The following is an 81340-nucleotide window of genomic DNA, read 5'->3' on the forward strand; positions in this document are numbered from 1 at the left end:
GTCGCGGCGCCCCCGCGGGCAGGCCCGCGCCCGCCCGCGGGCCCCGACGCGTACACCGTCAGCGGGGGAGCGCCGGTGACGGCGGCGAGCCACGCGGAGCCCCCGCCGCCGTATCCCGCGCAGACCGCCAGGACGCCGGGATGACGGCGGAACACCCGCCGCGTCCAGGTGAGCGCGACGGCCCGGGAAGGCAGCAACAGGCCGTGCCACAGCACGTCGGCGCTGTCCCGCCAGGGCACGCAGCGGGCGTCGTCCCAGCGGACGCTCAGGTGCTCGTCGGCGAAGGCGCCCCCGAACGGCGCCCCGTCACCGCCCACCAGCAGTTCCACCCGGACCTCGCGGCAACCCGGCGCGGCGTGCTCGGAATCCCGGCTCACGGTGACCCGCCGCCCTCGGCCGATGCCGCGGGCGGCGGCAGCGGATCGGGGAGATCCAGTTCCCGCGTCTCCGGCTCGTGGGCGGGCTCGCCCAGCTCCAGCAGCCGGTACATCAGCCGCCGCATCCGGCCGTTGAAGCGGCCTGGCTCGGAGGAGATCCGCGCGGCGATCCTGCGGTACGCGCCCCGGTCGTAGTGGTCGCGCGCGTAACGGAGCTGCCGGGACAGCGAATGCGTCAGGGAGATCGCCGGCGCGAGGGCCGCCAGCGCCGCTCCCGGCGAGTGCGGATTGACGTCCCGACCGGGAAAGCGGGCCATCACGATCGGGACGTCGCACATCGCCGCGTACAGGGTCAGCGAGCCGTGGTCGCCGATCACCGCGTCCGCCGCGACCAGCAGCGGACGCCAGTCGACGTCGGGCGCGATCGGCGGAACGGCCTGCCGGCCGTCGCCCGCCAGCCACGCGCGCACCTGCCATCCGCCGTGGCCCGCCCATGCGTTGGGGTGCAGCAGCAGACACGTACGGTAACCGTCCGCCGGGTCCAGGTCGGCGAGCACCCGCGGCAGCAGTGCCTCCAGCCGGTTGAAGCTCGACCCGAGACCCCAGGTGGAACAGACCAGCACCAGCTTCTCCCCGTCCCGCAGGCCCAGCGCCCTGCGGTACTCGTCCCGGCGCCCCAGGCTGCGCGCGATCCGGTCGTACGAGGCGTCCCCGACCACCTCGGCGATGGGCAGCGCCTCCGGGCAGGACTGCGACAGCAGCGCCAGGTCGTCGCGGTGGGCGAGCGCGTACGCGGCCGGGACCACGCGGTCGCCGATCATGAGGAAGTCCCTGGCCAGGCCGCTGACGCCGCGCCGAGCCGCGCCGGACGGCCCGGACAGCTTCATGTGACCCGCGCCGTGCGGGATCCGCAGCAGTGGGCCGCGCAACTGTTCAAGACCCTGGGAGCCCGCGGCCAGCACCAGGTCGTACTCCTCGGCGACCGCCTCGGACCAGGGCAGCACCTGGGCGTCCAGCGCCGTCAGGAAGGTGCCGACACCCGGGTTGAAGGCGTGCGGGGCGATGGTGAACCGTACGTGGATCCGCAGATCGGAGCGGAGCAGTTCGAACACGTCCTTGAGCCGCTGCCCGTACACCACGGTGTGCACCACGACCAGGACTCTCTTGCAGTCGGACAGTGTGGACCACCGTCCGGGATCGCGTATGGCCGGGCCGGTAAGCCCGTCTACCGCTGACATGGGTGAAACCCCCCGAAGTGAGTCTTCTCTCCTGCGACCGGTGCCCGGCCGCAGGAAGCGGCTTGCCCGGGGCGTCTGGCGGAAGGCTTGCCAAACCCTTGCCGAAACCTTGCCCGGCAGGCCGGGGGACGGGCGGTCTTGGGACCCGGGGGGAGTGAACGGGCCGCGACGGCGCGAAGTCCGCGCCCGGCGCAGCGTCGGCCGGGCCCCGCCTGCGGCAACGGCCGGGTCCCGCTCGGGGCGTCAAGACGCCGCGGCCGGGTCCCGCTCGGGGCGTCAAGACGCCGTCAAGGTCGCGCCGGCGGTGGCCGCGCGCCCGGAATATCCCGTTGCGCGGTTCTAGAGTCGGAGGGTGCGCCTGCCGGGCCGTCCGGGCGAAGGGGGCGGCGGAGCGGGACGATGGAGACATGGCACGCGGGAAGCTGCGCATTTATCTGGGGGCGGCACCTGGTGTGGGGAAGACCTACGCCATGTTGTCGGAGGCGCATCGGCGTGTGGAGCGCGGCACGGACGTGGTGGTCGGGTACGTGGAGCACCACCGGAGGCCGCGGACCGAGGTGATGCTCGCGGGCCTGGAGGAGATCCGGCGCAAGGAGATCGACTACCGGGGGACCGTGTTCACGGAGATGGACGTGGACGCGGTGCTGGAGCGGGCGCCCGAGGTGGTGCTGGTCGACGAGCTGGCGCACACCAATGTGCCGGGGTCGCGGAACGCGAAGCGGTGGCAGGACGTCGAGGAGCTGCTGAAGGCCGGGATCCACGTGGTCTCGAACGTCAACATCCAGCACCTGGAGTCACTCGGTGACGTGGTGGAGTCCATCACCGGGGTGACGCAGCGCGAGACGGTGCCGGACGAGGTGGTGCGCAGGGCCGACCAGATCGAGCTGGTCGATATGTCGCCACAGGCGCTGCGCCGCCGGATGGCGCACGGCAACATCTACGCCCCCGACCGGGTCGACGCGGCGCTGTCCAACTACTTCCGCCCCGGCAATCTGACCGCGCTGCGCGAGCTGGCGCTGCTGTGGACCGCGGACCGGGTCGACGAATACCTCCAGCAGTACCGGGCCGACCACCGGATATCGGCCGCGTGGCAGGCCAGGGAGCGGATCGTGGTCGGCCTGACCGGCGGCCCCGAGGGCCGCACGCTGCTGCGGCGGGCGGCCAGGATGGCCGCCAAGGGCTCGGGCAGCGAGATCCTGGCCGTGCACATCGTGCGCAGCGACGGCCTGGTGTCCGGCTCGGCCAAGGAACTGGCCGTCCAGCGGGCCCTGGTCGAGGACCTGGGCGGGTCCTTCCACCACGTCATCGGCGACGACGTACCGGACGCGCTGCTGGACTTCGCGCGCGGCGTCGACGCCACCCAGATCGTGCTCGGCACGAGCCGCCGCAAGGCGTGGCAGTACGTGTTCGGGCCGGGCGTCGGCAGCACGGTGGCCCGCGACTCCGGCGACATCGACGTCCACATCGTCACCCACGAGCACGCCGCCAAGGGCCGCGGACTGCCCTCCGCGCGGGGCGCGAAACTCGGCCGCTCCAGGGTCGTGGCGGGCTGGCTGACCGGCGTCGCGGGCCCCGTACTGCTCGCGGTGCTGCTCACCCGCTGGCACCCCGGCATGAGCCAGGCCACCGAGATGCTGGTCTTCCTGACCATGACGGTCGCCGCGGCCCTGATCGGCGGACTGCTGCCCGCGCTGGCCGCGGCCTTGGTCGGCTCGCTGCTGCTCAACTACTACTTCACGCCGCCGACGCACTCCTTCACCATCGCCCAGCCAGAGAACATCATCGCCATCGCGATCTTCATCGTCGTCGGCGCCGCCGTCGCCTCGGTGGTGGACCTGGCCGCCCGCCGCACCCAGCAGGCCGCGCGGCTGCGCGCGGAGGCCGAGATCCTGTCGTACCTGGCGGGCAGCGTCCTGCGCGGCGAGAGCTCGCTCGAAGCGCTGCTGGAACGGGTCAGGGAGACCTTCGGCATGGACGCCGTGGTGCTGCTGGAACGGGACGACGAGCACGCGGCCTGGCACTGCGCCGCGAGCGTCGGCAGCACCCCCTGCGTACGGCCCGAGGACGCCGACGTGGAGGTGCCCGTCAACGACCGGCTCACCCTCGCGCTCACCGGCCGCGTCCTGCCCGCCTCCGACCGCCGTGTGCTGTCCGCGTTCGCCGCGCAGGCCGCCGTGGTGCTGGACCGCAAGCGGCTGACCGACGAGGCGGCCAGGGCCAGGGAGCTGGCCGAGGGCAACCGGATACGTACGGCCCTGCTGGCCGCCGTCTCGCACGACCTGCGCACCCCGCTCGCCGGGATCAAGGCGTCGGTGTCCTCGCTGCGCTCCGCGGACGTCGCCTGGTCGCCGCAGGACGAGGCGGAACTGCTGGCCGGGATCGAGGACGGCGCCGACCGCCTCGACCACCTGGTGGGCAACCTCCTGGACATGTCACGGCTCCAGACCGGCACCGTCTCCCCGCTGATCCGCGAACTCGACCTAGACGAGGTGGTGCCGATGGCGCTCGGCGGCGTCCCCGAGCAGAGCGTCGCCCTCGACATCCCCGAAACGCTCCCGATGGTCGCCGTCGACCCCGGCCTGCTGGAACGCAGCGTCGCCAACGTCGTCGAGAACGCCGTCAAGTACAGCCCGCAGAACGAGAAGGTGCTGGTCGCCGCGAGCGCGCTCGGCCACCGCGTCGAACTGCGCGTGGTCGACCGCGGCCCCGGCGTCCCCGAGAGCGCCAGGGACCACATCTTCGAGCCGTTCCAGCGGTACGGGGACGCGCCGCGCGGCAACGGCGTCGGCCTCGGCCTCGCGGTGGCGCGCGGCTTCGTCGAGGCGATGGGCGGGACGCTGGTCGCCGAGGACACACCCGGCGGCGGCCTCACGATGGTGCTGACGCTGCCCGCCGCACACGGGGTCCCCGGAGCGCCCGGCGTTCCCGACCGGCCCGCCACGGCCGTCTCATGACCGCACAGAAGACCGCACAGAAGAGCGCACAGAAGAGCGCACAGAAGAGCGCACAGAAGAACGAACAGAAGAGGACGCACATGTACCGGGTGCTCGTGGTGGACGACGAGCCGCAGATCGTCCGCGCCCTCGTCATCAATCTGCGGGCCCGCGCCTACGAGGTCGACGCCGCGCACGACGGCGCCACCGCGCTGCGGGTCGCCGCCGCCCGCCACCCCGACGTGGTCGTCCTCGACCTCGGGCTGCCCGACATGGACGGCGTCGAGGTGATCCGCGGCCTGCGCGGCTGGACCCGCGTGCCGATCATCGTGCTGTCCGCCCGGCAGGCGTCCGACGAGAAGGTGGAGGCGCTGGACGCGGGCGCCGACGACTACGTCACCAAGCCGTTCGGCATGGACGAGCTGCTGGCCCGGCTGCGCGCCGCGGTCCGCCGCGCCACGCCCACCGGACCCGACGACGACGCCGCCGTCATCGAGACCGAGTCGTTCACCGTCGACCTGGCGGCGAAGAAGGTCAACAGGGACGGCGCGGACGTACGCCTCACCCCGACCGAGTGGCACCTGCTGGAGGTGCTGGTACGCAGCCCCGGCCGGCTGGTCAGCCAGAAGCAGCTCCTCCAGGAGGTCTGGGGACCCGCCTACGGCACCGAGAGCAACTATCTGCGGGTCTACATGGCCCAGCTGCGCCGCAAGCTGGAGGCCGACCCGGCCCGCCCCCGGCATTTCATCACCGAACCGGGCATGGGGTACCGCTTCGAGCAGTGACCCGGCTCTCCCGGAGCCGCCCCTTCGGGGCAATGACCAGGCGCTGACTGGCCGGTACCCTGGGGAATATGAGTGGTGCCATCCGTTCGGACCGACCCGCGGGACGTTTCCGCCGCATGCTCGACCGCCTGTCCTCCTCGCAGGAGGAACTGCACTCCGAGGAGCTGCAGAAGGACGCCCTGGCCGTCGGCTGCACGAGGATCTGCGACTGCTCCGACCGCCAGATAGTGTCCGTCACCGGTACGCTGCGTACGGTCACCCTCCGTCCCCGGGCCGGTGTGCCCGCGCTGGAGGCGGAACTCTTCGACGGGTCCGCCGCGCTGGACGTGGTCTGGCTCGGCCGCCGCAGTATCAGCGGTATCGAACCCGGCCGTCGGATCATCGCCTCCGGCCGGATCTCCATGAACCGGGGTCGTCCGGTGCTGTTCAACCCCAAGTACGAACTGCGTCCGGTCGGACAGGAGTAACAGGTGGCGTCGATCGACAACACGGATCAGACGGTCCGCGCGGATTCCCGGCCGCCCGGCGGGAGCACGGACAGTACCGGGACCGGCGAGGTCACCGGCGAGACGGGTAACACCGGTAAGACCGGCGAGACCGGCACGACTGGCGAGACCGGCGAGATCACCGACGAGTCGCGGGCGGTCACCGAGGCCGCGCTGTTCGACGCCTTCGGCGGGCTGCGCGGCATGGTGGAGACCACTGTGCCCGGCCTGGTCTTCGTCGCGATCTACACGGTCACCAAGGACCTCAAGAGCTCGGCCATCGCCGCCCTCGCGCTGTCGGTGCTGATGGGCGTGGCGCGGCTGGCCCGCAAGGACACCCTCAAGCACGCCTTCAGCGGGGTCTTCGGCGTCGCCTTCGGCGCGGTCTTCGCCATGATGTCGGGCAACGCGAAGAACTTCTATCTGCCCGGCATGCTCTACACGCTCGGCCTGGCCGTGGCGTATCTGGTCTCCGCCGCCGCGGGCTTCCCGCTGCTCGGCCTGATCCTCGGGCCGATCTTCAAGGAGAACCTGTCCTGGCGTAAGCGGAATCCCGGACGGCTGCGCGCGTACACCAAGGCGAGCTGGGCCTGGGGCCTGATCCTGCTGGCCAAGTCGGCGATCCTCTTCCCGCTGTACTGGTGGGGCAACGCGACGCAGCTCGGCTGGGTGAAGGTCGCGCTCGGCATCCCGCCGTTCCTGCTGTCGGTGTACCTGACCTGGATCTTCCTGGTGAAGGCCCCGCCGCCGATCGACGTGATCGCGGAGATGGAGGCGGCCGAGGCCGCGGAGAAGGCCGAGAAGGCCGAGAAGACTGAGAAAGCCGCGAAGGCCGAGAAAACGGAGAAGGCCGCCGCCAAGCACGCCAGGCCCTGACGCGGAAGGCGGCGGCCCCGGACCCGGCAAGGTCCGGGGCCGCCGCCCCTCCACAGGTAAACCGGAACTACTCGGCGGTGCCACCGTCGCCCTGGAGCGACAGCAGATCCTCCAACTGCTCCTCGCGGTGCGGCGCGGCCACGAACAGCAGCTCGTCCCCGGCCTCCAACGCGTCGTCCTTGGACGGCGTCAGCACCCGGTTGCCGCGGATGATCGTGACCAGCGAGGTGTCCTGCGGCCACTCCACGTCGCCGACCCTGGTACCGACCAGCGCGGCCTCCTCCGGCAGCGTCAGCTCCACCAGATTCGCGTCACCCTGGCTGAAGCGCAGCAGCCGTACGAGATCGCCGACGCTCACGGCCTCCTCGACCAGCGCCGACATCAGCCGCGGGGTGGAGACGGCGACGTCCACGCCCCACGACTCGTTGAACAGCCATTCGTTCTTGGGGTTGTTGACCCGGGCGACGACCCGGGGGACCCCGTACTCGGTCTTCGCCAGCAGCGAGACCACCAGGTTGACCTTGTCGTCACCGGTGGCGGCGATGACCACGTTGCAGCGCTGGAGCGCGGCCTCGTCCAGCGAGGTGATCTCGCAGGCGTCGGCCAGCAGCCACTCCGCCTGCGGGACCCGCTCCACTGAGATGGAGGTGGGGTTCTTGTCGACGAGCAGCACCTCGTGCCCGTTCTCCAGCAGTTCGCCGGCGATGGACCGGCCGACGGCCCCCGCCCCGGCAATGGCGACCCTCATCAGCGCGCCTCCTCGGGACCCTTGGCGAATGCCGCCTCGACCTCGGCGATCCCGTCGGTCCGCATCATCACGTGCACCAGGTCGCCCTCCTGGAGGACGGTCTGGGACGTCGGCACCATCGCCTCGCCCAGCCTGGTGAGGAACGCCACACGGACGCCCGTCTCCTCCTGGAGCGTGCTGATCTTGTGCCCGATCCACGCGACCGACGTGTGCACCTCGGCGAGCTGTACGCCGCCGCTCGGGTCGCGCCACAGCGGCTCGGCACCGGACGGCAGCAGCCGCCGCATCATCTGGTCGGACGTCCACCGCACGGTGGCCACGGTGGGGATGCCCAGGCGCTGGTACACCTCGGCACGGCGCGGGTCGTAGATCCGGGCCGCCACGTTCTCGATGCCGAACATCTCACGGGCCACCCGGGCCGCGATGATGTTGGAGTTGTCGCCGCTGCTGACCGCCGCGAAGGCTCCCGCCTCCTCGATTCCGGCTTCGCGCAGCGTGTCCTGGTCGAACCCGACTCCGGTCACCCGGCGCCCGCCGAACCCGGAGCCCAGGCGGCGGAAGGCCGTCGGGTCCTGGTCGATCACCGCGACCGTATGACCTTGCTGTTCGAGAGAGTGCGCGAGAGTGGAGCCCACTCGCCCGCATCCCATAATCACGACGTGCACGACCGTCCTTCCGGCTGTCAAACGTTTGTGGCCGGGCTCTTGTGGAGCCCCGCGGAGCACTGTTGGTCAGCACAAGCGTCTCAGACCGCGGCCAAAGCTACACACGCGTGCGGCGGGCGAGAAGGTTGCGCCGACCGGGCGCACGACTTCCCCACCGAGATCTCCGCAGACAGCCCCGCCGACAGCCCCGCCGACTTCCCCGCCGAAGCCGTACCCCGCCCGTCACCAAGTCCCCCACTGCCCTTAGGGCAGCGGGGGGAGCGGCCGTATTGACGATCCCTTAACATCGCGGGGTGTCCAAACTGACCGACCTGCCGAAACGGATCCTGATCGGCCGGGCGCTACGCAGCGACAAGCTGGGGGAAACGCTCCTCCCCAAGCGGCTCGCGCTACCCGTCTTCGCCTCCGACCCGTTGTCCTCCGTCGCGTACGCGCCGGGCGAGGTCCTGCTCGTCCTGTCCATCGCGGGGGCCTCGGCCTACCACTTCAGCCCGTGGATCGCCGTCGCGGTCGTCGTGCTCATGTTCACAGTGGTGGCCTCCTACCGGCAGAACGTCCACGCCTACCCCTCCGGCGGCGGCGACTACGAGGTCGCCACCACCAACCTGGGGCCCAAGGCCGGACTCACCGTCGCCAGCGCGCTGCTCGTCGACTACGTCCTGACCGTCGCCGTCTCCGTCGCCTCCGGAATCGAGAACCTCGGTTCCGCCGTCCCCTTCTTCGCCGACCACAAGGTGCTCGGCGCGGTCGGCATGATCTTCCTGCTGATGGTCATGAATCTGCGCGGGGTGCGCGAGTCCGGCAACATCTTCGCCATCCCGACCTACGCGTTCGTCGTCGGCGTCTTCTGCATGATCGCCTGGGGCATCTTCAAGATCGCCACCGGACACGACATGCAGGCGCCCACCGCGCACTACACCATCCACGCCGAGACCTCGGGCATCGGCGGCTTCGCGCTGATCTTCCTGCTGCTGCGCGCCTTCTCCTCCGGCTGCGCCGCGCTCACCGGTGTCGAGGCGATCAGCAACGGCGTCCCGGCGTTCAAGAAGCCCAAGTCCAAGAACGCCGCGACCACGCTCGCCGCGATGGGCCTGCTGGCCGTCACCATGTTCTGCGGCATCATCGCGCTGGCCATGAACACCAAGGTGCACATGGCCTCCAACCCGGCGACCGACCTGCTCAACAACGGCGTCCCGGTCGGCTCCGGCTATACGCAGGACCCGGTGATCGCGCAGGTTGCCGAGGCGGTCTTCGGCCACAATTCGATCCCGTTCATCTTCCTGGCCGCCGTCACCGCGCTCGTGCTGTTCCTCGCGGCGAACACCGCGTACAACGGCTTCCCGGTCCTCGGCTCGATCCTCGCCCAGGACCGCTACCTGCCGCGCCAGCTCCACACCCGCGGCGACCGCCTCGCCTTCTCCAACGGCATCGTGCTGCTCGCGGGCTTCGCCGCCGTCCTCGTCTACATCTACGGCGCGGACTCCACCCGGCTGATCCAGCTCTACATCGTCGGCGTCTTCGTCTCCTTCACGCTCAGCCAGACCGGCATGGTCCGGCACTGGAACCGGCACCTGCGCACCGAGACCGACCCGGCCAAGCGCCGCCACATGCACCGCTCCCGCGCCATCAACACCTTCGGCGCCTTCCTCACCGGCCTGGTGCTCGTCATCGTGCTGCTGACGAAGTTCACCCACGGTGCCTGGGTCGCGGTGCTCGGCATGATCGCGTTCTACGCGCTGATGACCGCGATCCGCCGCCACTACACGCGGGTCGCGGACGAGATCGCCGCCGAGGACGAGCCGGGCGACGACTATGTGCGCCCGTCGCGCGTGCACTCCATCGTGCTGGTCTCCAAGCTGCACAAGCCCACCCTGCGGGCGCTGTCCTACGCCAAGCTGATGCGCTCCGACACCCTGGAGGCGCTCAGCATCAACGTCGACCCCGACGACACCAAGGCGCTCCAGACCGAATGGCAGCGCCGCGGCATCGACGTACCGCTGAAGGTCCTCGACTCGCCGTACCGCGAGATCACCCGGCCGATCATCGAGTACGTACGGGGCCTGCGCCGCAGCAGTCCGCGCGATGTGGTCAGCATCTACATCCCGGAGTACGTGGTCGGCCACTGGTACGAGCACGTGCTGCACAACCAGAGCGCGCTGCGGCTCAAGGGGCGGCTGCTGTTCACCCCCGGTGTGATGGTCACCTCGGTGCCCTGGCAACTGGAGTCCTCCGAGGTCGCCAAGGCGCGTGCCAGGCGCCGCGCGGACTGGAACGCGCCCGGCGCGGTCCGCCGCGGCCCGGTCGGCCCGCCGCGCCGCGACAGGGAGCACACCGGCAACGGCGGACGCCAGAAGTGAGGCCGCACGCGGGGACGTAGACTGGAGGGCTTGTCCCCGCGTACCGCACTTCGAAGCTCAGGAGCACCGCCCCCATGCAGACCGAATCCGTAACCTCACTGGTCGGCCAGGAGTACGAGGTCGAGGTCGGCCAGGTGGCGCACGGCGGCCACTGCGTCGCGCGCACCGACGCCGGGCAGGTGCTCTTCGTCCGGCACGCGCTGCCCGGCGAGCGGGTCGTCGCGCGGGTCACGGACGGCGAGGAGGGCGCGCGGTTCATCCGGGCCGACGCCGTGAAGGTGCTGACCGCGTCCAAGGACCGGGTCGAGCCGCCGTGCCCCTTCTCCGGCCCCGGCCGCTGCGGCGGGTGCGACTGGCAGCACGCGGCGCCCGGCGCGCAGCGGCGCCTCAAGGCGACGGTCGTCGCGGAACAGCTCGAACGGCTCGCCGGGCTCACCCCGGAGCAGGCCGGCTGGGACGGCACCGTGATGCCCGCCCCCGGCGACAAGGTCGCCAAGGGCGAGGTGCCCGCGTGGCGGACCCGCGTGCAGTACGCGGTGGACGCCGAGGGCCGCGCCGGACTGCGCAAGCACCGCTCCCACGAGGTCGAGGTGGTCGACCACTGCCTGATCGCCGCCCCCGGCGTCAGCGACCTCGGCGTCGAGGACCGTACGTGGCCGCAGATCGCCTCCGTCGAGGCCATCGCCGCCACCGGTTCGAACGACCGTCAGGTGATCCTCACCCCGCGCCCCGGCGGGCGGCTGCCGATCGTCGAACTGGACCAGCCGGTGTCGGTGCAGCGGATCGGCGAACGCGATCACGCCGTGCACCGCGTCCACGGCCGCCCCTTCGTCCGCGAGCGCGCGGCGGGCCGCACCTGGCGCGTCGGCGACGGCGGCTTCTGGCAGGTCCACCCGAAGGCCGCGGACCTGCTGGTCGAGGCCGTCATGCAGGGCCTGATGCCGCGCAAGGGCGACATGGCCCTCGACCTCTACTGCGGTGTCGGCCTCTTCGCGGGCGCGCTCGCCGAACGCGTCGGCGACCAGGGCGCCGTCCTCGGCATCGAGTCGGGCAAGCGCGCCGTCGAGGACGCCCGGCACAATCTCCAGGACTTCGACCGCGTCCGCATCGAGCACGGCAAGGTCGAGCAGGTCCTGCCCAAGACGCGGATCGAGGAGGCCGACCTCATCGTCCTCGACCCGCCGCGCGCGGGCGCGGGCAAGCAGACCGTCCGCCAGCTCGCCGCCCTCGGCCCCCGCCGTATCGCCTACGTCGCCTGCGACCCCGCCGCCCTCGCCCGCGACCTCTCCTACTTCGCCGAAGCGGGCTACCGCTCCACCACCCTGCGCGCCTTCGACCTCTTCCCGGTCACCCACCACGTGGAGTGCGTCGCGATCCTCGTGCCCGACCGTCAGTCCGTGAAGTAGTCGGGGTACTGCTCGCGCAGGGCGACGCCGTAGCGGCGGACGCGGCTCACGTGGTCGCCGAGCAGGCGCCGGCCGCCGGTCACGTCGGCGGCTTCGAGGGCGTCGACGATGGCCGTGTGCTCGGTGACCAGGGCGCGGACGGTGTCGGGGTCGGGGAGGCTGAGGCGGCGCAGCCGGTCGAGCTGGAGCTTCATCGGCTGCATGACCGTCCAGACGCCGTGGTAGCCGCTGATCACGAAGAGCTGCTCGTGCAGGGCCTCGTCGGCGTCGAAGAATCCGGCGAGGTCCTGTTCCGCCTCGCAGCGGACCTGTTCCGCCAGCAGGGCGCGGCATACGCCCAGGCGGCGGTCCGGCGCGGCGCACGCGACGGCGAAGGCGGAGATCTCCAGGCTCTCGCGGACGAACCGCGCTTCCTCGACGTCGCGCAGGCTGATCTTCGCCACGGTGGTGCCGACTTGGGGGATGACGGTCACCAGTCCGTTGTCCACCAGGCGGGCGATGGCCTCGCGCACCGGGGTTCTGCTCACCTGGAGCCTGGCCGACAGGTCGGTCTCGGACAGCGAGGCGCCGGGGGCGATACGTAGCGTCCTGATCGCCGACACCAGCTCTTCGTAGACGCGGTCGGAGGTGCGGGCGCGACCGCGGACGACCGGACGCAGCGGGGAGCCGCCGCCGCGCGCTTCCGTTGGGGGGTTGTTCAACGAGCGTTCCACCCTCGCAAGATTTTCGGGCCGGACTCCTCGTCAGGATATCGGGATTCGTCCGTCGGGCAGCGGGTCCCGCGCACACCGCGGCCGGCCGGGTCCCGCGACCCGGCCGGCCGTGTGCCTCGTCGATCCGACGCGGCGGTCAGCGCCTCGCGCTCTGCGTGCCGGGCGTCACCGTCCACTGGTCGAAGTCGTACGCGACCGACTCGTCGCCGACGGTCGCGGTGAACGTCGAGCCGAGCTTGTCCTGCTGGAGCCACGGCGTGTCGAACAGCTTGAAGCTGTCGTAGCCGATCGCCTGGCCGTTCACCAGGCGGGTCGCGCCGGGCGCCTGGGACGCCCTGTCGTAGGTGAGGTCGAGGTCGTCCCCGGCCAGGCTGTGGTAGATGACGCGCGGGGTGGCGTCGTCCACGTGGCTGGTGTCCAGGCTGGTCTGCGTGGTCAGCGCCGTCGCGAAGGCGTCGAGGCTGGTGTACGCGGAGGCGTCGGCCGTCTCCAGCACCCACGCGTTGGTGTCGGCCTGGCTGCGCAGGATGTCGTAGGTGTAGCCGAGCGTCGCGGTCGGGTGGATCTGCGTCGTCGTCTTCACCTTGTTCGACGGGTCGTTGGGCGTCTGGTGGTACCAGGCGCCGGGCTTCGCCAGCTTGAACGCGAAGTACATCGGCCCGGTGTCGACGACCGTCCAGCCGTCCACCTGCTTGCGCTCCACGACCGAACCGTTGTCGGGGAACATCGCGTTGATGTAGTTCGACGTCTGGTCACCCGACGACTTGTAGATGCCCAGCGCCGTCGGACCGTCCTGCATCACCCGGTGGTTGTCGGGCTGGTCGTACGACCCGATCTGCGCGGTGCCCTGGTCGAGCGAGATCCGGAACAGCGGATTCGCCGCGCTGGACTGCCAGCGCAGCACCATCGGCATGTCCTCGATCCAGTTGTCGACCCTGCGGTACTGCGTCTCGGTGGCCAGTCCCCAGGTGGGCCGCACATAGCTGGTGCGGTAGACGTCCATCGCGTTGCCGCCGGAGTTCTGCAGATTCGACTTGTACGCGCTGTACGACTTGTCGGTCATCCGGCCGATCGTCACCGCGAGCGGCGGCGGCGTGTAGGACGTGCCGGACCAGGCCAGCATGCCCACGTACTCCAGGTCGGGCCGGTACGCCGACGGCGCCGTGTTGTCCGACTCGCCCACCCCCTGCTGCGCCCGGTGCTCCCCGAAGTACGTCCAGGCGAGCGTCGTGTGGTCCGCGGACCGCCAGGTCGGGTCGTTGGCGGAGGCCAGGTCGCCCTTGGCGCGGCTCTCCGACGAGATCAGGTAGCCGTTGTCCCAGTCGTTCGCCCACTCGAACCACATGACGTCCATGGCCATCTTGACCTCGGAGCGCAACTGCTGGTCGTCGGACCACTGGTAGATCGCGTTCAGACCGACATACGTCATGATCGTGTACTCGGGGCTCTCGTACTCCGCCCAGCCGCGCCGCACCCCGGCGTTGACCATCTCCTCGATGTTGGCCTTGCTGCTCGCCTTGAGCGCCGCGCCGGAGTTGCCGTTGAGGTCGGCCACGTCCGGGAAGTACTGCCCGACCAGATAGCCGGTGACGTACGTGCTCATCCGCAGGTTCTCGGTCTGCGGGAGCTTCTGGTAGCCGTACTTGGCGAAGTACGCGCGCACGTCCTGGAGCATCGCGGGGCTGAACTGGTCACCCGCCATCAGGTACGTGTACATCTTCGCCATGATCTTGTACTGCTCGTAGTCGTAGCCCTGGTAGAGCTTGTCCAGCTTGCCGAGGTTGGCCGCGACGTTCTGGTGGTCCACCAACTGCGCGGTGTACTGCGCCACGTTGATCGGGCCGTCCTCCTCCTTCATGGCCTTCGTCCGGTCCCACAGCCACTGCGTCCGGGTCTGCTGGGTGCCGGGGAACGGGGCGGGAGCAGCGGGTACGTAGGTGGCGGTCGTGACGTGCACCGAGCTGCTCAGCGGGCTGACGTTGCCGAACGCGTCCTTCGCGCGCACCGCGAAGTCGTAACCCGTGCTCGGCATCAGACCGGTGACGACCGCGGAGGTGCTGGAGCCGCTGACCGAGGAGGCCAGATAGCCGTCGCGGTAGATGTCGTAGCCGCTGACCCCGGTGTCGTCGGTCGAGGCGTTCCACAGCAGCGGGACGCTGTCCGAGGAGGCCGTCCCGGCGTGCAGTGACGTCGGCGTGGTGGGCGGCGCGCTGTCGGACACCGCGCCGGCGTCGTACACACCGACGTTGTCGACGTCGATCGCCTCGTCGGTGCCGCCGGTGTCGACGCGTACCTGGAAGCCGAGTTCGACGGTCGTCACGAGCCGCTGTCCGCCGTTGGGCACCACGGTGAAGCGGTACTCGGGGATGTCGCTGTCGTCGACCGTCGCCAGGGCGCCCGACGTGCTCTTGTACGCGGCGGTGCCGGTCAGGCTCACCGCCGGCACGGCGAACCGCGGCACCAGGACGTTGTCGGCGTTGCCGAACTGGATCTCCGCGTAGATGTCCTTGGCGACGGGCTTGGTGCTGGCCGCGCCGCGCTTGAGGTCGAACTTCAGGACGAACTGCTCGGCCGGGCTGCCGACCGGCGCTCCGTAGACGGCGTTGACGCGGCTCATCAGCGAACCGGTGGAGAACCGGTGGTAGAAGTAGCTGGCGAGGTTGGTCCCCTCGGAGGCGTCGCGCAGTTCGAGCGCGTTGTTCCCGCCGACGCTCACGATCTGCTGGCTGCCCCCGCCCGAGGCGGTGGACATGGTCAGCGGACTGGTGCCGCTGTCCATCGTGGTGTCCATGTCCGCCGCGAGCAGGTTGACCTGTGGGTCATCGGCGGCGACGGCACCCTGGGACGGTGCCGCGAGGAGCACGATGACGCACGCGGACGCCATGGCTCCGTACCGGACTCTCATGGATCATCCTTTCGTTGGCACTGGCTGACTTGCTGACCGTTGAACCGACCGGCTACTTGACCGACCCCGCGACCAGGCCCTTGCTCCAGAAGGACTGCAAGGACACGAACATGGCGACGACGGGCACGACCGAGAGCAGCGCGCCCGTGACGACGGTCGCGTAACCGATCGGATAGCCCTGCATCTCACGCCAGCCGACGAGCCCCACGGTCACGGGCTGGAGCGATCTGTCGGCGAGCATGAGCGAGGGGAGCAGGAAGTTCGTCCAGATCGCGACGAACTGGAACAGGAAGATCGTCACCATCGCGGGCGCCATGATCCGCATCCCCATCACGAAGATGCGGAACTCGCCCGCCCCGTCGATCCGTCCGGCCTCGATCAGCGCGTCCGGGATCGACGACGCGGCGTAGATCCGGCTCAGATACACGCCGAAGGGGCTGACGATGCTGGGGATGAACACCGACCAGAAGGTGTTGATCACGCCGGTGTGACTGAAGAGCAGATACAGCGGGACGGCGAGTACGGGGGCGGGCAGCAGGACGGCGGCGAGCACCGTGCCGAACACCGCCTCACGGCCGGGGAAGGGGAACTTCGCCAGCGCGTAGCCGCACATGGTGGCCAGCAGCGTGGAGACGACGCCGCCGCCGACCGCGTACAGCAGCGAGTTCAGCAACCAGCGGGAGTAGATGCCGCCCTGGGCCTCGAACAGCGTCTGGACGTTGTCCCAGAGGGCGAAGTGCGCGCCGAACCAGAAGCCGTTGCCGGAGAAGAGCTCCCCGCTGCCCTTGGTGGCGGAGACGACCAGCCACCACACCGGGAGCAGGAAGTAGAGGGCGAACAGGCCCATGACGGCCAGCACGAACATCCGCGACGCCGGGTTCACGGTCGTCAGCGGGCTTCCCGAGGCGCGTTTCGGCCGCGGTCGCGGTCGCGGCTTCGGGGGGGTCGGCGTGGTGCGCGCGGGTGATTCCACGGTGGCGGTCATCAGTCGGTCCTCTTGGCCGACGCGCGGAAGACGGCGACGGAGAGCACACAGATCAGCGCACCGAGCACCACCGACTGCGTGGCCGCGTAGTTGAAGTTGTTGGAGGAGACCGACCGCAGCGTGGCCATGATCGGCGTGTAGGTGGAGGACAGGTTCGGCGCCACCGACTTCATGGTGGCGGGCTCGTTGTAGAGCTGGAACGTGCCGATGATCGAGAAGACCAGGGTCATCAGCAGCGCCGGTCGGATCTGCGGGACCTTGATCAGCCACGCGGCCCGCCACCCCGTGCAGCCGTCCATCGCGGCGGCCTCCATGGTCTCCTCGGGGATGGCCTGGAGCGCCGCGTACAGCAGGATCGTGTTGTAGCCGGTCCACGCCCAGGTGAGGATGTTCGCGATCGAGAACGGCAGCGCGGCGTCGGTGACGAAGCTGGCGTGGACGCCGACCGAGTCGAGCGCGCGGGTGATCGGGCTCAGCGACGGCGCGTACAGGAACGACCAGACCAGTCCCGCGATCACACCGGGCAGCCCGTACGGGACGAAGTAGGCGAGCCGGAAGAACCGGCCGCCCTTGACCGCCGCGGAGTCCAGGAGAAGGGCGAGTACGAGCGCGATGCCGAGCATCACCGGCACCTGGATCACGCCGACGAACGCCACCCGTCCCAGCGAGGCGAGGAAGTCCGCGTCGTGGAACACCTCGACGTAGTTGTCGAAGCCCGCGAAGACGGTCTTCGAGCCGCCGAGCCCGAGGCCGGAGCGCTTCACCGAGAACAGGCTCTGCTCCAGTGAGTACGCGGTGGGGATCAGGTAGACGACGACGAAGAGCAGGAGGAACGGCAGGACGAACGGCGCGGCCCGGCGGAGCTCGCGTAGTCGGCGCCGTTGAGTCGTCACGGAGGACACGGTCACCTTCTCTCTGAAGGAACGTGGGTGCTGGGGGACGTGTCGGGTCGGCTCGGGTCGGGGGCGAGGCGGGGCGGGGCGGGGGCGGCGGATTCGCGGCCCCCGCGCGGCCCTACTGGTTGGCCCCCATGGGCTGACCGCTACTGGTTGACCGAGAAGCCCTGGGACTTCAGCGCCTTGAGCGTGTCCTTCTGGGCGTCGCCGAGCGCGTTCTCGTACGTGGCCTTCTTCGTGTGCACCTTGCCGAGGCCGTCACCGAGCGTCGTGGCCGAGATCGACATGATCGGCCCCCACATCCAGCCGGAGTTGACCTTGGCCGACTCGGTGCGGAACAACTGGTAGACGGGCTGGCCGCCGTAGTAGCTCTGCGGGGCGTCCAGCGCGGAGTTGGTGAGCCCGGACCTGGACGCGGGCAGGATGGCCGCGGAGGCGATGAGGTTCGACACCGACTCCTTGTCCGTCGACATCCAGGTGGCGAATTCGGTCGCCTCCTTCGGGTGCGAGCAGTCCTTCATCACGGCCGTGGCCGATCCGCCGGAGTTCCCGACCGTGTCCGTACCGGCCCATCGGGGCATCGGCGCGACGGCCCACTTGCCCGCGGAACCCGAGGCGTTGTCCCGGATCAGGGACGCCGACCAGACGGGACCGACCTCGGCCCAGACCGTCCCCTTGCTCCACGCGGAGTACAGCGCCGCGTCGAAGGCGGGGTACGAGGCGAGCAGCCCCTTGTCGTACAGGCCCTGCCAGTAGTCGCCGACCTTGCGGTTGGCGGCGCTGTCGAACGACACGGACCAGGCGTCGTTCTTCACCCCGAACCAGGGGGCGCCGCCCTGCCACGCGAACCCGGCGTAGAGGTAGGGATCGGTGGGCAGGTTCATGATCCGCGACGCCGGGTCCGCGGCCTTCACCGCGGCGGCGGCGGCCGTGAACTCGTCCCACGTCCTGGGCAGCGCGATGTGCGCCTTCTTGAACAGGTCGGCCCGGTAGAACATCGCCATCGGCGCGGTGTCCACCGGTACGCCGTACGCCTTGCCGTCGACGCCGACGTTGCCCCACACCCAGTCGGGGAACTCGCTCCTGCCGTCCTTCACGTACGTGCTGACGTCCTGGAGCACGCCCGCCGCGAGGAAACTGGAGAACGTCTCGTACCCGACCTGGGCCAGACAGGGCGCCTTGCCCGCCTTGGCGGCGGTGAGCATCTTGTCGTAGCCGCCGGCGCCGCCGTTGGTGACGGCCTCGTACTTCACGTGGACGTCGGGGTGCGTCTTGTTCCAGAGCGCGACGGACTTCTCGTAGCCCGCGGCCCAGCCCCAGAAGGTGATGTCCGCCGGGCCGCCGCTGTCCGCCTTGGAGCTGCCGCTGCCGCCGCTGCCGCCGCCGCATCCGGTCAGCACGAGGCTGAGCGCGGCGAGGACCGCGGCGGTGGTGAGTCGTGCCCTGCGCATGATCATGGCGACCTCTCGGTTTGCTGCTGTACAGCGCGGTTCGTGTCTTCGTGCCGTGGTGATGGGGGGCGTTGGCGGGGGCGATGAGGGGGCGATGGGGGAGCGGACATACCGCCGCGGACGACACCGGGTAGGCGACCGGGATACTTGCATACAAGAATACTGGCATGCAAGGATTCGGACGTGAATCCTCCCCGACCAGCACGCATCCAGGAGCAGGCACCCCCCGGCCCCGCCGGAGGGCTGTCGCCGATCACCCGGGACCGCACGCGGAACCGCGCCTCCGATCACGTCTACGACGAGTTGGTCTCCGCGATCCGCAAACTGCGGCTCGCCCCCGGCTCCTCCCTGTCGGAGACGGACATCGCGGAACGGCTGCACGTCAGCCGTACGCCCGTCCGGGAGGCCATCGCCCGGCTCGCCGACACCGGCCTCGTCCACGTCGTGCCGCAGGTCGGCACGCAGGTCGGCCTGATCCGGCTACGGGACGTGGAGGAAGCGCGCTTCGTCCGCGAGAGCCTGGAGGTCTCGGCCTTCGAGGCGGCCTGCGGCAACCCGGCACTGGACGTCGGCATCCTCCGCGACCTGCTCGAACAGCAGGAACACGCCTACCGCACCGCCGACTACGACACGTTCTTCCAGGCCGACGAGGCCCTGCACAGCGCGATCTTCACCCTCAGCGGCCACCCCGGCGCCTGGCAGGTCGTCCAGCGGATGAAGCTGCAACTCGACAGAGTGCGCCGGCTCGCCCAGCCCGACACCGCCACGATGCGCGACCTGATCGACGAACACCGGCTGATCGTCGATGCCTTGGAGTCCCGCGACATCGCGGGCGGGCGCGCCCTGATCAGCCGTCACGCCAGACGCGCGCTCGAACGCGTGCCAGGGCTGCGCGCGCGGTATCCGCACTACTTCACGGCATGACCGGGCGCGGCAGCCGGGCGCACCGAATCACCGCGACGAAAGGACAACCCCACGTGAACAGGTTCGCCGGACGGACGGTTCTCGTCACAGGCGCCGGTTCCGGCATCGGCCGCGAGATGACGCGCCAGTTCGTGGCGGAGGGGGCGACCGTGTACGCGGCGGACCTCGACCCCGCCGACGTACCCGAAGGCGGCATCCCGCTCACCGTCGATGTCACCGACCCCGACTCCTTCGCCGCGGCCGTCTCCCGGGCGGTGTCGGAGACCGGCGCGCTGCACGTGCTCTGCAACAACGCGGGCCTGGCCTCCAGCACCGACACCCTGGCGTGCAGCGTCGAGGAGTGGGACGCGACCTTCGCGGTCAACACCCGCGGGGTGTTCCTCGGCACCAAATTGGCCCTGCCGCACATGCTCGCCCAGGGCGACGGCGCCATCGTCAACACCGCCTCCGCCGCCGGACTCGTCGGGCTGAAGGACCGCGCCGCGTACTGCGCCAGCAAGGGCGCCGTGATCGCCTACAGCCGCCAGGTCGCCGTGCAGTACGCGGGCACCGGCGTGCGCTGCAACTCCGTGTGCCCCGGCACCGTCGACTCCCCGTGGGTGGGCCGCCTGCTCGCCGCGGCCGACGACCCCGAGCAGGCCCGCGCCCAACTCGTCGCCCGGCAGCCGATGGGCCGCCTCGGAACCCCGGCCGAGGTCGCCGCGGCCGCCCTCTACCTCGCCTCCGACACCGCCGCGTTCATCACCGGCACCGAGCTGGTCATCGACGGCGGGCTGCTCGCCGGCTGACCATCCCTACCATCGAACGGATCACCGTGAAGCTCATGCGTGTCGGCCCACCCGGGGCCGAACGGCCCGTCGCCCTGCTTCCCGACGGCCGCCACCTCGACCTGTCCGCGCTCACCGACGACATCGACGGCGCCTTCCTCGCGGGCGACGGACCCGACCGGCTGCGCGACGCGATCGCGACGGGCGGCCCTCCGGCCGCCGACGTCACCGGGCAGCGCGTCGGCCCGCCCGTCGCCCGCCCCGGTGTCGTGCTCTGCGTCGGCATGAACTACGCGGCGCACGCGGCGGAATCGGGCGCCGCCCCGCCCCAGGCGCCGGTCGTCTTCTACAAGTCACCGCACTGCGTCGTGGGACCGGACGACGACGTCCTGCTGCCGCGCGGCTCCGCCACGACGGACTGGGAGGTCGAGCTCGCCGTCGTCATCGGACGCCGGGCCCGCTACCTCGACTCGCCCGCCGACGCCCTGGCCCACGTGGCGGGTTACACGATCTCCAACGACGTGTCCGAGCGGGCCCTGCAACTGGAGACCAGCGGCGGCCAGTGGTCGAAGGGCAAGAGCTGCGAGACGTTCAACCCGCTGGGGCCCTGGCTGGTCACCCCGGACGAGATCGCGTCTCCCCAGGCCCTCGGTCTGCGCTCCTGGGTCAACGGCGAACCCCGCCAGGCGTCCGGCACCAAGGACATGGTCTTCGACGTCGCCACGCTGATCCACGAGCTGAGCCAGTTCACCGTCCTCGAACCGGGCGACGTCATCAACACCGGCACGCCCGAAGGCGTCGCGCTGTCGGGCCGCTTCCCCTACCTCAAGGAGGGCGACACCATGGAGTTGGAGATCGACGGGCTGGGCCGCCAGCGGCAGCGGGTCGGCCGGGCATGACCATACGACTCTCGCTCGGACACATCGACACCTACGACGCGCGGGTGGCGACCTTCGCGCGCCAACTCGGGCTCACCGGCGTCCAGCTCCACACCCCTGACCTGCTGCCCGGCGAGGACGGCTTCTGGAGCGAGGCCGAACTGCGGGCCCTGAAGGACCGTTGCGAAGCCGACGGCCTCGCGATCGACGGCCTGGAGAACGTACCGCTCGCGCACTTCTGGAAGATCCAGCGCGGACTGCCGGGCCGTGACGAGCAGATCGAGAACTACCTCAGAACCATCCGCAATCTCGCCGCCGTGGGCATCGACCTGCTCGGTTACAACTTCCTCGCCACGTATGTCTGGCGCACGGACATGGCGGCGGCGGGCCGCGGCGGCGCCAAGGTCAGCGCCTTCGACCTGGCGGACGTCTCCCGCGGCAACGCGCTCGCGGGATACCGGCTCACCCCCGACCACCCCGTCGGCGAGCCGGCCACGGCCGACCGGATGTGGGCCAACCACCAGTACTTCCTCGACGCCGTCCTGCCCGTCGCCGAGGAGGTCGGCGTACGGCTGGCCCTGCACCCCGACGACCCGCCCGTGGACGTGCCGTTGGGCGGCATCGCCCGGATCTTCACCTCGCCCGCCGCCATCGGACGGGCCCGCGACCAGGCGGGCGGCAGCCCGTCCTGGGGCCTGAACCTCTGCCTGGGCACGGTGTCGGAGATGGCGGGCGAGGAGAGCGTCAACGAGGTCATCGACCTGCTGGGGCCGTCCATTTTCTACGTCCACTTCCGGGACGTCCGCGGCACCGTGCCTCGCTTCAGCGAGTGCTTCCTCGGCGAGGGCAACTTCAATCCGGCGCGGGTCATCCGCCGCCTCGAGGACGCCGGATTCGACGGGTTCCTCATCGACGACCACGTCCCGGCGATGATCGGCGACCTCGACACCTGGGGCGACATCTCCTCCGAGGCGTACTGCAGCCGCGGCCGGGCCCACGCGATCGGCTACCTGCAAGGCGTCCTGAACGGCCTGGGGCTCGACCAGCCGGAGGCCCGCCCGCGGGCCGGCCGCTCGGCTACGGTCCGCCGCCAGCCTCAGGCCAGCCAGTAGTACGGCAGGCGCAGGAGGTCGGCGACGCGCGCGGCGACCTCCCGCGCGTGCGGCGGGACGCCCTCGTCGGCGATGCCGCGTACCAGGTGCAGATGGAGCGACTGGAGGGTGGTGAAGGTGTTGAACGCCCAGACCGGGACCGCGCCGGGTCCGCCGCCCTCCAGGGCCTTGTGAACGACGGTCAGCCAGTCGGCGGCCTCCTCGACGGTCAGTCCGGGGGCCTGGAGGATACGGGTGAGCGCGCGGGCCAGCCGCGCGTCCTCCAACTGCGCGTAGCGGTAGTCGGTCCGCTCGGCCGTCATCCTGTGAGCGCACAGCTCCAGCAGGTCGGTGCGGCGCTCCGGCAGGGCCTTCGCGAACGCGGCTGCGGCGTCGGCGCCGTGCGCCACGGCGTGCAGCCAGCCCAGCGCGTCGTCCCAGCCGCGGGTGTCGCGCTCGGCCGGATACCAGGCCGAGAACCGCGCGTACCAGCGCTCCGCCGCCTCTCGCGGTACGAGCCCGGGTACGGCGTCGCCCCGCGTCAGCACGGAACAGATGACCAGCGGCGCGAAGGCCCTGGCTTGAACCTCCGGGTGGGTGAAACGGTCGGCCGCGTCGTCCCCGAGCGTTTCCAGGACGGCGTCGAGACGTCCGTCCCTGATCCAGCGGGCGGCGCCGGTATAGGCGTGGTCGTCGCGCGTCCCGGGGTCAGGGGACGTCAGCATGACGGACAGCTCGGCGGCGAGCCGCGGCGCGGGGACGCCCTCGGGGAAGGGGAATCCGTCGGCCGCGACCGACGTCCAGTCGACATGATCGGCACTCATCGCATCAGGCTATTCCTCGCTCATCGCCACCAGTTTGGTGACCGTGTTCCAGTTGCGGGTGGACGCCGTCAGGCCGAGGCGGCGGTCGGAGAACTGTGCGGCCAGCTTGGAGTTGTGCACGCCGTCGGGGAAGTGGCCGTAGATCTCGCTCCGCCCGGGACGGAATTCGTCCGGCGCGTACGCCGCCGCGTCGATCGCCGCCAGCTTGTCGAGGGGGACGGGCCCCGACAGGAACGTCACCATGAAGCGCGACGGATTCACCCCGGCCATCGGGAACGGGTTGGCGTCCACGACCCGCCGGAGGTCCGCGCCGGTACGGATCAGGCAGGCGACGGTCAGCCCCAATTCGTCGCTGATCCGCTGCTCCAAGTCCGCCGCCAGCCGCCCCGGATCGGTCTGCGCGTGGGTGAAGACGGCGTTCCCGCTCTGGAGATGGGTGCGGACGTCGGCGGCGCCGATGGAGGCCAGCAGGTCCCTGAGGGTCTGCATGGGCAGCTTGTTCTTGCCGCCGACGTTGATTCCGCGCAGCAGCGCGACGTAGCGCGTATCCGTATCCGTATCCGTATCCGTATCCGTATCCGTGTTCGTGCTCGTGCTCTTATTGGTGCTGGTGCTGGTGGCCTTGGTCGTCACGATCGCCACGCTAGCGGCCGGCACTGACAATCGGTCGATTCCGGGTGGTGCCGGGGCAAGCGCGGCGTCGCGCGAATCATGCGCGATGTCGCTCGTTCGGAGGACGGTACGGTCGCTGGAACGGTTCGGCAGGCCGTGGCCTGGTTACGTTCGCGCATATGACCAGCATCCATGACAGGCCCGTCGTCACCGAACTGCGGCTGTCGGCCTTCAAATCGCACCGGGGCGCGTCGTTCGGACTCGGGCCGCTCACCCTGCTCTGCGGGGGCAGCGGCACCGGCAAGTCGAGCGTGCTGGAGGCGCTGGCCGCGCTCGGCCGGCTGGCCTGCGGGGACGGGCTCGACGAGGTCTTCGAGTCCGTGGTGCGCGGTGGCGCGGCGGCGTGCGTACCGCAGGACGCGCAGCCCGACCCGCAGGGACGGCGCGGCTTCCGGATCGGCTGCACGGTCACCGGCCCGGTGGGTCCCGTGCGGCTCGACATCGCCGTCCAGGCGGAGCCCACGCTGCGGATCGTCGGCGAGCGGCTGACCGGCGCGGGCGAGACGCTGCTGACGACGGCGCTGCGCGACCCGGAACGCCGCACGGTGCAGGCCGCCTGGCACACCGCGGGCCTGGTCGCGGTCACCCGCGCGCCGCTGCCCGACGACCGCCTCGCCACTGCCCTGTTGCCGCTGCGTGTCGCCGGACGCACCGACGGACAGCGCCTGGTGCTGGCCGCCGCGGAACAGGTCGTCGTGGCGCTGCGCGGGGTCTTCCCGATCGCGCCGCGCCCCGAGCTGATGCGCGGCCCCGTCCCGGTCGGCGACGGACGGCTGCGCGCCTCCTGCGACAACCTGTCCGCCGTCCTTGCCAGGACCGAGGGCGAATGCGGCACCCGGCACGCGGCGCTGGTCAACGCGGTGCGCGCGGTGTGCAGTCCGCCGGTGGAGGGCATCACGGCGCTGGCGGTGGGCGCCGCCGCGAGTACAGGCGCGGGCGTGAGTACAGGCGCGGGCGCGCGTACGGGCGCCGGTCCCCGTACGGGTGTCGGCGCGGCGGAGGGCGCCCGCGCGGGCGGCGGGCCAGCGACGGAAACGGCGCGGGCGGTGGACGCCGTGATCGCCGCGGTGGACCGCGGCCCGCTCGGCCTGGTCCCGGTGGACCGCCTCGGCGACGGCGAACTCCGTTTCCTCGCGCTGGCGTTGGTGCTGCTCACCGGCCCCGGAGTGCTGGACGTCGACACGAGTACGGAGCTGCTGCCCGCCAGTCAGGTGCTGACCGTGCTGGGCGACGGCCTCGACCACGGCCTGGACCGCCGCCAACTGTGCGAACTGCTGCGGCTGGCGGGCCCGGCCGCGGAACGCGGGCACATCCGGCTGCTGGGCACCGTCCAGGACGCGAGCTTCGCGGAGGGGATCGGCGGTGTCTCGGTCACCGCGCTCGGGGTCCCGCGGCCACGCCGCCGCGAGGATGCGGTAGACCAGTCGGGGTGACCGAAGAAACCGACGCACCCGATCTGGCGGCGCTCCAGCGCCGCCTCGCCGCCTTCGCCGCGGCCCGGAACTGGCAGCCGTTCCACACGCCCAAGAACCTCGCCGCCGCGCTGAGCGTCGAGGCCGCGGAGCTCCTGGAGATCTTCCAGTGGCTCACCCCGGAACAGGCGGCGGAGGTGATGGCGGACGACGGGTCCGCCCACCGGGTCCGCGACGAGGTCGCGGACGTGCTGGCGTACCTGCTGCAATTCTGCGAAGTGCTCGGCATCGACGTGCTGGCCGCGCTCGCGGCGAAGATCGACCGCAACGAGCTGCGGTTCCCGCGGGCCGATCCCTCGTCCGGGTGACGAGGTTTTCCACAGGCGCGGAGTTGTCCACAGATCTCCCGAGGGGCCTTTCCGTACCCGCGAAACTCTGTCACTCTGAGTAACGGCGAAGGGATCGCCGCAGGACAGAGGGGGTGCGGGACATGGACGCAGCGCGACTGGTGGCCCAGGCGGAGCGAGTGATGAGCCGATCGCCGCAGCCGGACGACGTCATCGCGGAGGCGTGGCAGGCGTTCGAGCTGACCGAGGCCGTGGGGCGGCTGCTCACCGCCGATCACGAGCGGCCGGTGGTCCGCGCCGGGCCGGGACCGGTGGTGGGCGCGTCAGGCGGCGACCCGCCGCGGGCCGCACGGCTGACCGGGGTGCGCGACCCGCACGGCACGCTGCGGGCCCTGCGCACGCTGCTCGGCGCGATCGGCCTGTCCCTGGTCGCCATCACCTGCACCGCGGAGGACGAGGCGGCGTACTGGAACTGCATCGAAGCGCTGGACGCGGTGGACGAGGCCAAGGACCGCGTGCGCGCGCTGACCCGGGAGGCGGACCGTTGACGGAGATCGCCGTGATGGGGGCAGGATGGAGGAATGGATCTGCGAATCTTCACCGAGCCCCAGCAAGGTGCCGAGTACGACACCCTGCTCACCGTCGCCAAGGCGACCGAAGACCTGGAATTCGACGCCTTCTTCCGCTCCGACCATTACCTGAAGATGGGCGACGGGACCGGACTGCCGGGACCCACGGACGCGTGGATCACCCTGGCCGGACTCGCCCGCGAGACCAGCCGGATCAGGCTCGGCACCCTGATGACGGCCGGCACCTTCCGGCTCCCCGGTGTGCTGGCGATCCAGGTCGCCCAGGTGGACCGGATGTCGGGCGGACGGGTCGAGTTCGGCCTCGGCGCGGGCTGGTTCGAGGAGGAGCACACGGCGTACGGCATCCCCTTCCCGAAGGAGAAGTTCGCCCGCCTTGAAGAGCAACTGGCCATCGTCACCGGCCTGTGGGAGACCCCGGTCGGCAAGACCTTCGACTACGACGGGACGTTCTACCAGCTCAAGGACTCGCCCGCGCTGCCCAAGCCGGCGCAGGCGAAGGTCCCGGTGCTGATCGGCGGCATGGGCGCCAAGCGGACACCGGAACTGGCGGCGCGGTACGCGACCGAGTTCAACATCCCGTTCGCCTCGGTCGAGGACAGCGGGCTCCAGATCGGCCGGGTGCGCGCGGCGGCGGAGGCGGCCGGGCGCGGCCCCGACGACCTGGTGTACTCCAACGCCCTGGTGGCCTGTGTCGGCAAGGACGACGCCGAGGTGGCCCGCCGGGCCGCCGCGATCGGCCGGGAGGTGGACGAGCTGAAGGCGAACGGGCTGGCGGGCACGCCCGCCGAGGTCGTCGACCGGATCGGGCAGTATGCGGAACAGGGCTCCACCCGCTTCTACTTCCAGATTCTCGACCTCTCCGACCTCGACCACCTGGAGCTGATCTCGTCCCGGGTCAGGACCCAGGTGGGCTGAGGCCGCGATGCCCACGACCCCGCCCGCACCGCTCTTCCCGGCCGCCGCCGAGAGGGCACTGGTCCTGGACGGCGGGCTGTCCAACCAACTCGCCGACCAGGGCTGCGACCTGTCGGACCCGCTCTGGTCCGCCCGGCTGCTCGCCGACGCCCCGGAGCAGATCGAGGCCGCGCACACCGCCTATATGCGGGCGGGAGCCCGGGTGCTGATCACCTCCAGCTACCAGGCCACCTACGAGGGGTTCGCCCGGCGCGGTATCGGGCGGACCGAGGCTTCCGCGCTGCTGACCCGCAGCGTGGAGCTGGCCCGGCGGGCGGGCGCGGACCGGACCGACGTGCGGGTGGCGGCGTCGGTCGGGCCGTACGGGGCGATGCTCGCGGACGGCAGCGAGTACCGCGGGCGGTACGGGCTGAGCGTGCGGGAGCTGGAGCGCTTCCACCGGCCGCGGATCGAGACCCTGGCGGCGGCCGGTCCCGACGTCCTGGCCCTGGAGACGGTGCCGGACACGGACGAGGCCGAGGCCATGCTGCGGGCGGCCGAGGGGACCGGCGTGCCGGTCTGGCTCTCCTACACCGTCTTCGGCGACCGTACCCGGGCCGGGCAGCCCCTGGCGGACGCCTTCGCGGTGGCCGCGGGCCGCGACGAGGTGATCGCGGTGGGCGTCAACTGCTGCGCACCCGCCGACGCGGACCACGCGGTGGTGGTGGCGGCGACGGTCACCGGCAAACCCGTCGTCGTCTACCCCAACAGCGGTGAGCGCTGGGACGCCGACCACCGCCGCTGGGACGGAGCCACCACCTTCTCCCCAGCCCGCGTCGCCGCCTGGCACCAGTCGGGCGCCCGCCTGATCGGCGGCTGCTGCCGAGTGGGTCCGTCCCGGATCAGCGCCCTGTCGAAGGTGCTGCGCGGGGACTAGGGCGTGTCCGCAAGGTCTCTCCCCCAGACTCCGTCCGGGAGGTGCCCCCACCGCCCGGAGGGCGGGGCTGGCGGTGTCTGGTGCGTGCGATCGGCAATGGCGGTGGGGGCACCCCCGGACGGAGTCTGGGGGAGTGCGTGCCAGGCGCCGCCGGCCAGACGAGACTTTGCGGACACGCCCTAGGGCCGGGAAAAACCCCTGGTCGGGCTGCGGGCGGGAGGGAATACTCGGGGAGGTGTTCCTGACGATCTCCACCACCGGCACCGCGGCTGCCCCGGCTACTGACCTGGGGTTTCTGCTGCATAAGCACCCGGAGAAGGCACAGACCTTCTCCACCTCCTACGGCAACGCGCACGTCTTCTATCCCGAGGCGTCGGTCGAGCGGACCACGGCCGCGCTGCTGTTGGAGATTGATCCGCCCGCACTGGCGCGCCGGGGGAAGGGCAAGGGCAAAGGCCGGGGCGGCGCGCCCGACGCCGCGCTCGCGCAGTATGTGAACGACCGGCCCTACGCGGCCTCGTCGCTGCTCGCGGTGGCGCTGCGTACCGTCTTCTCCAGTGCGCTGCGCGGCGAGTGCCGCACAATGCCGGAGCGGGCGGCGGCGCCGCTGCCGCTGCGGATCGAGGTGCCGGTGCTGCCCGCCCGCGGCGGCCCCGCGCTGGTGGCCGCGCTGTTCGAGCCGCTGGGCTGGCGGGTCGAGGCCGAGCCGGTGGCGCTGGACACGGAGTTCCCCGAGTGGGGCGACTCGCGGTACGTACGGCTGGTGCTCGAAGGGGAACTGCGGCTGTCGGACGCGCTGCGGCAGGTCTATGTGCTGCTGCCGGTGCTCGACGACGCCAAGCACTACTGGGTGTCGGCGGACGAGGTGGACAAGCTGCTGCGGTTCGGCGAGGGGTGGCTGGAGGAGCACCCGGAGCAGAAACTGATCACCAGCCGCTATCTGTCACGGCGTTGGGCGCTGACCCGGCAGGCGATGGAGCGGCTTGAGCTGGCCCGGCTGGCGGAGGCCGACGACATCGAGGTCGAGGCCATCGACAACGCGGTCGAGGACACCGTCGGCCCGGACGGCGAGGAGGCGGAGGAGCGGCCGACGCCGCTGGCCGTTCAGCGGCGCGAGGCGATCCTCGGGGCGCTGCGCGACGCCGGGGCCACGCGCGTGCTCGACCTGGGCTGCGGGCAGGGCCAGTTGGTGGGCGCGCTGCTGAAGGACGTGCGGTACACGGAGATCGTCGGCGTCGACGTATCGGTGCGGGCGCTCGGCAGCGCGGCGCGGCGGCTGCGTCTGGACCGGTTGAGCGAACGGCAGGCGGCCCGGGTCACCCTGTTCCAGGGCTCGTTGGCGTACACCGACACGCGGCTCAAGGGCTACGACGCGGCCGTGCTCAGCGAGGTCGTCGAACACCTCGACCTGCCGCGGCTGCCCGCCCTGGAGTACGCGGTGTTCGGCTCCGCCCGGCCGCGGACCGTGGTCGTGACGACGCCGAACGTCGAGTACAACGTGCGGTGGGAGACGCTGCCCGCGGGCCATGTCCGGCACGCCGACCACCGTTTCGAGTGGAGCCGCGAGGAGTTCCGCGACTGGGCGACGACGGTCGCCGCCCGGCACGGATACGACATCGCCTTCACCCCCGTCGGCCCCGACGACCCCGAGGTCGGCCCGCCCACCCAGATGGCGGTCTTCACGATCACCGCGCCCGCGCCCGCGCCCACGACCGACACCCGTCACACGACCACGAACACGACTACCGGCAAGGAGGCGGCGGCATGACCGCACCACGCACGCTGCCCGTCACCGACCTGTCCCTCGTCGTCCTGATCGGCGCCACCGGCTCCGGCAAGTCCACCTTCGCCGCACGGCACTTCAAGCCCACCGAGGTCATCTCCTCCGACTTCTGCCGCGGCCTGGTCAGCGACGACGACAACGACCAGAGCGCCAGCGCCGACGCCTTCGACGTCCTGCACTACATCGCGGGCAAGCGCCTCGCGGCGGGCCGCCGCACGGTCGTGGACGCCACGAACGTGCAGTCGGAGAGCCGGAAGCAGTTGATCAAGCTGGCCCGGGAGTACGACGTACTGCCGATCGCCGTCGTCCTCGACGTACCCGAGCAGGTCTGCGTCGCGCGCAACGCCGAGCGCCCCGACCGGGCCTCGCTGCCGCGCCACGTCGTGCAGCGGCACCAGCGCGAACTGCGCCGCTCGCTGCGGGGCCTGGAGCGCGAGGGCTTCCGCAAGGTGCACATCCTGCGGGGCACCGAGGAGATCGACTCCGCCGAGATCGTCACCGAGCGCCGCTACAACGACCTGACGCACCTCACAGGACCGTTCGACATCATCGGCGACATCCACGGATGCAGCTCGGAACTGGAGACGCTGCTGGCCGAGTTGGGCTACGTCGACGGCGCGCACCCCGAGGGGCGCACCGCCGTCTTCGTCGGCGACCTCGTCGACCGCGGCCCGGACAGCCCCGGTGTGCTGCGCCGCGTCATGGGCATGGTCGAGGCGGGCACCGCGCTGTGCGTGCCCGGCAACCACGAGAACAAGCTCGGCCGCTACCTCAAGGGCCGCCAGGTGCAGCACACCCACGGACTGGCCGAGACCATCGAGCAGCTGGAGCGCGAGGACGCCCGGGACCCGGAGTTCCGCAAGCGGGTCGCGGCCTTCATCGACGGTCTGGTCAGCCACTACGTGCTGGACGGCGGCAAGCTGGTGGTCTGCCACGCGGGTCTGCCGGAGAAGTACCACGGCCGCACCTCGGGCCGGGTCCGCTCGCACGTGCTGTACGGCGACACCACCGGCGAGACCGACGAGTTCGGCCTGCCCGTGCGCTACCCGTGGGCCGAGGACTACCGCGGGCGCGCCGCCGTCGTCTACGGCCACACCCCGGTCCCGAACACGTCCTGGATCAACAACACCATCTGCCTCGACACCGGGGCGGTCTTCGGCGGCAAGATGACCGCGCTGCGCTGGCCCGAGCGCGAGATCGTGGACGTACCGGCGGAGCGGGTCTGGTACGAGCCCGTCAAGCCGCTGGTCACGGAGGCGCCGGGTGGTTTCGACGGGCGCCCGCTGGATCTGGCGGACGTCACCGGGCGGCGGGTCGTGGAGACCGGGCAGATGGGACGGCTCGCGGTCCGTGAGGAGAACGCGGCGGCGGCCCTTGAGGTGATGAGCCGCTTCGCCGTCGACCCGCGCCTGCTCGCCTACCTGCCGCCGACGATGTCGCCCTGCGCGACCTCGCGGCAGGAGGGCTGGCTGGAGCACCCGGCGGACGCCTTCGCCGACTACCGCGAGAGCGGTGTCGCCCAGGTCATCTGCGAGGAGAAGCACATGGGCTCCCGCGCGGTGGTCCTGGTCTGCCGCGACGAGGCCGCCGCGCGGACGCACTTCGACACGGCCGACGGCTCGACCGGCGCGGTGCACACCCGTACCGGGCGGCCGTTCTTCGACGACGGGGCCGTCACCGAGGAGGTGCTGGCCCGGCTGCGCGCGGCCGTCACGGCGGCCGGACTGTGGGACGAGCTGTCCACGGACTGGCTGCTGCTCGACGCCGAGCTGCTGCCCTGGTCGCTGAAGGCGTCCGGCCTGCTGCGCAAGCAGTACGCGGCCGTCGGCGCCGCGGGAGGCGCGGTCTTCCCCGCCGCCCTGAGCGCGCTCGAAGCCGCGGCGGCGCGCGGCACCGACGTCGCGGACCTGCTGGGCAGACAGCGTGAACGGGCGTCGGACGCGGCGGCGTTCACCGATGCCTACCGCCGGTACTGCTGGACCACCGACGGGCTCGACGGCGTACGGCTGGCGCCGTTCCAGCTCCTCGCCGTCCAGGGCCGCAGCCTCGCCGCGCTCCCGCACGACGAGCAGTTGGCGCTCATCGACCGGCTGGTCGAGGCCGACCCCACCGGGCTCCTCGGAACCACCGGGCGGCTGCTGGTCGACACCACGGACGAGGAGTCGGTCGCCGCCGGAGTGCGCTGGTGGCTCGAACTGACCGGCGCGGGCGGCGAAGGCATGGTCGTCAAGCCGCTCGCCGCGCTGGTCCGCACCGAGAAGGGGCGGCTGGTGCAGCCGGGCATCAAGTGCCGCGGCCGGGAGTATCTGCGGATCATCTACGGTCCCGAGTACACCCGTCCGGAGCACCTGGAGCGGCTGCGGTCCCGTTTCCTCGGCCACAAGCGCTCGCTCGCCCTGCGCGAGTACGCGCTCGGCCTGGAGGCGCTGGACCGGCTGGCGGCCGGCGAACCGCTCTGGCGCGTCCACGAGGCGGTCTTCGCCGTACTGGCCCTGGAGTCGGAGCCGGTCGACCCCCGGCTGTGACGCCGTAGGTTATGCCCGTCATACGGCCGGGCCGCCCACACCCCTCCGGTGGGCGGTCCGACCGGGCTCGATCCCCGTGCGCCGAACCGCTCGATCCCCGTGCGCCGAACCGCTCGATCCCCGTGCGCCGAACCGCTCGATCTCCGTGCGCCGAACCGCTCGATCTCCGTGCGCCGAACCGGTTCTACCCCAGCAGCCGCAGCGCCGTCGCCGACCGGCCGAGGCGTACGGTCTGACCCCAGGTCAGCTCCAGCGCGTCGGACTCCATGCCGTCGCCGAAGGCGACCAGACGGTCGGACTCGACGGTCAGCCGGAGCCGGTCGGCCGCGGCCAGCACGCCCGCGACCTGCGAAGTGCCGGTCGCGGGGGAGGGCCATGCCTCACGGACGAACCACAGCAGCCGCGGCTGCGTGGGACCCGGCAGCGCCAGGCCGCTGCCGCGTTCCTGCCACAGCGACCTCAGCCAGCCCGTGGCACCCGTGCCTGTACCCACCAGAACGCCCGATGACGCCTGGGCTTCCGCGGGTGCGGCATCGTCGTCGGGACCGAGCCGGTAGCGGGCGGTCTGGTGTCCCGGCGGCCCGAGGTAGATCTCGTTGAGCGCCAGCAGCCGCTGTGTGTCGTCGGCGACGGCCTCCACCATGGTCAGTTCGTCGGCCCGGCCGCCGCGCGCGGCGGAGTCGAGCAGCTTGCCCGCGTCGCCCGCCCGGTGCCGTACGAGCACGCCCGGATTACGGCCGGGGTCGGTGTCGATCCCCACCACCGGCTGCCCCGCCAGGTACTTGGCGGCATTGGCGACCAGTCCGTCCTGGCCGATCACCACGACCACGTCCTCCGGCGCGAAGAGGAAACGGTCCAGATCGGCCCGCTCCACCCGGGCCTGCCGCCACTGCAACGGCACCGCCGCGGCCACCTCGGCGAGCGCGGCCCGCCCGCGCTGATGCCGTTCCCGCACCTCCTGGATGCTCCGGCCGCGCGAGGAGAGGAAGAACGCCGCCTGGCCGTGGGTGCCGTGCCGGGCCAGCAACTCCTCGTACTCGCTGACCCGGTGCACCAGCACCGCGCGCGGGGCGAGGCTCACCGCCCCTCACCACCGGAGCCCCGGCCCGCCCCGCCGCCGCCGGGACGCCCGAGCCGTTCCACCAGGCCGGTGAGCATATCGGGCGTGAGCGTGAGGCTGTCGATCCGCGGCAGGTTCTCCGCGACCCGGTTGAGCGCCAGCGCGTGCAGCGTCGCCGGATCCACGTCGCCGTGCACCCGCAGCCACCCGGCCTGTGCCTCGGCGCGCGCCGTACCCGCCTCGCGCGCCGCCTCGGCCTTCGCGCGGGCGAGGCGGACGAGCCGGGCGGCCTCGGCCTCGGCGCGCACGGCGTCGGCCGCCGCGTTCTCCTCCGCCTCGCGGCGCGCGTTCGTGCCGTGCTGCTCGACCAACTGCTCCTCGCGCCGGGCGAGTTCGATCCGGCTGGCCAACTCATTCTCGGCGATGGCCCGTTCGCGTTCGACGGCGACGGCCCGCCGCTCGTACGTGGCCCGGTCCGCCTCCTGCTGGATCTGCTCACGCGCGGGCGTCCGCAGCGCGCGCTCCACCTCGGGCTCCGGCCGGATCGCCACCACGCGTACGGCGACGACCTCGATGCCGGTGGTGGCCAGTCGCGGCTCGGCGGCGAGCCCGTCGGAGATCCGCTGCCGTACCGCCGCCACGCCGTCGACCAGCGCGGACGCCAGCGCGGTACGGGCCAGGACGTCGAGCGCGTGCTGCTGGGCGGTCTCGGTGAGCAGGGTGGCGAGCTGTTCGAGCGGGGCGCCGCGCCAGATCCCGGTGTCGGGGTCGATGGAGAAGTCCAGGCGCTCGGCGGCGGTGGCAGGGGCGCTGATCCGGTACGTCACGGTCGACTGCACGCTGACGTCCTGGAAGTCGGAGGTCCTGGCGTGGAAGGACATCGCCAACTCGCGGTCGTCGACCGGCACTTCGGAGAGGGCGGCGGTCAGTGACCGGTACCAGAAGCTGAGGCCGGGCCCGTCGTGCACGAGCGCGCCGCGCGAGTGGTGGCAGATGTGCGCGGTGGGCGCTGAACGCAGATGGCGCCAGCCGAAGCGCCTGGTGATGTCGGCCATGATGAGCCCCTCTTTCTCGTCAGTGCGACGATATCGAGCGATTCTCTTATCGTCAAGAGGACGAGATGGGGGAGTTCGGCGTATCCGCCGCAGTGCGCGGGCGCGGGCTGACGCGGCGCGCGCGGCGCGTCCCGCCGCTGGGGCGCGTGAATCGGGGGCGCGGTGGTCAGGATGGAGGCATGGGATTCCATGTCGACTCCGAGACCGGGCGGCTGCGCCGCGTCATACTGCACCGCCCCGACCTCGAACTGAAGCGCCTGACCCCCAGCAACAAGGACGCGCTGCTCTTCGACGACGTCCTGTGGGTGCGCAGGGCCCGCGCCGAGCATGACGGCTTCGCGGACGTGCTGCGCGACCGGGGCGTCGAGGTCCACCTCTTCGGCGACCTGCTGCGCGAGTCGATGCTGGTGCCCGAGGCCAAGAAGCTGGTCCTGGACCGGGTCTTCGACGCCAAGGAGTACGGCCCGCTGGCCACGTCCCATCTGCGGGAGGCGTTCGACCGGTTGGGCGTCGTGGAGCTGACCGAGGCGCTGATCGGCGGCATGACCAAGCGCGAATTCCTGGAGCGCTTCGCCGAACCCGTCTCCGTCCGCTTCCACGCCATGGACCTGGACGACTTCCTGCTCGCCCCGCTGCCGAACCACATCTTCACCCGCGACACCTCGGCCTGGGTCTACGACGGCGTCAGCATCAACGCCATGCGCTGGCCCGCCCGGCAGCGCGAGACGGTGCACTTCGAGGCGATCTACCGGCACCATCCGCTGTTCTCCGGCGGCGACTTCCACGTCTGGTCCGAGGGTCAGGCCGACTACCCGTCCACCATCGAGGGCGGCGACGTCCTGGTCATCGGCGGCGGCGCCGTGCTGATCGGGATGAGCGAGCGCACCACCCCGCAGGCCGTGGAGATGCTGGCGCAGGGGCTGTTCGAGGCCGGCTCCGCGCGAACCATCGTGGCCCTGGACATGCCGAAGCGGCGGGCCTTCATGCACCTCGACACGGTGATGACGATGGTCGACGGCGATACGTTCACGCAGTACGCGGGGCTGGGGATGCTGCCCTCGTACACCATCGAGCCCGGCTCGGGCGCGGGCGACCTGAAGGTCACCGACCACTCGCCCGAGCACATGCACCGGGCCATCGCGGCGGCCCTCGGCCTGGACTCCATCGACGTGCTCACCGCGACACAGGACGTGCACGCCGCCGAGCGCGAACAGTGGGACGACGGCTGCAACGTCCTGGCCGTGGAGCCGGGTGTGGTCGTCGCCTACGAGCGCAACGCGACCACCAACACGTTTCTGCGCAAGCGCGGCGTCGAGGTGATCGAGATCCCGGGCAGCGAGCTGGGCCGGGGCCGGGGCGGCCCGCGCTGCATGAGCTGCCCGATCGAGCGTGACGCGGTCTGAGCGCCTGATCCCGGCGGGGTGCGTGTACGGCACACGAGAGGTCTGTATAAGAATGCCGATCTACGTATAGACTTCCAATCTCGTTCGTCCCGCACCCCCGACCTACCCGCACCCCCGACCTAGGAGTCCCCGCATGGCCGTCGACCTCAAGGGCCGCCACTTCCTCAAGGAGCTGGACTTCACGCCCGAGGAGTTCCGCCACCTGGTGGAGCTGGCCGCGGAGCTGAAGGCGGCTAAGAAGGCGGGCGCCGAGGAGCAGCGACTGCGCGGCCGTAACATCGCGCTGGTCTTCGAGAAGACCTCCACCCGCACCCGGTGCTCCTTCGAGGTCGCCGCCGCCGACCAGGGCGCGTCCACCACCTACCTCGACCCGTCCGGCTCGCAGATCGGACACAAGGAGTCGGTCAAGGACACCGCCCGCGTGCTGGGCCGGATGTTCGACGGCATCGAGTACCGGGGCAGCGGCCAGGCCGTGGTCGAGGAGCTGGCCGCCCACGCGGGCGTCCCGGTGTGGAACGGCCTCACCGACGAATGGCACCCCACCCAGATGCTCGCCGACGTCCTCACCATGACCGAGCACAGCGCGAAGCCGCTCACCGGCATCGCTTACGCCTACCTCGGCGACGCCCGCTCCAACATGGGCAATTCGCTGCTGGTCACGGGCGCGCTGCTGGGCATGGACGTACGTGTCGCCGCGCCCGCCAGCCTGTGGCCGCAGGAGTCCGTGGTCGCCGAGGCCCGCCGCCTCGCCGAGATCTCGGGCGCCCGCGTCACCCTCACCGAGGACGTCACCGAGGCCGTGCGCGGCGCCGACTTCGTCCACACCGACGTGTGGGTGTCGATGGGCGAGCCGAAGGAGGTCTGGGACGAGCGGATCGCGCTGCTGGCGCCGTACGCCGTCACCGCCGACATCCTCGCGGCCACCGGCAACCCGGACGTGCGCTTCCTGCACTGCCTGCCCGCGTACCACGACCTGGGCACCGCGATCGGCCGCGAGATCCACCAGCGCACCGGGCTGACGTCGCTGGAGGTCACCGACGAGGTCTTCGAATCCGACCGGTCGGTGGTCTTCGACCAGGCGGAGAACCGTATGCACACCATCAAGGCGGTCCTGGTGGCGACGCTGGCCTGAGCCCGGTGCCCGCACCGGTCCCGAGCCCACGCCCGGCCGCTGCGGCGGTCAGCGCAGGTCAGCGCAGGTCAGTGCAGGGTGAACCAGACGGCTTTGCCGGTGCCGGTCAGCCGGTAGCCGGAGTCGGCGCTCAGCGCGCGGATCAGGATCAGGCCGCGGCCGTGCTCGGCCAGGTCGTCGTGGCGCGGGGGGTCGGGCTGGGCGGGGATCAGGAGATTGAGGCCGACGGGGAATTCCAGGCCCTGGTCGTGGACCTCGACCTGGAAGCCGTGCGGGAGCAGTTCCACGAACAGCTCGATGTCGCCCGGCGGGGTGTGCTCCACGGCGTTGGCGACGACCTCGGCGGTGAGGAGTTCCGCGGTGTCGGTGTCGGGGCCGGTGTCCTGACCGAGTTCGACCAGGACGGTACGGACCATGGCGCGCGCCAGCGGGACGGCGGCGGGGGAGTGCGGCAGGTCGATCCGCCAGACCGTCGGCCGGTCGGGGAACTCGCCTGCGGTGCGGGTGGGGCTGGTCATCGCTGCTCCGATCCTGACGGGGCGGGGGCTCGCTCACCCCGATGTCCTCCACCCTAGGAATCGGACAATACGGTCAGCAGAGGCGTCCGGAAGGAAGTCGTAGGGACCAAAGGCCCGCGAGCGGGCGGACCTCCGGCCCGTACCCGGCCGCGCGCGCCGCTCTCGGTCCGCCCGGTGTTCGCCCCCCGCCTCCTCCTTGTCTCGCCCTCCTGACGACAGTCACAAACAGGTGATAACGTCGAGACGAGGAGGCCGCGCATGAGTCCGTATCCCAGCTCCGCGAGCCCCACCGGCCACTGGCGCCATCTGCGCGTCGACCGGGCCGAGGGCGTCGTCACCGTCACCTTCGACAGGCCGGAACGGCTCAACGCACTGACCTTCGGCGCCTACGCCGACCTGCGCGACCTGCTGGCCGAGCTGGCCAGGGAGGGTGGGACCCGCGCCTTGGTCCTCGGCGGCGCGGGCCGCGGTTTCTGCTCGGGCGGCGACGTGGACGAGATCATCGGCGCCACCCTGGCCATGGGCACCGGCGAGCTGCTGGAGTTCAACCGGATGACCGGACAGGTCGTCCGGGCGATCCGCGAGGCGCCCTTCCCGGTGATCGCCGCCGTGCACGGCATCGCCGCGGGCGCGGGCGCGGTGCTCGCCCTCGCCGCCGACTTCCGGATCGTGGAGCCCTCCGCGCGCTTCGCCTTCCTGTTCACCCGCGTCGGCCTGTCGGGCGCCGACATGGGCGCCGCGTATCTGCTGCCCCGGCTCGTCGGGCTCGGCCACGCCACCCGGCTGCTGATGCTCGGCGACAGCGTCGACGCGGCGGAGGCGGAGCGGATCGGCCTGGTCAGCCAGAGCGCGCAGGAGGGCGGCGCCGACGAGGCCGCCGCCACGCTCGCCCGCAGACTGGCGGCGGGCCCGGCGCTGGCCCATCAGCAGACCAAGGCGCTGCTCACCGCCGAGTTGGACATGCCGCTGGGCGCCGCCGTCGAAATGGACGCCGCGGCGCAGGCGTTGCTCATGACCAGCGCCGACTACGCCGAATTCCACGCCGCCTTCACCGCGAAGCGCGAGCCGAAGTGGGAAGGCCACTAGCCGTGCCCGGCGGCCACCGGACGGCGGGCGCCCGCCGTCCCGAGCGCATCGCCGTCATCGGCGGCGGCCCCGGCGGCCTCTACGCCGCCGCGCTCCTCAAGCGCCTTGACGCGGACCGGACGGTCACGGTGTGGGAACGCGGCGCGCCCGAGGACACCTTCGGCTTCGGCGTCGTCTTCTCCGACGAGACCGTGGGCGGCATCGAGAACGCCGACCCGGCCGTCTACGCCGCCATGCGCGAGGAGTTCATCCGCTGGGAAGCGATCGACATCCGGCACCGCGACCGCCTCACCCGCTCCGGCGGCCACGGCTTCGCGGCCCTCGACCGGCGCCGGCTGCTCGCGCTGTTGTACGAGCGCTGCCGCGACCTCGGCGTGGACGTCCGCGTCCGCACCCCGGCCCCCTCCGCCGCCCGGCTCGCCCTCGACCACGACCTCGTGGTGGCCGCCGACGGCGCCCACAGCGCCACCCGCGCCGCGCACGCCGACGTCTTCCGCCCCCGCCTGACCACCCACGGCTGCCGCTACATCTGGCTCTCCGCCGACCTCCCGCTCGACGCCTTCCGCTTCGAGATCCTGGAGACCCCGCACGGCGTGATGCAGGCCCACGCCTACCCGTACCGGCCGGGCGCCAGCACCTTCGTCGTCGAGATGGCCGAGGACGTCTGGCGCCGCGCGGGCTTCGACCGCGAAGCGGCCGAAGCCACCGCCACCGCCACCACTATCGCCGCCTGCGAAAAACTCTTCGCCCGCCTCCTCGACGGCCGCGCCCTGCACGCCAACCGCTCCCGCTGGCAGCCCTTCACCACCGTGGTCAACGAGCGCTGGCGGCACGGCCGTACGGTCCTGCTCGGCGACGCCGCCCACACCGCGCACTTCTCCATCGGCTCCGGCACCAAGCTCGCCATGGAGGACGCGCTGGCGCTCGCCGCTTCCCTGCGTGAACAGCCCGACACCGAAACGGCGTTGGCCGCGTACGAGAGCGAGCGGCGGCCGGTGGTGGAGAGCACGCAGCGGGCGGCGCTGGCCAGCCTGGAGTGGTTCGAACGGCTCGGCGCTTACGTGGACCAGCCGCCGACGCAGTTCGCGTTCAATCTGCTGACCCGCAGCCGCCGCGTCACGCACGGCAATCTGCGGCTGCGCGACCGGGAGTTCACCGACCGCGTCGAGCGCGGCTTCGGGGCGCCGCCCGGCACTCCGCCGATGTTCACCCCCTTCCGGCTGCGCGGCCTGACGCTGCGCAACCGCGTCGTCGTGTCACCGATGGACATGTACGTGGCGCGCGACGGCCTGCCCGGCGACTTCCACCTCGTCCACCTGGGCGCGCGAGCGCTCGGCGGGGCCGGTCTGGTGATGACCGAGATGGTCTGCGTCAGCCCGCACGGCCGGATCACCCCCGGCTGCACCGGCCTGTGGAACGGCCAACAGGAAGCCGCCTGGCGGCGGATCACCGATTTCGTCCACCAGCAGGGCGGTATGGGCGGGACCGGTGCGGGTGCGAGCGGCACCGGCGGCACCGGCACCGCCATCGGCCTCCAACTCGGCCACAGCGGCCGCAAAGGCTCCACGCGCCTCATGTGGGACGGCATCGACCAGCCGCTCCCCGACGGCAACTGGCCGCTGGTCGCCCCCTCGCCGCTGCCGTACCGCGAAGGCGTCAACCAGGTGCCGCACGCCCTGCGCGCGGACGAACTCGCCGAGATCCGCGACCAGTTCGCGGCGGCGGCCGAGCGCGGCGCCCGCGCAGGTTTCGACCTGCTCGAACTGCACTGCGCCCACGGCTACTTGCTCTCCTCCTTCCTGTCCCCGCTCACCAACCACCGCACCGACCGTTACGGCGGCGACCTCGCGGGGCGGCTCCGCTTCCCGCTCGAAGTCCTGGACGCGGTACGGGAGTCGTGGCCGTCCGACCGGCCGCTGACGGTACGGATCTCCGCCACCGACTGGGCGCCGGGCGGCGCCACGGGAGACGACGCCGTCGCCGTGGCCCGCGCGCTGGCCGAGCACGGCGCCGACGCCGTGGACGTCTCCACCGGCCAGGTCGTCGCCGACGAGCGGCCCGCCTTCGGCCGCTCCTACCAGACGCCGTACGCCGACCGGATCCGTAACGAGACGGGCCTGCCGGTGATCGCGGTCGGCGCCATCTCCTCCTGGGACGACGTCAATTCGCTGCTGCTCGCGGGCCGCGCCGACCTCTGCGCACTGGCCCGCCCGCACCTGTACGACCCGCACTGGACACTGCACGCCGCCGCCGACCAGTCCTACGAAGGCCCCGGCGCGCCCTGGCCCACCCCGTACCTCGCGGGCCGCCGCCCGGCGCCCACCGGCCGTACGGACGCGCCGAAACCCCGCCTGGCGCTGGACTCCTGAGCACAACGGGGCGGCGGCTACTGGTCCGCCACGAAGCGCGCCCCCTGGTCGCGCAGCAGCACATGCAGCGCCGTGAACACCGCCGCCGAGCGGATGCCCGGCCAGTCCGGGGGCAGCAGCGCCGGGGGCAGACCGGGGTCGGCGTACGGCAGGCGCCGCCAGGTGTCGAGCGCCCGCAGATAGTCCCCGAAGGCCCGCTCGGGCGAGGGCGCGCCGACCCCAGCCCCGGACTCAGCCCCGGACTCGGCCCTGGCCCCGGACTCGGCCCCAGCCCCGGCCCCGGCACCCGCCCCCGCCGACCACCTCCCCAGCACCGGCTCGTGCGCGGCCAGGAACGTGTGGTGCAGCGCGGCCAGCGCGTCCAGATCCCACCAGCGCCGTACCGCCTCCTCGGTCGCGGTGAAACCGAGGTGCGCGCCGCGGAACAGGTCGACGTACGGGGCCAGTTCGAGCCGCCGCAGCACATGCCGGGTCTCCTCGTGCAGCGCGCCGGGCGCCACCCACACGCCGGGCGCGGCCGTACCGAAGCCGAGTCCGGCCAGCCGGGACCGCAGCAGGTGCCGCTTGTGCCGCTCGGACTCCGGCACCGAGAAGACGGCGAGCAGCCAGTCCTCCGGGTCGGGATCGGGCGCGGCGCCGACCCCGTAGATCCGCCCGTCGCCGTCCGCGAGCAGCAGCCGCGCGTCGTCGGACAGCGCGTACGCGGCGGCCCCGCCGACCCGGTCGGGCACGAGGTGGCCGCGCCGCTTGAGCCGGGAGACCGCGGACCTGACCGACGGCGGGTCCACGCCCACCGCCCCCATCAGCCGGATGAGCGCGGCCACCGGCACCCGGCCCGCCAACTCCGCGCGCCCGTAGGCGCCGTAGAAGGTGAGGATCAGGGAACTCGGTGTGTGCTGCTCGGTCACATGATCACCCTAGGGTGTCTCAGTCCAGGTCGCGCAGCCGGAAGCGCTGGAGCTTGCCGGTGGGCGTGCGGGGGAGCGCGGGCACGAAACGGATCTCGCGCGGCGCCTTGTACGGCACGATCACGCTCTTGGCGAAGTCCCGCAGCGCGCCCGCCGCCCGGTCCCCGCCGTCCACGCCCTCGTGCAGCACGACGAACGCCCGGACGACCTGCCCGCGCTCCTCGTCCGGCACCCCGATCACCGCCGCCTCCCGCACATCCGGGTGCCGCAGCAGCGCCTCCTCGACCTCGGGCCCCGCGATGTTGTACCCGGCCGAGATGATCATGTCGTCGGCGCGCGCCACGTAGTGAAAGTAGCCGTCGGCGTCCCGGATGTAGGTGTCACCGGTGAGATTCCAGCCGTCGCGCACGTACTCCGTCTGGCGTTCGTCGGCCAGGTACCGGCAGCCGGTCGGCCCGCGCACGGCCAGCAGCCCCGGCTCGCCGTCCGGTACCGGCCGCAGGTGCTCGTCCACGATCCGCGCGGTGTAGCCGGGCACCGGCAGCCCGGTCGCGCCTGGGCGGGCCGCGTCGTCGGCGGCGGAGATGAAGATGTGCAGCAGCTCCGTCGCCCCGATCCCGTTGATCAGCCGCAGTCCGGTCCGCTCGTGCCAGCCCATCCAGGTCGCGGCGGGCAGATTCTCCCCCGCGGACACGCAGCGGCGCAGCGACGAGACGTCGTACGACGGCAGGTCGTTGAGCATCGCGCGGTACGCGGTCGGCGCGGTGAACAGCACGCTGACCCGGTGCTTCTCGACCGCCGCCAGCAGCTCCTCCGGCCCGGCCCGCTCCAGCAGCAGCGAGGACGCGCCCGCGCGCAGCGGGAAGACCACCAGGCCGCCGAGTCCGAAGGTGAAGCCCAGCGGCGGGCTGCCGGCGAAGACGTCCTCGGGGACCGGGCGCAGCACCCGCGCGGAGAAGGTGTCCGCTATGGCCAGCACATCGCGGTGGAAGTGCATGCAGCCCTTGGGGTGCCCGGTCGTGCCCGAGGTGAAGGCGATCAGCGCCACGTCGTCCGCCGAGGTCGGCACCGCCTCGTACGTCTCGGGGCGCCCCTCGGCCAGCCGCAGCAGATCGTCGTCGCCGGTACCGCCGTACGGGGTGATCCGCAGCCCCGGCACGCGCGCCGCCGTCAGTTCCTCCAGATACGCGGCGTCGCACAGCGCGTGCGAGACGCGGGCGATCCGGCCCACCTCCGCCAGCTCGTGCGCGCGCTGCGCGGCCAGGACGGTGACGGCCACCGCGCCCGCCTCCAGCACGGCGAGCCAGCAGGCGACCAGCCAGGGGGTGGTGGGGCCGCGCAGCAGCACGCGGTTGCCGGGGACGACGCCCAGCTCGTCGGTGAGGACGTGCGTGATCCGGGCGGTCGTCGCGCGCAGCTCGGCGTACGTCCACTCCGAGCCGTCGGGCAGCCGGAGGCAGGGGGCGTCGGGGCGGCCGGTGGCGAGGAGTTCGGCGGCGCAGTTGAGCCGATCGGGGTAGGAGAGACCGTCGTCGTCGAAGCGGTCGCCGTCGCGGCCGTCGCGGCTGTCGAGGCGGGCGAGGCGTGGCCACTGGTCGGGCGGCGGGAGGTGATCGCGCGCGAAGGTGTCCACATGGGCTGAAGGCAGCAGGTCCATGGCGACAGTGCCCCTCGACGAGTAAGCATCCGGCGGACGATTTCAGCGTAACGTGTTGATGACGGCAGTCAACAGGACGCGATAAAGCGAGGAGGCGGGGCGATGGAGGACGGGGTTTCCGGCGGTGCGGATTCCGACGGTCCGGCGGCCGGGGAAGAAGCCGTCGGTGGCGCTGGCGGCACCGCCGGCGTGGGTGACACCCGTGTGGCGTTCACTCTCGATCCGGCACGGGCGGCCTGGGCGGACCGGATCAGGGCGCTCGCGGCGGAGCGCCTGAAACCGCTGGCCGAGGCCGGTGAACCGGGCCGCGTCAACCGGCCGCTGCTGGCCGGACTCGGCGCCCTCGGACTCCTGGCCCGCGTGCTGCCCGGTGACGGCGCCCCGGTCTCCGCCCTCGACCTCTGTGTACTGCGCGAATCGCTGGCGCGCGAGTGCACCGAGGCCGAGACCGCCCTCGCGCTCCAGGGCCTGGGCGCCCACCCGCTGCTCACCGCGCCCGCCGTCGCCGCGCGCTGGCTGCCCGAGGTGACCTCGGGCCGGGCCGTCGCCGCCTTCGCGCTCACCGAGCCGGGCGCGGGCTCCGACGCGGCGGCGCTGTCCCTGGCCGCCGAGCCGGACGGCGCCGGCCGCTGGCGGCTGACCGGGGAGAAGTGCTGGATCTCCAACGCGCCCGAGGCCGACATCCTCACCGTCTTCGCCCGGACGGCCCCGGGGCCCGGACCCGGCGGCAGCGGCGCGCGCGGCGTCACCGCCTTCGCCGTCCCCGCCGACCGTCCGGGGCTGACCGGCGAACACCTCGACATGCTCTCGCCGCACCCCATCGGACGGCTGGTCTTCGACGGCGTCCCGGTCGGCGCCGACGACCTCCTCGGCGTGCCGGACCACGGCTTCCGTACCGCCATGGCCACCCTCGACCTCTTCCGGCCCAGCGTCGGCGCCTTCGCGGTCGGCATGGCGCAGGCCGCACTCGACGCGGCCGTCGCGCACGCGGGCGAACGCACCGCGTTCGGCGGCCCGTTGAAGGACCTCCAGGCCGTCGCGCACCCGCTCGCCGAGATGGCCACCCGCACCGAGGCCGCCCGGCTGCTGGTCTACGCGGCGGCCACCGCGTACGACACCGGCGCGCCCGACCTGACCGCCCGCGCGGCGATGGCCAAGCTCTACGCCACAGAGACGGCGCAGTACGTGGTCGACGCCGCCGTCCAGATCCACGGCGCCCGCGCGCTGCGCCGTGGCCACCTGCTCGAACACCTCTACCGCGAGGTGCGCGCCCCGCGGATCTACGAGGGTGCCACCGAGGTCCAACGCACCATCATCGCCAGGGAGTTGTACCGATGAGCCTGCGCCGTATCAACCCGGCCGAACTCTCGCCGCCCGCCGGCTTCTCGCACGCCGTCACCGCCACCGGCCGCAGCCTGGTGATGCTCGCGGGCCAGACCGCGCTGGACTCCTCCGGCGCGGTCGTCGGCGACGACCTGCCCGCCCAGTTCGAGCGCGCCCTCGCCAATCTGCTGACCGCTCTGCGCGCGGCGGGCGGCACCCCGGCCGATCTCGCCCGGCTCACCGTGCACACCACCGATGTCGCCGCGTATCGCGCGTGCGCCGCCGAACTCGGCCGGATCTGGCGGGAGTCGGCGGGCCGGGACTATCCGGCGATGGCGGTGATCGGGGTCGTCAGACTCTGGGACGAACGGGCCCTGGTGGAGCTGGACGGCATCGCGGTGCTGCCGTAACGCCCCTTCCCGCGCGCGGATTCGGCCGCGCTACGCGTCCACGCCGGTCCGACAGCTCTCGCGCGTCCAGGCGCGGGCCTGGTCGGTGAGGGTGAAGCCGAGGCCGGGGCGGTCGGACAGGTGCATACGGCCGTCCCGGATCTCCAGCCGCTCGTTGAACAGCGGTTCGAGCCACTCGAAGTGCTCGACCCACGGCTCGTGCGGGTAGGCGGCGGCCAGGTGGAGGTGGATCTCCATGGCGAAGTGCGGGGCGAGTTGCAGCCGGTGGTGGTCGGCCAGCGCGGCCAGCTTGAGGAACTGGGTGATCCCGCCGACGCGCGGTGCGTCCGGCTGGATGATGTCGCAGGCCCGCGCGTCGATCAGCGCCACGTGCTCCGCGACGCTGGACAGCATCTCCCCGGTGGCGATCGGCGTGTCCAGCGCGGCGGCCAGCGCGGCGTGCCCCTCCGCGTCGTACGCGTCCAGCGGCTCCTCGATCCAGGTGAGCCCGAACGACTCCAGCGCCCGCCCCAGCCGCGCCGCAGTCGGCCGGTCCCACTGCTGGTTGGCGTCCACCATCAGCGGTACGCCGTCGCCGAGATGGGCCCGTACCGCTGCGAGCCGCTTGAGGTCCTCGGCGCTGTCCGGCTGACCCACCTTGATCTTGACGCCGCCGATGCCGCGCTCCAGCGAGGCCGTCGCGTTCTCCATCACCTGCTCGACGGGCGTGTGCAGAAAGCCGCCCGAGGTGTTGTAGCACCGCACCGAATCCCGGTGCGCGCCCAGCAATTTGGCCAGCGGAAGGCCCGCCCGCTTCGCTTTGAGATCCCACAGCGCGATGTCGAACGCGGCGATCGCCTGCGTGGCCAGGCCGCTTCGCCCCACCGAGGCGCCCGCCCACACCAGTTTCCCCCACAGCCGCCCGATGTCGTTGGGGTCCTCACCCACCAACTCCCCGGCCACTTCCCGCGCGTGCGCGAACTGGCCGGGCCCGCCGGCCCGCTTGGAGTAACTGAACCCGATCCCCTCGTGCCCCTCCTCCGTCCCGATCTCCGCGAAGAGCAGCGCGACCTCCGTCATCGCCTTCTGCACCCCCGTCAGCACCTTGGCGTCGCTCACCGGCACCGCCAACGGCAGATACACGGACGACAATCTGACCGACCGAATCCGGTCACCGGCGGACGGCATCGACACCACGGACATCTCCCCGATCACATATCTAAACGCCAAGCGCATCCCTGAACGCGCCCAGCATACGACCGCCCCCCGCTCCCCGACAGTCCGTGCTCAAGGAGGACGAGATCCACCGGTCACCGATGAGTTCGACCGGCACGCCCAGTCGTACCCGGTACAGCGAACTCCTACGGAGAGACCGATCCCTTGACCGAGCTGAACGCGGACCGTGCCCGGCAAGCGATCGTCGGGCACACCCGACGTCTGGCGGAATCAGCCGCCGCGGCCGGGCCCGGGACCGCTGTCCCGACGGCTCCGAAGTGGACCGTCTCCGACCTGGTCACGCACGTGGGTCAGACGCAGCACTGGGTCGCGGAGATCATCGAGCGGCGCATCACCGACCCCGCGCACCTGCCCACGCAGATGGCCGTACCGCCCACCGACCCCCGCGAGTGGCCGGCGTGGCGGACCGGCCGTCCGAGATCGACGCCGGCATCGCTGCCGCGCTCATCAGCAACCACTTCGCGATGCTCACCTCTCCCACGTGGGAAACGCAGCGGCCCGACTCCGCGCACGCCATCCGCGGCACCGGGCAGACCTTGCAGTGGCTGGCCACCGACACGGGAGACAGCCCGGGTGCCTGGTCCGTCGAACGGCGGCCCGACCGGGCGGCGTGGAAGCCGGAAGCCCGCCAGGCCGACGTCACGGTGACCGGTCCGGCCCGATCGCTGCTGCTGACCCTGACCCGACGCCTTCCCCTCACCGACCGCGAAGCGACCGGCATCAGGATCGACGGCGAGACCGGCCTCGCCCAGCACTGGCTCGACAACACCGCCCACGTCAGCGGCTGACCGACCTCGCGGCCTGCGATATCCGCGGATCAGATGTCGCGGAAGAGACCAGCGGACACGGTGACCTGCGGGGTTTTACTGTCGGAGTCTTTTGACCTGCGTGAATGTTCTTTCGGCTGTTTCACGCTCGTACTGGCTGATGGGCCGGAAGTCTCAGGAAAGTCCCAGAGAACTCCCGTAGGCAGGAGCCACTCTTTCGGCTCGGTACAGGGCTCACGGGTGGGCTGTGGGCTGGTGCTCGTGTATCCACGTTCTGACCCGAATGAACGGCAACTCGCACTGCTCGAGCGGCTCGCGACCGGTGAGGAGCATCCCGCAGCGTGGGCGCTTGGAGATTGGCGGTCTGCTCATGCCTTGCGCGATCGAGGTTTGCTGAGAATCAGCCGGTGCGGCGGGGAAACGACCAGCGCTGGTGGGGCGGGGTTTATCTGCGGGGGCTGCTGACGGACGGGAAACGGAAGTCGGTGGAGCCGATGGCCGCCCGGCTCGGGGCGGACGGCAACCGGTAGGCGTTGGCCAACTTCATCACGAACAGTCCGTGGGATCGGCGCATATCCGGGCCCATCTGGCCTGGCGGACGGAAGCGGCGATCGGTCCGAAAGCACTGGTCTTCGACGATACCGGGTTCCCCAAGGACGGGACCGCGTCGGCGTGTGTGTCACGGCAGTACACCGGGACCGCGGGCAAGGTCACCAACTGCCAGGTCGGCGTCTCCCTGCACCTGGCCTCGGATCAGGCGTCGGCGGCGGTGGACTGGCGGCTGTTCCTGCCCCGGGCATGGGACCCCGCCTCGCCGGAGGCCGACCCGGACAGGACCGCCCGGCGCAAGCGCTGCGGCATCCCCGACGACGTCGGGCACGTGGAGAAGTGGCAGCTTGTGAGGACGGCCAGGAAGGCTACCTCCCGCCCGGGATCCGCGACGCCCTCGCCTGGGCCTGAACCCGCCCGCCCAACCCTCCAGGAGACACCTATCCCCACCCCATCTCCGGCCTCCCCCACGGACCCTCGACGTGATCTGCCTCCCGACGCCCGCCACCACACTTCCCCTCGGCCGCATCCGCCCGCTCTGGGAACCCGCCACCCACGCAGGCTGGACCATCCACGCCCACCTCGGCCTGGCCACCACCGAGGTACTGCTCGCCCGCTGGCCCGCCGCCCCCGACCACTGGCCCGACCTGATCCGCCCCACCCTCTACGAGGTCACCGGCCTGTGCCACGCCCTCACCTACGCCACCGCCGCCCTCGATCTTTCCGACCGCCTCTCCCAGAATTGAAAAGCTCGACTACAACAGCAGCGAGGAAGACCACAGAAGAATCAGCGCAGTCACCTCGCCTTGGCGTTTCCATTGGTCTACTCGACCGTTGCGGGCCAAGTAAACTCCAAGTAGGGTGCGCCCGACCGCCTGGGAGACAGCCAGGTATAAGGTTCAGCTCGAGTGGTTGCGGACCGCCAACCCCACACCACATATGACAACATAACGATGGGGCGACGGCTGACGGAACGTCGTCCGTGAAACTGATTGCCGGACTACATCGAAAGGCCCCCACCATGCATCTCGTAATATCCGAGCACGATGAGTTCGCTGCACTAGTCATCAGGACTGACTTCTCCAACGAGGGCGCCTGGCAGGCGATCGTCACGGCGCTGGCTCAGCCATGGGGCTACAACAGCGAACTGGAAAGCCGCACTCATATCATCGATGAGCCAGACTGGGCTGGGGCGGCCTCCGAGGCGGTAATAGACGCACTTGAAGGTGTCGACGAGGTACCAGTGATCTTCATCGCCGACGCCGTGACAATGACTTCGCCACATCAGGCGCTGCTCGCTATCGACCGATCACCTGAGGAAGATTTCCTGGACCCGATTTATGATCGGGAAATTATCGACTCCCCCTCCCCGCGTGAACTGCGATCCACTCCGGCGGGTGTCCACGCAATTCACGCCAACCTAACCCTTGCAAACATGGACTTTTCGGACTACGCCGAAGCGGCGGCAGAAGACCCCACGGGCGTGTTTCACGATTTTAAGGATGGCTCCTGAAGGCAGTCCCCCCAAGGGTATCCGCGCGCCGGATTCGATGCTGGATCGAGCGATCCGGGGGCGAGTTTGCGGTCACGAGCCAGCCCTTGCGTTCGGCAGCGCAATACGCCGTCCGCACACACCTCCGCCGGCCGCTCCGGCGGGATCGACGCCAGGAGCGGACGACGGATATCCCGCAGAACTTGAACGCCTGATTGTCGTTCAGGTCCACACCCGGCACCGCCACGGTGAGGAGCAGCCCTGGACCGAGCTCCCGAGCCGGCACCTCGGCTACATCGAATACGACTGACAGGTCCTCAGTATCCAGTGGCGGCGCGCGGGAGGGCCTCAATCCGGCACCCCACGCACGCTCGTCGACGACACCGAGAAACAACAATCAGCTTTGGGAACGCCGACGGCACTTCGGTTCAACGTTGCATAATCAAACAGTCACGTGAGGTAACTCCCAAGTACGTTACATCGGTGCGTATCTGTTCCCGTAAACACGACGCACGTTGATTACTGCAACCAAGAATTGGTCCCCACGGACCATTCTATTGGCCGACAGAAATCCGCTCATCAGACCCCCCTGGGTATTATTCTCCGCCCGCGGGACGTCTTTGATCTTTGCCCCTATACCACCCTCAAGAGTCGAGGCAAATGGGTACTCGTCACAACTTCGTACTCTGATTCCCGTACCTTTATGCTGCTCCTTCCACCGATCGCACCCAGAAAGGGTGCGATTAATATCCCGAACGACTGTACTCCTGCTTGCAGTGAGAAGAAAAGGACTTCCGGAGTTAATCGACATCATGTCATGAACGGCGATTTCCGGTGTCACTTTTCCATCGACCACGAACACGGGAAGCTTTTTGCAGTCATATTGCGAGAGGCCGTAGGACCATTCGCAGTCGTCGGCAAGCTGATCCCACTGCGGCTTGGTAAGCTTCTCCGGCACCGGGAGCAAATCCAAGAATTTATCTACATAATTTGATGTCGTGCTCCCAAAAGGATCGAGGGCACACGACACCCCGCCCAGCACCCTAGCAACGGTCCCCCCGACACCGAGGCGCAGTGCCTCTCGTTCTGCCAGCTTTCCCACTATACGGCCGGGGCTTACGGCCCATTGGCCTGTCGGGTCAGTCTTGTGAGTGGGTGAGTTGTCGGCGTACGAGTAGGCGGAATTGTACGGCGCGTCTACGCGGAGTTGGATGGGGTCCGTAGTGGTGAAGCGGCCGAGGGTGGGGTCGTAGTTGCGGGCGCGGAGGTTGAGTCCGGCTGCGCTGGTGGTGCGTTCGCGGTATTGGCCGGTGTAGCCGAAGGGGTTGGCGGGTGGGCTGGTGGCGGTGTCGGTCTGGGTGTATTCGCCGTAGGCGGTGTATGCGTAGCTGGTTTGGAGGGCTCCGGCGCCGTTGGTGAGGTCGGTGACGGAGCCGAGCTGGTCGTGGTGGTAGTAGAACGCGGCGTCGTCGCTGTTGGTCTGGGCGTGGATCTGTTCCAGCGGGCTGTACTGGTAGTACGCGATGAGGTAGCCGGTGGCGTTGTAGTCCGATGATGCCTGGGGCAGGGCGTAGTTGGTGTCCCAGACGGTGGTGCGGGCGGTGGCGCCGTTGGTCTTGGCGGTGGTGCGATTGCCGTCGGTGTCGTAGGTGTAGGCGTAGGTGGAGCCGCCGGTGGTCAGGCCGGTGAGGTGGTTGTTGGCGTCGTAGGTGTAGGTGTTGGCGCCTGCACCAGTCTGGTTGCCGTCGTTGTCGTAGGTGAAGGGACGGGTGGTGGTGCCGCTCAGGGTGCTGGTGAGCTGGTCGGCGTTGTTGTAGGTGTAGGTGGTGAGTGCGCCGTTGGCGGTGGCGGTGGTGCGGTTGCCGACGCCGTCGTAGGTGTAGGTGGTGCCCGCGGCGGTGTTGGGGCAGGTCGCGGCCTGGGTGGCGGAGGTGCAGTCGGTCAGGAGCCGTCCGGCCTGGTCGTAGGTGTAGTACTGGTGGCTGTCCGGTTTGCCGAGGCGGTTGACGTCCACGCGGGTGGGCTGTCCCGCGTCGTCGAGGGTGAGTTGCCAGTTGGCCAGGGTGGTGGTGCCCTTGGTCGAGCCGATGGCGGTCAGGCGGCCGTCACGGTCGTAACCGCGTTTCTCGGTGTAGCCGTTGGCGCCGGGCATGACGGTGGAGGTGAGGTTGTCCGACGGGTCGTAGCCGAAGGTCGTGGTGCCGCCGGTGGCCTTCTGGGAGTTCTGGCGGCCGTCGTCGTCGTAGGTGTACGTGATCTTGTTGCCGGTGGCGGGGGCGGTGACGATGGTGGCGCCGGTGAGGTGTCCGGCGTTGTCGCCGCTGAACAGCCGCAGGTGGTTGGTGGTGTCGGTGGCGACGATGTCCAGTGTGGTGCCGGCGTTGAACTGGCCGGTGGCCGGGAGGCCGAAGGTGGTCCAGTCGGCGGTCTGCAGGATGTAGGTGCCGAACCCGCCCGTGCCGTTGGCGGGGTAGAAGCGGAGTTTGTTGTTGGCAGTGTCGCGGGCGAGGAAGTCGGTCTTGCCGTCTGCGTTGAAGTCGCCCGGCACCAGGTACATCGCTCCCCAGCCGCCGCCGAGGTCGGTGCGGGGGTTCAGGGTGCCGTCGCCCTTGCCCGAGTAGAAGTACAGGTGGCCGTCGGTGGAGTTGATGGCCAGGACGTCGAGTTTGCCGTCATTGTTGTAGTCCAGCGAGATCAGCCGGTACGTCGCCCAGCCGGTCCCGACCGTGGTACGGGTCCCGAACCCGCCGGTGCCGTTGCCGGGGTAGAAGTACATGGTGTTCGCCGACGAGCTGATCGCGAGGAAGTCCTGTTTGCCGTCGCCGTTGAAGTCCCCGGCGGTCAGCGCCATCACGCCCCAGCCCTGGCCGAGGTCGAACGCGGCGGCGAAGCCGCCCGCACCGTTGCCGTTGTAACGCAGCAGGTGGCCGGTGGACTTGTCGATCGCCAGTAGGTCGATCTTGCCGTCGCCGGTGTAGTCAATCGGCAGGACCTGGTTGAACCCGGTACCCGAACCGGTCAGGGTCGAGCCGACGGTGAAGGTGCCGTCGGGGCGGCCGAGGTAGGTACGGATCGTGTTGGTGGCATCGGTCCGGATCACATCGGTAATGCCGTCACCGTTCAAGTCCGCGGACACGGTCTGGGTAGTGCCGGTCCAGTCCAGCGCCGCTCCGGCCGCGTAGTCCTGCGAACGGGACGACAGGTGGCCCGCGTCGTCGTAGGTGTAGGCGAACGCGCCCTTGCCCGCCGAGGGCGTCACTGCGGTCAACTGCCCGTTGTCGTCGTATCCGTAGGTCCGGGTGCCGGTCCCGTCGGTGACGGTCTTTCGCTGGCCCGTCGCGTCGTAGGTGAAGCCCACCGCCGGAGTGCTGTCGCTGAACGTCGTCCCGCTCGGCAGCCCGCGGCCGTCGAAGACCGTCGTGGACACGGTTCCGCGCCCGTTGGTGACCTTGGCCGGGTTGCCGTCCGGGTCGAACTCGACCGATTGGGTGTTGCCCAGCGGGTCGGTCACATCGGTCTGCCGATCGGCGTTGTCGTAGCCGTAGGTCGTCGTGTGGCCGTTGTCGTCGGTGCGGGTCGCCAGAGTGCTGCTGAGGTTGTAGGTGTAGCTGGTGACCGCGTTGTCGGGGCCGGTGACCTTCTTGATCCGGCCCAGCTCGTCGTAGTCGGTCTTGGCGACCTGGTTCAACGGGTCGGTGACCTGCGTGACCTTGTTCATCGCGTCGTATTCGGTACGGGTGGCCTTGCCCAGGGCGTCGGTGACCTTCGTCTGGTTCCCCGCCGGGTCGTAGTCGTACGCCGTGGTGAACTGCGTCTTGTCCGCACCCGTCGCATTCCCCCGCGGGTCGACCTGGGTCCGCATCCGTCCGTCGAGGTCATATGTCCAGGAGGTGACGAAGCCCAGAGGTGACGTCTGGCTGACATGGTTGCCTGCCGCGTCGTATCCGTCTCTGGTCACCTTGAGCAGCGGATCGGTGCTCGTGAGCTGCCGGTCCGCGTCGTCATACGTGAACTTCGTGACCTTGTTGCGGGCGTCCGTCGTGGTAGCGATGTTGCCGTTGCCGTCGTAACTGGTCTTCGTGGTGTGATCCAGACCGTCGGTGACCGAGATGACACGGTTCAGAGCGTCGTACGCCGTCACGGTTTCCGCCCCAGACGGGTCGACAGTCCGGGTGCGGTTGCCGCTGCCGTCATAACCAAAGGTGGTGGTGAACTTAGCCTTGTCCGCCCCCGCGACATTCCCCCGCGGCGACGTCATCGACGCCAGCCGATTCGCCCCGTCGTAGGTGTAACTGGTCTTGTTCTGCGCCGGGTCAATCGTGGCGGACACGTTCCCCGCCTTGTCGTACTCGGTCCTGGTCACCTTGTTGTCCGGACCCGTCACCGAGACCTGGCGGTTGAACTTGTCGTATCCGTACGTGGTCACGTGGTTCAGGGCGTCCGTCACCGTGAGGACGTTCCCGTTGTCGTCATAGGTGTACGACGTCGCGTGCCCCAGCGGATCCGTCTGTTTCTTGAGCCGGCCCGCTGTGTCGTACTCGGACGTCGTACTGAACTTCGCCTTGTCCGCTCCCGTGACATTGCCCCGCGGATCCGTCTGCGACGTCACCCGACCGGCATTGTCATACGTCGCAGAGGCGATGTTCCCCTCCGGATCAGTCGTCGACGTCAGATTACCGACGCTGTCGTACCCATAGTGGGTTACCCGGTTACCCGGCTCCGTCATCGTCTCGACCAGGCCACTGGCCGTGTAGGCGTACGACGTCACCCCGGCCGGTCCCGATTCCGACAGCATCCGCGCACTGGACCCGTCATAGGTGTATGTCGTCTTATGGCCACGCCCGTCAGTGTGCGCCTTCAACCGGTCCGACGCGTCGTACTCCCACGCCTCGGACGTGGTGTCGACCTGTGCCGATATGACGTTGCCATGGCTGTCGTACGTCATGTCGGTCGCCGCGTATTTACCGTCGGTGCTCCTGGTGACATTGAGCTGCGGGTCGTACGTACGGCGGGGGCCATTGCCGATCGGGTCGTAGCTGTTGAGCAGCACACCGGCCTGATAGACGTCTGTCCAGATGCCCCCGTTGGGGTCCGTCATATCGGATTCACCAGAACCGACAGGCGCACCAGAGGTCGGAACCCAGGCGAAAGTGGTGGTCTTGTTGTCGGCGTCGATCTGCTGAGTGATCCGCCCGGTCGACGGATCGTAGGTGTTCTGCGTGACAGTATTCCCCGCGGGATCCACAATCGTCGCCAGCCGCCCAGCGGCGTCGTACGTGTAGTGCGTGACACCGGTGTCCGTGCCGGTGACGCTGGTCAACTGACCACCGGTGTAGGCGTAGTGCACCGACCGGCCGTCCGCGAGCGTCACCGCGGTCAAACGGCCGCTGCCGGTGTCAACGTCGAGGGAGGCCGTCCGCCCAGCAGCATCAGTTACCGAGCTGAGCACGCCTGAGGTGTACGTGAGAGTCAGACCGCGGCCGTCACTGTCCTTCATCGCGGTCAGCTGGCCTGTCTGGTCGAACGTGCGCGTGCTGTGGTCCAACGCGGTAACGGTGAACCCCCCGGCTACCGCCACTAGCGTGTAGCGAACCGGCTTCGGTGTCGCGTACGACCCGTCACCGTTTTTCGTGAACACCACACGCGCACCATCGGCATCAACCAGAGTCGCCTTATCGCTGGCAGGGATCAGCGATGACTCGAAAGCAAGAGACCAGCCCTTCCCGACCAGACCCGTCGTCGAAGTCGCATCCGAACGATACGAACGCGCCAGCGCAAAAGGCACCCCCGCCCCAGGAACAACCGCATCCGTCACCGTCTCAGATACCGTTCCCGTAGCGGTGTTGACCGGATCGGCACGATTGGTCTGATGCGAACACGAGCACTGACCATCCATCCCGCCGGGGATACCCGGAGTGAAGACAGCAGGCGCGGTGGGTGACGTCACGGGAGCACCCCAGGCATAGGGAACATAGAATGTTCCTGAAGAATCGCGGTGCTCCTGAAGCTGGGTCGGAAAATAAATCTTCGCGTAGTAATTCGTCCCCGCCTTGCCCTGCAACACTCCGTCTCCGATGTCGAAGCCGCACAGGTTTTCAGGAAACGTCGGTACGATCCACCTGATGCAACTGCCGCTGGTGTCACCGTCCACCGGACTATCAAGGTCGACATATCGGTCCGCGACCAATGAGTTATTCGAAGCCTGGTAAAGCTGCAGATGCATGAATAGTGGAAACCCCGGCGGAGTAGCATCCACCACTACTTCCCACGTCGTTCTCCCCGGGGAAACCCAAGTAGTCGCTCGCGGATTAACCGGCGGGTTCCCCAGTGCCGCCGTGACATCGCCATCGGCGTACGGCTCAACAATCCCTTCACGATTCTTTCCCCGGGCTATGGCATGAGCGACAACGGAATCAACGGCGGAAGCACCGACAGTGCGATTCGGATCGATTCCATCGGCTTCCAGTGCTTTCTCATCACCTTCTGTCATTGGCTGCGGCAGAGACCCTTCGGTTACCTCCTTTCCGAACCGACGCTGGGGAGCAATATCCCAAAAGGGTGACCTACGACTTTCGGTGACTTGCGTACGCCGTTCAGTGAGTGTCATTGCGCGCTCGGGCTTCACCGGACGTACCGTCGCAGCCGAGGACGCAGACGCCGATGCCGGTGAAAACCCATGATCATCATCGCTACCGTGGGCGCCAGCTGCGGCCGGAAGGCCAACCGCGACAGCACTAACCACCGCCAAGACCCCAATGCCGCAGCGCACGCGACGCCATGAATTATCCATCAATCCCCCCACGGAATCTTCACACGACATGCAGAAGGTTCGATTCTTGAGCGCGCTCGTCCTCACGTCAAGACCCCGCAAAGCGGAGGAATGAATTCCCCCAATTCCCATTCATGGAATATTCCTACCAAAAGCCGCATCGTTAGCCCGATCTTTCGTGACGGTTCGTCGGTTCTTTCGGTGGGCCGTTTCGGCTTGTCTCGCGGATTGTGGGCAGGTGGCGGCCCGGCTGTTGTGCCGGGTGAACGCCGGTTTCCACGGTTCCGGTGGGAGTGCTGCTGGTGCAGGGAGGGCTGTTGTGGCTGATCAGCCGGGTTTTGGAAGGGCGTCGAGTCTCCGGATGGCGTCGGTGATGACGTCGGTCCAGGGCCAGAGGCGGGCGCAGTGGAGGTGCCGCCGACGGGCGGTGCTGACCAGTTGAGCGGCGGCGGAGAAGAGCCGCAGCCGTAGGCGTCGAGGTTCCCAGAGCCGGGGCTTGCCGGCCAGGGCAAGTATCGGCAGCCAGGCCAGTAGGTCGAGTGCGGCGATCGGGATGTCGGTGGTGTTTGTGGCGAAGCAGGTCAGCCGCAGTCCGTCGGTGTCGGTGAAGCGCGACTGTGCCTGGGTGGGGTCGTTCCTTGCGGATGATCAGCCGCATCCCGGTTGGCCAGCCTTTCAGGACATCGCGGTCGAGGATCTCGCCTCCCGGTTCGATGGCGGGTGTCCAGGCAGAGGCGGGGACTTTGAGGACGGCCTGGTGGGTGGCGTCGGTGATGGTCATCCCGACCGAGTACGACAGCCACCTCCCGCGTCTTGCGAGCCACGCAACGAACTGGTTGGTGTCGGTGCGGATCAAGGTGGAGCGGTCTCGTCGATATCGCTGGGGAAGCTGGACCAGGGACTGCTGGGCGTTTCCTTCCTGCGAGACCGGTCCGCGCTCGCTGCGTTGGAGTGACTGCCCCGGGTGCTGAAGGCTGGTAATGATAAGAACCCGGATGTGATTTCTGAGAATAGTCAATAATTCTGAAGCCGTCATTGATCCGAAATGTATGTTGCTGTACCCCCCGACTCAAAGGAGTTCGCCTCTGTCCACCCGTGTCGATGAAAAGACGTGCCCATAGGCAAACGAGTCTCACCCGTGCTGGACTGGTTGGCTCATTGGCCAAAGGACGGGCTCGCGCTGCGAGGATTCGTGGCTTCCATCGATTTCGCGGCGTTGAGGCCGGGAGCGGCGCGTGCACTGCGGGTGGGAGACATCGAGAGCTACTGGAAGCCGGTGCCGGCTTCCTTCTGATTCCTTCCCGGATCGGCGAAGGCGCGGAGCGGAGTGCGGATGGAGCCTGCGGTGTTCGGCGAGTTCCTGCTTCGCCGGCGCTGACTGCAGTCTTGAGGTCGGAGATCGCTCGTTGTGAACTCCGTTCCGACGATGCCGTGTTCGCGGGTGACGATGGGCAGGAGCTGTCAGGCGTTGCCTGTCGACGGTCCTGGCGGCAGGCGAGGTATGCAGTCGTCGGTGCGCAAGCGATGTCCTCTCCCTCGGGAGGGCGACTGTTTGACCTGCGCGACGCGTGTATTGAGGAATGGCTGCGGAGCGGCGACCAGAGCGCAGCACATATCGTCACCGTCGCCGAATGGGCGGGAGTTCGCGCCCCGTGGCTCGCTCAGCGCTTCGCGCACTGTATCGAGGGGCCGGAGCAATCTGGGATCCCCTGGGGCCGTCTCGAATCCGCATTTTGTGCTCCTGGCATGCCCGACGAGCCGATCGCAGCGGCACCTGTGCTTTAGTTCAGCGCCTCCACGGCCAGGCCGAGAAGTACTTCGTGCTCGCCCTCCGCTGACCACCACCGCCCGCACCGTTCCCACATCCCACAGGAGTTCCTCACGCCTCCGCGTCTCCTCACTCGGATTCTCCCGCTACGACGTCGAAGAACGCATCCCGCCAGGCGTTCCTAACCGTCAATGAAGCCGCCGACTACCTTGGCCTGTCCCCTCATACCCTCTATGTCTGGCGCCACCGGCGTCAGGGACCGCCGAGCTTCCGTATGGGAAGCCGTGGCCGAGTGATGTACCGGATAGTGGCCCTGTACACCTGGGTTCGTGAACAAGAGCAGGCCGACTCGCGGTCCAACACTTCCATCAGCCCACTTCACACTCCCGTCCGGGAGCGCACCACTCGCTTCGCTAGCGACTGACGCCCCCAGGCAGGCAGTACCGTCCTTATCTATCGTTGTGGAGGAGTAAGACCTGCCTGGCTACATAGAAGACCGATGGCTGAAGAAGCGCCCGAACCCGAAAGCACGCAAACGCGACCGCACCGCCATGTACGGCAAGTGCACCCGATACCGCGCCAAGGGCATCCCCGGTGTCAAGGACCGCTCCTTCGACGCCCTCCAGGACGCCACGACCTGGCTCGCCCAGGCCCAGACCGACGCGCGCCGAGGCGAGTTCGTAGACCCCCGCGATGGTGCCATCTCCCTCAAGGACTATGTCGCAACGCACTGGTGGCCCAGCCAGAGCGGTGACCCGTCCACGGTCGAGCGGATCGAGCAGAGGGTGCGGAGGCACATCGTTCCCCACCTGGGTGCTCAACCGCTGAACGCGACGGGCACGGAAGTCCTGCGTCACTGGAAGAAGCGGCTGGAGAAGGACCTCGGTCCGACCTCCATCCATCTGGTTTGGGCGACGCTCTCCAGCGTCCTCCAGGCTGCGTCGAGGACCGTCGCCTCGGACGCAACCCGTGCCGATCCAGCACGGTCGGCCCGCCGGCCGCGGCACTCGGCAGGGTCGAAGCGTGGCCGCCCGACCGGGTGTTGGCGGTACGGACGGCCCTGCCGGAGCGCTACCAGCTTCTCCTCGTGATCGGTGCGGACCTTGGGCTCCGGCAAGGGGAGGCGCTCGGACTCGCCTTGGAGGACATCGACTTCGCCAAGGAATTCGTACACGTCCGGCGGCAGGTCAAGATGGTGCGGGCGAAGTCCTGTTTCGCGCTCCTCAAGGGACGCGAGGTCCGGGACGTGCCGCTTCCGACCAGCGTGGCCCAGGCTATCCGACAGCACATGGAGCAGTTCGCGCCGGTTCCGTTCACACTGCCCTGGGACGACCCGCCTCCGGCTAAGACGCCCGTGGAAGCCAAACACCGGCGGCCGAGGACCTACAGCCTCCTGGTGACGGGACGCGAGCGGACGGCCATCAACCGGAACTACTTCAACTCCTACGTGTGGATGCCGGCTCTGGCCACGACGGGCGTGATCGCCCCGCTAGGGGACGGCGGCGCCGACGGTGCTCGCGTGTGGGAGCCGTCCCGGGAACACGGCTTCCGTGCCCTGCCCTGCGACACTTCTACGCCTCCGAGGAGTTGGAGGCTGGCGAGTCAAATCGTCTCCCTGGCCCGCTGGCTCGGGCATTAGCCCGCCTCAAGCCCAAAGTCCCAGAGAAGTCCCAGAGATACGGCCGCACCGCGTCCCGACCTGCTGAATAGCAGGTCAGACGCGGTGCGGCGGCACCCGGGCGTCAGATGTCGCGGAAGATCTCGATCTGGGCGCCGATGGAGTTGAGGCGCTCGGCGAGGTCTTCGTAGCCGCGGTTGATGACGTAGACGTTGCGGAGGACGGAGGTGCCTTCGGCGGCCATCATGGCGAGCAGGACGACGACGGCGGGGCGCAGCGCCGGGGGGCACATCATCTCGGCGGCGCGCCAGCGGGTGGGGCCCTCGACCAGGACGCGGTGCGGGTCGAGGAGTTTGACGGCCGCGCCGAGACGGGTCAGCTCGGTGAGGTAGATGGCGCGGTTGTCGTAGACCCAGTCGTGGATGAGGGTCGAGCCCTGGGCGGTGGCGGCGATGGCCGCGAAGAAGGGGACGTTGTCGATGTTGAGCCCGGGGAACGGCATCGGGTGGATCTTGTCGATGGGGGAGCGCAGCTTGGACGGGCGGACGGTGAGGTCCACCAGCCGGGTGCGGCCGTTGTCGGCGCGGTACTCGGGAGTCAGCTCGTGGTCGAGCCCCATCTCCTCCAGCACGGCCAGCTCGATCTCCATGAATTCGATCGGCACCCGCCGGATCGTCAGCTCCGACTCGGTGACGACGGCCGCGGCCAGCAGGCTCATCGCCTCGACCGGGTCCTCGGACGGCGCGTAGTCCACGTCGCGGTCGATCGCGGAGACGCCGTGCACGGTGAGCGTCGTCGTACCGATGCCGTCCACTCGGACGCCCAGCTCCTCCAGGAAGAAGCAGAGGTCCTGGACCATGTAATTGGAGCTGGCGTTGCGGATGACGGTGACGCCGTCGTGCCGGGCGGCGGCCAGCAGCGCGTTCTCGGTCACCGTGTCGCCGCGCTCGGTCAGCACGATCGGCCGGGTCGGGGTGACGCCCCGGTCGACCTCCGCGTGGTACGTGCCGTCCGTCGCGGTGATGTCCAGGCCGAAGTGGCGCAGCGCGTTCATGTGCGGCTGGACCGTACGGGTGCCGAGGTCGCAGCCGCCCGTGTACGGGATACGGAAGCGGTCGGTGCGGTGCAGCAGCGGCCCGAGGAACATGATCACACTGCGGGTGCGCCGCGCGGCCTCGGTGTCCATCGAGTCCAGGTCGAGGCTGGCGGGCGGCACGATCTCCAGGTCGTTGCCGTCGTTGATCCAGCGGGCGCGGACGCCGATGCTGCCCAGCACCTCCAGGATCCGGTAGACCTCCTCGATCCTGGCCACCCGGCGCAGCGTGGTGCGCCCGGCGTTCAGCAGGGTCGCGCACAGCAGGGCCACGCAGGCGTTCTTGCTCGTCTTGACGTCTATGGCGCCGGACAGGCGACGCCCGCCGACCACCCGCAGATGCATGGGGCCCGCGTAGCCGAGGGAGACGATCTCGCTGTCCAGCGCCTCGCCGATGCGGGCGATCATCTCAAGACTGATGTTCTGGTTGCCGCGCTCGATACGGTTGACTGCGCTCTGGCTGGTCCCGAGAGCCTCGGCGAGCTGGGACTGTGTCCAGCCCCTGTGCTGCCTGGCGTCCCGGATGAGCCTGCCGATACGTACGAGGTAGTCGTCGGTCATATCGCCGAGGCTATCTCACATATGAGATGCGGCAACCGCGGATCGGCCGTCCGTGACGGACCCCACTCCCGCCGTGTGCCATCCGGCGTACGCCGGCGCGTACCCGCCCGTGCCCGCACCCGCGACCGCCCTCACCGTACTCGCGGGTCACGGCCCCGCAACCCGAGAGCGCAACCTGGCGGCGAAGCCCAAGAGCGCAACCCGATGCGCACGCCCCGGCCACGCGCCGCCGTGGGCATACGGCACACTTCCGATCATGCTCACGCCCATACGTTCCCGGCCCTCGCGCCGCGCGGCCGGCGCCGTACTCGCCCTGGCCGGAGCGCTCGCCGGGTGCGGCGGCGGCGCGGGCCCCTCGCAGGACCCGCCGAAACCGCCGTTCGGCTGGTCGCCGAGCGGACCCTCCCAGACGCCCCCGACCTGGGGGGAGACGACGGGCGCCGCGGCCACGCGAGGTACGGGATCGCCGTCGGCCGGCTCGACGTTCGCCCTCACGGCGCCGCCGGAACGCGCGGGCGCGACTCCGGTGACGCCCAGCGCGAGCGGGAGCGTCAGCACGTGCCCGACGCCCGGACAGCCATATCGCCTGTGCGGCCGTTACCAGCTGGTCTGGCCGACGATCGACCCGTCCGCGCCGTGTGTCGACCGCGACCAGGGAGTCCACGCAGGCGCCACGTATGCGTGTGTCCACGGTTACTGGGTGGAGCTCCCGAAGGTCCCGACACCGGCCACGCCGAAGTAGCGCGCCCGGCGCCCGCTACCGCCCGTGCGGTACGAAGATCGGCTCGTCGTCGGCCGCGGCCCGCGGCGCCGGAATCCGGCGGCGCACCGCCCACCGCGGCGTACGCGGCAGGACCACGGCCAGCAGGCAGCACACCGCCATGCCGAGCAGCCCGGTGATGACGCCGAGCTTGGCGGCCAGGGAGACCTGCGGCAGGACGAACACGGCGATGTCGAGTCCGAAGGACGCGGCGCTCACCACCGTCAGCGCCGCCGCGACACGGTTCAGCCGGGCGTCCAGCGCCTCCGCGCGCTGCGAGGACGCGGCCAGCAGGGAGTTGCTGACGTAACCGAGGAGCTTGTCGGCGCGCTCCTGGGTGTCGTCGAGCCCGATCACCTGGCGCGCGGAGAGATAACTGGCCCGGTGCACCTGCGTCGACTCGATCCGGTAGGCGTCGAGATGGTGGAAGTCGGCCCACAGACCGTCGAGGAACCGCCGGAAGGCGTGCACATCGGTGGTCTCGGGGTGGCCGTGCGCCAGGTCGGCCAGCACCCAGCGCCCGGCGACGAGCGCACCCACCAGCAGCGACTGCTGCGCCACCGCGATGTCCGTGGGCTCGGTCATGGTCAGCAGATCGTGCAGCGGCGTCGCCGGATCGCGATCCCAGGCGTACGTGTACGGCAGCAGAATCCGGCAGTCGGGGCCCGATATCAGCGCGGGGACACGGGCGTCGGCCGTCCACGGCGGATTCCGCGTCACGAAGTGGCAGTTGTAGCGCGCCGATTGGCGGTCGATCGGCGAACCCGCCCCGGTCAGCGCGAGATCGGGCCGCAACGCGATTCCCTGGACTAGACCACTGGCGACGGCCGCGGCCAGCACCGCCGTCAGGATCGGTGCGTCCGCCTCCCGCAGCGCCTGGTTGACGGTCGCGTCGAGCGCGTCGAGGTCGTGCAGCGCCATCCGCCGCAGATCGGCCTCGTGCCGCAGCGCGTAGACCACCAGCACGGTGCCCGCGGCCAGGATGCGCGCGTGGCAGGCCACGATCTCCGTGCCCGGCAGGCTGATCGCCGGTCCGACCATGCCGGTCAGGTCCATCTCGATGGTGGTGTCCGGGTTGTACGCCAGCGACCGCAGGCCCCCGGCCACCGGCCGTAACTCGCCGTGGCCCGGCACCGCGACCAGCTCCAACGAGCTGACGGGGGAGCGGTGGTGCAGCGGATACGCCCGGCTCTGGAGGTGCAGCACCTCGCTCGCGCCGTCGCTCATGCCGTCGCTCCCGCGCGGCCGGGGCCGGAGCCGGGGGTCCAGGAGACCGCCACGTACTCCGGGATCAGGTCGGACTCGCTCACCGACACCCCGCCCAGATAACGCCGTTGCAGATCCTCGGGGCCCCGGTCCTCGATCGCCGTGCCCAGCAGCGACTCCAGCTCGTCGTGCGTGAGATGGCTCGCGTCCGCGGGCACCGACCTGCGCAGGAACCAGTCGCGCTGCCCGGCCAGGACGCGGCAGCCCGCCGCCGCCGCGGGCCAGTAACTGACCGCGGTCACCGCCGTCGTACCGAAACCGGCGCCCAGCGTCACCACCGACCGTGCCGCGTCCCCCGGCAGATAGAAGACGACGCCCTCCGCTACGTACGCGATCGGCCGCCCCGCTGCCAACTCGCGTGCGGCGGCGGTCACTTCGGCGCGGCCCTCCGCCCCGTTCAGATCGGCCGCGAGATGCCGCACCTCGCGCTCCGGCGCGACACCGGACGCCGTCAGCTCCGCCGCCCGCCGCCGCTTGGCCGCCGCCATCTCCGGCAGGTCCACCTCCAGCGCGGCGGGGAACGGCAGCAGCCACGGATACGAGGAGAAGCCCGCCCCGCACACCACGAGCACCGTGTCCGGGTCGGCGCGCAGCGCCCGTGCGAGGGTGTCCGCGATGTAGCGTCCGCGCAGCGACACCACCAGGTCGTCGTGCGGGTACACCTCGTCGGCGAACTCCCGCCACAGCGCCCTCACCGCGGGCCGGTCACCGTCCGGAATCCACGCGCCCGCCAAGGGATCCTCGGCGAGGTCGGGCTTGCGCGCCCGCGACTCGTTGACCAGATACGCGGTCAGTTCGACCCCACCGTGCTGCATGACCCGCGACCCCCGAATGTGTGACGTTGCGTCACCCACCTTGGTATCACGTCCCGTTGCCGCCGAGGATCTCCGCGCCGGCCATACGACGGTCCCGCCGCTCAGCCGCGCCGGCGCGCCAACTCCGCCTCCCTGGCGTCGAGATACGGGCCGAGGCCGGTCGCGGTCGCCAACCGCACCTGAATGAAGGGCACTCGGTGCCCGACGACAGTGACCGTCACGGTGTCCAGCGTCACCCGCGCGGCCCACCACGTCCCCTCGGTCAGTACGTCGGCCAGCACGGCGCCGTCCACGACGACATCCACCCGCGACGTACGCCCGTCCCCGCCCCCGTCCCCCTCCGCCGACGGCTCCGACACTCCGCCGGCCACGCGGGCTCCGGTGCGGCCCGGTCACCGCGACCACCCGGAAAGGCGGCGCCCCGCGCGGTGCGGCCATCCGTCGCGCCGCCTCGGCCAGGGCCGCCGCGATCCTCGCGCCCTCGTCCTCGGTCGCATACCGCACGAGGACATTGTCCCGGCACCCGTCAGGCGGGCACACCCCGCGCGGGCCCCGCGCCATGACCTGGGTCCGACCCGGCGCGCGCCACGCCGCCGTCCTCGGGCGGGCCGGGCATGACCCAGCGGCGGTCATGTACTAGAGTTATCTCGACATCGAGATATCTGCTGAGGCGTACGACGACCGCACCGCATGAGGTAAGGGTTACCTAACTAGGCCCCACCTTAGCGGACCGGCCGGCGGGCATGTCACCGACATGCGGCCGGGCCGGGGGACCGCGGTGGTACGCGCGCAATGACGCAAGACGACGCATGAAGGAGACTGTCGTGTCGGCGAACAGCTTCGACGCCCGCAGCACGCTGCGCGTGGGCGACGAGTCGTACGAGATCTTCCGGCTGGACAAGGTGGCGGGCGCGGCCCGGCTGCCGTACAGCCTGAAGGTGCTGCTGGAGAACCTGCTGCGTACCGAGGACGGCGCGAACATCACCGCCGACCACATCCGGGCGCTGGGCGGCTGGGACTCCCAGGCCCAGCCGAGCCAGGAGATCCAGTTCACGCCGGCCCGCGTGATCATGCAGGACTTCACGGGTGTGCCCTGCGTGGTGGACCTGGCCACCATGCGCGAGGCCGTCAAGGAGCTCGGCGGCGACGCCGCCCGGATCAACCCGCTCGCCCCGGCCGAGCTGGTCATCGACCACTCGGTGATCGCCGACCGCTTCGGCACCGCCGACTCGTTCGCGCAGAACGTGGAGCTGGAGTACGGCCGCAACAAGGAGCGCTACCAGTTCCTGCGCTGGGGCCAGACCGCGTTCGACGAGTTCAAGGTCGTCCCGCCCGGCACCGGCATCGTTCACCAGGTGAACATCGAGCACCTGGCCCGTACCGTCATGGTCCGCGGCGGCCAGGCGTACCCGGACACCCTGGTCGGCACCGACTCGCACACCACCATGGTCAACGGCCTCGGCGTGCTCGGCTGGGGCGTCGGCGGCATCGAGGCCGAGGCCGCGATGCTCGGCCAGCCGGTCTCCATGCTGATCCCGCGGGTCGTCGGCTTCAAGCTGACCGGCGAGCTGCCCACCGGCACCACCGCCACCGACCTGGTCCTGACCATCACCGAGATGCTGCGCAAGCACGGCGTGGTCGGCAAATTCGTGGAGTTCTACGGCGAGGGCGTCGGCGCCACGTCGCTGGCCAACCGCGCCACCATCGGCAACATGTCGCCGGAGTTCGGCTCCACCGCGGCGATCTTCCCGATCGACGAGGAGACGCTGAAGTACCTGCGGCTGACCGGCCGGGACGCGCAGCAGGTCGCGCTGGTCGAGGCGTACGCCAAGGAGCAGGGCCTGTGGCTCGACCCGGCCGCCGAGCCGGACTTCTCCGAGAAGCTGGAACTGGACCTCGCCACCGTCGTCCCGTCGATCGCCGGGCCCAAGCGCCCGCAGGACCGTATCGTCCTGGCGAACGCCTCCCAGCAGTTCGCCCGTGACGTGCGCAATTACGTGACCGACGACGAGGAGGCGGGCAAGGAGTCCTTCCCGGCCTCCGACTCCCCGGCGACCCACAACGGCGTGCCGACCAAGCCGACCGTGGTGACCGCCCCCGACGGGAGCACGTACGAGATCGACCACGGCGCCGTCACCGTCGCCGCGATCACCTCCTGCACCAACACCTCGAACCCGTACGTGATGGTCGCCGCCGCCCTGGTCGCCAAGAAGGCGGTCGAGCGCGGTCTGACCCGCAAGCCGTGGGTGAAGACGACGCTGGCGCCCGGCTCCAAGGTCGTCACGGACTACTTCGACAAGGCGGGCCTGACCCCGTACCTGGACAAGCTCGGCTTCAACCTGGTCGGTTACGGCTGCACGACCTGCATCGGCAACTCGGGCCCGCTGCCCGAGGAGGTCTCCAAGGCGGTCAACGAGGCGGACCTCGCGGTCGCCGCGGTGCTCTCGGGCAACCGCAACTTCGAGGGCCGGATCAACCCGGACGTCAAGATGAACTACCTGGCGTCGCCGCCGCTGGTCGTCGCGTACGCCATCGCGGGCTCGATGAAGGTGAACATCACCGAGGACGTCCTCGGCACCGACACCGACGGCAAGCCGGTCCGCCTCCAGGACATCTGGCCGACCGAGGCCGAGGTCAACGACGTGGTCGCGTCCGCGATCGGCCAGGACATGTTCAACGAGTCCTACCGTGACGTCTTCGCGGGCGACGCGCAGTGGCAGGCGCTGTCGATCCCGACCGGTGACACCTTCGAGTGGGACCCGCAGTCCACCTACGTCCGCAAGCCCCCGTACTTCGAGGGCATGACGATGGAGACCACCCCGGTCACCGACATCGAGGACGCCCGCGTCCTGGCCAAGCTCGGCGACTCGGTCACCACCGACCACATCTCCCCGGCCGGCGCGATCAAGGCCGACACCCCGGCGGGCACGTACCTCACCGGACACGGCGTCGACCGCCGCGACTTCAACAGCTACGGCTCGCGCCGCGGCAACCACGAGGTCATGATCCGCGGCACCTTCGCCAACATCCGGCTGCGCAACCAGATCGCACCGGGCACCGAGGGCGGTTACACCCGCGACTTCACCCAGGCGGACGGCCCGGTCGCCTTCATCTACGACGCCTCGCGCAACTACATCGAGCAGGGCGTCCCGCTGGTCGTCCTGGCGGGCAAGGAGTACGGCTCCGGCTCGTCCCGCGACTGGGCGGCCAAGGGCACCGCGCTGCTCGGCGTCAAGGCGGTCGTCGCGGAGTCCTACGAGCGCATCCACCGCTCCAACCTGATCGGTATGGGCGTGCTGCCGCTCCAGTACCCCGAGGGCGCCTCCGCGGCCTCCCTGGGGCTCACGGGCGAGGAGACGTTCGCCGTCTCCGGCGTGACCGAGCTGAACGACGGCACGACCCCGCGCACGGTGAAGGTCACCACCGACACCGGTGTGGAGTTCGACGCCGTTGTCCGGATCGACACCCCCGGAGAGGCCGACTACTACCGCAACGGCGGCATCATGCAGTACGTGTTGCGGTCGCTGATCCGCAAGTAACGATCAAGTGACGTTCCGCTACGGCGGATACGTAGAAGAAACCGCAGGCGGGCCGCGTTCCCCTCAGGGGGGTGCGGCCCGTCCGCTTATGTCCGTACATGCAGACCGGCTCGGTCTTCACTACTTGAACGCACTTCCGTGACAGTCGTGTTGACTAGTGAATACAAGATCCGGCGCGCTCGGGACCGGTGAGACATCCCACGTTTCGCGGAGGTCTCAACTCGGGAAAGCTTGCCGCCCAAACCCTCATTCGATCTTGCCCTGCCGACTGCAAGTGGACTATACCTGTCGGCGTCCAAGGAACCCGCTCACAGCGGGGCGGGGCGGGGGGGAGCGTCGGGCGAAACACCCGGCGGCCTACGGTGACGTACCCCTCCTCGATGGATGCACGGCATCACTCAAGCTTCAACTGTTCGCGGTCGTCGGCGGATTCCGCTGCACCGCATGAGTCCTGATGAGAGCGAGGACTTGAGCATGGGATCCGAAATGAACCGCCGGGATCTGGTCAAGCGTTCCGCGGCGCTTGGCCTCGTAGCCATTCCGTCGGCCGGTCTGCTGAGCGCCTGCGCGTCCAGCGGCGGTGACAGCAGTAGCGACAAGCCCACCAAGAGCGCGACTGCGGCCTCGAAGGACAACCCCTTCGGCGTGAACGACTCCACGGCCCTCGACATCGTCATCTTCGACGGTGGTTACGGCCACGACTACGCCACCGCGCTCGGCAAGCTGTACGAGTCCAAGCACCCGGGCTCCAAGTCCAGCGTTCTGCCCACGCAGGACATCGCCGGCAAGCTCCAGCCGCGCTTCAACGCCGGCAGCCCGCCGGACGTCATCGACGACTCGGGCGCCCAGCAGATCAAGCTGGACGTCCTGCAGAAGAGCGGTCAGCTCGCGGACCTCACCCCGCTGCTCGACGCGCCCTACATCGACGACCCGAGCAAGAAGATCCGCGACGTGCTCCAGCCCGGCACGATCGAGACCGGCACGCTCGACGGCAAGATGTACTCGCTGAGCTACATCTACACCGTGTTCGGCCTGTGGTACTCCGGCAAGCTGTTCAAGGACAAGGGCTGGACCGAGCCCAAGACGTGGGCCGACTTCATGTCCCTGTCCGCGGAGATCAAGAAGGAGAAGATCGCGCCCTTCTGTCACCAGGGCAAGTACCCGTACTACATCAACGTCGCGATCATGGACCTCATCGCCAAGAACGGCGGCCTGGAGCTCCAGAAGCGCATCGACACGATGGACCCGACGGCCTGGGACGACCCGGCCGTCAAGGCGGGCATCGAGGCGGTCTACGAGATCGTCGACAAGAACTACCTGCTGCCCGGCACCAACGGTCTGACCCACATCGAGTCGCAGACCGCGTGGAACCAGTACAAGGCCGCCTTCATCCCGTGCGGCTCCTGGCTGGAGAACGAGCAGATGAAGGCCACCCCGAGCGACTTCGACATGAAGTTCATGCCGATGCCGTCGCTCACGGGTGACAAGCTGCCCTTCGAGGCGATCCGGGCGGGCGCGGGCGAGCCGTTCATCGTCCCGGAGAAGGCCAAGAACAAGGCCGGCGGCCTGGAGTTCCTGCGCATGATGCTGACGAAGGAGGGCTCCGGCAAGTTCGCCGCCGCCGCCAACTCCCTCACCGTCCTCAAGGACGGCGTCGGCTCCGACGTCCAGCTCCGTCCGGGTACCGCGTCGACCGTGACCGCACTGACCGCTGCCGGTGCGAACACGTTCAACTACAACTACCCGAACACCAACAGCGAGTTCGATGTCGCCCTGCAGAACCTGAGCGGTGAGCTGATGGCCAAGCGCCTCACCCCCGCCCAGTGGATCTCGAAGGCCAAGGCGCTCGCGGTCAAGGCCAAGAAGGCCTGACCCAGCGACGTCGTGCGGTGCGGGGGCCGGAATCCGTCCGGCCCCCGCACCGGCATAGCCCCTCGATCAGGAGCAGGATCCATGCAGCATCGCAAATACCCCTTCATTGTGGGCTTCCTCATCGTCCCGATCGTCCTGTATGTGACGTTCGTGATCTGGCCGTATCTCCAGACGATTGGCTACTCGCTCACGGACTGGAAGGGCGAGTCCCAGACCTTCAACTTCGTGGGCCTGGACAACTACACGACCCTGTTCCACGACTCCGTCTTCAGGACCGCGTTGTGGCACAACATCCTGCTGCTGATCTTCCTGCCGGTGATCACCATCCTGCTGGCGCTGTTCTTCGCCTTCATGGTGAACGTGGGCGGTCGCAGCACGGCCGGCGGCGTCCAGGGCGTCCGCGGCGCCGGGATCTACAAGGTCGTCTACTTCTTCCCGCAGGTCCTGTCGGTCGCGATCCTGATCGTGCTCTTCGGCGCGGTCTACCGCAGTGACTCGGCCGGTCTGCTCAACGGCGTCCTGGTGAAAGTGCACCTGGTGGACGCCAACAACCCCATCGAGTGGCTGAACGACCCCAACCTCGTGCTCTGGTGCCTGCTGGCGATCCAGGTCTGGGCGGGCGTCGGCTTCTACCTCGTGCTGTTCTCCGCGGCGATGCAGTCCATCCCCAAGGACATCTACGAGGCCGCGCTGCTCGACGGCGCGGGCCGCTCGCAGACCTTCTTCAAGGTCACCCTCCCGCTGCTGTGGGACAGCGTGCAGACCTCGTGGGTCTATATCTCGATCTTCGCGATGGACTTCTTCGCCCTGGTCTCCGGACTGACCCCCGGAACCGGCTACGGCGGTGGTCCCGACCACCACAGCGAGGTCATGGCGACCTACCTGATGCGCAACTTCCTGTCCTTCGGCAAGAGCGGTTACGCCTGCGCACAGGGCGTGATCATCATGCTGGTCACCTTGATCGTTTCCGCTGTCACGCTGCGGGTCTCCCGCCGTGACCGCATCGAGTTCTGAGCGGGGAAGCACCATGACCTCACCCATCACCGAGGCGCAGTCCGGCGGACTGCTGGGCCAGGTACCCGCTCAGGGCGGGCCCGGCAAGAAGCGCAAGGGCAAGGGAGCGGAGGAGGCCGGCTACGACGGAGCCGGCGGCCGGGTGCTCAACGTCTTCTCGCACGGCTTCCTTGCGGTCTGGGCGATCATGATCATCCTGCCACTGGCATGGATCATCCTCAGCTCGTTCAAGAACAACAGCGAGATCGGCTCCAGCGCGTGGTCCTGGCCCTCGCACTTCACCTTCGGCGCGTTCGGCCGCGCCTGGGACAAGGGCATCGGCGACTTCTTCCTGAACACCGTGATCGTGATGGTGTTCTCGGTGCCGCTGACCATGCTCTTCGGCTCGATGGTCGCCTACGTGCTGGCCCGGTACGAGTTCCCCGGCAACAGGTTCATCTACTTCCTGTTCGTCGGCGGCGCGATGTTCCCGTACTTCCTCGCGCTGGTCCCGCTGTTCTTCATGGTGAAGAACCTCGGCATGCTGAACACGTACCAGGGTCTGATCCTGGTGTACGTCGCCTACTCGCTGCCGTTCACGACGTTCTTCATGCACTCGTTCTTCAAGACGCTGCCAACGGCCATCCATGAGGCGGCGGTACTCGACGGCGCCTCGCACACCCGGACGTTCTTCCAGGTGATGGTGCCGATGGCCAAGCCCGGCCTGCTGAGCGTCGGCATCTTCAACGTGCTCGGGCAGTGGAATCAGTACATCCTGCCGGTCACGCTGATGCAGCCGCAGACCAGTACCGACAAGGACCACTCCATGCTGGCCCAGGGCCTGGTGAACCTCGCGCTGTCGCAGGGGTACTCGGGCGACTACCCGGCGCTGTTCGCCGGCATGGTGATCGCGATGCTGCCGGTGCTGGTGGTGTACCTGTCCTTCCAGCGCCAGGTCCAGGCCGGACTCACCGCGGGCACCCTGAAGTAGCCCACGGCGGCGCCCCGAAGCGCCGTTGAGCAGGCCGTACGCCGCGAGGAGCGGCTCCGCGAGGGCGCGGAGCCGCTCCTCGGCGTTGGCGACCGATTCGCATAACGGTGTGGCTCTCCCCCTTGACGGGACATCACCCCAAACACTCAACTTAGAGTTCACATGTTGTAGACGACGGGGTCTCACCGATGTGGCAGGTACGACATCGGTCCGGGTCCCCGTCCGTGCGGGCAGTCGGGACGCTCCGGCTGCCGGGCAGGAGTGGATGTCGTGGTCGAGACTCCGGGATCGCAGTCGTCGCTGCACCGGGCCAACCTGGAACGCGTCGTGCGTGCCGTACGGCTGGCCGGGTCACTCACCCAGGCGGAGATCGCGCGCAGCACCGGCCTGTCGGCCGCGACGGTCTCCAACATCGTCCGCGAACTGCGGGACAACGGCACGGTGCAGGTGACGTCGACCTCCTCGGGTGGTCGACGGGCCCGCAGCGTGGCGCTGTCCGGTGACGCCGGGATCGTCGTAGGAGTCGATTTCGGCCATTCGCATCTCCGGGTCGCGGTCGGCAATCTGGCCCATCAGGTGCTGGCCGAGCAGTCCGAGCCGATCGACGTGGACGCCTCCGCCTCCCAGGGTTTCGACCGCGCCGAGCAACTCGTCGCGCGGCTGGTGGAGTCCACCGGGATCAACCCCGACAAGGTGCTCGGGGTGGGTCTGGGCGTGCCGGGGCCGATCGACGTGGAGTCCGGGACGCTCGGTTCGACGGCGATCCTGCCCGGCTGGAGCGGTATCAACCCCCGCCAGGAGCTGACCGACCGGCTCGGTGTGCCGGTCCAGGTGGACAACGACGCGAATCTGGGCGCACTGGGCGAGTTGGTCTGGGGCGGCGGTCGGGGCGTGAAGGATCTGGCGTACATCAAGGTCGCCAGCGGCGTCGGCGCGGGCCTGGTGATCGACGGCAGGATCTACCGCGGACCGGGGGGCACGGCGGGTGAAATCGGCCACATCACCCTCGACGAGTCGGGTCCGGTGTGCCGGTGCGGCAACCGCGGCTGCCTGGAGACCTTCACCGCCGCGCGCTATGTGCTCGAACTCCTGCGCGGCAGCCACGGAGATGGCCTAACGGTCCCGAAGATGGTGCAGCTCGCGCGCGAGGGCGATCCCGGCTGCCGTCGCGTGATCGGTGACGTGGGCCGCCACATAGGCATGGGCGTCGCCAGTCTCTGCAACCTCTTGAACCCCAGCAGGGTCGTGCTGGGCGGGGACTTGGCCGAGGCGGGGGAGCTGGTGCTCGGCCCGATAAGGGAGTCCGTGTCGCGGTACGCGATCCCCAGCGCCGCCCAACGGCTGTCCGTGGTACCTGGGTCGCTGGGTGCCCGTGCGGAGGTTTTGGGGGCACTTGCCCTGGTGTTGAGCGAGATGGGCGATTCTACACTGTTGGATGGAAATGCCCCGGTTGATACACCCGCCTTTTCGGCATAACTGAGCGTTCACACAGCTAACGAAACGGGTCGTTGCCATCTCGTTAAGTGTTTACTTCTTGACGGCATGGCGTCAGCCGGAGTTGACTCACGACCACCTCGGCCGCGGTGTTGCGGCCCTGTCAGGGAGGCAACCTCACATGAACGCAATGACGCGTCGAATCGCCGTCGGGACGGTCGCTGTTTCGATCGCGCTCACGATGGCCGCTTGTGGCAAGGCGGGCGACAAGTCGTCCGACAGCAGCAAGGACAAGACCATCGGTCTGCTGCTCCCGGAGAACGCGACCACCCGGTACGAGAAGTTCGACCGGCCCCTGATCGAGGCGAAGATCAAGGAGCTGTGCTCCGACTGCAAGGTCGACTACGCGAACGCCGCCGGTGACCCCACCAAGCAGACGCAGCAGGTCAGCAGCATGATCGCCAAGGGTGTCAAGGTCCTCATCCTGGACGCCCAGGACTCGGTCGGCATCCAGTCCTCGGTCCAGGCGGCCAAGGACAAGGGCATCAAGGTCGTCGCGTACGACCGCCTCGCGCAGGGCCCGGTCGACGCCTACGTGTCCTACGACAACGAGAAGATCGGCGAGCTCCAGGGCCAGGCGCTGATCGACGCCATGGGCGCCGACGCCAAGCCGACCTCGAAGATCGTCATGATCGACGGCGACCCGGCCGACCCGAACGCCGCCTCCTTCAAGGCCGGTGCCCACAAGATCCTCGACGGCAAGGTGGACATCGCCTACGAGCAGTCGGGTCTGTGGAAGGACACCGTCGCCAACCAGAAGGTCACCGCGGCGATCACCCAGCTCGGCAAGGCCAACATCAAGGGCGTCTACTCGGCCAACGACGGCATGGCCGGCGGTATCGCCACCGCCCTCAAGGGCGCCGGTATCAACCCGCCGCTGACCGGCCAGGACGCCGAACTGCCCGGCATCCAGCGGATCCTCGCGGGCACCCAGGCCGCGACGATCTACAAGGCGTACCAGCCGGAGGCCGACGCCACCGCGCAGATCGCGGTCGCGCTGCTCGAGGGCAAGGACTTCAAGGACGTCGCCGACACCACCGCCAAGAGCGGCTCGGGCCAGACGGTCCCCGCCCACCTCATCGGCGCCGTCGCGGTGACCAAGGAGAACATCAAGGACACGGTCATCAAGGACAAGCTGTACACCGTGGCCCAGATCTGCACCGCCGAGTTCGCCCAGGCGTGCAAGGACGCGGGCATTCAGTAGTACCCAGGGCCTCGGCCCGCCCCCGAAAGACCTGTCCGGTGCCCCGCCCCACCATTCCACCCCGCTGCCGGGGCGGGGCACCGGACGGAAACGCTTCCGGGGTAGAGCGTTCGGGGAAGGGGTATGAGCCCGTTCCCCGTTGACTGATGTCATCCCAGTGCTTTATTGCACGTCCCCCGCGGCTGTCCCCCCAGTACGCGGTATCCCCGCCGGTCAGGCGGCGAAGGAGATGGTTCACGTGTCCGCTACGCCCGTGCTGGCGTTGCGCGGAGTCTCCAAGCGATTCGGTGCGGTTCAGGCCCTCACCGATGTCGAGTTGGAGGTCCACGCCGGAGAGGTTGTCGCCCTGGTGGGCGACAACGGAGCCGGTAAGTCCACACTGGTCAAGACGATCGCCGGTGTGCACCCCATCGACGAAGGCGTCATCGAATGGGAGGGCAAGGCGGTCAGTATCAACCGGCCGCAGGACGCCCAGAGCCTCGGCATCGCCACCACGTACCAGGACCTCGCGCTCTGCGACAACCTCGACGTGGTCGGCAACCTCTACCTCGGACGGGAGATCCTCCGGGTCGGAGTGCTCGACGAGGTCACGATGGAAAGGCGCGCGCGCGAACTGCTCAACACGCTGTCCATCAGGATCCCCAGCGTGCGGATCCCGATCGCCAGCCTCTCCGGCGGTCAGCGGCAGGTCGTGGCCATCGCCCGCGCCCTGATCGGCGAGCCCAAGGTCGTCATCCTCGACGAGCCCACCGCCGCCCTCGGCGTCGAACAGACCGCCCAGGTCCTCGACCTGGTCGAGCGGCTGCGCGAGCGCGGCCTCGGCGTGATTCTGATCAGCCACAACATGGCTGACGTGACGGCGGTCGCGGACACCGTCCACGTGCTGCGCCTGGGCAGGAACAACGGGTCCTTCCCGGTCAAGGGCACCACGAACGAGCAGATCATCGCGGCCATCACCGGAGCCACGGACAACGCCGTGACCCGCCGTCAGTCGCGCAACGTGGAGGCGGCGAAGTGAGCGACAAGACCACCCTGTCGAAGGCCGACGAGGAGCCGCCGGCCGTTCCTGCCGACGAAATGGCACCGCCCGCGGTCGAGGTCATCGACCCGCGGCTGCTGGTCCGGCAAGAGGGCTTCAAGGGCTACCTCACCGAATTCCAGCGCAAGCTCAAGGGCGGTGAACTGGGCTCGCTGCCCGTCATCGTCGGTCTGATCATCATCTGGACCGTGTTCCAGGTGAAGGACAGCCTGTTCCTCAGCTCGACCAACATGGTCAACATCAGCTACTTCCTGGCCGCCACCGGCATGATCGCGGTCGGCCTGGTCTTCGTGCTGCTGCTCGGTGAGATCGACCTGTCGGTCGCCTCGGTCAGCGGTCTGTCGGCCGCGATCTTCGCGATCTTCTCCACCACACACGGCATGAACATGTGGCTGGCGATGATCCTCACGGTGCTCACCGGCATCGGCATCGGCGCGATCCACGGCTTCTTCTTCGCCAAGATCGGCGTCCCCGCCTTCGTGGTCACCCTCGCGGGCAACCTCGGCTGGAACGGCCTGATGCTGTGGCTGCTCGGCTCCACCGGCTCGCTGTCCATCCAGGACAAGGGCCCGATGCACATCCTGGGCCAGCGCTCCTTCTTCATGGACCAGGACATCGCAGGCGCCTACATCCTGGCGACCGTCGGCGTCGTCGCGCTGCTCGCCGGTTCGCTGGTCGAGCAGACCCGCCGCCGCAAGGCGGGCGTCCCGTTCCGCCCCACCAGCGAGATCGTGCTGCGCGCCGCCGCCCTGGCCGTGGTGGCCTACGTGGCCGCGTACGTGCTGAACAAGACCGCCGGTGTGCCGAACGCCCTGGTGATCTTCCTGGTCGCCCTGGTGATCTGCGACTTCGTCCTGCGCCGCACGCCCTTCGGCCGCAAGGTCTTCGCGGTCGGCGGCAGCATCGAGGCCGCCCGCCGCGCCGGTATCAACGTGGCGCTGATCCGGATCGCGGTCTTCGCGATCTCCGGTGGCTTCGCCGCCATCGGCGGTCTCTTCCTGGCCGCCCAGACCTACACCGCGACGCTCGCCGCAGGTACCGGCAACCTGCTGATGCTGGCCATCGCCGCCGCGGTCATCGGCGGCACCAGCCTGTTCGGCGGTCGCGGCAACGTCTGGTCGGCGCTGCTCGGCATGCTGGTCATCCAGTCCATCCAGACCGGACTCGACCTGCTGAACATGAACACCTCGATCCAGTACATGATCACCGGCGCCGTTCTGCTCGCCGCCGTGGTCATCGACTCGGTCTCGCGCCGTACGCAGAAGACCTCCGGCCGCGCGTAGCGGCACCGCGTACGACGGCGGCGCGCGTAACGGCTCGTAACAGCGCGGGCGGACACGCGCACCGCGGCAGCACCTCGAACCGCCGGGCGGACCTGGAAATCCAGGTCCGCCCGGCGGTTCGCCGTTGCCGTGCCGTGACATACATCGCACAGGGCGGCCGACAGCCTTGGAACCGGAAGATTAGACTCGTCGGATCGGCCGTATCGAAGAGATCCGGCCGTGCCGACATCCCCGTCGACAACCACGTCGACAACCCCGTCGACAACATTGACGACATCGACAGCCACGTCGGCAAACCGTGGGACAGACAGTCGACAGGTGCCGACCGGTACCGACAGGCAGCAGAGGGAGGAACGGGTGGCAGTGCTGACCCGTATCAACGGACCGCGCGACCTCGACCGGCTCACCCAGCAGCAGCTCGTGGAGCTGGCGGGCGAGATCCGTACCTTCCTCGTCGACGCGGTGTCCAAGACCGGCGGGCACCTCGGCCCCAACCTCGGTGTGGTCGAGCTGACCATCGCCCTGCACCGCACCTTCCACTCGCCCGTCGACCGGATCCTCTTCGACACCGGCCACCAGGCGTACGTGCACAAACTGCTCACCGGACGCAAGGACTTCGCGAAGCTCAAGAGCAAGGGCGGCCTGTCCGGCTACCCGTCGCGCGCCGAGTCCGAGCACGACGTGATCGAGAACAGCCACGCCTCCACCGTCCTCGGCTGGGCCGACGGACTCGCCAAGGCCAACGAGGTGCTGGGCCGCGCCGACCACGTGGTCGCGGTGATCGGCGACGGCGCGCTCACCGGCGGCATGGCCTGGGAGGCGCTGAACAACATCGCCGCCGCCCAGGACCGCCCGCTGATCATCGTCGTCAACGACAACGAGCGGTCCTACGCGCCGACCATCGGCGGCCTCGCGGACCACCTGGCGACCCTGCGCACCACCGACGGCTACGAGCGCTTCCTGTCCCGCACCAAGGACCTCCTGGAGCGCACCCCGCTGATCGGCCAGCCGCTCTACGAGACGCTGCACGGCGCGAAGAAGGGCCTGAAGGACTTCATCGCCCCGCAGGGCATGTTCGAGGACCTTGGCCTGAAGTACGTCGGCCCGATCGACGGCCACGACGTGGAGGCGCTGGAGTCCGCGCTGCTGCGCGCCAAGCGGTTCGGCGGCCCGGTCATCGTGCACTGCATCACCGAGAAGGGCCGCGGCTACAAGCCCGCCGAGCAGGACGAGGCCGACCGCTTCCACGGCATCGGCCCGATCCACCCCGACACCGGTCTGCCGGTCGCCGCCGCGGGCGCCGACTGGACGTCCGTCTTCGGTGACGAGATGGTCGCGCTCGGCAAGGAGCGGGACGACATCGTCGCCATCACCGCCGCGATGCTCCAGCCGGTCGGCCTGGAGAAGTTCGCCAAGGCGTTCCCCGACCGGGTCTACGACGTCGGCATCGCGGAACAGCACGGCGCGACCTCGGCCGCGGGCCTGGCGACCGGCGGCCTGCACCCGGTCTTCGCGGTCTACGCGACCTTCCTCAACCGCGCCTTCGACCAGGTCCTGATGGACGTGGCCCTGCACAAGTGCGGTGTCACCTTCGTCCTGGACCGGGCGGGCGTCACCGGCAGCGACGGCGCCTCGCACAACGGCATGTGGGACATGTCGATCCTCCAGGTCGTGCCAGGACTGCGGATCGCCGCCCCGCGCGACGCCGACCAGGTACGCGCCCAGCTCCGCGAGGCCGTCGCGGTGGACGACGCGCCGACCGTGGTGCGCTACTCCAAGGGCGCGGTCGGCCCGGCCGTCGCCGCCGTCGGCCGGATCGGCGGCATGGACGTGCTGCGCGAGCCGTCCGAGGGCGAGCGCCCCGACGTCCTGCTGGTCTCGGTCGGCGCCCTCGCGCCGATGTGCCTGGAGATCGCCGGGCTGCTGGACGCCCAGGGCATCACCACCACCGTGGTCGACCCGCGCTGGGTCAAGCCGGTGGACGAGGCGCTGCCCGGCCTGGCCGCCAAGCACCGCGTCGTGGTCACCGTCGAGGACAACGGGCGGGTCGGCGGCGTCGGTTCCGCCGTCGCGCAGGCGCTGCGCGACGCGGAGGTGGACGTGCCGCTGCGCGACTTCGGCATCCCGCAGCGCTTCCTCGACCACGGCTCCCGCAAGGACGTGATGGCCGATATCGGGCTCACCGCGCCCGACATCGCCCGCCAGGTGACTGGCCTGGTCGCCACCATCGACGGCCGTTTCGCGGACGACGCGGACCACGCGCGCGAGATCGCCCGCGACTGATCCCACCGCCCGCCCGCCCGCCCGCCCCTTGCCGGGGACACGGCGGCGCACCCGTACGACGCGGGGGTCCACCCATACGGGTGGACCCCTTCTTCCATCGGCGTACGCGTAGGCGCGCCTATTCGGGTGAGACGAACCTCCGGAGTGCAGTAACGCAGTAGCGGCTGCCGACCGACGGAATCGACCGGCCGAACCGACCGGCCGCCGGACGATCTGGAGGTGTGACGGTGGACACCGACACGCGTGACGACACGGCCCCCCGACCCCGGGGGGTGTTCCGTACCAAGAGCATCGAACAGTCGATCGCGGACACCGAGGATCCGGAACACGGCCTGCGCAAGGAGCTGTCCGCGCTCGACCTGATCGTCTACGGGGTCGGCGTCATCGTCGGCACCGGCATCTTCGTGGTCACCGGCTCGGTCGCCAAGGACTACGCGGGGCCCGCCGTCGCGCTCGCCTTCGTCGTCTCCGCGATCGTCTGCGGCCTCGCCGGGCTCTGCTACGCCGAATTCGCCTCGACCGTGCCGGTCGCCGGATCGGCGTACACCTTCAGCTACGCCTCCATCGGCGAACTGCCCGCCTGGATCATCGGCTGGGACCTGATCCTCGAACTGGCGCTGGGCGCGGGCGTGGTGGCGGGCGGCTGGTCCGGCTACATGGCCAATCTGCTGTCGCACTTCGGCATCGACATCCCCAAGGTCCTCACCCACGACGGCGGCGGTTTCGGCTTCGACCTGCTGGCCGCGGTGCTCGTGCTGGTGCTCACCGGCATCGTGATGGCCGGAATGAAGCTGTCCGCGCGGGTCACCACACTGATCGTCGCCGTCAAGGTGACCGTGGTGCTGCTGGTGATCTTCGCCGGGCTGTTCTTCATCACCGGCAGCAACTACCACCCGTTCCTGCCGGGGTCGAAGGCCAACACCGGCAGCGGCTCCGACCTGCACGCGCCGCTGGTGCAGATCATCTTCGGGTTCACCCCGTCATCGTTCGGCGTGATGGGCGTCTTCTCCGCCGCCGCCGTGGTCTTCTTCGCCTTCATCGGCTTCGACATCGTCGCCACCGCCGCCGAGGAGACCAAGAAGCCGCAGCGGGACATGCCGCGCGGCATCCTCGGCTCGCTGGTGATCTGCACCGTGCTGTACGTGGCGGTCTCGCTCGTCGTCACCGGCATGCAGAAGTACTCGGAGCTGGACACCACCGCACCGCTGGCGTCCGCCTTCAAGTCCGTCGGCGCGCCCTTCTGGTCCGGCCTGATCAGCTTCGGCGCGGCCGTCGGCCTGACCTCCGTGGTGATGATCCTGCTGATGGGCCAGACCCGGGTGTTCTTCGCGATGAGCCGCGACGGGCTGCTGCCGCGCGCCTTCTCCCAGGTGCACCCGAAGTTCGGCACTCCCTACCGCACCACGGTGCTGCTCGGCGTGATCGTCGCGCTGATCGCCGGATTCTTCACCGTCGGCGAGCTGGAGGAGATGGTCAACGTCGGGACGCTCTTCGCGTTCGTCGTCGTCGCCATCGGCGTCGTCGTGCTCCGCCGCACGCGCCCCGACCTGCCGCGCGCCTTCCGCGCCCCCTGGGTCCCCGTCCTGCCGGTGGCCTCGGTGTGCGCGTCCCTGTGGCTGATGCTCAACCTCAGCGTGGAGACCTGGCTCCGGTTCGCCGGATGGATGGTGATCGGCTTCGTCATCTACTTCGGCTACGGCCGCTCCCACAGCAGGCTGGGCCGCGGGCGCTAGGTGCAGCCGACGAGCACGGTACCGGCGGCGCGGCCGGCCGTACCGGTGGCCGTGCCCGCGGTCGCCCCCGGCCGCCGCGACCGGCGCTACCGGTCGTGGCTGGCCGCGCTGCTCGCGGTGCTCACCGTCCTGCTGCGCCTGCCGTCCTTCGCCCGCCCGGTCTGGAATCCCGACGAGGGCTATCTGGCCGTCCAGGCGCGGCTGCTGGCGCACGGCGGGGTGCTGTACGACACGGTGGTCGACCGCAAGCCGCCACTGCTGCCGTGGCTGTACCAGGGGCTCTTCGCGGTCTTCGGCGACGGCTCGCTGTGGCCGCCGCGCACGGCCGCGCTGCTGGCGCACCTGGCGACCGCGCTGCTGCTGGCCGCGATCGCCCGCCGCCGCTGGGGCGACCGCTCGGGGGCGACGGCGGGCGCGGGCTACCTGCTGCTGTCGGTCGGCCTCGCCCCCGAGGACAGCCTGGCGGCCACCTTCGAGGTCTTCATACTCCCGTGGACGGCCGCCGCCGTCTGGTGCGCCGACCGGTCCCGCTGGGGACTGGCGGGCGTGGCCGTGGCGGGCGCGGCCCTGACCAAGCAGACCGGCGCGGTGATACTGCTCCCGGTGGCCTGGACGCTGTGGCGGGCGGCGCGGAGATCGGAAGAGGGGGGGGGGGGGGGGGGGGGGGGGGGGGGGGGGGGGGGGTGGGGGGGGGGGGGGGGGGGGGGGGGGGGGGGGTGGGGGGGGGAGGTGGGGGGGGAGAGGGCGAGCCAGAGGCGGATCTCGGCGCCGCCGAGGACGCTGCGGCCGACGGCGAGGTCACCGCCGGTGGATTCGGCGACGCGGCGGACGATGTCGAGGCCGAGGCCGGT

General features: G+C 69.9%; 62 protein-coding genes and 4 pseudogenes. 43 read left to right on the forward strand and 23 right to left on the reverse strand.

The genetic code is table 11. From position 1 onward, the window contains the following. Window positions 1-377, reverse strand: a 377-nt coding sequence (locus tag BGM09_RS17830; protein ID WP_223187188.1) for a hypothetical protein, incomplete at its 3' end; no start/stop codon positions are given. Continuing rightward, window positions 374-1528, reverse strand: a complete 1155-nt coding sequence (locus tag BGM09_RS17835) for a hypothetical protein (RefSeq protein ID WP_317452753.1) — start codon at window positions 1526-1528, stop codon at window positions 374-376. The genes BGM09_RS17835 and BGM09_RS17830, both read right to left, overlap by 4 nt. Window positions 1529-2022: 494 nt before the next feature. Between BGM09_RS17835 and BGM09_RS17840 the strand changes: the two genes are divergently transcribed. The 4 genes from BGM09_RS17840 (at window position 2023) to BGM09_RS17855 (ending at window position 6694) form a co-directional block, all read left to right on the forward strand. Further along, window positions 2023-4569 carry a sensor histidine kinase gene (locus BGM09_RS17840; RefSeq protein WP_188282612.1) on the forward strand — a complete coding sequence of 849 codons (2547 nt, stop codon included), beginning with the start codon at window positions 2023-2025 and terminating at the stop codon, window positions 4567-4569. A gap of 80 nt (window positions 4570-4649) precedes the next feature. After that, window positions 4650-5333, forward strand: coding sequence for a response regulator (locus BGM09_RS17845; protein WP_188282663.1), 684 nt, complete (start codon window positions 4650-4652; stop codon window positions 5331-5333). Window positions 5334-5401: 68 nt separating this feature from the next. Next, window positions 5402-5800 (forward strand): OB-fold nucleic acid binding domain-containing protein, encoded by a 399-nt coding sequence (locus BGM09_RS17850; RefSeq protein WP_188282613.1) that lies wholly within the window; start codon window positions 5402-5404, stop codon window positions 5798-5800. A 156-nt stretch (window positions 5801-5956) separates the two neighbouring features. Continuing rightward, window positions 5957-6694: a DUF3159 domain-containing protein gene (locus tag BGM09_RS17855; RefSeq protein WP_188282664.1), complete on the forward strand. Its 738-nt coding sequence runs from the start codon at window positions 5957-5959 to the stop codon at window positions 6692-6694. Window positions 6695-6761: 67 nt separating this feature from the next. Here BGM09_RS17855 and BGM09_RS17860 read toward each other — a convergent pair whose 3' ends face one another. After that, complete coding sequence (locus BGM09_RS17860) at window positions 6762-7442, reverse strand: potassium channel family protein (protein ID WP_188282614.1); 681 nt, start codon at window positions 7440-7442, stop codon at window positions 6762-6764. Further along, window positions 7442-8107 carry a potassium channel family protein gene (locus tag BGM09_RS17865; RefSeq protein WP_188282615.1) on the reverse strand — a complete coding sequence of 222 codons (666 nt, stop codon included), beginning with the start codon at window positions 8105-8107 and terminating at the stop codon, window positions 7442-7444. The genes BGM09_RS17860 and BGM09_RS17865 overlap by 1 nt, the downstream gene beginning before the upstream one ends. A 293-nt stretch (window positions 8108-8400) precedes the next feature. Here BGM09_RS17865 and BGM09_RS17870 point away from each other — a divergent pair, with 293 nt between their 5' ends. Further along, complete coding sequence (locus tag BGM09_RS17870; RefSeq protein WP_188282616.1) at window positions 8401-10464, forward strand: APC family permease; 2064 nt, start codon at window positions 8401-8403, stop codon at window positions 10462-10464. A 74-nt stretch (window positions 10465-10538) separates the two neighbouring features. Next, complete coding sequence (locus BGM09_RS17875) at window positions 10539-11870, forward strand: class I SAM-dependent RNA methyltransferase (RefSeq protein WP_188282617.1); 1332 nt, start codon at window positions 10539-10541, stop codon at window positions 11868-11870. Here BGM09_RS17875 and BGM09_RS17880 read toward each other — a convergent pair. The 5 genes from BGM09_RS17880 to BGM09_RS17900 form a co-directional block, all read right to left on the reverse strand. Further along, window positions 11855-12571, reverse strand: a complete 717-nt coding sequence (locus tag BGM09_RS17880; protein WP_223187190.1) for a GntR family transcriptional regulator — start codon at window positions 12569-12571, stop codon at window positions 11855-11857. The genes BGM09_RS17875 and BGM09_RS17880 overlap by 16 nt on opposite strands. A 148-nt stretch (window positions 12572-12719) precedes the next feature. Next, on the reverse strand, window positions 12720-15488 hold the full coding sequence (locus BGM09_RS17885) for a fibronectin type III domain-containing protein (RefSeq protein WP_188282618.1): 2769 nt from the start codon (window positions 15486-15488) through the stop codon (window positions 12720-12722). Window positions 15489-15540: 52 nt separating this feature from the next. After that, entirely contained in the window at window positions 15541-16473 is a 933-nt protein-coding gene (locus tag BGM09_RS17890; protein WP_188282619.1) for a carbohydrate ABC transporter permease, read from the reverse strand. After that, complete coding sequence (locus BGM09_RS17895) at window positions 16473-17366, reverse strand: carbohydrate ABC transporter permease (protein ID WP_188282620.1); 894 nt, start codon at window positions 17364-17366, stop codon at window positions 16473-16475. The genes BGM09_RS17890 and BGM09_RS17895 overlap by 1 nt, the downstream gene beginning before the upstream one ends. Window positions 17367-17515: 149 nt before the next feature. Continuing rightward, a complete protein-coding gene (locus BGM09_RS17900) occupies window positions 17516-18820 on the reverse strand; it encodes an ABC transporter substrate-binding protein (RefSeq protein WP_188282621.1) in 1305 nt (434 codons plus the stop codon). A 183-nt stretch (window positions 18821-19003) separates the two neighbouring features. Between BGM09_RS17900 and BGM09_RS17905 the strand changes: the two genes are divergently transcribed. The 4 genes from BGM09_RS17905 to BGM09_RS17920 are packed head-to-tail and all read left to right on the forward strand — an operon-like array spanning window position 19004 to window position 22501. Next, the gene (locus tag BGM09_RS17905) at window positions 19004-19744 is read left to right on the forward strand and encodes a GntR family transcriptional regulator (RefSeq protein WP_317452755.1); all 741 of its coding nucleotides are present in this window, start codon (window positions 19004-19006) and stop codon (window positions 19742-19744) included. Between the two features lie 53 nt (window positions 19745-19797). Continuing rightward, on the forward strand, window positions 19798-20532 hold the full coding sequence (locus BGM09_RS17910; RefSeq protein ID WP_317452756.1) for an SDR family NAD(P)-dependent oxidoreductase: 735 nt from the start codon (window positions 19798-19800) through the stop codon (window positions 20530-20532). 26 nt (window positions 20533-20558) lie between these two features. Next, on the forward strand, window positions 20559-21410 hold the full coding sequence (locus BGM09_RS17915; RefSeq protein WP_188282623.1) for a fumarylacetoacetate hydrolase family protein: 852 nt from the start codon (window positions 20559-20561) through the stop codon (window positions 21408-21410). Then, entirely contained in the window at window positions 21407-22501 is a 1095-nt protein-coding gene (locus BGM09_RS17920) for a mannonate dehydratase (RefSeq protein ID WP_188282624.1), read from the forward strand. The genes BGM09_RS17915 and BGM09_RS17920 overlap by 4 nt, the downstream gene beginning before the upstream one ends. On the opposite strand, the gene BGM09_RS17925 is transcribed toward BGM09_RS17920, so the two are convergent. Next, window positions 22486-23304: a DUF2785 domain-containing protein gene (locus BGM09_RS17925; RefSeq protein ID WP_188282625.1), complete on the reverse strand. Its 819-nt coding sequence runs from the start codon at window positions 23302-23304 to the stop codon at window positions 22486-22488. The two genes, BGM09_RS17920 and BGM09_RS17925, sit on opposite strands and share 16 nt — an antisense overlap. A 9-nt stretch (window positions 23305-23313) precedes the next feature. Beyond that, complete coding sequence (locus BGM09_RS17930) at window positions 23314-23937, reverse strand: DUF1697 domain-containing protein (protein WP_188282626.1); 624 nt, start codon at window positions 23935-23937, stop codon at window positions 23314-23316. A gap of 158 nt (window positions 23938-24095) precedes the next feature. Here BGM09_RS17930 and BGM09_RS17935 point away from each other — a divergent pair, with 158 nt between their 5' ends. The 7 genes from BGM09_RS17935 (at window position 24096) to BGM09_RS17965 (ending at window position 32464) form a co-directional block, all read left to right on the forward strand. Then, on the forward strand, window positions 24096-25409 hold the full coding sequence (locus tag BGM09_RS17935) for an AAA family ATPase (protein WP_188282627.1): 1314 nt from the start codon (window positions 24096-24098) through the stop codon (window positions 25407-25409). Further along, window positions 25406-25756, forward strand: coding sequence for a nucleotide pyrophosphohydrolase (locus BGM09_RS17940; RefSeq protein WP_188282628.1), 351 nt, complete (start codon window positions 25406-25408; stop codon window positions 25754-25756). The genes BGM09_RS17935 and BGM09_RS17940 overlap by 4 nt, the downstream gene beginning before the upstream one ends. A gap of 122 nt (window positions 25757-25878) precedes the next feature. Further along, window positions 25879-26283, forward strand: coding sequence for a DUF6099 family protein (locus tag BGM09_RS17945; RefSeq protein ID WP_223187192.1), 405 nt, complete (start codon window positions 25879-25881; stop codon window positions 26281-26283). Window positions 26284-26316: 33 nt separating this feature from the next. Next, window positions 26317-27240: an LLM class F420-dependent oxidoreductase gene (locus BGM09_RS17950; protein WP_188282630.1), complete on the forward strand. Its 924-nt coding sequence runs from the start codon at window positions 26317-26319 to the stop codon at window positions 27238-27240. 7 nt (window positions 27241-27247) lie between these two features. After that, window positions 27248-28156, forward strand: coding sequence for a homocysteine S-methyltransferase (mmuM, locus tag BGM09_RS17955; protein WP_188282631.1), 909 nt, complete (start codon window positions 27248-27250; stop codon window positions 28154-28156). Window positions 28157-28391: 235 nt separating this feature from the next. Beyond that, window positions 28392-29924 (forward strand): 3' terminal RNA ribose 2'-O-methyltransferase Hen1, encoded by a 1533-nt coding sequence (locus BGM09_RS17960; RefSeq protein WP_188282632.1) that lies wholly within the window; start codon window positions 28392-28394, stop codon window positions 29922-29924. Continuing rightward, window positions 29921-32464, forward strand: coding sequence for a polynucleotide kinase-phosphatase (locus BGM09_RS17965; protein WP_188282633.1), 2544 nt, complete (start codon window positions 29921-29923; stop codon window positions 32462-32464). Before BGM09_RS17960 ends, BGM09_RS17965 begins: the two co-directional genes overlap by 4 nt. A gap of 184 nt (window positions 32465-32648) precedes the next feature. Here the strand turns inward: BGM09_RS17965 and BGM09_RS17970 are convergent, their stop codons facing one another. Next, window positions 32649-33545, reverse strand: a complete 897-nt coding sequence (locus BGM09_RS17970; RefSeq protein WP_188282634.1) for a hypothetical protein — start codon at window positions 33543-33545, stop codon at window positions 32649-32651. After that, entirely contained in the window at window positions 33542-34579 is a 1038-nt protein-coding gene (locus BGM09_RS17975; RefSeq protein ID WP_188282635.1) for an SPFH domain-containing protein, read from the reverse strand. Before BGM09_RS17975 ends, BGM09_RS17970 begins: the two co-directional genes overlap by 4 nt. A gap of 179 nt (window positions 34580-34758) precedes the next feature. Here BGM09_RS17975 and BGM09_RS17980 point away from each other — a divergent pair, with 179 nt between their 5' ends. Continuing rightward, window positions 34759-35982 (forward strand): arginine deiminase, encoded by a 1224-nt coding sequence (locus BGM09_RS17980; protein WP_188282636.1) that lies wholly within the window; start codon window positions 34759-34761, stop codon window positions 35980-35982. A 133-nt stretch (window positions 35983-36115) separates the two neighbouring features. Next, window positions 36116-37114 carry an ornithine carbamoyltransferase gene (argF, locus tag BGM09_RS17985; protein WP_188282637.1) on the forward strand — a complete coding sequence of 333 codons (999 nt, stop codon included), beginning with the start codon at window positions 36116-36118 and terminating at the stop codon, window positions 37112-37114. A gap of 68 nt (window positions 37115-37182) precedes the next feature. On the opposite strand, the gene BGM09_RS17990 is transcribed toward argF, so the two are convergent. After that, window positions 37183-37632 (reverse strand): ATP-binding protein, encoded by a 450-nt coding sequence (locus tag BGM09_RS17990; RefSeq protein WP_188282638.1) that lies wholly within the window; start codon window positions 37630-37632, stop codon window positions 37183-37185. A gap of 258 nt (window positions 37633-37890) precedes the next feature. Here BGM09_RS17990 and BGM09_RS17995 point away from each other — a divergent pair, with 258 nt between their 5' ends. Both BGM09_RS17995 and BGM09_RS18000 read left to right on the forward strand, forming a co-directional pair. Beyond that, window positions 37891-38718 carry an enoyl-CoA hydratase family protein gene (locus tag BGM09_RS17995; RefSeq protein ID WP_188282639.1) on the forward strand — a complete coding sequence of 276 codons (828 nt, stop codon included), beginning with the start codon at window positions 37891-37893 and terminating at the stop codon, window positions 38716-38718. 2 nt (window positions 38719-38720) lie between these two features. Beyond that, window positions 38721-41087: a bifunctional salicylyl-CoA 5-hydroxylase/oxidoreductase gene (locus BGM09_RS18000; RefSeq protein WP_188282640.1), complete on the forward strand. Its 2367-nt coding sequence runs from the start codon at window positions 38721-38723 to the stop codon at window positions 41085-41087. A 17-nt stretch (window positions 41088-41104) separates the two neighbouring features. Here BGM09_RS18000 and BGM09_RS18005 read toward each other — a convergent pair whose 3' ends face one another. Together BGM09_RS18005 and BGM09_RS18010 are read right to left on the reverse strand one after the other, a co-directional pair. Further along, the gene (locus tag BGM09_RS18005) at window positions 41105-41995 is read right to left on the reverse strand and encodes a PaaX family transcriptional regulator C-terminal domain-containing protein (protein WP_188282641.1); all 891 of its coding nucleotides are present in this window, start codon (window positions 41993-41995) and stop codon (window positions 41105-41107) included. 19 nt (window positions 41996-42014) lie between these two features. Continuing rightward, a complete protein-coding gene (locus BGM09_RS18010; protein ID WP_188282642.1) occupies window positions 42015-43652 on the reverse strand; it encodes an AMP-binding protein in 1638 nt (545 codons plus the stop codon). A 102-nt stretch (window positions 43653-43754) separates the two neighbouring features. Between BGM09_RS18010 and BGM09_RS18015 the strand changes: the two genes are divergently transcribed. Continuing rightward, the gene (locus BGM09_RS18015) at window positions 43755-44990 is read left to right on the forward strand and encodes an acyl-CoA dehydrogenase family protein (RefSeq protein ID WP_188282643.1); all 1236 of its coding nucleotides are present in this window, start codon (window positions 43755-43757) and stop codon (window positions 44988-44990) included. Further along, window positions 44987-45385, forward strand: coding sequence for a RidA family protein (locus tag BGM09_RS18020; protein ID WP_188282644.1), 399 nt, complete (start codon window positions 44987-44989; stop codon window positions 45383-45385). The genes BGM09_RS18015 and BGM09_RS18020 overlap by 4 nt, the downstream gene beginning before the upstream one ends. Before the next feature lie 30 nt (window positions 45386-45415). Here BGM09_RS18020 and BGM09_RS18025 read toward each other — a convergent pair whose 3' ends face one another. Next, the gene (locus BGM09_RS18025) at window positions 45416-46567 is read right to left on the reverse strand and encodes an L-talarate/galactarate dehydratase (protein ID WP_262928377.1); all 1152 of its coding nucleotides are present in this window, start codon (window positions 46565-46567) and stop codon (window positions 45416-45418) included. A 177-nt stretch (window positions 46568-46744) separates the two neighbouring features. On the opposite strand from BGM09_RS18025, the pseudogene BGM09_RS39195 reads away from it, so the two are divergent. The 5 genes and pseudogenes from BGM09_RS39195 to BGM09_RS18045 all read left to right on the forward strand — a co-directional run. Further along, a pseudogene (locus BGM09_RS39195) lies at window positions 46745-46996 on the forward strand (maleylpyruvate isomerase N-terminal domain-containing protein); the annotation flags it as partial. A 2-nt stretch (window positions 46997-46998) separates the two neighbouring features. Then, a complete protein-coding gene (locus BGM09_RS37775; RefSeq protein ID WP_223187194.1) occupies window positions 46999-47388 on the forward strand; it encodes a hypothetical protein in 390 nt (129 codons plus the stop codon). Between the two features lie 386 nt (window positions 47389-47774). Further along, window positions 47775-48269: pseudogene (locus BGM09_RS39200) on the forward strand (transposase); the annotation flags it as partial. A gap of 129 nt (window positions 48270-48398) precedes the next feature. Continuing rightward, on the forward strand, window positions 48399-48662 hold the full coding sequence (locus BGM09_RS38885; protein WP_317452758.1) for an esterase: 264 nt from the start codon (window positions 48399-48401) through the stop codon (window positions 48660-48662). A gap of 236 nt (window positions 48663-48898) precedes the next feature. Beyond that, window positions 48899-49429 carry a DUF6924 domain-containing protein gene (locus BGM09_RS18045; RefSeq protein ID WP_188282645.1) on the forward strand — a complete coding sequence of 177 codons (531 nt, stop codon included), beginning with the start codon at window positions 48899-48901 and terminating at the stop codon, window positions 49427-49429. Window positions 49430-49883: 454 nt separating this feature from the next. On the opposite strand, the gene BGM09_RS18050 is transcribed toward BGM09_RS18045, so the two are convergent. Both BGM09_RS18050 and BGM09_RS18055 read right to left on the reverse strand, forming a co-directional pair. After that, window positions 49884-55631 carry an FG-GAP-like repeat-containing protein gene (locus BGM09_RS18050; RefSeq protein WP_188282646.1) on the reverse strand — a complete coding sequence of 1916 codons (5748 nt, stop codon included), beginning with the start codon at window positions 55629-55631 and terminating at the stop codon, window positions 49884-49886. Between the two features lie 873 nt (window positions 55632-56504). Further along, window positions 56505-57159 (reverse strand): annotated as a pseudogene (locus BGM09_RS18055) (transposase); the annotation flags it as partial. A 976-nt stretch (window positions 57160-58135) separates the two neighbouring features. Between BGM09_RS18055 and BGM09_RS18060 the strand changes: the two are divergent. From BGM09_RS18060 to BGM09_RS37785, 3 genes and pseudogenes are all read left to right on the forward strand, one after another. Further along, a pseudogene (locus BGM09_RS18060) lies at window positions 58136-58369 on the forward strand (helix-turn-helix transcriptional regulator); the annotation flags it as partial. A gap of 127 nt (window positions 58370-58496) precedes the next feature. Then, window positions 58497-59036 carry a hypothetical protein gene (locus tag BGM09_RS18065; RefSeq protein WP_188282647.1) on the forward strand — a complete coding sequence of 180 codons (540 nt, stop codon included), beginning with the start codon at window positions 58497-58499 and terminating at the stop codon, window positions 59034-59036. Further along, a complete protein-coding gene (locus tag BGM09_RS37785) occupies window positions 59033-59584 on the forward strand; it encodes a hypothetical protein (protein WP_223187195.1) in 552 nt (183 codons plus the stop codon). Before BGM09_RS18065 ends, BGM09_RS37785 begins: the two co-directional genes overlap by 4 nt. Window positions 59585-59687: 103 nt before the next feature. Here BGM09_RS37785 and BGM09_RS18075 read toward each other — a convergent pair whose 3' ends face one another. Next, complete coding sequence (locus tag BGM09_RS18075; protein ID WP_188282648.1) at window positions 59688-61217, reverse strand: helix-turn-helix domain-containing protein; 1530 nt, start codon at window positions 61215-61217, stop codon at window positions 59688-59690. 256 nt (window positions 61218-61473) lie between these two features. Here BGM09_RS18075 and BGM09_RS18080 point away from each other — a divergent pair, with 256 nt between their 5' ends. Continuing rightward, window positions 61474-61959: a hypothetical protein gene (locus tag BGM09_RS18080; protein ID WP_188282649.1), complete on the forward strand. Its 486-nt coding sequence runs from the start codon at window positions 61474-61476 to the stop codon at window positions 61957-61959. A 15-nt stretch (window positions 61960-61974) separates the two neighbouring features. On the opposite strand, the gene BGM09_RS18085 is transcribed toward BGM09_RS18080, so the two are convergent. From BGM09_RS18085 to BGM09_RS18095, 3 genes are all read right to left on the reverse strand, one after another. Then, the gene (locus BGM09_RS18085) at window positions 61975-63204 is read right to left on the reverse strand and encodes a hypothetical protein (RefSeq protein WP_188282650.1); all 1230 of its coding nucleotides are present in this window, start codon (window positions 63202-63204) and stop codon (window positions 61975-61977) included. Continuing rightward, complete coding sequence (locus BGM09_RS18090; RefSeq protein WP_188282651.1) at window positions 63201-64058, reverse strand: class I SAM-dependent methyltransferase; 858 nt, start codon at window positions 64056-64058, stop codon at window positions 63201-63203. The genes BGM09_RS18085 and BGM09_RS18090 overlap by 4 nt, the downstream gene beginning before the upstream one ends. A gap of 101 nt (window positions 64059-64159) precedes the next feature. Beyond that, a complete protein-coding gene (locus tag BGM09_RS18095) occupies window positions 64160-64429 on the reverse strand; it encodes a hypothetical protein (RefSeq protein ID WP_188282652.1) in 270 nt (89 codons plus the stop codon). A 453-nt stretch (window positions 64430-64882) separates the two neighbouring features. Here BGM09_RS18095 and acnA point away from each other — a divergent pair, with 453 nt between their 5' ends. The 11 genes from acnA to BGM09_RS38890 all read left to right on the forward strand — a co-directional run. Next, on the forward strand, window positions 64883-67597 hold the full coding sequence (gene acnA / locus BGM09_RS18100) for an aconitate hydratase AcnA (RefSeq protein ID WP_317452759.1): 2715 nt from the start codon (window positions 64883-64885) through the stop codon (window positions 67595-67597). Window positions 67598-68071: 474 nt separating this feature from the next. Continuing rightward, the gene (gene ngcE / locus BGM09_RS18105) at window positions 68072-69469 is read left to right on the forward strand and encodes an N-acetylglucosamine/diacetylchitobiose ABC transporter substrate-binding protein (RefSeq protein WP_188282654.1); all 1398 of its coding nucleotides are present in this window, start codon (window positions 68072-68074) and stop codon (window positions 69467-69469) included. Between the two features lie 81 nt (window positions 69470-69550). Next, entirely contained in the window at window positions 69551-70483 is a 933-nt protein-coding gene (locus BGM09_RS18110) for a carbohydrate ABC transporter permease (RefSeq protein ID WP_188282655.1), read from the forward strand. A 13-nt stretch (window positions 70484-70496) separates the two neighbouring features. Beyond that, window positions 70497-71453: a carbohydrate ABC transporter permease gene (locus tag BGM09_RS18115; RefSeq protein ID WP_188282656.1), complete on the forward strand. Its 957-nt coding sequence runs from the start codon at window positions 70497-70499 to the stop codon at window positions 71451-71453. 261 nt (window positions 71454-71714) lie between these two features. Further along, on the forward strand, window positions 71715-72929 hold the full coding sequence (locus BGM09_RS18120) for an ROK family protein (protein ID WP_188282657.1): 1215 nt from the start codon (window positions 71715-71717) through the stop codon (window positions 72927-72929). 139 nt (window positions 72930-73068) lie between these two features. Further along, a complete protein-coding gene (locus BGM09_RS18125) occupies window positions 73069-74151 on the forward strand; it encodes a sugar ABC transporter substrate-binding protein (RefSeq protein ID WP_188282658.1) in 1083 nt (360 codons plus the stop codon). 229 nt (window positions 74152-74380) lie between these two features. Then, a complete protein-coding gene (locus tag BGM09_RS18130) occupies window positions 74381-75169 on the forward strand; it encodes an ATP-binding cassette domain-containing protein (protein WP_188282659.1) in 789 nt (262 codons plus the stop codon). Then, window positions 75166-76473 (forward strand): ABC transporter permease subunit, encoded by a 1308-nt coding sequence (locus tag BGM09_RS18135; protein ID WP_317452760.1) that lies wholly within the window; start codon window positions 75166-75168, stop codon window positions 76471-76473. Before BGM09_RS18130 ends, BGM09_RS18135 begins: the two co-directional genes overlap by 4 nt. Before the next feature lie 357 nt (window positions 76474-76830). After that, window positions 76831-78756, forward strand: a complete 1926-nt coding sequence (gene dxs / locus BGM09_RS18140; RefSeq protein ID WP_188282660.1) for a 1-deoxy-D-xylulose-5-phosphate synthase — start codon at window positions 76831-76833, stop codon at window positions 78754-78756. A 227-nt stretch (window positions 78757-78983) separates the two neighbouring features. Then, window positions 78984-80489, forward strand: coding sequence for an amino acid permease (locus BGM09_RS18145; RefSeq protein WP_188282661.1), 1506 nt, complete (start codon window positions 78984-78986; stop codon window positions 80487-80489). Beyond that, the coding region (locus BGM09_RS38890) for a glycosyltransferase family 39 protein (protein WP_411158327.1) at window positions 80490-81340 on the forward strand (851 nt) is incomplete at its 3' end.

Source organism: Streptomyces sp. CBMA29 (assembly GCF_014596445.1).
In the GTDB taxonomy this organism is placed as follows: Bacteria; Actinomycetota; Actinomycetes; order Streptomycetales; family Streptomycetaceae; genus Actinacidiphila.

What these genes read in the sequence shown, in the direction of transcription:
- BGM09_RS17840 (WP_188282612.1), top strand. Translation starts at nt 2,023, where the DNA reads ATGGCACGCGGGAAGCTGCGCATTTATCTGGGGGCGGCACCTGGTGTG.
- BGM09_RS17845 (WP_188282663.1), top strand. Translation starts at nt 4,650, where the DNA reads ATGTACCGGGTGCTCGTGGTGGACGACGAGCCGCAGATCGTCCGCGCC.
- BGM09_RS17850 (WP_188282613.1), top strand. Translation starts at nt 5,402, where the DNA reads ATGAGTGGTGCCATCCGTTCGGACCGACCCGCGGGACGTTTCCGCCGC.
- BGM09_RS17860 (WP_188282614.1), bottom strand. Translation starts at nt 7,442, where the DNA reads ATGAGGGTCGCCATTGCCGGGGCGGGGGCCGTCGGCCGGTCCATCGCC.
- BGM09_RS17875 (WP_188282617.1), top strand. Translation starts at nt 10,539, where the DNA reads ATGCAGACCGAATCCGTAACCTCACTGGTCGGCCAGGAGTACGAGGTC.
- BGM09_RS17885 (WP_188282618.1), bottom strand. Translation starts at nt 15,488, where the DNA reads ATGAGAGTCCGGTACGGAGCCATGGCGTCCGCGTGCGTCATCGTGCTC.
- BGM09_RS17890 (WP_188282619.1), bottom strand. Translation starts at nt 16,473, where the DNA reads ATGACCGCCACCGTGGAATCACCCGCGCGCACCACGCCGACCCCCCCG.
- BGM09_RS17900 (WP_188282621.1), bottom strand. Translation starts at nt 18,820, where the DNA reads ATGCGCAGGGCACGACTCACCACCGCCGCGGTCCTCGCCGCGCTCAGC.
- BGM09_RS17920 (WP_188282624.1), top strand. Translation starts at nt 21,407, where the DNA reads ATGACCATACGACTCTCGCTCGGACACATCGACACCTACGACGCGCGG.
- BGM09_RS17925 (WP_188282625.1), bottom strand. Translation starts at nt 23,304, where the DNA reads ATGAGTGCCGATCATGTCGACTGGACGTCGGTCGCGGCCGACGGATTC.
- BGM09_RS17935 (WP_188282627.1), top strand. Translation starts at nt 24,096, where the DNA reads ATGACCAGCATCCATGACAGGCCCGTCGTCACCGAACTGCGGCTGTCG.
- BGM09_RS17945 (WP_223187192.1), top strand. Translation starts at nt 25,879, where the DNA reads ATGGACGCAGCGCGACTGGTGGCCCAGGCGGAGCGAGTGATGAGCCGA.
- BGM09_RS17950 (WP_188282630.1), top strand. Translation starts at nt 26,317, where the DNA reads ATGGATCTGCGAATCTTCACCGAGCCCCAGCAAGGTGCCGAGTACGAC.
- mmuM (WP_188282631.1), top strand. Translation starts at nt 27,248, where the DNA reads ATGCCCACGACCCCGCCCGCACCGCTCTTCCCGGCCGCCGCCGAGAGG.
- BGM09_RS17965 (WP_188282633.1), top strand. Translation starts at nt 29,921, where the DNA reads ATGACCGCACCACGCACGCTGCCCGTCACCGACCTGTCCCTCGTCGTC.
- BGM09_RS17975 (WP_188282635.1), bottom strand. Translation starts at nt 34,579, where the DNA reads ATGGCCGACATCACCAGGCGCTTCGGCTGGCGCCATCTGCGTTCAGCG.
- BGM09_RS17980 (WP_188282636.1), top strand. Translation starts at nt 34,759, where the DNA reads ATGGGATTCCATGTCGACTCCGAGACCGGGCGGCTGCGCCGCGTCATA.
- argF (WP_188282637.1), top strand. Translation starts at nt 36,116, where the DNA reads ATGGCCGTCGACCTCAAGGGCCGCCACTTCCTCAAGGAGCTGGACTTC.
- BGM09_RS17990 (WP_188282638.1), bottom strand. Translation starts at nt 37,632, where the DNA reads ATGACCAGCCCCACCCGCACCGCAGGCGAGTTCCCCGACCGGCCGACG.
- BGM09_RS17995 (WP_188282639.1), top strand. Translation starts at nt 37,891, where the DNA reads ATGAGTCCGTATCCCAGCTCCGCGAGCCCCACCGGCCACTGGCGCCAT.
- BGM09_RS18010 (WP_188282642.1), bottom strand. Translation starts at nt 43,652, where the DNA reads ATGGACCTGCTGCCTTCAGCCCATGTGGACACCTTCGCGCGCGATCAC.
- BGM09_RS18015 (WP_188282643.1), top strand. Translation starts at nt 43,755, where the DNA reads ATGGAGGACGGGGTTTCCGGCGGTGCGGATTCCGACGGTCCGGCGGCC.
- BGM09_RS18020 (WP_188282644.1), top strand. Translation starts at nt 44,987, where the DNA reads ATGAGCCTGCGCCGTATCAACCCGGCCGAACTCTCGCCGCCCGCCGGC.
- BGM09_RS18025 (WP_262928377.1), bottom strand. Translation starts at nt 46,567, where the DNA reads ATGTCCGTGGTGTCGATGCCGTCCGCCGGTGACCGGATTCGGTCGGTC.
- BGM09_RS18050 (WP_188282646.1), bottom strand. Translation starts at nt 55,631, where the DNA reads ATGCATCTGCAGCTTTACCAGGCTTCGAATAACTCATTGGTCGCGGAC.
- BGM09_RS18065 (WP_188282647.1), top strand. Translation starts at nt 58,497, where the DNA reads ATGTACGGCAAGTGCACCCGATACCGCGCCAAGGGCATCCCCGGTGTC.
- BGM09_RS18075 (WP_188282648.1), bottom strand. Translation starts at nt 61,217, where the DNA reads ATGACCGACGACTACCTCGTACGTATCGGCAGGCTCATCCGGGACGCC.
- BGM09_RS18080 (WP_188282649.1), top strand. Translation starts at nt 61,474, where the DNA reads ATGCTCACGCCCATACGTTCCCGGCCCTCGCGCCGCGCGGCCGGCGCC.
- BGM09_RS18085 (WP_188282650.1), bottom strand. Translation starts at nt 63,204, where the DNA reads ATGAGCGACGGCGCGAGCGAGGTGCTGCACCTCCAGAGCCGGGCGTAT.
- BGM09_RS18090 (WP_188282651.1), bottom strand. Translation starts at nt 64,058, where the DNA reads ATGCAGCACGGTGGGGTCGAACTGACCGCGTATCTGGTCAACGAGTCG.
- ngcE (WP_188282654.1), top strand. Translation starts at nt 68,072, where the DNA reads ATGGGATCCGAAATGAACCGCCGGGATCTGGTCAAGCGTTCCGCGGCG.
- BGM09_RS18110 (WP_188282655.1), top strand. Translation starts at nt 69,551, where the DNA reads ATGCAGCATCGCAAATACCCCTTCATTGTGGGCTTCCTCATCGTCCCG.
- BGM09_RS18115 (WP_188282656.1), top strand. Translation starts at nt 70,497, where the DNA reads ATGACCTCACCCATCACCGAGGCGCAGTCCGGCGGACTGCTGGGCCAG.
- BGM09_RS18125 (WP_188282658.1), top strand. Translation starts at nt 73,069, where the DNA reads ATGAACGCAATGACGCGTCGAATCGCCGTCGGGACGGTCGCTGTTTCG.
- BGM09_RS18130 (WP_188282659.1), top strand. Translation starts at nt 74,381, where the DNA reads ATGGTTCACGTGTCCGCTACGCCCGTGCTGGCGTTGCGCGGAGTCTCC.